This window comes from Achromobacter piechaudii NBRC 102461 (assembly GCF_001571245.1).
Classification (GTDB): Bacteria; Pseudomonadota; Gammaproteobacteria; order Burkholderiales; family Burkholderiaceae_B; genus Achromobacter; species Achromobacter piechaudii.
Genome location: NZ_BCTK01000007.1, coordinates 342,050 through 447,651 on the forward strand (window position 1 = coordinate 342,050; position 105,602 = coordinate 447,651).

At 62.9% G+C, this 105,602-nt stretch carries 105 protein-coding genes, 2 tRNA genes and 1 other RNA gene (1 of these 108 cut by a window edge); 56 read left to right on the forward strand and 52 right to left on the reverse strand.

Annotated features, from left to right (window positions below):
• From API01S_RS19305 to yjgA, 3 genes are all read right to left on the reverse strand, one after another.
• On the reverse strand, window positions 1-644 hold the 5' portion of the coding sequence (locus API01S_RS19305; protein WP_006217298.1) for an ABC transporter substrate-binding protein. It extends 361 nt beyond the left edge of the window; 644 of the gene's 1,005 nt are visible here — the first part of the coding sequence; the start codon lies at window positions 642-644; its stop codon lies off the left edge, out of view.
• Window positions 645-1,153: 509 nt separating this feature from the next.
• Window positions 1,154-1,831, reverse strand: coding sequence for an alpha/beta hydrolase (locus API01S_RS19310; RefSeq protein WP_050730959.1), 678 nt, complete (start codon window positions 1,829-1,831; stop codon window positions 1,154-1,156).
• Between the two features lie 31 nt (window positions 1,832-1,862).
• On the reverse strand, window positions 1,863-2,414 hold the full coding sequence (gene yjgA / locus API01S_RS19315; RefSeq protein WP_006217300.1) for a ribosome biogenesis factor YjgA: 552 nt from the start codon (window positions 2,412-2,414) through the stop codon (window positions 1,863-1,865).
• 58 nt (window positions 2,415-2,472) lie between these two features.
• On the opposite strand from yjgA, the gene pmbA reads away from it, so the two are divergent.
• From pmbA to erpA, 12 genes are all read left to right on the forward strand, one after another.
• Window positions 2,473-3,837 (forward strand): metalloprotease PmbA, encoded by a 1,365-nt coding sequence (gene pmbA / locus API01S_RS19320; protein WP_006217301.1) that lies wholly within the window; start codon window positions 2,473-2,475, stop codon window positions 3,835-3,837.
• A gap of 169 nt (window positions 3,838-4,006) precedes the next feature.
• The gene (locus API01S_RS19325; RefSeq protein ID WP_006217302.1) at window positions 4,007-5,101 is read left to right on the forward strand and encodes a TRAP transporter substrate-binding protein; all 1,095 of its coding nucleotides are present in this window, start codon (window positions 4,007-4,009) and stop codon (window positions 5,099-5,101) included.
• 261 nt (window positions 5,102-5,362) lie between these two features.
• Window positions 5,363-6,517 carry an ABC transporter substrate-binding protein gene (locus tag API01S_RS19330; RefSeq protein ID WP_039882724.1) on the forward strand — a complete coding sequence of 385 codons (1,155 nt, stop codon included), beginning with the start codon at window positions 5,363-5,365 and terminating at the stop codon, window positions 6,515-6,517.
• A gap of 172 nt (window positions 6,518-6,689) precedes the next feature.
• Window positions 6,690-7,571, forward strand: coding sequence for a branched-chain amino acid ABC transporter permease (locus API01S_RS19335; RefSeq protein ID WP_039882726.1), 882 nt, complete (start codon window positions 6,690-6,692; stop codon window positions 7,569-7,571).
• Window positions 7,572-7,574: 3 nt separating this feature from the next.
• Entirely contained in the window at window positions 7,575-8,456 is an 882-nt protein-coding gene (locus tag API01S_RS19340; RefSeq protein ID WP_006217306.1) for a branched-chain amino acid ABC transporter permease, read from the forward strand.
• Entirely contained in the window at window positions 8,449-9,237 is a 789-nt protein-coding gene (locus API01S_RS19345) for an ABC transporter ATP-binding protein (protein WP_006217307.1), read from the forward strand. The genes API01S_RS19340 and API01S_RS19345 overlap by 8 nt, the downstream gene beginning before the upstream one ends.
• 55 nt (window positions 9,238-9,292) lie before the next feature.
• Window positions 9,293-10,003, forward strand: coding sequence for an ABC transporter ATP-binding protein (locus API01S_RS19350; protein ID WP_006217308.1), 711 nt, complete (start codon window positions 9,293-9,295; stop codon window positions 10,001-10,003).
• Between the two features lie 316 nt (window positions 10,004-10,319).
• Window positions 10,320-10,748, forward strand: a complete 429-nt coding sequence (gene rplM, locus API01S_RS19355; RefSeq protein ID WP_006217309.1) for a 50S ribosomal protein L13 — start codon at window positions 10,320-10,322, stop codon at window positions 10,746-10,748.
• 9 nt (window positions 10,749-10,757) lie between these two features.
• Window positions 10,758-11,150 carry a 30S ribosomal protein S9 gene (gene rpsI / locus API01S_RS19360; RefSeq protein WP_006217310.1) on the forward strand — a complete coding sequence of 131 codons (393 nt, stop codon included), beginning with the start codon at window positions 10,758-10,760 and terminating at the stop codon, window positions 11,148-11,150.
• Between the two features lie 215 nt (window positions 11,151-11,365).
• Window positions 11,366-12,430, forward strand: coding sequence for an N-acetyl-gamma-glutamyl-phosphate reductase (argC, locus tag API01S_RS19365; protein WP_050731006.1), 1,065 nt, complete (start codon window positions 11,366-11,368; stop codon window positions 12,428-12,430).
• A 46-nt stretch (window positions 12,431-12,476) separates the two neighbouring features.
• A complete protein-coding gene (locus API01S_RS19370; RefSeq protein ID WP_050730960.1) occupies window positions 12,477-13,226 on the forward strand; it encodes a DUF6776 family protein in 750 nt (249 codons plus the stop codon).
• A gap of 86 nt (window positions 13,227-13,312) precedes the next feature.
• Window positions 13,313-13,684 (forward strand): iron-sulfur cluster insertion protein ErpA, encoded by a 372-nt coding sequence (gene erpA, locus API01S_RS19375; RefSeq protein WP_006217313.1) that lies wholly within the window; start codon window positions 13,313-13,315, stop codon window positions 13,682-13,684.
• Window positions 13,685-13,756: 72 nt separating this feature from the next.
• Here erpA and API01S_RS19380 read toward each other — a convergent pair whose 3' ends face one another.
• Complete coding sequence (locus tag API01S_RS19380; RefSeq protein ID WP_050730961.1) at window positions 13,757-14,890, reverse strand: anhydro-N-acetylmuramic acid kinase; 1,134 nt, start codon at window positions 14,888-14,890, stop codon at window positions 13,757-13,759.
• Window positions 14,891-14,968: 78 nt separating this feature from the next.
• Window positions 14,969-16,378: a M23 family metallopeptidase gene (locus API01S_RS19385; protein ID WP_006217316.1), complete on the reverse strand. Its 1,410-nt coding sequence runs from the start codon at window positions 16,376-16,378 to the stop codon at window positions 14,969-14,971.
• A gap of 257 nt (window positions 16,379-16,635) precedes the next feature.
• Here API01S_RS19385 and tyrS point away from each other — a divergent pair, with 257 nt between their 5' ends.
• From tyrS to nrdR, 4 genes are all read left to right on the forward strand, one after another.
• Window positions 16,636-17,865: a tyrosine--tRNA ligase gene (gene tyrS / locus API01S_RS19390; RefSeq protein ID WP_006217317.1), complete on the forward strand. Its 1,230-nt coding sequence runs from the start codon at window positions 16,636-16,638 to the stop codon at window positions 17,863-17,865.
• 72 nt (window positions 17,866-17,937) lie between these two features.
• Window positions 17,938-18,594 carry a YbhB/YbcL family Raf kinase inhibitor-like protein gene (locus tag API01S_RS19395; protein WP_050731007.1) on the forward strand — a complete coding sequence of 219 codons (657 nt, stop codon included), beginning with the start codon at window positions 17,938-17,940 and terminating at the stop codon, window positions 18,592-18,594.
• A gap of 305 nt (window positions 18,595-18,899) precedes the next feature.
• Window positions 18,900-20,150 (forward strand): serine hydroxymethyltransferase, encoded by a 1,251-nt coding sequence (glyA, locus tag API01S_RS19400; RefSeq protein ID WP_050730963.1) that lies wholly within the window; start codon window positions 18,900-18,902, stop codon window positions 20,148-20,150.
• A 206-nt stretch (window positions 20,151-20,356) separates the two neighbouring features.
• Window positions 20,357-20,836 (forward strand): transcriptional regulator NrdR, encoded by a 480-nt coding sequence (nrdR, locus tag API01S_RS19405; protein ID WP_006217321.1) that lies wholly within the window; start codon window positions 20,357-20,359, stop codon window positions 20,834-20,836.
• Window positions 20,837-20,878: 42 nt separating this feature from the next.
• On the opposite strand, the gene API01S_RS19410 is transcribed toward nrdR, so the two are convergent.
• Both API01S_RS19410 and API01S_RS19415 read right to left on the reverse strand, forming a co-directional pair.
• A complete protein-coding gene (locus tag API01S_RS19410) occupies window positions 20,879-21,841 on the reverse strand; it encodes a GlxA family transcriptional regulator (RefSeq protein WP_050730964.1) in 963 nt (320 codons plus the stop codon).
• A gap of 17 nt (window positions 21,842-21,858) precedes the next feature.
• The gene (locus tag API01S_RS19415) at window positions 21,859-22,422 is read right to left on the reverse strand and encodes a cysteine hydrolase family protein (RefSeq protein ID WP_050730965.1); all 564 of its coding nucleotides are present in this window, start codon (window positions 22,420-22,422) and stop codon (window positions 21,859-21,861) included.
• A gap of 196 nt (window positions 22,423-22,618) precedes the next feature.
• On the opposite strand from API01S_RS19415, the gene ribD reads away from it, so the two are divergent.
• The 5 genes from ribD to API01S_RS19440 all read left to right on the forward strand — a co-directional run bounded on the left by ribD (window position 22,619) and on the right by API01S_RS19440 (window position 29,505).
• Window positions 22,619-23,770 carry a bifunctional diaminohydroxyphosphoribosylaminopyrimidine deaminase/5-amino-6-(5-phosphoribosylamino)uracil reductase RibD gene (gene ribD / locus API01S_RS19420; RefSeq protein WP_050730966.1) on the forward strand — a complete coding sequence of 384 codons (1,152 nt, stop codon included), beginning with the start codon at window positions 22,619-22,621 and terminating at the stop codon, window positions 23,768-23,770.
• Between the two features lie 773 nt (window positions 23,771-24,543).
• A complete protein-coding gene (locus API01S_RS19425) occupies window positions 24,544-26,460 on the forward strand; it encodes a PrkA family serine protein kinase (protein ID WP_409360612.1) in 1,917 nt (638 codons plus the stop codon).
• A gap of 12 nt (window positions 26,461-26,472) precedes the next feature.
• Complete coding sequence (locus tag API01S_RS19430; RefSeq protein ID WP_050730967.1) at window positions 26,473-27,732, forward strand: YeaH/YhbH family protein; 1,260 nt, start codon at window positions 26,473-26,475, stop codon at window positions 27,730-27,732.
• Window positions 27,729-29,282, forward strand: coding sequence for a SpoVR family protein (locus API01S_RS19435; protein WP_061305819.1), 1,554 nt, complete (start codon window positions 27,729-27,731; stop codon window positions 29,280-29,282). Before API01S_RS19430 ends, API01S_RS19435 begins: the two co-directional genes overlap by 4 nt.
• Window positions 29,283-29,414: 132 nt before the next feature.
• Window positions 29,415-29,505: transfer RNA gene (locus tag API01S_RS19440), tRNA-Ser, on the forward strand.
• A gap of 161 nt (window positions 29,506-29,666) precedes the next feature.
• Here API01S_RS19440 and API01S_RS19445 read toward each other — a convergent pair.
• A complete protein-coding gene (locus API01S_RS19445) occupies window positions 29,667-30,335 on the reverse strand; it encodes a DUF1120 domain-containing protein (RefSeq protein WP_167351722.1) in 669 nt (222 codons plus the stop codon).
• 600 nt (window positions 30,336-30,935) lie between these two features.
• Complete coding sequence (locus tag API01S_RS19450; RefSeq protein WP_050730969.1) at window positions 30,936-31,655, reverse strand: DUF1120 domain-containing protein; 720 nt, start codon at window positions 31,653-31,655, stop codon at window positions 30,936-30,938.
• Window positions 31,656-31,722: 67 nt separating this feature from the next.
• Here API01S_RS19450 and API01S_RS19455 point away from each other — a divergent pair, with 67 nt between their 5' ends.
• Window positions 31,723-32,526 carry a response regulator transcription factor gene (locus tag API01S_RS19455; protein ID WP_006217360.1) on the forward strand — a complete coding sequence of 268 codons (804 nt, stop codon included), beginning with the start codon at window positions 31,723-31,725 and terminating at the stop codon, window positions 32,524-32,526.
• Window positions 32,527-32,559: 33 nt separating this feature from the next.
• On the opposite strand, the gene API01S_RS19460 is transcribed toward API01S_RS19455, so the two are convergent.
• From API01S_RS19460 to API01S_RS19475, 4 genes are all read right to left on the reverse strand, one after another.
• A complete protein-coding gene (locus API01S_RS19460) occupies window positions 32,560-33,126 on the reverse strand; it encodes a DUF1120 domain-containing protein (protein ID WP_061305823.1) in 567 nt (188 codons plus the stop codon).
• Between the two features lie 70 nt (window positions 33,127-33,196).
• Window positions 33,197-35,647, reverse strand: coding sequence for a fimbria/pilus outer membrane usher protein (locus API01S_RS19465; protein ID WP_084802462.1), 2,451 nt, complete (start codon window positions 35,645-35,647; stop codon window positions 33,197-33,199).
• A gap of 105 nt (window positions 35,648-35,752) precedes the next feature.
• The gene (locus tag API01S_RS19470) at window positions 35,753-36,454 is read right to left on the reverse strand and encodes a fimbria/pilus chaperone family protein (RefSeq protein WP_006217363.1); all 702 of its coding nucleotides are present in this window, start codon (window positions 36,452-36,454) and stop codon (window positions 35,753-35,755) included.
• A gap of 174 nt (window positions 36,455-36,628) precedes the next feature.
• Window positions 36,629-36,859 (reverse strand): hypothetical protein, encoded by a 231-nt coding sequence (locus tag API01S_RS19475; protein WP_006217364.1) that lies wholly within the window; start codon window positions 36,857-36,859, stop codon window positions 36,629-36,631.
• 200 nt (window positions 36,860-37,059) lie between these two features.
• On the opposite strand from API01S_RS19475, the gene API01S_RS19480 reads away from it, so the two are divergent.
• The 3 genes from API01S_RS19480 to API01S_RS19490 all read left to right on the forward strand — a co-directional run bounded on the left by API01S_RS19480 (window position 37,060) and on the right by API01S_RS19490 (window position 39,952).
• Window positions 37,060-37,989, forward strand: a complete 930-nt coding sequence (locus API01S_RS19480) for an NUDIX hydrolase (RefSeq protein WP_006217365.1) — start codon at window positions 37,060-37,062, stop codon at window positions 37,987-37,989.
• Between the two features lie 82 nt (window positions 37,990-38,071).
• Entirely contained in the window at window positions 38,072-38,956 is an 885-nt protein-coding gene (nadC, locus tag API01S_RS19485) for a carboxylating nicotinate-nucleotide diphosphorylase (protein ID WP_006217366.1), read from the forward strand.
• 9 nt (window positions 38,957-38,965) lie between these two features.
• Window positions 38,966-39,952: a tripartite tricarboxylate transporter substrate binding protein gene (locus API01S_RS19490; protein WP_050730975.1), complete on the forward strand. Its 987-nt coding sequence runs from the start codon at window positions 38,966-38,968 to the stop codon at window positions 39,950-39,952.
• 52 nt (window positions 39,953-40,004) lie between these two features.
• Here API01S_RS19490 and API01S_RS19495 read toward each other — a convergent pair whose 3' ends face one another.
• Window positions 40,005-40,697, reverse strand: coding sequence for a tellurite resistance TerB family protein (locus API01S_RS19495; RefSeq protein ID WP_061305828.1), 693 nt, complete (start codon window positions 40,695-40,697; stop codon window positions 40,005-40,007).
• A gap of 153 nt (window positions 40,698-40,850) precedes the next feature.
• On the opposite strand from API01S_RS19495, the gene API01S_RS19500 reads away from it, so the two are divergent.
• Complete coding sequence (locus API01S_RS19500) at window positions 40,851-41,249, forward strand: OsmC family protein (RefSeq protein WP_006217370.1); 399 nt, start codon at window positions 40,851-40,853, stop codon at window positions 41,247-41,249.
• Between the two features lie 51 nt (window positions 41,250-41,300).
• On the opposite strand, the gene fabI is transcribed toward API01S_RS19500, so the two are convergent.
• The 3 genes from fabI to gloB form a co-directional block, all read right to left on the reverse strand.
• Window positions 41,301-42,086 carry an enoyl-ACP reductase FabI gene (fabI, locus tag API01S_RS19505; protein WP_061305830.1) on the reverse strand — a complete coding sequence of 262 codons (786 nt, stop codon included), beginning with the start codon at window positions 42,084-42,086 and terminating at the stop codon, window positions 41,301-41,303.
• A 120-nt stretch (window positions 42,087-42,206) separates the two neighbouring features.
• A complete protein-coding gene (locus API01S_RS19510; protein ID WP_050730977.1) occupies window positions 42,207-43,625 on the reverse strand; it encodes a transglycosylase SLT domain-containing protein in 1,419 nt (472 codons plus the stop codon).
• A gap of 7 nt (window positions 43,626-43,632) precedes the next feature.
• Window positions 43,633-44,454 carry a hydroxyacylglutathione hydrolase gene (gene gloB / locus API01S_RS19515; RefSeq protein ID WP_006217374.1) on the reverse strand — a complete coding sequence of 274 codons (822 nt, stop codon included), beginning with the start codon at window positions 44,452-44,454 and terminating at the stop codon, window positions 43,633-43,635.
• Between the two features lie 20 nt (window positions 44,455-44,474).
• On the opposite strand from gloB, the gene API01S_RS19520 reads away from it, so the two are divergent.
• The 7 genes from API01S_RS19520 to API01S_RS29355 all read left to right on the forward strand — a co-directional run bounded on the left by API01S_RS19520 (window position 44,475) and on the right by API01S_RS29355 (window position 51,554).
• Window positions 44,475-45,254, forward strand: coding sequence for a class I SAM-dependent methyltransferase (locus API01S_RS19520; RefSeq protein ID WP_006217376.1), 780 nt, complete (start codon window positions 44,475-44,477; stop codon window positions 45,252-45,254).
• Window positions 45,255-45,306: 52 nt separating this feature from the next.
• Window positions 45,307-45,768 carry a ribonuclease HI gene (rnhA, locus tag API01S_RS19525; RefSeq protein WP_050730979.1) on the forward strand — a complete coding sequence of 154 codons (462 nt, stop codon included), beginning with the start codon at window positions 45,307-45,309 and terminating at the stop codon, window positions 45,766-45,768.
• Between the two features lie 178 nt (window positions 45,769-45,946).
• Window positions 45,947-47,032 carry an efflux RND transporter periplasmic adaptor subunit gene (locus API01S_RS19530; RefSeq protein ID WP_006217378.1) on the forward strand — a complete coding sequence of 362 codons (1,086 nt, stop codon included), beginning with the start codon at window positions 45,947-45,949 and terminating at the stop codon, window positions 47,030-47,032.
• 33 nt (window positions 47,033-47,065) lie between these two features.
• Complete coding sequence (locus tag API01S_RS19535) at window positions 47,066-50,182, forward strand: efflux RND transporter permease subunit (RefSeq protein WP_006217379.1); 3,117 nt, start codon at window positions 47,066-47,068, stop codon at window positions 50,180-50,182.
• 3 nt (window positions 50,183-50,185) lie between these two features.
• The gene (dnaQ, locus tag API01S_RS19540; protein WP_006217380.1) at window positions 50,186-50,905 is read left to right on the forward strand and encodes a DNA polymerase III subunit epsilon; all 720 of its coding nucleotides are present in this window, start codon (window positions 50,186-50,188) and stop codon (window positions 50,903-50,905) included.
• A gap of 62 nt (window positions 50,906-50,967) precedes the next feature.
• Window positions 50,968-51,042, forward strand: a tRNA-Val gene (locus tag API01S_RS19545).
• Window positions 51,043-51,386: 344 nt separating this feature from the next.
• Complete coding sequence (locus tag API01S_RS29355) at window positions 51,387-51,554, forward strand: hypothetical protein (RefSeq protein WP_167351723.1); 168 nt, start codon at window positions 51,387-51,389, stop codon at window positions 51,552-51,554.
• On the opposite strand, the gene API01S_RS19550 is transcribed toward API01S_RS29355, so the two are convergent.
• From API01S_RS19550 to API01S_RS19570, 5 genes are all read right to left on the reverse strand, one after another.
• The gene (locus API01S_RS19550; RefSeq protein WP_006217384.1) at window positions 51,541-51,993 is read right to left on the reverse strand and encodes a YaiI/YqxD family protein; all 453 of its coding nucleotides are present in this window, start codon (window positions 51,991-51,993) and stop codon (window positions 51,541-51,543) included. The two genes, API01S_RS29355 and API01S_RS19550, sit on opposite strands and share 14 nt — an antisense overlap.
• Before the next feature lie 6 nt (window positions 51,994-51,999).
• Window positions 52,000-52,266 carry a hypothetical protein gene (locus API01S_RS19555; RefSeq protein ID WP_006217385.1) on the reverse strand — a complete coding sequence of 89 codons (267 nt, stop codon included), beginning with the start codon at window positions 52,264-52,266 and terminating at the stop codon, window positions 52,000-52,002.
• 42 nt (window positions 52,267-52,308) lie between these two features.
• Complete coding sequence (locus tag API01S_RS19560; RefSeq protein WP_061305832.1) at window positions 52,309-53,811, reverse strand: TAXI family TRAP transporter solute-binding subunit; 1,503 nt, start codon at window positions 53,809-53,811, stop codon at window positions 52,309-52,311.
• Window positions 53,808-55,016, reverse strand: coding sequence for a sodium/glutamate symporter (gltS, locus tag API01S_RS19565; RefSeq protein WP_061305834.1), 1,209 nt, complete (start codon window positions 55,014-55,016; stop codon window positions 53,808-53,810). Before gltS ends, API01S_RS19560 begins: the two co-directional genes overlap by 4 nt.
• Window positions 55,017-55,175: 159 nt before the next feature.
• The gene (locus API01S_RS19570) at window positions 55,176-55,667 is read right to left on the reverse strand and encodes a GNAT family N-acetyltransferase (protein ID WP_050730984.1); all 492 of its coding nucleotides are present in this window, start codon (window positions 55,665-55,667) and stop codon (window positions 55,176-55,178) included.
• Window positions 55,668-55,944: 277 nt separating this feature from the next.
• Between API01S_RS19570 and API01S_RS19575 the strand changes: the two genes are divergently transcribed.
• On the forward strand, window positions 55,945-56,997 hold the full coding sequence (locus tag API01S_RS19575; RefSeq protein ID WP_061305836.1) for a glycosyltransferase family 2 protein: 1,053 nt from the start codon (window positions 55,945-55,947) through the stop codon (window positions 56,995-56,997).
• A gap of 47 nt (window positions 56,998-57,044) precedes the next feature.
• On the opposite strand, the gene API01S_RS19580 is transcribed toward API01S_RS19575, so the two are convergent.
• Entirely contained in the window at window positions 57,045-57,437 is a 393-nt protein-coding gene (locus tag API01S_RS19580) for a GtrA family protein (protein WP_084802463.1), read from the reverse strand.
• A gap of 36 nt (window positions 57,438-57,473) precedes the next feature.
• On the opposite strand from API01S_RS19580, the gene API01S_RS19585 reads away from it, so the two are divergent.
• The gene (locus tag API01S_RS19585; protein ID WP_061305884.1) at window positions 57,474-58,283 is read left to right on the forward strand and encodes a ChbG/HpnK family deacetylase; all 810 of its coding nucleotides are present in this window, start codon (window positions 57,474-57,476) and stop codon (window positions 58,281-58,283) included.
• Window positions 58,284-58,301: 18 nt separating this feature from the next.
• On the opposite strand, the gene API01S_RS19590 is transcribed toward API01S_RS19585, so the two are convergent.
• Window positions 58,302-59,180: a LysR family transcriptional regulator gene (locus API01S_RS19590; protein WP_050730986.1), complete on the reverse strand. Its 879-nt coding sequence runs from the start codon at window positions 59,178-59,180 to the stop codon at window positions 58,302-58,304.
• Window positions 59,181-59,274: 94 nt separating this feature from the next.
• On the opposite strand from API01S_RS19590, the gene API01S_RS19595 reads away from it, so the two are divergent.
• Entirely contained in the window at window positions 59,275-59,811 is a 537-nt protein-coding gene (locus API01S_RS19595; protein WP_061305838.1) for a multidrug/biocide efflux PACE transporter, read from the forward strand.
• On the opposite strand, the gene API01S_RS19600 is transcribed toward API01S_RS19595, so the two are convergent.
• From API01S_RS19600 to API01S_RS19645, 10 genes are all read right to left on the reverse strand, one after another.
• Window positions 59,786-60,436 carry a GntR family transcriptional regulator gene (locus tag API01S_RS19600; protein ID WP_006217398.1) on the reverse strand — a complete coding sequence of 217 codons (651 nt, stop codon included), beginning with the start codon at window positions 60,434-60,436 and terminating at the stop codon, window positions 59,786-59,788. The two genes, API01S_RS19595 and API01S_RS19600, sit on opposite strands and share 26 nt — an antisense overlap.
• The gene (locus API01S_RS19605; RefSeq protein WP_006217399.1) at window positions 60,436-61,401 is read right to left on the reverse strand and encodes a branched-chain amino acid ABC transporter permease; all 966 of its coding nucleotides are present in this window, start codon (window positions 61,399-61,401) and stop codon (window positions 60,436-60,438) included. The genes API01S_RS19600 and API01S_RS19605 overlap by 1 nt, the downstream gene beginning before the upstream one ends.
• A gap of 1 nt (window position 61,402) precedes the next feature.
• Complete coding sequence (locus API01S_RS19610; RefSeq protein WP_006217401.1) at window positions 61,403-62,305, reverse strand: branched-chain amino acid ABC transporter permease; 903 nt, start codon at window positions 62,303-62,305, stop codon at window positions 61,403-61,405.
• Window positions 62,306-62,317: 12 nt separating this feature from the next.
• Window positions 62,318-63,523, reverse strand: a complete 1,206-nt coding sequence (locus API01S_RS19615) for an ABC transporter substrate-binding protein (protein ID WP_006217402.1) — start codon at window positions 63,521-63,523, stop codon at window positions 62,318-62,320.
• Window positions 63,524-63,579: 56 nt separating this feature from the next.
• Window positions 63,580-64,314 carry an ABC transporter ATP-binding protein gene (locus API01S_RS19620; protein ID WP_006217403.1) on the reverse strand — a complete coding sequence of 245 codons (735 nt, stop codon included), beginning with the start codon at window positions 64,312-64,314 and terminating at the stop codon, window positions 63,580-63,582.
• Window positions 64,307-65,062, reverse strand: coding sequence for an ABC transporter ATP-binding protein (locus API01S_RS19625; RefSeq protein ID WP_006217404.1), 756 nt, complete (start codon window positions 65,060-65,062; stop codon window positions 64,307-64,309). Before API01S_RS19625 ends, API01S_RS19620 begins: the two co-directional genes overlap by 8 nt.
• A 76-nt stretch (window positions 65,063-65,138) precedes the next feature.
• The gene (locus API01S_RS19630; protein ID WP_006217405.1) at window positions 65,139-66,050 is read right to left on the reverse strand and encodes a dihydrodipicolinate synthase family protein; all 912 of its coding nucleotides are present in this window, start codon (window positions 66,048-66,050) and stop codon (window positions 65,139-65,141) included.
• Between the two features lie 177 nt (window positions 66,051-66,227).
• Window positions 66,228-67,115, reverse strand: a complete 888-nt coding sequence (locus API01S_RS19635) for an alpha/beta hydrolase (RefSeq protein ID WP_050731010.1) — start codon at window positions 67,113-67,115, stop codon at window positions 66,228-66,230.
• A gap of 99 nt (window positions 67,116-67,214) precedes the next feature.
• Window positions 67,215-67,859 (reverse strand): LysE family translocator, encoded by a 645-nt coding sequence (locus API01S_RS19640; protein WP_006217407.1) that lies wholly within the window; start codon window positions 67,857-67,859, stop codon window positions 67,215-67,217.
• Window positions 67,856-68,776, reverse strand: a complete 921-nt coding sequence (locus API01S_RS19645) for a DMT family transporter (RefSeq protein ID WP_061305840.1) — start codon at window positions 68,774-68,776, stop codon at window positions 67,856-67,858. Before API01S_RS19645 ends, API01S_RS19640 begins: the two co-directional genes overlap by 4 nt.
• 148 nt (window positions 68,777-68,924) lie before the next feature.
• Here API01S_RS19645 and API01S_RS19650 point away from each other — a divergent pair, with 148 nt between their 5' ends.
• From API01S_RS19650 to fusA, 4 genes are all read left to right on the forward strand, one after another.
• Window positions 68,925-70,385 (forward strand): aminotransferase-like domain-containing protein, encoded by a 1,461-nt coding sequence (locus API01S_RS19650; RefSeq protein WP_006217409.1) that lies wholly within the window; start codon window positions 68,925-68,927, stop codon window positions 70,383-70,385.
• Between the two features lie 29 nt (window positions 70,386-70,414).
• Window positions 70,415-70,759: a protein tyrosine phosphatase family protein gene (locus API01S_RS19655; RefSeq protein WP_006217410.1), complete on the forward strand. Its 345-nt coding sequence runs from the start codon at window positions 70,415-70,417 to the stop codon at window positions 70,757-70,759.
• 99 nt (window positions 70,760-70,858) lie between these two features.
• On the forward strand, window positions 70,859-71,323 hold the full coding sequence (locus API01S_RS19660; protein ID WP_006217411.1) for a universal stress protein: 465 nt from the start codon (window positions 70,859-70,861) through the stop codon (window positions 71,321-71,323).
• Window positions 71,324-71,635: 312 nt separating this feature from the next.
• Complete coding sequence (gene fusA, locus API01S_RS19665) at window positions 71,636-73,747, forward strand: elongation factor G (RefSeq protein WP_061305842.1); 2,112 nt, start codon at window positions 71,636-71,638, stop codon at window positions 73,745-73,747.
• Between the two features lie 48 nt (window positions 73,748-73,795).
• Here fusA and API01S_RS19670 read toward each other — a convergent pair whose 3' ends face one another.
• On the reverse strand, window positions 73,796-74,605 hold the full coding sequence (locus API01S_RS19670) for an alpha/beta fold hydrolase (protein ID WP_061305844.1): 810 nt from the start codon (window positions 74,603-74,605) through the stop codon (window positions 73,796-73,798).
• 144 nt (window positions 74,606-74,749) lie between these two features.
• On the opposite strand from API01S_RS19670, the gene API01S_RS19675 reads away from it, so the two are divergent.
• Window positions 74,750-75,247, forward strand: coding sequence for a YbaK/EbsC family protein (locus API01S_RS19675; protein ID WP_061305846.1), 498 nt, complete (start codon window positions 74,750-74,752; stop codon window positions 75,245-75,247).
• Window positions 75,248-75,272: 25 nt separating this feature from the next.
• Here the strand turns inward: API01S_RS19675 and API01S_RS19680 are convergent, their stop codons facing one another.
• From API01S_RS19680 to API01S_RS19725, 10 genes are all read right to left on the reverse strand, one after another.
• Window positions 75,273-76,070 carry an ABC transporter ATP-binding protein gene (locus API01S_RS19680; RefSeq protein ID WP_050730993.1) on the reverse strand — a complete coding sequence of 266 codons (798 nt, stop codon included), beginning with the start codon at window positions 76,068-76,070 and terminating at the stop codon, window positions 75,273-75,275.
• Window positions 76,067-77,110 carry a FecCD family ABC transporter permease gene (locus API01S_RS19685; protein ID WP_050730994.1) on the reverse strand — a complete coding sequence of 348 codons (1,044 nt, stop codon included), beginning with the start codon at window positions 77,108-77,110 and terminating at the stop codon, window positions 76,067-76,069. The genes API01S_RS19680 and API01S_RS19685 overlap by 4 nt, the downstream gene beginning before the upstream one ends.
• Window positions 77,110-77,796 (reverse strand): tol-pal system protein YbgF, encoded by a 687-nt coding sequence (gene ybgF / locus API01S_RS19690; protein WP_006217419.1) that lies wholly within the window; start codon window positions 77,794-77,796, stop codon window positions 77,110-77,112. The genes API01S_RS19685 and ybgF overlap by 1 nt, the downstream gene beginning before the upstream one ends.
• An 88-nt stretch (window positions 77,797-77,884) precedes the next feature.
• The gene (gene pal / locus API01S_RS19695; RefSeq protein WP_006217420.1) at window positions 77,885-78,385 is read right to left on the reverse strand and encodes a peptidoglycan-associated lipoprotein Pal; all 501 of its coding nucleotides are present in this window, start codon (window positions 78,383-78,385) and stop codon (window positions 77,885-77,887) included.
• 31 nt (window positions 78,386-78,416) lie between these two features.
• Window positions 78,417-79,736 (reverse strand): Tol-Pal system beta propeller repeat protein TolB, encoded by a 1,320-nt coding sequence (gene tolB / locus API01S_RS19700; protein WP_050731011.1) that lies wholly within the window; start codon window positions 79,734-79,736, stop codon window positions 78,417-78,419.
• A gap of 16 nt (window positions 79,737-79,752) precedes the next feature.
• Window positions 79,753-80,898, reverse strand: coding sequence for a cell envelope integrity protein TolA (gene tolA / locus API01S_RS19705; protein ID WP_050730995.1), 1,146 nt, complete (start codon window positions 80,896-80,898; stop codon window positions 79,753-79,755).
• A gap of 39 nt (window positions 80,899-80,937) precedes the next feature.
• Window positions 80,938-81,399, reverse strand: coding sequence for an ExbD/TolR family protein (locus API01S_RS19710; protein WP_039882755.1), 462 nt, complete (start codon window positions 81,397-81,399; stop codon window positions 80,938-80,940).
• Window positions 81,399-82,079, reverse strand: coding sequence for a protein TolQ (tolQ, locus tag API01S_RS19715; protein ID WP_006217425.1), 681 nt, complete (start codon window positions 82,077-82,079; stop codon window positions 81,399-81,401). Before tolQ ends, API01S_RS19710 begins: the two co-directional genes overlap by 1 nt.
• 2 nt (window positions 82,080-82,081) lie before the next feature.
• Window positions 82,082-82,504 carry a tol-pal system-associated acyl-CoA thioesterase gene (gene ybgC, locus API01S_RS19720; protein WP_061305848.1) on the reverse strand — a complete coding sequence of 141 codons (423 nt, stop codon included), beginning with the start codon at window positions 82,502-82,504 and terminating at the stop codon, window positions 82,082-82,084.
• A 59-nt stretch (window positions 82,505-82,563) separates the two neighbouring features.
• Window positions 82,564-84,294 carry a proline--tRNA ligase gene (locus API01S_RS19725; RefSeq protein WP_061305850.1) on the reverse strand — a complete coding sequence of 577 codons (1,731 nt, stop codon included), beginning with the start codon at window positions 84,292-84,294 and terminating at the stop codon, window positions 82,564-82,566.
• Window positions 84,295-84,359: 65 nt separating this feature from the next.
• Between API01S_RS19725 and API01S_RS19730 the strand changes: the two genes are divergently transcribed.
• The 6 genes from API01S_RS19730 (at window position 84,360) to API01S_RS19755 (ending at window position 90,402) form a co-directional block, all read left to right on the forward strand.
• Window positions 84,360-84,932: an RNA pyrophosphohydrolase gene (locus API01S_RS19730; protein WP_006217428.1), complete on the forward strand. Its 573-nt coding sequence runs from the start codon at window positions 84,360-84,362 to the stop codon at window positions 84,930-84,932.
• Window positions 84,913-85,599 carry a response regulator gene (locus tag API01S_RS19735; protein ID WP_006217430.1) on the forward strand — a complete coding sequence of 229 codons (687 nt, stop codon included), beginning with the start codon at window positions 84,913-84,915 and terminating at the stop codon, window positions 85,597-85,599. The genes API01S_RS19730 and API01S_RS19735 overlap by 20 nt, the downstream gene beginning before the upstream one ends.
• Before the next feature lie 30 nt (window positions 85,600-85,629).
• Window positions 85,630-87,132, forward strand: a complete 1,503-nt coding sequence (locus API01S_RS19740; protein WP_050731012.1) for a sensor histidine kinase — start codon at window positions 85,630-85,632, stop codon at window positions 87,130-87,132.
• A 265-nt stretch (window positions 87,133-87,397) separates the two neighbouring features.
• Complete coding sequence (locus tag API01S_RS19745) at window positions 87,398-87,826, forward strand: tripartite tricarboxylate transporter TctB family protein (protein WP_039883854.1); 429 nt, start codon at window positions 87,398-87,400, stop codon at window positions 87,824-87,826.
• A gap of 6 nt (window positions 87,827-87,832) precedes the next feature.
• Window positions 87,833-89,362 carry a tripartite tricarboxylate transporter permease gene (locus API01S_RS19750; protein WP_006217434.1) on the forward strand — a complete coding sequence of 510 codons (1,530 nt, stop codon included), beginning with the start codon at window positions 87,833-87,835 and terminating at the stop codon, window positions 89,360-89,362.
• A 110-nt stretch (window positions 89,363-89,472) separates the two neighbouring features.
• Window positions 89,473-90,402 carry a 2-hydroxyacid dehydrogenase gene (locus tag API01S_RS19755; RefSeq protein ID WP_050730997.1) on the forward strand — a complete coding sequence of 310 codons (930 nt, stop codon included), beginning with the start codon at window positions 89,473-89,475 and terminating at the stop codon, window positions 90,400-90,402.
• Here the strand turns inward: API01S_RS19755 and API01S_RS19760 are convergent.
• A complete protein-coding gene (locus tag API01S_RS19760) occupies window positions 90,396-91,331 on the reverse strand; it encodes a LysR family transcriptional regulator (protein WP_006217437.1) in 936 nt (311 codons plus the stop codon). The genes API01S_RS19755 and API01S_RS19760 overlap by 7 nt on opposite strands.
• A gap of 201 nt (window positions 91,332-91,532) precedes the next feature.
• Here API01S_RS19760 and API01S_RS19765 point away from each other — a divergent pair, with 201 nt between their 5' ends.
• Complete coding sequence (locus API01S_RS19765; RefSeq protein ID WP_061305855.1) at window positions 91,533-92,162, forward strand: FMN-dependent NADH-azoreductase; 630 nt, start codon at window positions 91,533-91,535, stop codon at window positions 92,160-92,162.
• A gap of 91 nt (window positions 92,163-92,253) precedes the next feature.
• On the opposite strand, the gene API01S_RS19770 is transcribed toward API01S_RS19765, so the two are convergent.
• The 4 genes from API01S_RS19770 to API01S_RS19785 form a co-directional block, all read right to left on the reverse strand.
• Window positions 92,254-93,159 carry an NAD(P)-dependent oxidoreductase gene (locus API01S_RS19770; protein ID WP_006217439.1) on the reverse strand — a complete coding sequence of 302 codons (906 nt, stop codon included), beginning with the start codon at window positions 93,157-93,159 and terminating at the stop codon, window positions 92,254-92,256.
• Between the two features lie 58 nt (window positions 93,160-93,217).
• Window positions 93,218-94,822, reverse strand: a complete 1,605-nt coding sequence (locus API01S_RS19775) for a gamma-glutamyltransferase family protein (protein ID WP_050730999.1) — start codon at window positions 94,820-94,822, stop codon at window positions 93,218-93,220.
• A 195-nt stretch (window positions 94,823-95,017) separates the two neighbouring features.
• Window positions 95,018-96,523, reverse strand: a complete 1,506-nt coding sequence (locus API01S_RS19780) for a tripartite tricarboxylate transporter permease (RefSeq protein ID WP_006217441.1) — start codon at window positions 96,521-96,523, stop codon at window positions 95,018-95,020.
• A gap of 13 nt (window positions 96,524-96,536) precedes the next feature.
• Window positions 96,537-97,001: a tripartite tricarboxylate transporter TctB family protein gene (locus API01S_RS19785; RefSeq protein ID WP_006217442.1), complete on the reverse strand. Its 465-nt coding sequence runs from the start codon at window positions 96,999-97,001 to the stop codon at window positions 96,537-96,539.
• 480 nt (window positions 97,002-97,481) lie between these two features.
• On the opposite strand from API01S_RS19785, the gene API01S_RS19790 reads away from it, so the two are divergent.
• The 4 genes from API01S_RS19790 to API01S_RS19805 all read left to right on the forward strand — a co-directional run bounded on the left by API01S_RS19790 (window position 97,482) and on the right by API01S_RS19805 (window position 99,313).
• Window positions 97,482-97,928 carry a hypothetical protein gene (locus tag API01S_RS19790; RefSeq protein WP_050731000.1) on the forward strand — a complete coding sequence of 149 codons (447 nt, stop codon included), beginning with the start codon at window positions 97,482-97,484 and terminating at the stop codon, window positions 97,926-97,928.
• A complete protein-coding gene (locus tag API01S_RS19795; RefSeq protein WP_006217444.1) occupies window positions 97,928-98,239 on the forward strand; it encodes a cell division protein ZapA in 312 nt (103 codons plus the stop codon). Before API01S_RS19790 ends, API01S_RS19795 begins: the two co-directional genes overlap by 1 nt.
• A gap of 32 nt (window positions 98,240-98,271) precedes the next feature.
• Window positions 98,272-98,456, forward strand: a non-coding RNA gene (ssrS, locus tag API01S_RS19800) — 6S RNA.
• A gap of 92 nt (window positions 98,457-98,548) precedes the next feature.
• Window positions 98,549-99,313 carry an SIMPL domain-containing protein gene (locus tag API01S_RS19805; protein ID WP_006217446.1) on the forward strand — a complete coding sequence of 255 codons (765 nt, stop codon included), beginning with the start codon at window positions 98,549-98,551 and terminating at the stop codon, window positions 99,311-99,313.
• On the opposite strand, the gene lgt is transcribed toward API01S_RS19805, so the two are convergent.
• A complete protein-coding gene (lgt, locus tag API01S_RS19810) occupies window positions 99,288-100,076 on the reverse strand; it encodes a prolipoprotein diacylglyceryl transferase (protein WP_006217447.1) in 789 nt (262 codons plus the stop codon). The two genes, API01S_RS19805 and lgt, sit on opposite strands and share 26 nt — an antisense overlap.
• Before the next feature lie 133 nt (window positions 100,077-100,209).
• Between lgt and ilvD the strand changes: the two genes are divergently transcribed.
• The 3 genes from ilvD (at window position 100,210) to msrA (ending at window position 102,844) form a co-directional block, all read left to right on the forward strand.
• Window positions 100,210-101,895 (forward strand): dihydroxy-acid dehydratase, encoded by a 1,686-nt coding sequence (gene ilvD / locus API01S_RS19815; protein WP_006217448.1) that lies wholly within the window; start codon window positions 100,210-100,212, stop codon window positions 101,893-101,895.
• Window positions 101,879-102,214, forward strand: coding sequence for a c-type cytochrome (locus API01S_RS19820; protein WP_006217450.1), 336 nt, complete (start codon window positions 101,879-101,881; stop codon window positions 102,212-102,214). The genes ilvD and API01S_RS19820 overlap by 17 nt, the downstream gene beginning before the upstream one ends.
• Window positions 102,215-102,289: 75 nt before the next feature.
• On the forward strand, window positions 102,290-102,844 hold the full coding sequence (msrA, locus tag API01S_RS19825) for a peptide-methionine (S)-S-oxide reductase MsrA (protein WP_050731001.1): 555 nt from the start codon (window positions 102,290-102,292) through the stop codon (window positions 102,842-102,844).
• Between the two features lie 118 nt (window positions 102,845-102,962).
• On the opposite strand, the gene hppD is transcribed toward msrA, so the two are convergent.
• A complete protein-coding gene (gene hppD, locus API01S_RS19830) occupies window positions 102,963-104,075 on the reverse strand; it encodes a 4-hydroxyphenylpyruvate dioxygenase (protein WP_050731002.1) in 1,113 nt (370 codons plus the stop codon).
• Window positions 104,076-104,231: 156 nt separating this feature from the next.
• On the opposite strand from hppD, the gene API01S_RS19835 reads away from it, so the two are divergent.
• Window positions 104,232-104,708 (forward strand): Lrp/AsnC family transcriptional regulator, encoded by a 477-nt coding sequence (locus API01S_RS19835; protein WP_006221896.1) that lies wholly within the window; start codon window positions 104,232-104,234, stop codon window positions 104,706-104,708.
• Window positions 104,709-105,602: the final 894 nt, after the last annotated feature.

A 105,602-nucleotide genomic window follows, 5' to 3' on the forward strand; every position in this document is an offset into this window, starting at 1 on the left:
TCGTGCCCGACCGAGGCCACGATGTAGCCCTTGCCGTTGCGCACCAGTTCGCCGGCTTCGGGCTCCAGGAAGATGCCGTATTCGCCCTGGCCCGCCATCCACGCGCCCGCGCGGGCGGGGATGCCGATGTTGTTGAGCAGCTTGACGTCTTTTTGCGGGTCCACGCCATGCTTGCGCAGCGCGGTTTCCAGGAACACGATGGGGTTCGAGCCGGGCCTGAAGCCAATGACTTCCTTGCCCTTGAGCATCGACCAGTCAAACTTTTCGATCGGCTTGCGTGCCAGCAGGAAGAATCCGTCGGTGGCGGTCAGCCCCGCGAAGATCTTGGGCTTGACCGGCGATTCGCTGTTCTGCACATAGATGGAGGCTTCAGGCCCGATCAGCACGATGTCTGCGCTGCCCGACAGCAGGGCGGTCATGCCTTTGTCGGTGCCCTGCGAGGTCTTCATGGACACGTCAAGCCCGGCGTCCTTGAAATAGCCCTGCGACAAGGCCACGTACTTGGGCACATAGAGTATGGATCGGACCACCTCTTCGTAGCGCACCTTCACGGGGGGATTCAACGCTTGGGCCTGGGCGGCCAGCGGGGCGATCAGCGCGAGCAGCGCCGCGCCCGCCAGGCGGGGCAATGGCAAGGATTTCACGGGACTTTCTCCTGCGTCTTGTATGACGCGCCGAAACCCGGCGCAGCATGGCCAATGGGGTGGAATCGACAGCAACAACAGGGAAGCCCGAACACCTGCAGCCCGGGCCGATAAGGCATGGATCGAATACTATATTCAACACAAACGGGCGACAAGCTTTTTGGGATTGGCGTTTTTCCCTATGAGGCGCGCTCAGGCAGGCTCGGGGAATTCACGACTTGAATACCACTTGGTATACAAAAGTATGATGAGGTGGAGCGGGGCGGGGAGGGTGGAGCGGGCCTGGATCGAGGCCGGGAGGTGGGTGGCCCGAGGCGGCGAAGGGGGCGCCGCTGGCAAGGATGAGCAGAGCGTGCATGGACATGCAAGGTCAAGCAAGCCCATGCGAGGCCATGCAAGCTCGTGCAAGGTCAAGCAAGCCCGAGCAAAGCCATGCAAGCAAGAGGAGCAGTCGAAATCAGCGCAGCAGCGCGCGCCGATACCCACAGCCCGCTCTCACCAGCCAAACATCAAGCCAGCACGCCGTTCAGGAACGCCGAGATATCGCGAACTTCTTCGGCGCAGACCGAGTGCGGCATCGGATACGTATGCCAGCGCACGTCATAGCCCAGCCGTTTCAGTTCCGCCACCGACGCCTCGGCGCGCGCCAGCGACACCACCGGGTCGTACTGCCCGTGCGCCATGAAGATCGGCGTGGCGTGGTTGGCGTTGTGGCGTTCGGCTTCGGCCGTGTCCAGCAGCGGCAGATAACCCGACAGCGCGATCATGCCCGCCAACTTTTCAGGCAGGCGCAACCCGGTATGCAGCGTCATCGCACTGCCTTGCGAGAAGCCCGCCAGCACGATGTTCGACGTCGGAATACCGCGCGCGTTCTCGCGGGCGATCAGCTTGTGGATGGCGGCTTCAGAGGCGCGGATGCCTTTGCTGTCTTCCACCCGGACCAGGTCCATTACCAGGATGTCGTACCAGGAGCGCATCGACATGCCGTTGTTGATCGTCACGCGTTGCACGGGCGCATTCGGGAACACGAAGCGCACGCCCAGTCCGGCAGGCAGGTCCAGTTCCGGCACGATGGGCGCGAAGTCGTTGCCGTCCGCGCCCAGGCCGTGCAGCCAGATGACGGCGTGCGTGGGGTTGGGGGCAGTTTCGATCTCGATGCAATCGAGCAGGTCGTTGGAAGCGTTCATGGACGGCCGCAAAAAAATCAACAGGAAGGAATCAGAGCGTCAGGGTCTTCAAGGCCTGGAACAGCGCGCGATAGTGCTTCTTTTGCGGTTCCTGGCCTTGCAGCAGCGAGGCGTTGCCCAGCTTTTCCTTGCGCGCGGCGCGAATCAGGGTGCGCAATTGCTGCGCATCCGCTTGCGGATTGTTCGCCAGCAGCTGGGTCAGCAGGTCATCATCGTCCAGCAGACGGTCGCGCAGGCCTTCCAGGCGGTGCATGGCGGCGGTTTCTTCGCGCGAACCGTTTTCCCACACATCCAGCTGGGCGCGGATTTCGTCGGCGGGCGCGTCGCGCATCAGCTTGCCCACGAAGTGGATCTGGCGGCGGCGGCCCTCGCGGCCGGTCGTGCGCTGCGCCATGCGGATGGCCTCGTAGAGGCGCTCCGCCAGCGGCAATTGCTTGAGGCGGTCGGGGGAGAGCTCGATCAGCTGTTTGCCCAGGTCCAGCAAGGCGTGCATTTCACGCTTGACCTGGGACTTGCTGGGACGGTCGTAGCCGTTCTCGTCGTAACCGTCGTCGACGGATTCTTCTTCAGTATGGGAATTCATGGAAAACTGCGCAATGACAGACTTGGCTATGATAACCGTCTCTGCAAATTGGACAGCAATGGTTAAATCCTCCTCATCCTTGCCGCTGGCGGCGAATCACGCGCGTTTTTCCGAACTCGTCGAACAAACCCTCGCCTACGCGCGCCAGATCGGCGCCTCGGACGCGGCGGCGGAAGTCTCGGAAAGCCTGGGGCTGTCGGTCTCGGTGCGCAAGAACGACATCGAAACCGTTGAGCAGACGCGCGATCGCTCGCTGGACCTGACCGTCTACGCCGGCCAAAGCCGCGGCTCTGCCTCCACTTCCGACTTTTCCGAAGCCGCGTTGCGCCAAACGGTCGAAGCCGCCTGGCACATCGCCCGCCACACCGCCGCCGACCCGGCAGCCGGCTTGCCCGACGCCGATCAGCTGGCGACCGAATTCCCCGACCTGGATCTGCACCACGCCTGGACGGTGACCACCGAGCAAGCCGCCGAATTGGCGTTGCGCGCCGAACGCGCCGCCCGCGACGTCGATCCGCGCATCACCAACACCGACGGCGCCACGGTGGGCACGTATGAAGGCCAGTTCGTGATGGGCAACACCCGGGGCTTTCTGGGCGGTTACCCGTATTCGCGTCACAGCCTGTCTGTGGCCCCCATCGCGGGCCGTGGCAACGGCATGCAGCGCGACTACTGGTATACCTCCGAACGCGATCCGGCCAAGCTCGCCTCGCCCGAGGCCATCGGCCAGTACGCGGCCGAACGCACGCTGTCGCGCCTGTCGGCCCGCCGTATCCGCACCGGCAAGTTTCCGGTCCTGTTCGAAGCGCCGCTGGCCCTTGGCCTGGTGGGCGCGCTGACCCAGGCCGTCAATGGCGGGGCGCTGTACCGCAAGGCCAGCTTCCTGTTGGACGCGCTGGGCAAGCCGATCTTCCCCAAGCACATCAACCTGACCGAAGACCCGCACATCCGCGGCGCGATGGGCAGTTCGCCTTTCGACGACGAGGGCGTGCGCACCCGCCGCCGCAACGTGGTGTCGGCCGGCGTACTGGAAGGCTATTTCCTGTCCAGCTACACCGCGCGCAAGCTGGGCATGACCACGACCGGCAACGCCGGCGGTTCGCACAACCTGGTGTTCAGCTCCACGCTGACCAAGCGCGGCGACGACTTCGAAGCCATGCTCAAGAAGATGGGCACGGGCTTCCTGGTCACCGAGCTGATCGGGCAGGGCGTCAACTACGTCACGGGCGACTACTCGCGCGGCGCATTCGGCTATTGGGTCGAAAACGGCAAGATCCAGCACGCGGTCCAGGAAGTGACCATTGCCGGCAATCTGGCTGACATGTTCCAGCAGATCGTCGCGGTCGGCGCGGACACCATTTCGCGCGGCACGAAGACCACGGGTTCGATCCTGATCGAACAAATGGCCATCGCCGGGACCTGATCCCGGCGTTGGATACGGGCAGGGTGGACAGGGTCCATCCTTGCTTGCCCGGCCCGCCATGGCGCACCGGCGTTTGGGGAATTCCTCTAGCGCCGCGCATTGCCTCAACGTGTAATATCCGGCGGGTACTGCTCGAAGTCCCTGATGGTTGCTGGTGAGGAGCAATGCGATGCAACGACGTTCATTCTTGAAGCATGCCGGGCTGGGCGCCGTCGCAAGCGGGGCCGCTGTCAGCGTGCCCGCGTTCGCGCAGGACATGCCCGCCTTGAGCTGGCGTCTGGCATCGGCATTTCCCAGCACCCTGGACCTGCGCATCGGCGCCGGCGAGCAGTTCTGCAAATTCGTCTCGGAATCGACGGGTGGCAAGTTCAATATCCGCCATTTCCCCGACGGCGAGATCGTTCCAGCCGCCGACCTGCTGGAAGCCGTTTCCACCAACAAGGTGGAATGCGGCCACGGGTCCTCCCGTACCTATTACAAGAAAAGTCCCGCCTTTTGTTTTGACGCCGCCGTGCCCTTCGGGCTGACCGCGCGCCAAATGAACGCCTGGATGAGCGAAGGCGATGGCCTGCGCCTGACCCGCGAACTCTTCAAACCCGAAAAGATCATCAACTTCCCGCTGGGCAACACCGGCGCGCAGATGGGCGGTTGGTACGCCCGGGAGATCAAGCGTCAGGGCGACTTGAAAGATCTGAAGATGCAGGTGTCCGGCCTGGCTGCCGACGTGCTTGCCCGGCTGGGCGTGGCGCCGCAGCCGGCGAGCCAGGCGCCGCTGGCCGAAGCGTTCGAAAAGGAAGGGTTGCAAGCCATCGCGGGGGCGGGCGCGTATGACGACGCCAAGCTTGGTTTGAATAAAGTAGCTAAGTATTACTACGGACCCGGTTGGTGGCTGCCCGGCGAACAGTTGTCGCTCTATATCAATGACGAAGCCTGGAACAAGCTGCCCAAGCACTACCAGTCGATTGTTACGGCCGCCGCGATGGCAGCACACGTGTCGCTGACCGCGCGCTACGACGCGCGCAACCCGGCCGCGCTGGCGCAATTGGCCGCCAGCGGCGCGCAAGTTCGCGCATTTCCGCGTTCCATCCTGGACGTAGCGTTTGAAGCCACCCAACAGGTCTACAAGGATTTGGGCGCCAAAGACCCCAAGTTCAAGGCGATACACGACAGTTATATGGGGTTTCGCGATAGCGAAATGCCGTGGTTCCGCATGACCGACAACGCTTACGGCCAGTACATGGCCGTGGCGCTTTCGGGCAGGTGAGAAGGAGGGGCGCCGCAGGCCGAATGGCATTCGGCGCCAAGTAGGGTTTTTGCTAGTAATACCGCATTTTTTACAAAAAAATGGGCGGTTTTCGGGCTTTTCTCGAACCACATTCGAGTTTCGGCCTGATACAAAGGAGTAATATCCCGGGTCTTGACGCGCAATCATGGCGCCTTTAGGCGGCATATGACGTCAATCCGGCGGGATTACACCGGCCCGGATTACCAATATTCCGAGACAGACTTTAAGGTGGTATCAACCATGCAATCCAAGACCAAGAAGCTGCTGGCCGCGCTGATCGCTGCTGGTATCGTCCCGGCTGCGCACGCGGCTGACATCAAGCTGGGTGTGGCGGAAGCCCTGTCCGGCGGCGCCGCTCAGTATGGCGTGTCGATCCGTAATGGTTTCCAGCTTGCCGCTGACGAAATCAACGCTGCGGGCGGCATCAACGGCAACAAGCTGGTGCTGGTGGTCGAAGACGAACAAGGCAAGAAAGAAGAAGCCATCAACGTCTTCAAGAAACTGATTTTCAAAGACAACGTCCTGATGGTCTTTGGCCCGACGTTGTCCAACTCGGCCCAAGCCGCCGACCCGATCGCCCAGGCTGCCAAGACGGTCGCCTTCGGCACGTCCAACACCGCCGACGGCATCACGTCCATCGGCAACTACGTGTTCCGCAACTCGGTCACCGAAGCCGACGTGCTGCCGGCCACCATTTCGACCGTCAAGGCCAAGACCGGCCTGAAGAACGTCGCGGTGCTCTACGGTAACGACGACGTCTTCACCAAGAGCGGCTACGACAACTTCAAGAAGGCCCTGGAAGACCAGAAGATCCCGGTCACCACGACCGAAACGTTCGCCAAGGGCGACGTGGACTTCAAGGCCCAGCTGACCAAGATCAAGGGCACCAACCCCGACGCCATCGTGCTGTCGGCGCTGTTGGCCGAAGGCGCCCCGATCATGGTGCAAGCGCGCCAACTGGGCCTGAACGTGCCGGTCATCGGCGGCAACGGCATGAACTCTGTCAAGATTTTCGACCTGGCCCCTGGCGGCGCATCGAACAATCTGTGGATCGGCAGCCCGTGGTCGATCGAGAACAAGGCCCCCGAGAACGTCAAGTTCATCGACGCCTACAAGGCCAAGTTCAACGGTTCGCCGGACCAGTTCGCCGCGCAGTCGTATGACGCCATGTACATCGTGGCCCAGGCGCTGAAGAACACCAAGATCACCGGTGAACTGCCCAAGGACCGCGCAGCGCTGCGCGACGCCCTGCCGGCCGTGACCTGGACCGGCGCCACCGGCCCGTTCAAGTTCCGTCAAGCCAACGACCGCGCCGGCAAGCCCGCCGGCTACGACGCCGACCAGGCGCCGATCGTCAGCGTGACCAAGGACGGCAAGTACGTCATCGAGAAGTAAGCAGTACGCATCCCCGCGCGGGGGGATGCGCCTTGCGGACAGCCAGCAGGCTGGCCGCAAGGCGCTTTTTATCGCAGGGCCGTCCCAATAAAAGCCATGCCGTCCTCACGGGCGGCTTCAGGCCATGCAGTGGGCGCTGCATGGGGCCCTCATAGATCTGGAAAGTCCCATCATGTTCGAACAACAATTCGTCAATGCCTTGTCGCTGGGCTGTGTGTATGCACTGTTCGCGCTGGGCTTCACGCTGATCTTCGGCGTGCTCGGGGTGATCAACCTGGCGCACGGCGCCGTCTTCATGGTTGGCGCCTACGCGGCACTGTTCGTCGTTCAGCATTTCGGCCTGCCCCTGTGGGCGGCGCTGATGGTCGCGTTCTTCGTGGCCGGCTTCACCGGCGTCATCATTGACTACCTGGTGCTCAAGCCGCTGCGCAAGCGCAACGCGCCCCACCTGATCCCCATGATCGCCACGATTGGCGTGGGCATCATCCTGAATAACGGCGCCCAAAGCATCTTTGGCGCCAGCAACCTGCGCTTTCCGCACGGCACCGTGCCCGAGGAAGTGATCGAAGTCGCCGGCTTGCACCTGACCGTCATCGAACTGGGCATCATCTTCCTGTCGTTCGCGCTGATGGCCGTGCTGATGTACGTCATGCGCCGCACGCAATTCGGCCGCGCGCTGCGCGCCATCGCCGAATCGCCCAAGGCCGCCTGGCTGCTGGGCATCAACGTCGAAAAACTGTTCGTGACGACCTCGTTCGCCGCCGCCGCCCTGGGTGGCGTGGCCGGCGTGCTGATCGGCCTGTACTCGAACGCGCTGTTCCCGCTGATGGGCCAGCCGATGCTGCACAAGGGCATCGCGGTCATCATCCTGGGCGGCATGGGCGATATCCGCGGCGCCATGCTGGGCGGTCTGTTCCTGGGATTCGCCGAAGTGCTGTCGGTCGCCTACATCGGCTCCACCATGCGCGATGCGGTGGCTTTCGGCCTGCTGTTCCTGATCTTGCTGGTACGCCCGCAAGGTCTGTTCGGCAAAGTGGTTCAACGCAAGGCTTAAAGAATGAGCGGATTCGAAAACTTCTGGGCCATTTACGGCAACCTGGTGCTCACGCTGGGCACCAACGCATTGCTGGCCCTCTCCATCTGGCTGACGCTGGCCTGCGGCATGTTGGCCATGGCCAACGCCGCCTTCATGGGCATCGGGGCGTACACCGCCGCGCTGCTCACCATGAATTACGACGCTCCGTTCTCGGTCGCGCTCGCGGGGGGCATGGCCGCGCCCGCGTTGGTGGCCGCGCTGATCGGCCTGCCAACATTGCGTTTGTCCGGGGTCTATCTGGCCATGGCGACGCTGGGCTTTGGCGAAGTGGTGCGCGTGACCATCCTGAACACCGAGTCGATCACCGGCGGCGCGCTGGGCCTGAACGGCATCCCGCAGCTGACGCAGTGGTGGCATGTGGTGCTGGCCGTGGTCATCGTCCTGTTCGTGCTGTGGCGCGTGCGCGCCTCCAAGATCGGACGTTCGTTCGACGCCATTCGCGGCGACGAAACGGCTGCCGGCCTGATGGGTATCGACGTGCGCGCCAACAAGATGCTGGCCTTCGTGGCCGGCGCGATGATCGCCGGTCTGGCTGGCGCGCTGAACGCGCACCTGACCTTCTTCATCGGTCCCAATGAATACGGTTTCGACCGTGGCGTAGAAATCCTGACCATGGCCATCCTGGGCGGCATCGGCGGCTTGGCCGGTCCCGTGCTGGGCAGCTTCATCATTACCGTGCTGCCCGAGCTGCTGCGCGGTTTTGCGGATCTGCGCCTGGTCGCCAACGGAGTGATTCTGGTGGTGATTGTGTTGTTCCTGCCGCAAGGCATCTGGGATCCGGCGCGCTTCAAGCGCTGGATGCGTCAAGGCCAGGGCGGCCAGGGAGGCAAGCGCCATGCTTGAGCTTTCCTCCGTCTCCAAGAGCTTCGGCGGCCTGCATGTGCTGCATGACGTCAGCCTGTCGGTGCCCGAAGGGTCCATCTTCGGTTTGATCGGCCCCAACGGCGCGGGCAAGACTACGGTGTTCAACCTGATCACCGGTCTGTTGCCGCCCAGCGGCGGCACCATCACGTTCAACGGCCAAAGCGTCCTGGCCAAGAAGCCGCACAGCATCACGCGCATGGGCATCGCCCGCACGTTCCAGAACATTCGTCTCTTCAAAGAGATGACCCTGCTGGAAAACGTGGTGGTTGGCGCGTATCGGCACATGAACTACGGTTTTCCCAGCCTGCTGCTGGGCCTGCCGGGGTATCGCGAGCACGAAAAGCGCGCCCGCGAACGCGCCCATGAACTGCTGACGTGGATGCGGCTGGATCACAAGGCCAACGATCTGGCTGACAACCTGTCCTACGGCGAACAGCGCCGCCTGGAGCTGGCGCGCGCGCTGGCCACCGAGCCCAAGCTGCTGTTGCTGGACGAGCCCGTGGCGGGCATGAACACCGGCGAACGCGCCGAACTCATGCGCGAGATCCTTGCCATCCGCGATCGCGGCTACACCATCCTGATGATCGAGCACGACATGCGCTTCGTCATGGGCTTGTGCGAGCGCATCGCGGTGCTGAACTTCGGCAAGATCATCGCTTGCGGCGGCCCCGACGAGATCCGCAACAACGAGCAGGTCATCGAAGCCTACCTGGGCCGCGAAGACGACGAAGACACCGAACAAGTGGAGGCCGCCAAATGAACCACCGGGCCGCTCCCATGACGAATACCGTAGCGCGTTGCGCGGAGGCTGCACAATGAGCGCGATGCTTGAAGTCCGCGGACTCGAGGTCAACTACGGCCATATCGAAGCCGTTCGCGGCATCGACCTGGACCTGAACGCCAAAGAGATCACCGCCCTGGTCGGCGCCAACGGCGCCGGCAAATCGACCACGCTGCTGGCGCTGTCGGGCCTGTTGCCCAAGGCGCGCGGTCGCATCCTGTTCGAAGGCGAAGACATCACCAACCTGGCGCCTCACCAACTGGTGGCGCGCGGCATCGTGCAAGTGCCGGAAGGCCGCGCCATCCTGACCACGATGACGGTGCTGGAAAACCTGGAGCTGGGCGCTTATCGCCGAGGCTTGAAGAACGTGGATTCCGACCTGGAATACGTGTTCAACCTGTTTCCGCGCCTGAAGGAACGTATTACCGGCATCGCCGGCAACCTGTCGGGTGGCGAACAACAGATGCTGGCGATCGGCCGCGCCTTGATGGCCAAGCCGCGCCTGTTGCTGCTGGATGAACCGTCGATGGGTCTTGCGCCGATCGTCGTGCAGGAGATCTTCCGTTCGCTGCGCGCCATCAATGCCGATGGCCTGACGCTGTTCCTGGTCGAGCAGAACGTGCGCCAGGCGCTGAAGATCGCGCAAAGCGGCTACGTGCTGGAAAACGGCGCCATGGCGCTGACGGGCACGGGCCGCGAACTGCTGGGTCACCCGCGCGTGCTGGAAGCATATCTGGGCGCTTAAGTACGCCGCGCGCCAGGGATTTGTCCCCGGAATTGCGCGCAGGCTGGCCGTGACTACGCTTGCGGCCAGCCGTTGCCTGACTTTCTTCACTTGCCCACTTTTTGAGCATCCGTGTTAGAATTTCAGGCTTTCCCTCATTTTGACCATTGCACGGGCGGGTAATAACGCTTAGGCGGGACGTCGATAAGGGCATGAAATACAAGGCATTCCACAAGGCAAACGCTTTCTGGACGCCGACAAAATTCATGTCTAGTTGGGGAAAGAACACTGGCTAGACGTTCTAGTCAGCAAGAACTTTTTATTCTTAGGAACCATCATGAAGACCTTTGTGGCCAAGCCGCATGAAGTCCAACGTGACTGGTTTGTGATCGACGCCAAGGGCAAAGTCCTCGGTCGTGTGGCCAGCGAAGTCGCACGTCGTCTGCGTGGCAAGCACAAACCTGAATTCACGCCGCACGTTGATACTGGCGATTACATCGTCATCATCAACGCTTCCGATATCGTCGTTACCGGTACCAAGGCGAAGGACAAGAAGTACTTCCGCCACACCACGTACCCGGGCGGTATCCGCGAAACGAACTTCGAGAAAATGCAAGAGCGTTTTCCCGGTCGCGCCATTCAGAAGGCCGTCAAGGGCATGCTGCCCAAGGGTCCTCTGGGCTACGCCATGATCAAGAAGCTGAAGGTCTATGCTGGTGCCGAGCACCCGCACACCGCCCAGCAGCCCAAGACGCTGGATATCTAAGGAAACGCCATGATCGGTAACTGGAATTACGGAACCGGCCGTCGCAAAACTTCGGTGGCTCGCGTTTTCATCAAGAAGGGCACGGGTAAGATCGTTGTCAACGGCAAGCCCGTTGACGATTTCTTCGCCCGCGAAACTGGTCGCATGATCGTGCGCCAACCGCTGGAACTGACCGGCCACCTGGAATCGTTCGACATCAAAGTCAACGTTCACGGCGGCGGCGAAACCGGCCAGGCTGGCGCAGTCCGTCACGGCATCACGCGTGCCCTGATCGACTACGACGCGACCCTGAAGCCCGCACTGTCGCAAGCTGGCTTTGTGACCCGCGATGCCCGTGAAGTCGAACGTAAGAAGGTCGGCTTCCGCAAGGCACGTCGTCGCAAGCAGTTCAGCAAGCGTTAATGTTGCTGCAAAAAACCCGCTTCGGCGGGTTTTTTGTTTTTGGGCGCGTGCAGCCGCTTGCTCATTCGCCACTTACTGCGTTTCCAGTGGGGAACCGCAGCCCGATCTGTCGGTCGTAGAGTTCAGCTCGTGCCTTGCAATGCTTGCAGCGGCGCAACCCTGTATTCTTCGGGCGATACAATCTGTTTTCGTCCTACGAAGAGTTCATACCTATCATGGCCCAAGCATCGAATACGCGTATCAAGGTTGGTATTGTCGGCGGCACCGGTTATACGGGCGTCGAGCTTCTGCGCCTGCTGTCGCAGCATCCCAATGTGGAATTGACCGCCATCACGTCCCGCAAGGAAGACGGGCTGCCGGTCGCTGATATGTATCCGAACCTGCGGGGCCGCGTGAATCTGGCCTTCTCCGCGCCGGAAAAGGCGTCGCTGACGGATTGCGACGTGGTGTTCTTCGCGACGCCGCACGGCGTGGCGATGGCGCAGGCGCAAGAGCTGCTGGCCGCCGGCACGCGCGTCATCGATCTGGCCGCTGACTTCCGCCTGCAAGATATCCCCACGTTCGAGCGCTGGTACAAGATTCCCCACACGTGCCCGGAGATCCTGGCCGAGTCCCAATATGGCCTGGTGGAACTGAACCGCGAGGCCATCGCCAAGGCCCGCGTGATCGGCAACCCCGGCTGCTATCCCACGACCGTGCTGCTGGGCCTGGCTCCGCTGCTCGAAGGCGGCAAGTCGCTGGTCGATGCGCAGACCCTGATCGCTGACTGCAAGTCCGGCGTGTCGGGCGCGGGGCGCAAGGCGGAAGTCGGCTCGCTGTTCTCCGAGGCCTCCGACAACTTCAAGGCTTATGGCGTGTCGGGCCATCGGCATCATCCGGAAATCACCGCGCAACTGGAAAAGATTGCTGGCGGCAAGGTCGGTCTGACCTTCGTGCCGCATCTGGTGCCGATGATTCGCGGCATGTTCTCGACCCTCTACGCCCGCATCCTGCCCGAAGCGCGCGACACGGACTTCCAGGCGCTTTTCGAACAGCGTTACGCCAACGAGCCGTTCGTGGACGTCATGCCCGCCGGCAGCCTGCCTGAAACGCGTTCGGTGCGCGCATCCAACAACCTGCGCATCGCACTGAGCCGCCCCGGCAACGGCGACCAACTGATCGTCATGGTCGTGCAGGACAACCTGGTCAAGGGCGCGGCCGGTCAGGCCGTGCAGAACATGAACCTGATGTTCGGAGTTGCCGAGTCGACGGGTCTGGACCAGGTCGCCATCCTTCCTTGAGGCCAGGCAAGGGCTGGCGGCTCCGGTCGCCGGCCCTGCGCGCTTTATGCCAGTGGACCCCGCCACCCCGATCCCTCCGTCCCGCCGCACCGGTGGGATGTTGCGCGTCATCGCTGGGTTGCTGATCGGCGTGCTGGTGGGCGGTTCCATCGGCTATGCCTATGCGCTGCGCCAGGCGCGTCCGCAGGACGCCGTGGTGATCAGCACGCAGCAGGCCGAGGCGCAGGCAGAGGCGATGCGCCAGCAAGGCGCCCAATTGCGCTACACGCAAGGCCAGCTTGATACGGCGGATGGCGAACTCGTCATCGAGCGGGCGGCGCGTCAAGAGCTGGAAACCCAGTTGCGCGCCGCACAGGCCGAGGTTGGCCGAGTGCGAGACCAACTGGCGTTTTACGAACAGCTATTGCCCGCGGGGCCCGAAGGGTCGGTGGATATCCGCGGGGTGCAGATCGACCGCGAGGGTGGCGGGCTGCGCTACAAAGTGCTGCTGATGCGCAGCGGCCGCAGTGGCAGCGCGCCTTTCGCGGGCGCGCTCAGGTTTCAGGCCACGGGCGTCCTCAAGGGCGAAACCGTCACGGTGGATCTGGCGCCGATGCAGGTGAAGGCCGAGATCGGCCCGGTGACCGCCACCGGCGAAACCACGTCGGCCGCCTCGCTGGCCTTGCAGTTCGATCAATACCAGCGCAGCCAGGGCATCCTGGCCGTGCCCGAGGGATTTGTCCCCGAAAGCGTCACCATCAGCGTGCTCGAGGGCGAAACTGTCCGCGCATCGCGCAGTGTCAAACTGGAACTTTGAGTCTAGTCAAGCCCTGCGCTATAGTGATGCAATGCGAGCGCCGTTGCCGCTCACCGAAATATGGCCGATCCGGCCAGGAGTGAACCATGAATGCAGTAACCGAAACCGTCGATCTTCAGGCCGCCCCGCCTGTGCCCCTGGTATTTACCGACTCGGCTGCCGCCAAGGTGAAGGATTTGCTGGCTGAAGAAGGCAACCCCGATCTGAAGCTGCGCGTTTTTGTACAAGGTGGCGGCTGTTCGGGCTTCCAGTACGGCTTCACGTTTGACGAAGTCGTCAACGAAGATGACACGGTGCTGGACAAGGCCGGCGTCCAACTGCTGGTTGACCCGATGAGCTTCCAATACCTGGTCGGCGCCGAGATCGACTACAAGGAAGACCTGGAAGGCGCTCAGTTCGTCATCCGCAATCCCAACGCCAGCACGACCTGCGGCTGCGGTTCCTCATTCTCGGTGTAAAAGCCCTGGCAGGAAAATAAAAAGCCCTTCGGCATGCCGAAGGGCTTTTTGCATTGGGCCGGCAATCCCCGATCAAGCGGGATACAGCGCGCCCAGGATCCGCGCGCCGCGTGCGCCTGTCACGGCCGGATGCCCGGCTGGCGTGCGCTGCACGAAGGCTTGCGCAAGCCATGCGAAGGCCAATGCCTCGACCTGCTGGGCGGGCACGCCCAATACATCAGTGGGCTGCACGGGGCGTTGCAGGCAGTACGCAAGCTCCCGCATCAGGCCGGGGTTGCGAGCGCCGCCTCCGCAGACGAAAACGTCTCGCGTGCCGGGCGCAGTCGCGTCGATCGCGTTGGCCACGGTGCGGGCGGTCAGACGTTGCAGCGTTGCCTGCACGTCCTGCGGTGCGGGCTTGGGGCCATCAAAGGCAGCCAGGCGATCGTCGAGCCATTGCAGGCTGAAGAGGTCGCGGCCGGTGGATTTGGGAGCGGGCAACGCGAACCAGGGCTCGCTCGCGATCAGTTGCTCCAGCAGCGGCGCCACCACCTTGCCCGTCGCGGCCCAGCGTCCGTCCGCGTCGTAGGGCTGCCCCAGATGCCGCTGGCACCACGCGTCCAGAAATACGTTGGCCGGGCCTGTATCGAATCCGCGCACGGGCAGGCCGGGCGCCAGCAGCGTGACATTGGCGATACCGCCCAGGTTCAGCACGGCGCGGCCGTGGTCGGGGCCGAAGATCGCGGCGTGAAAGGGCGGAACGAGCGGTGCGCCCTGGCCGCCGGCCGCCACGTCACGGCTGCGAAAATCCGCGACGACATCGATGCCGGTCAATTCCGCCAGCAGCGCAGGCGCATTCAATTGCAAGGTGTAGCCGCTGTCCGGGCGATGCCTGACGGTCTGGCCGTGCGCGCCGATCGCGATCACCTCGTCAGCGTCGATGCCGGCGTCTTTCAGCAAGGCGGATACCGCTTGCCCATACAAGCGGGCAAGCGCGTTCGCGGCGAGCGCAGCGCGCGCCAGTTCGTCGTTGCCGGACACGTTCAACGCCAGCAGTTCGCGTCGCAGATTTTCCGGCATCGGCAAGCTGGCGCTCGCCAGCACCTGCGGGGCCTGGGTTTGGGACAGGCGCACCAGTACGCCGTCCACGCCGTCGACGCTGGTGCCGGACATCAGGCCGATATAAAGCCCCTGGCCGGCGGGCGATGCGGTGGGAGTGGAAGTCACGGGCGCCTCGAAAAAAGAAAAAGGCGGCCGGCAGAGTTTGCGCGGGCCGCCTTGTCAGACGTTGCGAAGGCGAGCCGACTAGCGGCTGGCCACGTTGGTCAGTGCGTCGGGCAGCGTTTGCTGGAACTGCGTCAGCAACTGGATCTGTTGCTTGTACGGCGCCACGGCCTGGTTGAAGGCGCGGACCTCGGCGGGTTCCAGGGCGCGCGCAACGGGCAGGTCGACCGACAGCGGATCGATCGGCTGGTTGTCCACGCGGAACTCGTAGTGCAGGTGCGGGCCGGTAGCCCAGCCGGTGGAACCGACATAGCCCAGCAGTTGCCCTTGCGAGATCTTGGAGCCCTTGGTGATGCCTTCGGCAATACGGCTCTGGTGCGCATACAGCGTCGAGTATTTGCCGTGATGCTTCACGATGACCACGTTGCCATAACCGTTTTGCCAGCCGGAGAACTCGACCGTGCCATCCGCCGTGGAATGGATCGGCGTGCCCGAGGGGGCGGCGTAATCCACGCCCTTGTGACCCGTCCAGGTCTTGTGGATGGGGTGCATCCGCATGCCGAACGTGGAACTGATACGGCTGAACTTCAGCGCGGTGCGCAAGAACGCGCCGCGCAGGCTGGTGCCGTCGAAGTCGTAGTACGAACCGGACTTTTCATCCGGGCTGAACCAGACGGCGCTGTAGGTCTTGCCGCCGTTGATGAATTCCAGGGCCAGTACGCGGCCTGCGCCGGCATAGCGGCCGTCGTGCGAACGCACTTCGTACACCACGCGGAACTGGTCACCCTGGCGCAGGTCGCGCAGGAAGTCGATCTTGGCGCTGAGGATGTCGGCCATCTGCATGGTGACCGAGTCCGGAATGCCGGCGGTATCCGTGGCGCCAAAGAGCGACGACTTGATCGTGCCCACGGCGACGCGCGTCTGGCGCTCGGTGCTTTCGGTGACTTCCTCGGCCTTGTACGTGTCCCCGGCAGGGGCGACGTGCAACATGCGCGTGACGACCTGGCCGTCAGTTTCGTTGCCGGGCGTATGGATATAGCGCAACCAGATCAGGTTGCCCTGTTCGTCCGTGGCGGCCTGTACCGAGCGGCCCGGATACAGCTTGTAGATGCTGCGGGCGCTGGCGTCGTGCGTCAGGAACGTCTGCAGGTTGGGAGAGTCCAGCTCCAGTCGTTGCAGCACCGCGGCCAGCGTGTCGCCTGCACGGATGCGGGTTTCGCTGATGTACGGCGCGGCGCTCGGGGTGCTGACTTCGACTTGCTCGGCGGTCAGCGGCAGAACGCTCTGGATGATGCGGGACGGGGGGAGTTCAGTGCGGTCGGGTTGCTGCACCATGCCCAGGGCGGCGGCGCCAGCAAAAAGACCAATAGCGGTGACGAGAAGAGTGCGGCGGAAAAGTCCCGAGCGATGCGGCTTGGGCTCAACGGGCGCAAACAGGGCAGCAACTTTGCGCTTGATGCTACTCGCCAGTTCGTGGAGGCCACGATTCATCGTGAAGATACCCTCTCAGGTGGCATGAGCTCGCAGGGTGCGTGACACGAACGGCCCCCGCGCGCCACGAAATCCGGGGCAAGGGCTGGCGCGGGGCGCATCTTGTGAACAACGGGTGGTAGACCGAACCACAACTGCGTATACATAGCAGTTGCGTATGATTGGGCGGTATCCTAGCTGATTCGGCTAGAATTTTCGATAGTTTTCGTCACTTTTTACACCTTTTTGTCGGCTGAAGCCGCTTTGGTCCCCCTGCCATGTCTCCCTCTGAAGCCCCTATCACTCCCGAAGTCGAAGCTGATCTGCGTATAGCAAAGCGCGGCTGCGACGAACTGCTGGTTGAATCCGAATTCGCGCGCAAATTGGCCAAGAGCCGCGCCACTGGCGTGCCGCTGCGCATCAAATTGGGGCTGGACCCCACCGCGCCCGACATCCATCTGGGCCATACGGTGGTGTTGAACAAGATGCGCCAATTGCAGGACCTCGGCCACAACGTCATCTTCCTAATCGGGGATTTCACCTCGACCATCGGCGACCCCAGCGGCCGTAACAGCACCCGCCCGCCGCTGACGCGCGAGCAGATCGAGTCCAACGCCAAGACCTATTACGCGCAGGCCAGCCTGGTGCTGGATCCGGCACGCACCGAGATCCGCTACAACTCGGAATGGTGCGATCCGCTGGGTGCGCGCGGCATGATCCAGTTGGCGTCCCGCTATACGGTGGCCCGCATGATGGAGCGCGAGGATTTCACCAAGCGCTTCAAGGGCGGTATTCCGATTTCGGTGCACGAATTCCTGTATCCGCTGATGCAGGGTTATGACTCGGTGGCGCTGAAGTCCGATCTGGAGCTGGGGGGCACCGATCAGAAATTCAACCTGCTGGTCGGGCGCGAGCTGCAAAAGGAATATGGCCAGGAGCCCCAGTGCATTCTGACGATGCCGCTGCTGGTCGGTACGGACGGCGTCGAGAAAATGTCCAAGTCCAAGGGCAACTACATCGGTATTTCGGAGTCGCCCGACTCGATGTTCGGCAAGCTCATGTCCATTTCGGACACGCTGATGTGGCGTTACTTCGAGCTGCTGTCGTTCCGCTCGCTGGAAGACATCGCGGCCCTCAAGCAAGAGACGGATGGCGGCCGCAACCCCCGAGATGCGAAAGTCATGCTGGCTCAGGAGATCATCACGCGCTTTCATTCCGCCAAGGCGGCCGAGGAAGCGCTGGCGTCCTTCGAGGCCCGTTTCCGTGACGGCGCGATTCCCGAGGACATGCCGGAAGTGAATATCGGCGGCGCGCCGGTGGGTATCTTGAAGCTGCTGCGCGAAGCGGGGCTGGTGGCCTCCGGATCGGAAGCCCAGCGCAATGTCGAGCAGGGCGGTGTGCGGGTGAACGGCGATCGCGTCGAGGATAAATCGTTGCAATTGGCGGCGGGCACCTATGTGGTGCAAGTGGGCAAACGCAAATTCGCGCGTGTTAACTTGAACCCATGATTGCGAAGTTTTGATACGCTGAGGGTACGGACAAAGGCAGGTATGCCTTTGCGGCATTTCAAGGAGCACGACATGGAACTTTCGAGTTTGTCCTTTTCCGATCACGAGTCGATCCCTGAGCGTTATGCGTTCGGCAAGATCGACGCGCAATCGCACGTCGCGCTGGCAGACAACTACAACCCGCAGTTTTCCTGGGACGACGTGCCCGCGGGAACTCAGTCGTTCGCGTTGATCTGCCATGATCCAGACGTGCCGTCCCGTCCTGACGACGTCAATCAGGAAGGCCGCGAAGTGCCGGCCGACCTGCCGCGCGTCGATTTCTTCCATTGGGTGCTGGTCGATCTGGCGGCTGACATGCGAGAGATCGACGAAGGCGCTTTTTCCAACGGCATCACGCCGCGCGGAAAGGGCGGCCCGCTGGCCCCGATGGACGCCCGCCAGGGCATCAACTCGTATTCCTCGTGGTTTGCCAATGACCACGACATGAGCGGTGATTACTTCGGCTACGACGGCCCGTGCCCGCCCTGGAACGATTCGATCGTGCACCGCTATGTGTTCACCCTGTATGCGCTTGACGTCCACAGCCTGAACCTGAACGGGTCGTTCACTGGCGAAGACGCGCTGCGAGCCATGCAGAAACACGTATTGGCCCAGGCTTCGGTAACCGGCACCTATACGCTGAATCCTCGGCTGGCGCCCAAGCAGATCGGGGCGACCTCGGCGTCCTGACGAGTCGAGAGAAGCACCGGGCCGCGATCCGTCGCGGCCCTTTTTTTTGTTCCTGCCCCGACAAGCCGTCTTGTCGCCCGCATCGGTCGCAGTGCTTTGCATGAAACTTCTTCAAGTCGGCATGAGCGACTTTTCCGCTCACCCGCAGGCACCGTGGTTTTCGCGCCCCTCGGCTGAAATTTGCCCGGCTTGGACGCATTTCGGCGGCTTGCGAGGCTGGCTGCCGGGGTAAACTACGCAGATTCTTCGGGTTTACCCACCCGACACTGCTTTCTCCTCTCTTACCGCCTCAGGAATCCCCCGTCATGTTTGACCGCAACCTCACCTTGTCCAAGGCTGACCCGGACGTTTGGGCCGCCATCCAGAAGGAAGACGTTCGCCAAGAGCAGCACATCGAGCTGATCGCTTCCGAGAACTACGCCAGCCCGGCCGTCATGGAAGCCCAAGGCACGCAGCTCACGAACAAGTACGCCGAAGGCTACCCGGGCAAGCGTTACTACGGCGGTTGCGAGTACGTGGACGTGGTCGAGCAATTGGCCATTGATCGCCTGAAGCAGATTTTCGGCGCCGAAGCCGCCAACGTGCAGCCCAACTCGGGTTCGCAGGCCAACCAGGGCGTGTACATGGCCGTCCTGAAGCCGGGCGACACCGTGCTGGGCATGAGCCTGGCTGAAGGTGGCCACTTGACGCACGGCGCGTCGGTCAACGCTTCGGGCAAGCTGTACAACTTCATCTCGTATGGCCTGGACGAAAACGAAGTCCTGAACTACGAGCAGGTCGAGCAGCTGGCCAAGGAACACAAGCCCAAGCTGATCGTGGCGGGCGCGTCGGCCTATGCCCTGCATATCGACTTCGAACGCATGTCCCGCATCGCCCGCGAAAACGGCGCGCTGTTCATGGTGGACATCGCCCACTACGCGGGCCTGGTCGCCGGCGGCGCCTACCCCAACCCGGTTCCCCACGCCGACTTCGTCACCTCGACCACGCACAAGTCGCTGCGCGGCCCGCGCGGCGGCGTCATCATGATGAAGGCCGAGCACGAAAAGATCATCAATTCGGCCATCTTCCCGGGCATTCAAGGCGGCCCGCTGATGCACGTCATCGCCGGCAAGGCCGTGGCGTTCAAGGAAGCGCTGGAACCCGGCTTCAAGGATTACGCGCAGCAAGTGGTCAAGAACGCCAAGGTGCTGGCGGACACGCTGGTCAAGCGCGGCCTGCGCATTGTGTCGGGCCGTACCGAAAGCCACGTCATGCTGGTAGACCTGCGCGCCAAGGGCATCACGGGCAAGGAAGCTGAAGCCGTGCTGGGCCAGGCGCACATCACCGTCAACAAGAACGCCATCCCGAACGATCCGGAAAAGCCTTTCGTGACCAGCGGCATCCGTCTGGGCACCCCGGCCATGACGACGCGCGGCTTCACCGAAGCCGATGCCGAGCTCACGGCCAACCTGATCGCCGACGTGCTGGACAACCCGCGCGACGAAGCCAACATTGCCGCCGTGCGCGCACGGGTCAATGAACTGACTTCGCGCCTGCCGGTTTACGGCAAGCGTTAAGTCCGTCGCCCGGGCGCTTTGCGTCCGGGTTTCGACAAAAGGGACGGCCCCGCAAGGCGCCGTCCCTTTGCTTTCCGGGTTGCAGGCGCTATCCTCGATCCGTCTGGCATACATATTGGGGACAAGTTAGTCCATCTCGGCGCTTCCCCCCGGAGCGTCGTTACAATATGCTCAAATTTTGCCATCCGTGCCTATAGGGAACACACATGCGGTGTCCATTTTGCGGCCATGCCGAAACGCAGGTCGTCGACAGCCGGGTCTCGGAAGAAGGCGACGCCATACGCCGCCGGCGCCGCTGCCTGTCCTGTGACAAGCGATTCACCACGTATGAACGGGTGGAGCTGGCCATGCCCTCCATCGTGAAGCGCAACGGCAGCCGCAGCGACTACGATCCCGTCAAGTTGCGCGCCAGCCTGAGCCTGGCGCTGCGCAAGCGTCCCGTCAGCACCGAAGACGTGGACGCGGCAGTCGCTCGCATCGAAGAGCAGTTGCTGGCCAGCGGGCTGCGCGAAGTGCCGTCCGAGCACATCGGCGAGCTGGTCATGAATGAACTGCGCAAGCTGGACAAGGTGGCGTACGTGCGCTTTGCCTCGGTGTACAAAAGCTTCGAGGACATCGGCGAATTCGTCGAGGCCATCCGCGAGATGCAAGGACCGCTGCTGCCGGGCAAGCTGCGCAAGGAATAGCGCGGTGCATGAACAGCAGTGAATAACGGCGCTTCGGCGCCGTTATTGCATGGGCAGCGTGCGCGCCGCGCTTGGCGTATGCGGCTGGAATTTGCGCCAGACTCGCCGCATATGCTGGGCAGATCCAAACCCCGCTTTCTCGGCGATACGCTCCAGGTCCAGCCGCGTTTCGCGCAACAGGTCGCGCGCCAGCGCCACCCTGATCTGATACAGATAGTCCATCGGCGAGCAGCCGGCATGTTCGCGGAATAGTCGCGTCAAATGGCGAGGACTGGTATGCGCATGGTCCGCCAAGGATTGCGCGGACCAGGGTGCGGCGGGTTCCCGAATCACCGCGTCCTGCACACGGTGGACGGTCGGATGCATGTGGCTTCGATGTTCCAGCCACGGCGATAGGGCGGTATCGGAGCCCGCGCGGCGTTGGTAGACGACCATCTCGCGCGCGACCTCGCTGGCGACGCGCGGTCCGCAGTGCCGCGACACCATGTGCAGCGCCAGATCGATGCCCGCCGTAATACCCGCACTGCTGACAAGGTTGCCGTCTTCAATGAAGATGCGGTTGTCGTGCACCCGGGCGCTGGGGTCCAGCTCGGCCAACTGATCCAGGCACGAGTGGTGCGTCGTGCAATCGCGCTGACGCGTCAGGCCGGCGGAAGCCGCGAACAATGCGCCCGCGCATACCGTCATCAGGGTGAACCCATCTTCGGGTTGGCGCTCGGCCAGCCAACTGATGATGGCATGCGCATCGGGGTCGGTCAGGCGCGTGTGCTTGCCCACGACGCCCGAAATTATGACCAGCGCGTTGGACGGCAACGAGGTCGGCAGCGGTCGGATGCGGGCCAGATGCAGGCCGGGGATACCGCTCTCCACTTCTGCCGAGGGGCCACAAAAATGCTGCTCGAACGTTCCCGGGCAAAGCTTGTTGGCCACGCGAAAGGCCTCGGCGGGCCCGGCCAGGTCCAACAGGACGATGCCGCGCGGCAAGACGAAATACACCGGAATCATGTGGCCCCGCGCGTCTTTCAGCCGGCCAGCGCTTCGGCGGCCGGCACGATGCGGGCGAATCGGCCGTTCAGCACCAGCTCGGTGTGATCGCGGATTTCTGCCGGGGTGTAGTGCTTGCCTGACGGGCTTTGCATGGCGAAAGTCAGCGTGGCGTCGGTGGGAAACACCACCTTGAAGCCGGCGTCACTGGCGTGGCGGGATGTCGTTTCGCAGCATTGTTCGGTGCGGATGCCGCTGACGATAATGCCTTCGATGCCGTTTTCGCGCAGCCAATCGTGCAGCGAGGCGCCGTTGGCGTCCAGGGCATACAGCGACGAATGCACCGTTTTGTGGAAAACAGCGGTGGGGGAAATGCGCAGTTCGGAAAGCGTCCGGACGTGTCCCGACGCCAACGAGAAGGGGTTGGAGGCGTCGTCCGAGGGGCTCTTGTGAAATACCTGCAACACCGCGATGCCCTTGGCGCTGGCCGAATCGATCAGGGACTGGAGTTGCGTCAGGAATGCGGGATATTCGGATTCGTCCCAAAACGGACGATGCCGAAAAGACTCTTGGACGTCGATGACGATCAGTGCTTGCTTCATGGTCCGGGCTCCTGGCCTAGGGTTTTCGAGGAAGTAGCAGCATTCTCTGGTGAATTTCCCTGGCCGGCGAGCCATCCCCAGGCCACGTATCGGCCCAAAACGGACATGCAGGGGCAGAGGCGGAAAATCGCAGCTTACCCCTATTCCCAGCACCCCGGTGTGACCGGTGACGGTCTGCCGGACATACAATTCCGCCATGACGACCTCAAGCGAATCCGACGACATTTTCTGGATGCGGCGCGCCCTGGCGCTGGCTGAAAGCGTGCTCTACACCACCGCGCCCAATCCGCGCGTCGGCTGCGTCATCGTGCGCGATGGCCGCATGCTGGGCGAAGGCGCGACTCAGCCGCCCGGCGGTCCCCATGCCGAAATCCGCGCGCTGCGCGATGCCGAATCCCGCCAGGAAGCCGTTGAAGGCGCCACGCTGTACGTCACGCTTGAACCATGTAGCCACTTCGGTCGTACTCCACCCTGCGTGGATGCGGTGCTGGCTGCGCGGCCGGCGCGTGTGGTGGTCGCGATAGGCGACCCGAATCCGCTCGTCAATGGCCAGGGCCTGGCACGCCTGCGCGCTGCCGGAATTCAGGTGACGACGGGCGTGTGTGAACAGGAGGCGCTGGCGTTGAACGCGGGGTTTATCTCGCGCATGAGTCGGGGCCTGCCTTGGGTGTGGATGAAAATGGCGGCCTCGCTGGATGGCCGCAGCGCGCTGCATAACGGCATGTCGCAATGGATCACCGGCCCGGAAGCCCGCGCCGACGGTCATCATTGGCGCGCCCGCAGCTGCGTGGTGCTGACAGGCATGGGCACGATTCTGAAAGACGATCCTCTGCTGAACGTGCGGGGCGTGCAGACGCCGCGTCAACCGCGCAAAGCGGTCGTGGACGGGCTGTTCGCCATTCCCGAGGATGCGCGCCTGTTCGACGGCGCCCAGGTCATTGTGTTCACCGCTCGGGAAGATGCCGAGAAGTCCGCGCGCTTGGCGGAAAAGAACGCGCGGGTCGTGTACATGCCCGGCTCCGCGCCGGGTCGGGTGGATCTGGCCGCCATGATGCGCTGGTTCGCAGAAGCCGAGTTCAATGAAGTGCACGTCGAAGCCGGCGCCGGCTTGAGCGGCGCTTTGGTCGCTGCCGGATGCGTGGACGAATTGCTGTTGTATCTGGCGCCGGTGTTGCTCGGCGACGCGGCGGGCATGGTGCGCCTGCCGATGTTGGAACACCTGGATGCCGCGCGCCGCTATGAGTTCATCGACAGCACGTTGGTGGGGGCGGACGTGCGCCTGCGCGCGCGCGTGCAGGGCACCTGGAACGAGCTTCTGCGGCGCGTTGCGCTGCCGGTGTTGAGCTGACGCGGCCACATTCAAACGCGGCTTCACGCCCTTCAAACAAGGTGTTAGCACTCGTGGGTAGCGGCTGCTAATCGCTGGCGGAAGGTCGCATCGACGATGTTCTGCGTCGCGTTCGGCACGGCAATTGCGGCGAATTTTGCGAGCATTCACACGCAATGTTTGCCTGCTGAAAACCCGCATTACGATTTTGTTCATATCGCCAAATGAATTGCCACAAAACCGTCAATTGGCTTTAGCATAGGCACATGACTTGGCGCTCGGTGCAGACGGCCATCACCGCACAGCATCACACGCCCTCGTCACCACGGATTCCCGTGCCGCGATATCGGCGCTATTTCACAACCGAACCGGCACGCTGCTGAACGAAGCGCAACGCGCTCTTCAGACCGTCCGCTGCCATCGCATGGCGGGCGCATCGAGCTTCCGCTCGAATCATAAGAATCCACCGGGATATCGCTCATCCCTTCAAATCATTGCCGACCATTTCATGTGCGGTCGCATCACGCGTGGTTGCCATAGCAATATGCTGAAGGCGAGCGAGTTAACTTATTCACGTAAGTTGCATTCCCTGACGGAACTTGTGTCAGGCGCATGCAGCCTAAATGGAAAGGGTCCGATCGTGCTTCATGGTTGATGTGTGGCGAAAGCAACATAACAACCCGCCGAAAACGCCAAACGCGAGATTGACTGGCAATGCGTAGGCGCTGAGGCACAATGGGGTCACGTAGGCGTAGTGAATTTTTCGCGTGTTGTAGGAGGTTTCCGTGCAAAACATCGTCGAAGGCTTCAAGTCGCAGTATGCAAGAGAGCAGGAGTCAGAGCTTTCTCTCGAGGAGTATCTGAACCTCGCCAAACGTGATCCCATGGCGTATGCCAGCCCCGCTGAGCGAATGCTGGCGGCGATCGGCGAACCCGAAATCGTGGATACGCGCAACGACCCACGTCTTTCCCGTTTGTTTTCCAACCGGACCATCCGGCGCTATCCGGCGTTTCAGGAGTTCTACGGCATGGAGGACGTGATCGGTCAGATCGTCGCGTTCTTCAAACATGCCGCGCAAGGGCTGGAAGAGCGCAAGCAAATTCTCTATCTGCTGGGCCCTGTCGGTGGCGGTAAGTCGTCCATCGCCGAGCGGCTCAAAGCGCTGATGGAAAGCTATCCGATCTATGCCCTCAAGGGATCTCCCGTCAACGAGTCACCGCTGGGCCTGTTCCATCCGGAACGTTTCGGCGACACGCTTGAAAAGGAATATGGCATTCCGCGCCGCTACCTGACTGGCATCATGTCGCCGTGGGCGGTCAAGCGCTTGAAGGAGTTCGACGGCGATATCTCGCAATTCCGCGTGGTGCGCCTGAACCCCTCGGTGTTGCGCCAGATCGCCATCGCCAAGACTGAACCGGGCGATGAAAACAATCAGGACATTTCCTCGCTGGTCGGTAAGGTCGACATCCGCAAGCTGGATCGACACTCGCAAGACGACCCGGATGCCTACAGCTATTCCGGCGGCTTGTGCCTGGCGAACCAGGGGCTTCTTGAGTTCGTGGAAATGTTCAAGGCCCCGATCAAGATGCTGCACCCCTTGCTGACTGCCACGCAGGAAGGCAACTTCAAGGGTACCGAAGGCTTCTCCGCGATTCCGTTCAACGGCACGATCCTGGCGCACTCGAACGAATCCGAATGGCAGACCTTCCGCAACAACAAGCACAACGAAGCCTTCCTGGATCGTATCTATATCGTCAAGGTGCCGTACTGCTTGCAGGTGTCCGAAGAAGTTCGCATCTACGAAAAGCTCCTGCATCACAGTTCGCTGTCGGCCGCCCCGTGCGCGCCGGGAACGCTGGACATGATGGCGCAATTCTCGGTGCTGACTCGGCTGAAAGAACCGGAAAACTCCAGCATCTATTCCAAGCTGCGCGTCTACGACGGTGAAAGCCTTAAAGATGTGGACCCGAAGGCCAAGGCCTTGCAGGAATACAAGGACTACGCCGGCACGGACGAAGGCATGAACGGGGTGTCCACGCGTTTTGCGTACAAGATCCTGTCCAGCGTCTTCAACTACGACCAGACCGAAGTGGCCGCCAATCCGGTTCATCTGATGTATGTGCTTGAGCAGCGCATCGGCCGCGAAGACTACCCCGAAGAGATCCGCCGTCGCTATCTGGAATTCATCAAGGGTTTCCTGGCGCCGCGTTATGCGGAGTTCATCGGTAAGGAAATTCAGACCGCCTACCTGGAGTCATATTCGGAATACGGCCAGAACATCTTTGACCGTTACGTCACGTTTGCCGACTGCTGGATTCAGGACGAAGAATTCCGCGATCCTGAAACGGGCGAAAGCTTCGATCGCAGCGCGTTGAACGACGAGCTGGAAAAGATTGAGAAGCCGGCAGGTATTGCGAACCCGAAGGACTTCCGCAACGAGATCGTGAACTTCGTGCTGCGGGCGCGCGCCAATAACAATGGCCGCAACCCGACCTGGACCAGCTATGAAAAGCTGCGCGAAGTGATCGAGAAGAAGATGTTCTCGAACACGGAAGATCTGCTGCCGGTGATTTCGTTCAACGCCAAGGCGTCTGCCGAGGACAAGTCGAAACACCAGAGCTTCGTGGATCGCATGGTGGAAAAGGGCTACACGGAAAAGCAGGTCAGGCTGCTGTGCGAGTGGTACCTCCGAGTGAGGAAGTCTTCCTGAGCGAGGTGAATCATGAATTCACTGATCGATCGCCGTCTTAACGGGCGCAATAAAAGCGCCGTCAACCGCGAGCGTTTTTTGCGGCGCTACAAGGACCAGATCCGCAAGGCGGTTCACGGGATGATTCGTGACCGCTCCATTCAGGATATGGATCAAGGCGGAGAGATCAATCTGCCCGCCCGCGATATTTCCGAGCCGACATTCCGGCACGGATCGGGCGGTGACCGCGAGATGGTTCACCCTGGCAATCGTGAGTTCGCCAAGGGTGACACCATCGACCGGCCGCAGGGAGGCCAGGGCGAAGGCGGTTCCGAGCCAGGCGAAGGAGAATCGGTTGACCAATTCACCTTCAGCTTGTCTCGGGCCGAGTTCCTGAATCTGTTCTTCGAAGACCTGGAGCTGCCGCATCTGGCGCGCAATCAACTTGGCGAAGTCAGCCAGAAGAAATGGCAGCGCGCGGGCTACACCACGACCGGCTCGCCCAGCATGTTGAGCATCAGCCGCACCTTGAAGTCGTCGTTGGCGCGTCGCGTCGCGCTGAACGTCAAGGCGCGCGCCGACCTCGAAGATGCCGAAAAGGCGCTGGCCGAGGCTCGTGCGGCGGGTGCGTCCGCCGCCACGATCCAAACGCTGGAGCAGGACGTCGAAGACTGCCGCGAGCGGCTCGCGCGTGTGCCGTTCCTGGACGATCTGGACTTGCGCTATCGCAATCGCGTGTCCGTCGCCATTCCGATGGCGCGTGCGGTCATGTTCTGCCTGATGGACGTGTCCGGATCCATGGACGAAGGCAAGAAGGACCTGGCCAAGCGTTTCTTCACGCTGCTGTACCTGTTCCTGTCGCGTAAATACGAACACGTGGACCTGGTCTTCATCCGCCACACCGACAACGCCGAGGAAGTCGACGAACAAACCTTTTTCTACGATCCCAAGAGTGGCGGCACGATCGTGTTGTCCGCGCTGGAGCTGATGCGCGAGATTCTTGAAAAGCGCTATCCGCCGTCGGCGTGGAACGTGTACGCGGCTCAGGCCAGTGACGGCGATTCGTTTGGCGCCGATGCTGGCAAGAGCGCGCGTTTCCTGGCGGAGCATCTGCTGCCGTCGACACGGTATTTCGCCTACATCGAAATCCCCGACTCGCAGGAGGCACGCAAGAGCAGCCTGTGGGCCGAATATGAACAGAAGCTGGAGCCGCATTTCGTCATGCGGCGCATTTGTGATCGCGGCGAGATCTTCCCCGTGTTCCATGACCTGTTCAAGAAGGAAACCGCATGAATGCCATCGTGGGTGCTCTCGTAGAGCCGGAATCGGCCGGCGGGGCTCGGCCGATTTCCCAGGGCTCCGAATGGACGTTCGAACTGATCCAATCCTATGACGATGCGATCTCCAAGATCGCGGCGGAATTCGGGCTGGACACGTACCCGAACCAGATCGAGGTAATCACCTCGGAACAGATGCTCGACGCCTATGCGTCTGCCGGTCTGCCGATCGGCTATCCGCACTGGTCGTACGGCAAGGAATTCATCCGCAACGAGCAATACTATCGGCGCGGCATGCAGGGCCTGGCCTACGAGATCGTCATCAACTCCAACCCCTGCATTGCTTATCTCATGGAAGAAAACTCCATGACGATGCAGGCCCTGGTGATTGCGCATGCCTGCTATGGCCACAACTCGTTTTTCAAGGGCAACTACCTGTTCCGCCAGTGGACCGACGCGGATGGCGTGCTGGACTACCTGGTGTTCGCGCGCAAGTATGTGATGTCCTGCGAAGACCGCTTCGGTATCGACGCGGTGGAAGCGCTGCTGGATTCTTGCCATGCGCTGTCGCATCACGGGGTAGACCGCTACAAGCGGCCAACGCCCATGTCGTTCAAGGAAGAGGCGGCGCGCCAGGCCGAGCGCAAGGAACACGCGCGTCTGCAATACAACGACTTGTGGCGCACCTTGCCGCGCCTGGAATCGGACAAGGACGCACGGGTCGATACGGCCGTATTTCCGCCGGAACCCGAAGAGAATCTGCTGTACTTCATCGAAAAGTATTCGCCCAAGCTGGCGCCGTGGCAGAAAGAGCTGGTGCGCATCGTGCGCAAGATCGCCCAGTACTTTTATCCGCAGACGCAAACCAAGGTGATGAACGAAGGCTGGGCGACCTTCTGGCACTACACGATCCTGAATCGGCTGCACGAAAAAGGACTGGTGAACGACGGCTTCATGATGGAGTTCCTGCAAAGCCATACCAATGTGGTCAGCCAGCGTGGCTTTGACGAGCGCGGCTACGGGGGCATCAATCCGTACGCGCTGGGCTTTGCCATGATGTCGGACATACGCCGCATCTGCGAGGCGCCCACGCCTGAAGACCGCCGCTGGTTTCCGGACATCGCGGGCGGCGATTGGCTCAAGACGCTGGACTTCGCCATGCGCAACTTCAAGGACGAGTCGTTCATCTCGCAGTACTTGTCGCCCCGCCTGATCCGCGAATTCCGCTTTTTCGCAATTTCCGATCATCAGGCCAACCCGAAGCTTGAGGTTGCCGCCATCCACAATGACGAGGGCTACCGAGACATTCGCCGCCTGCTTGCCGCGCAGCACAATCGCGACAACCAGGTGCCGGATATCCAGGTCGTGCGGTTCAACCGCGACTCTGACCGCTCACTGGTCTTGCGCCACCTGAAAAGCCGTGGCCGCCCCTTAGCCGGCGACGACGCCGAACAGGTCATGAAGCATCTGGCGCGCTTGTGGGGCTTCAAAGTCCGATTGGAAGAAACCGAACCCGACGGCACGATCAGCTCCTATCGTGAACAGGAGCCGCCGGCGTCGCACTGAGGCGCGCGGCATAAGGCAACACGAGGCGGGGTTTGTCCCCGCTTTTCGTGCGCTTGCTGCGTCACCCCGAAACCTGCTAGAATCGCGGATTCGCAATTTTCGTAGCAGCAATTTTTACGAAAATGCCGATTAGGACAGGTGGCCGAGCGGTTGAAGGCGCACGCCTGGAAAGCGTGTATACGTCAAAAGCGTATCGGGGGTTCGAATCCCCCTCTGTCCGCCAAGAATTCCTAGGGCGGCGTTGCAAAGAAAAGCGCAACACACAAGCCGCATGAAAAAGCATCGCAGAAAGGCCCTCGACTTCATTGAAGCCGAGGGCCTTTTGCTTTGATGCGTGCCGTGCGAGGGGTATCCGACGGGACGCCCCGTTCGGCAGAGGCGGTCTTACAAGTATCGCAGCGTGAACGTCACCGAGCCGTCTATTACGATTGCTTCTTGCGAAGGCAATACGGCGGGTCGGTTCAATAGTGGCTTGATGCCCAGGCTGAGGGACGCCGTCGTGATGGGCACAACTGCCTCCGTTGTACCGAAGGAGTATTCCTCGATCGGGTTAAGGTTGATGGTCTCTTGTGCGGAATGGATGGGCCATTTTGAAGCGCTGCCGATGGGGCGGGCGATGACATAGCTGGTTGCCAATGTGGGCGCCTTGCCGTCGATCTCTGAGGCGTGGGGGCGGATCAGCAACACCAGCGCGCCAATCTTGGTGCCTTGGACGGTGCCCAGGCCCCACGCGTGGCGGGTGCCATTGCCAGGGTGCTGATACGGCCACTTCATGCCAGCCGCGGTCGCTTCCTGTTGCGTGATAGCGGTTCCGGGCCGATTTTCTTGAAGCGTGAAGGATACGCGGGTGGGACCCCCGCAGCTGATCTTCATGTTGGGCTGGAGCTCGTCGAGGAGCTTGCCGTCAACATCCAGCGTGTTGAACGGGATGTCGCCGTAATCGACAGGGCCGACCTGATCCAACCCGATATTGCATGCGGGCGGAATCAGTTGGCCCTTGATCGACAAGTTAGCCTTGCCGTCGGCGGCGTGCGCAAGAGTTGCCGTGGACAAGGCCAAACCGGCGCAAAGGTAAGACAGAATTTTTGTCATAGGAACGAGGTAGAGCGGATTCGTTGAAGAAGCTTGGATAGGAGCTGAAGATCGCGCAGCGAATCAGCCTGCGCGAACACGAAGGCCTGGGTCGGGCCGCAAGGCCGCTCTGGCGAGAGCGCGCCGATGCTTGATTACGCATTGGTAATGCGCTTCAGACGCCATCAAGGATGATTCGTCGAGATGGCTCTTGTCGTCGAATGGGGTTTCCGCGCGCCCCCGCGCACGGTATGGCTTGATGGTGAAAGCGGCCGTTGCGCAGTGGTCGACCGAGAGACTACGTCGCCTCGGTAGCGTCAACTTTCCCGCCAGGGCAGGGCGGCTTGCGACCCCATTGCATGACATAGCGATGGAAAGCGCGCCCGCCGGACCGGTGGGAATGGCATGTTTCATCATGATGCTTGCTCCTGAATTCGACTTGTCCCGCCATCTGACGGCAGGCGTCGACCGACCCGGATCTAGGCAAGCGTTGGCTGAAGCCAGCCAGGGTTGGAAGCTTCAGGCCAGACGCTAGCCAAGGGAGTCGTGAGAAGGCGCCACAGCGCGCCTTCTGTCATGCATTTACAGGTAAACCAGTGAAATCGTCGCGCTGCCGTCCAACGGGATGGCGGCAGTGGTGGGCAATTCGCTAGCGCGGTTGATCGTCGGGGTCACGGTGAGCGAACCATTGACCGTGGTGACAGGCGTCGGCGTGCTGTTGGCGCCCGGCGTGCCTAACAGGAACGAGTAGGTGTAGTTGGGGCTGATGAATTGCCGCGTTATGGCTTCGGCAGACCAACTGCGCTTGTCGGTGCTGTAGAGGACGATGGCCTTGGTGCCATTGACTTGCACGTCGCCTTCCTTGAAGCCGAACATGTAGCCGCCGATCGGAATCTGGGTGTCATTGGCGCCGGCCACCGAACCCAGGCCAAAGATGAACGCGTCGGTGATCAGAGCGTTGGTGGAACCCCAGGCGTTAGCGTTCAGCGATGCTTTCAGAACTTTGCTGCTGGCGCGGTTGTCTACAACGTGCAGCCCGACGCGCGTTGAGCCTTCGCAGGTGATGCTCAGGCCGATCGGCTTTTCGGTGAGCTTGGTGCCGTCGCCGTTAAGCGAGTTGAAGGCGCGGTCGCCGAAGTTGAGTACGCCGTTGCCGTCAAGGGAAAGGTCGCAGGAAGGCGGCGTGATGCGGCCGGTGACTTTGAGTTCCGCCGAGGTGGCCGCCTGAGCGGAGGCCGACATGAAGAGGGTTGCGGCCAGCAGGTAACGCAGAGTGGGCAAGGGACGTACCGAGTAATTCATGACAATCCAATTTCTGGTGGGGACAAAGTACCCACTCTAGGAAACAGACGTCATAAGGTATATAGGCATGCGCCTAAACTTGCGCCGGACAGGGCTCTACGCTGCGTTACTATTTGTCCACGCGACTCTTGCCTTGAGCAGAAAACGGTGGAAAATCTTAGCTCTACCTGGGAATTCCATATTGTCCGCATTTAATTTTCAACCGCTGCGCATCGCGATCCTGGATGACCATCCGGTGGTGCGGGCTGGCGTCGCGGCCTACTTGTCGCAAAGTCGTGACATCGTTGTCATCGGTCAGTACGAATCCAGCCGCGACATGATTCAGGCGCTGGCCAGCCAACCCGCGGACGTGCTGCTGATCGACTATTCGCTTGGCCCATCCGAGATTGACGGCATTTCACTGATCAAGATGCTGCGGATCAAATTTCCCGACGCCCGCATCCTGGTGTTCTCCGCGCTCTATGACCCGGCTACCGTTGCACTGGCGCTGCGTTCGGGCGCCCACGGCTTCGTGGGCAAGGGCGGGCGCGAAGAAGAAATCCTGCTCGCGGTACGCAAGGTTGCCTCAGGAGGCACCTATCGCGACGCGCAGATGGCTTATCTGCTGTCCGGCGCCAGCACCGAGCATTCCGAAAGCCCTGACGCTGACTCCACATTGCTGCCTGCCGCATCCGGCGTGCTGGACGGCGCATCGCTGTCGGCCCGCGAACGCGAAGTGATTCGCTGCTTGTTGGAGGGAATGACCATCTCTGACATCGCCGTCAAATTCGGACGAAGCCCGAAAACCATCAGCGCACAAAAAGGCACGGCCTATCGCAAGCTGGGCGTTACGACGGACAACGGCCTGTTCAAGTTGTGCGGGCTTCTATAACCCGCAATTAAGGCGCGGCCCGCGTGTCGGGGGCTAGGGGTTGACCAGCTCGAACTGCACGACGGCGGACCATACCGTTTGATCGTTCACACGGACATCCGCATCCGTCACTTCAGGATTCACATCGATCTGCGCCGTAAGGTTGCGTCCGACGCGGCGGTGTTCCAGCACGACCGTATCCCCGGGGCGTAGCGTCAGCTGAGCCTGCGGCCCCTGCGGCGAATCCGGATTCTGAATGCGCGTCTCGTCGCCATCGACGCGTACATTGCGCAGCACGATCCCCACCGCACCGGCCCCTGCAAACCTGACGGCGCCATCGTGACGGGCAGGCCCGCTTACCCGCAAGGCAATGGCGCGCGCCGTGGGGCAGTTGACGGTCAATGGCACGGAGCGCGGCTCCAGCTCGTATCGATGCGCGGTGTCGCGATTCAATTGGCCGGCGGTGAAATGGCCATAGTCCACCGTCGGTTGACCAAGCACCACCATGCAACCGGCCGGCGCGATGCTCGGCAGCGTGCGCGGCGCCTGGTCGCGTGGTGCCGGCTGCGCTATCGCGTCGGACGCCAGGACGCCCGTCAACAGCAAGGCGCTGATCGCCAAGGCGAGCGGTCGGAATGGGAGGCGACAAGCCGTTGTACGAGGCATGGAGTTTCCTGAAGTGGCGTTGGGGTTATGGAGCGCACGTGGCTTGGGCGCGCTCGTACAACGCCGTGGGGTTCGGGGTGGCGGGGATGTCGAAGGCAAGCGTGCAGGCAACGCCCTCGGGCGAGGTGACACGGTAGGGCGCGCTTTCGGTTCGCAGATCGGGCAGGAAGATCTGACCGCTACCGCCCACCAGCGTGATGAAGACGCCACTGGCGTCCAGCACCGCCGCGCCCTTGGCCAGCGGCGTACCGTCGGGGTAGGTGGCGGTCAGCAGCGCGCGGCGCACCGTGACGACCGCGAAGTCGATGGCAGCGACCGACCCGCGTGCCGGATCCAGGCTGTAGCGACCGTTGATCAAGTCGACGTTGCGCGCCAGCGATGACGTTGCGACCTGAACCTGACCATTGCGGTACGCCGGCAATGACGGAATGACGGCTCGGCCCCAGGGGTCCGTCCATACGCTGCCGGCCGGCGTGCTCAAGCGCACGTCGGACAAGTCGCCGACCGAGGCAATGGCAAACGTGTCCGACACGCGGTAGGGCGAAAAGCTCAGGCCTTGCGCGTGCGCGACCAGTCCGCCGCGCATGCGCGTGGAATGGCTGTAGCCTCCGCCGAAGCTGCTTGCGGCCACGTTCAGCTGGGTATAGGCCGAATTGAGCACGACGGATCCGGAATAGCTGGGCTGGGTGCGCGGCTGCGAGGTGGCCGACAGTGTGTAGCTGCTGCGTTCGTCGATGGACGCCGCGGTGCTGAGGCCAAAGCTGCTGCCGTTCTCCTGCCGCTGCATGGACGCGCTGACGCTTTGCTTGCCCAATGGCAGACCCAGGTTCACGTACATGAGGCTGCCCTGGCTGCGCTGGCTGGACCCCAGGTCGCGTTCAAAGGACACCGACAGGCTGGCGCGGTTGATGCTCTTGCCCCAGTTGACGATTCCTCGACGGGACACATGCCCCCGGGTATTCGACGATTCGCTGTAGTTCATGCTGAAGCCGCCCAAGGACGTGCCGCTCCAGCCCAACCCGGCGCTGACCTGCTGTTTGATGCGATCGTCACGGTAGCCCGAATACGAGTACGCGCCCGCTTGCGGATCGTGGTGGTAGCGTCCGCCTGCGGTGTCGAGCACGTCACTGTACCCGGAGGTGCGTCGCAGTAAGGACACGTTGGACGATACGCCGGGCAGCAGTTGGGCAGAGACCGACACGATGTGCTGCGCGCCGCTGCTTCCGGTGCGCGCGTTTTGCGAAAACTGGCTTTGCAGGCCGGTCTGGATGTTGCCGGGCAGGGCCAGATCCGAGCGTGCGCCGATGGCGCGATAGTCCTGGCTGAGTAACGCGCCCGTCGTGAGGTTGGCGCGCTTGCCTACCGGCATGCCGTACTCGGCAACCGCCACGGACGCGGCGTCGCGTTTGTCGTAGCCAAGTTGGCGCAGCTTGCCAAGGCCGCCTGAGAATCCCGACGCCGTGCCGACGCGGTCTACCTGAAGCGCGGCCGCGGGTACGTAGAAGACGCGCTGTTCGCCCGTGGCTTCGTGCACCGCGACCTTCAGATCGTGAGACAGCGAACGGGGCATCACGTCGGTCATGGTGAAGGGGCCTGGCGGGACGATGAGCGAAGCCAGTGGCGTCCCGTTCTGCCAGACTTCCACGCGTGCCTGGGTGTTCGCAATGCCGGAAATGGGGGGCCCCTCGTGCTTGCCGATCTGCAAGGCGGTTTCAGGGAACAGCTGGATTCCGGTGACCGGCACGCCGCCAAACAATGTGCCTTGCAGATTGATCTGCCCGGCTTGCATGGTGGTGCTCCAGGCGGCAAGCGTGCGCTGCGCGTAGGCGTCGACGTGGTTCCACGTCGACTTACCGCCAAACGTCGAGTAGGTGCTGTTGCTGCGCAGGATCCAATCGTTTGCGTTCAGGCCCAGCTCGGTGTGGGCCTGGAGGTACCGGGTGGCGCCGCCGAAATAATGTGTCTGGCTCGACAGCACGTCATAGTTGAGGATGGCCGCGCGGCCGCCTGAATGATAGGTGGTGACGGCTTGTGTGGTATCGGTCGCGCCCGGTGGGACGACGATGTCCACCGACATGCGCTCGGGTTGCAGCGTGATGGTGGTGGTGGGCCAGGCGCGCAGGAAGGCATCAGGACAGGTGTCCGGATCTTCGGCTTGTGACTCGGGCACCTTCAATTTGGCCAGCCTGAGCAACTCGGGCGTCAGGCAAAGTCTGCCCCGGGCGTCGAACGTGGCCTGGGCGCGGCCCGCTTCCCGGCCATTGACGCTCAGTTGCACCGTCTGAAGGCCCGGAAGAAATTTAGGACCATTCTGAAAATGCGAGGCAAGAGTCGGACTGATACCCCGGCTTTTCAATATTTCCAGGTCATAGCCGCCCGCTCCGGTCTGCGCGTGGGCAGGCCGGAACAGGCACAGCAGTGTGCCCGCAGCGGCGAGGGCGCCAGCGCGGGTGATGCGTAAGCGTATGCGGAACATGACAGCGTTTGGTGAGGCGGCTCGGCACGGCGCGCCGCGTCCCTGCAAGCAGGGGCGTGCGCGCCGTGCCGGGCTTCTGGGCGCCCGATGTGGGCGCTACTACCGTCAGTTCTTGAGCGGCGCGTCGAAGGAGGAAACCTGGTAGCCATACACGCTGGCCGGGTAGAGGCGTACAGCGGTCTGGCCGGCAGGCGGGGCGCCCGTTGAGGCAAGTTGCAGCGTTTCACCGGGCAAGACGTAGGTCTTGGGCAGGATCAGCGCCTGGTTGGCGGGTTGTACATGCACTTGCTGATCCAGCCGCACGATGTAGGGGCTGGGATTGTGGACAGACAGCTTGCCGTCGTGCGCCGACCATTGCAGATGGCGCCACGGAGCGTTGTCATTGGCGATGCTCTTGGGCAGTGCGATCAGCGGGAGGTCTTGACGGATGGTCAGCCGCAGCTTGTTGGATTGATCGCCGGATTGCGGAATGCCTTCGAAGATGGCGCGCTTCATGCGTTGGGTGGCGAGCGGCTTTTCGTTGGTCAGCAGAAAGCGCACCAACTGCGTCTTGCCGGGGGCGAGCACGGCGGCCGGCGGTGACACCATGACCCAGCCTTCTTCGTCTTCGGGGATGTTTTCGATCATCGAGACCAGCAGCACGGGTTCGTCACCCGTGTTCTTGATGCCGATCGTGCCTTCGCCGCTGTCTTCGTGCACCAGCACGACGGAGGTTTCGGGTTGGATGCCCATGGCATGGGCGCTGGCGGAAAACAGGACGGCGGCGAGGGTCGTCGCGGCGAGTCGGACAAAAGCATTCTTGAACATGGGAGATCGCTAAGGCAGCGGCCCGATGGGCCTGAAAGCGTAGCAGTGTAGGAACGGGCTCACGCTGCTGATATAGGCGAGCGCCTATTTCCAATGTTCAAGGGCGGATGTTGGTCTAAGTCGCCCGGGTAGCGCGCGCGAGCCGCGCGAAAGCGGCTCGCGTATCATCGGGCGTCAGGATTTGCGGTTTTCGTAGGACGTGTCCAGAACATCGTCCTCGGGCGTAATGACACCGGGTTCGCCGGGCTGCGCAATTGCGCGGCCGTTCCGAGGCATCCCGGCGACCTGCTCACTGTGCTCCGGCATCGGCAGCGTTTCAGTGCCTTTGCGCGGGTCGGTGGGCGGGCGTGTATCGACATCCTTGGCGGGGGCCGTGGCCTGAAGGTCGGGGGTGGTTTTCAACATGGCGCTTACTCCACTTGCGGGCGTCCCAGGATGGCGACGCGCCTGGTTGGCGATGTTTTTATCTTAGACCTTGCGCGCGGCCCGACACGCCATTCGCCTGTCACGTTTGCAAGGGGCTGTTGCACGGCGCGCCCTTATAATTTGCGGCGCTGCGCGGGCCTGGCAGGCGCGCGCAGTCCCCTCTATTCCCACTTTCAACCTTGACCGACTCCATCGAACGCTCCGTCCATACCGAACTCGTGGCTGTGCTCGTCGCGGTGACGAATGGCGAGCCGCGCGTGTTGACCACGGACGGCGCCAGCGCCTTGCCGGCGGGGCCGTTCGAACTCTCGCATCGCTCGCTGCAGGCGGGCTTGCGCGCCTGGGTCGAGGCGCAAACGCACCATCCGCTTGGCTACGTCGAGCAGCTCTACACGTTTGCCGATGGCGACCGCTCCGACGAAACCGGCGCGCGAGTGATCTCGGTCAGCTACCTGGGCTTGACGCGCGAAGCCGGCGACACGGGTGTGGCCCAGGTCGGGTGGCAGGACTGGTATCGCTACTTCCCTTGGGAAGATCGGCGCGCCGGCGCCCCTGCGTTGATCGACGAACTGATCGTGCCGCACCTGGCGCAATGGTGCGGCGCCAGCGCCGACCCGGCCATGCGCACGCGCCGGCAGCAGCGCGCCGCCATCACGTTCGGCCTGGACGGCGCGGCTTGGAACGAGGACATGGTGTTGCAACGCTATGAACTTCTGTTCGAAGCCGGGCTGGTGCCCGAGGCCGCGCGGCGCGGCGGCGGCACGGCCGTGTTGCCGGGCGAACCCATGCGCCATGACCATCGCCGCATCCTTGCGACCGGCATTGCGCGGCTGCGGGCCAAGATCAAATACCGGCCCGTGGTGTTTGAGCTGATGCCGAGTCAATTCACCCTGCTCCAGTTGCAACTGGCGGTTGAGGCCTTGGCTGGCCGGTCTTTACACAAACAGAATTTCCGCCGGCTCATCGAGCAGCAGGCGCTGGTCGAGGAGACCGGGGAAATGGCCACGGGCACGGCTGGCAGGCCGGCCAAGCTGTTCCGTTTCCGGCGCGACGTGCTGCTGGAGCGCGCCATCGCTGGCAGCAAATTGCCCCTTTCGCGCACGATGTGATGCTTGACAAGGCTTATGCTCGTCCTTAGCATAAGTGCTGCGCATTGATTGCGCGCCTTTTTTTAACTCACAAATACTCAAAATGAGCATTAATGCCGAAGCGCCCTTGACCGCCTCTCGCCTGGCGGTGCCCTCTTTGCCGGACCTTATGCTTGAGCCGCTGGTGCGCGCCGCCTTGCTGGAAGACCTGGGCCGTGCGGGCGACCTGACCACCGACGCCATCGTTCCCGCCGACGCCATCGCCGAAACGCGATTGGTGTCTCGGCAAGCCGGCGTATTGGCGGGGCTGGACCTGGCGCGACTGGCGTTCAAGGCCATGGACCCGGGCATCGAATTCACCGTCTCGCAGCGCGACGGCAGTGAGCTGGCGCCGGGTACCGAGATCGCCCGGCTGCGCGGCAACGCTCGCGCAATGCTGACCGCGGAACGCGTGGCGCTGAACTTCCTGTGTCACCTGAGCGGCGTGGCAAGCGCCACCGCGTCGATTGCGCGCGCCATTTCGGGTTACGGCGCGCGAGTCACTTGCACCCGCAAGACCATGCCTGGGCTGCGCGCCGTGCAAAAGTACGCGGTACGCGTGGGGGGAGGGAGCAACCACCGGTTCGGCCTGGACGACGCGGTGCTGATCAAGGACAACCACATCGCGCTGGCTGGCGGCGTCGCCACCGCCGTGGAGCGGGCGCGCGCAGGCGTTGGCCATATGGTCAAGATCGAGCTGGAAGTCGATACGCTGGCCCAGCTGGAGGTGGCGCTGTCCCTGGGCGTGGACGTGGTGTTGCTGGACAACATGAGCCTGGAAGATTTGCGCCGCGCCGTCCAGATGTCGCGTGGCCGCGCCATCACGGAAGCGTCGGGCCGCATCACCCCCGAGACCGCCGCCGCCGTCGCCGCGACCGGCGTGGACCAGATCGCCGTGGGTTGGCTGACCCACAGCGCCAAGGTGCTGGACATCGGCCTGGACGCCTGAGAGCGCATCATGAAACGCCTGCTACGAACCGGCCTCACCCTGTTGTCCGTATCTTTGGCTGCTTGCGGCAATTCGCCTTCGGGCGAAGCGCCCGTGGACGCCGCCTATCCCACGCATCCCATCACCATCGTGGTGACCTTCCCGCCGGGCGGGGGCACCGACCTGTTGGCGCGCCGCATCGGAGCCAGCTTGCAGGCGCAACTGGGACAGCCCGTCGTCGTGGAAAACCGCCCGGGAGCGAGCGGCAACATCGGCGCGCGCATCGTGGCCGAGGCGCCGCCCGACGGCTATACGCTGCTGATGGTGAACAGCTCGTTCGCCATCAACCCGGGTGTGTATCGGCAGCTTGGGTTTTCGCCGAAGCAGGATTTTGCCGCCGTGATCAACGTGGCATTCGTGCCTTCTGTCTTCGTGGTGCCGGCCGCCTCGCCGCTGCGCACGCTGGACGATGCGCTGGCACGGGCCTTGCCGACCAAACCCCTGCCTTTCGCCTCCTGCGGCAACGGCACGCCGCAGCATCTGGCCGGAGAAATGCTGGCGCGAGCTGGCGGCGCGGTGTTGCAGCACGTGCCTTACAAGGGCTGCGGGCCCGCGTTGACCGACGTGACGGCCGGCCAGGTGCCGATGGGCATCGTGACGGCCTCCAGCGCCGCGCCCCTGATTGCTGCGGGCAAGCTGCGGGCGTTGGCGGTGACGTCTCCGGCACGTTCGCCGCTGATGCCGACGGTGCCCACCGTTGCCGAGCAGGGCGTTGCAGGTTATGCGCTGGACCAATGGCACGGTTTGTTGGCGCCGGCCGCTACGCCGCGCGCGGTGGTCGACAAGCTGAACGCGATGGTGACGAAAGTCGTGCGCCAGCCCGAGATGCAGGCGGCCCTGCGAGAGCAGGGGTTCACGCCCGCCAGCAGCACGCCGCGCGAATTCCAGTCGATGATCAATGCCGATATCGATCGCTACACGGCGCTGACCCAGTCGATCGGCCTGCACGCGGATTGATGCGATGGATGGGTGAGGCGGCGGCGCGCGCCGCCGCCCTGCTTGCCGGCGCTCAGGCCACGGCGGCCTTGGCGTGCTGTTCCAGCTGTTCTTTCAAGCCAGGCTCAAGCTTGAGCTGACGCGCCAGCTCGTCCAGATACGCGCGTTCCATATAGCTTTCTTCATCGACAACGAGCAGGCTGGCCAGATACATTTCCGCCGCCATTTCGGGCGTCTTGGCGGAACGGGCCACCGCAGCGGGGTCGAGCGGCCGCGACAATTCCGTTTCCAGCCATTGGCGGTCTTGCGCGTCGGATGACAGCTTGGCCAGCTCGGTTTCCAGCAGGCCGCGTTCTTCGGGGCCAATGTGGCCATCGGCCTTGGCCGCGCCGATCATTGCAGTCAGCACGGCGGTGCTGTGCTGTTCGGCTTCGGGCGCGGGCAGGCGGTCCAGCGTCTGGGGCGGCGCGGCCTGCGCGCCACCCGCCTGATTGCGCTGCCAGTCGCCATAGGCCCGGTAGGCCAGCGCGCCAAGCGCTGCCATGCCACCGTACATCGCGACCTTGCCGCCGATCTTGCGGGCCTTCTTGCTGCCCATCAACAGACCCAGGGCGCCCGCACCCAGCGCACCGCCGCCCAAGCCCGTCAGAAACGATCCCTTGCCGCTGGCGGCGCCGCCCGTCGCGCCTTGAACGCGGTTGCTGGCCTCGGACAGCAGGCCCTGGCCGGATTGCAGCAGTTGATCTAGAAGTTGTCTGGCGCTCATGTGGCCCCCTATATTGATTCGTGAGTTGCGGATAGGGATATCCGACCTTTATAGGGTAAATAAGTTCAGCTTTATGTCAGGCTTCTAAAGAGTGCCTGGATGCTACAAAGTGGGCTTGGCGGCCACGATGGCTGCCCCCCAGGAGATCCCCCCATGAGCATCCACGTCCGCCAGAATGCGCCCGACACCCTGCAATTCACCGCCACGGCCGAAGGCCACGATCTGCCGCTGGACATGCCTCAGCCTCAAGGAGAGGGTCCGGATCCGCATGATTATTTCGACACCGCGCTGGGTGGCTGCAAGGCGATGACGCTGATGGTCTATGCGCAGCGCAAGGGTCTGCCGCTACGGTCTGTGGATGTCGAGGTGGTGCGCGATGCCAGCGAGGAACGCAAGGGCATCTATCGTCTGACGGCCCAGCTGACGCTGAATGGCGAATTGTCGGACGCGCAGATTGACGAACTGCTGGCCGTGGCCGAGAAATGCCCGATCCACAAGCTCATGACCGCGGTGGACGTGCAGGTGTCCACGCTGGTCGTGCGGCCCGCCTGATCGGGGCTACAAGGCAGGCGGGGGCGCGCAGCCGCCCGCCCGCGCGAAGAATCAGTCTTCCATGCCCGGCACGACGGTCGAGAAGCCGGCGTCTACATGGGTGATTTCGCCCGTGACGCCCGCAGCCAGATCCGACAGCATGAATGCCGCCACGTTGCCCACGTCGTCGATGGTGACGTTGCGACGCAGCGGCGCTTGCGCTTCGACGAACTTCAGGATGGCCGAGAAGTCCTTGATGCCGCTGGCGGCCAGCGTCTTGATGGGGCCGGCCGAAATGCCGTTGGCGCGGATGCCGCGCGGGCCCAGCGCCGTGGCCAGGTAGCGTACGCTGGCTTCCAGCGAGGCCTTGGCCAGACCCATGGTGTTGTAGTTGGGGACCACGCGCTCCGCGCCCAGGTACGTCAGCGTCAGCACCGAGCCGTTGCGGCCTTCCATCAAGGGCAGGGCAGCCTTGGCCATGGCCGCGAAGCTGTAGGCGGAAATGTCATGGGCAATGCGAAAGCCTTCGCGCGAAAGACCATCCAGGAAATTGCCGGCGATCGCTTCGCGAGGCGCGAAACCGATCGAATGCACCAGGCCGTCCAGGCCGTCCCAGTGCTGGGCCAGTTCCGTGAAGGCGCCTTCGATCTGGCTGTCTTCGGCCACATCGCAAGGCAGCACGATCTTGCTGCCGAATTCGGCGGCGAATTCAACGACGCGTTCCTTGAAGCGGTCGCCCACATAGGTGAACGCCAGTTCGGCGCCTTGCTGATGACAGGCGCGCGCAATGCCGTAGGCGATGGATCGGTTTGAAAGCACCCCGGTGACGAGAATGCGCTTGCCGGCGAGAAAGCCCATGATGGTTCCTTTAATTTTTTCCTGCTGAAAGACCGCCCATTTTAAGGAGTTTGGCGGCTTCGCGTAGTTGGAAAAACGGCGCCCTTGCGAGGCGCCGTTCTTGGGGGATGCGGGCTGGGATCAGCCTCGGGCGTTGGTGCCGGGTACGCGCAAGGCGGTGCCAACCTTCAACGCGCTGCCCTTCAGGTTGTTCAGCGCACGCAGCGCGTCAACCGAGGTGCCGTACTGCTTGGCCAGCGAGAACAGGGTGTCGCCCTGACGGACCTTGTGGGTGCGCACATTGGGGCGGGCGCTGGAGACGCGGGCGGCAGGCGCGGCGGCGGCGCGGCTGCGCGGCGCGGCAGCCTTGTTGTCGGTGGGCGCCTGCTCCAGCGCGCCGACGGGGGCGGCCAGCGAAGCCAACTGGACGCCGCCAGTGCCGGGTTCGCCCGGAACCAGCAGGGCCTGGCCCGAGGCGGATTTCTGACGCGAGCCGATGTCGTTCGTTTCGCGCAGCTTGGCCTCGGTCACGCCGAAGCGTTTGGCGATCGACGCGTAGGATTCCCCACGGCGCGAATGGTAGATCTTCCAGGCGCTCAGGTCGCCCTTGTAGTTCGTGAGGTTGGCGTTGAAGATTTCGACGCGGTCGGCCGGCAGCAGCAGCGTGGGGCCGTGATCGCCACGAATGACGGGGCGGTTGAACGACGGGTTCAGGGCCTTGAATTCGTCCAGCGGCATTTCGGCCAGCTTGGCGGCGATTTCAAGATCGATATCGCTGTTTTTCTGCACCGTCACGAAGTAGGGCGTGTTGCCCACGGGCGGCAGCGCCACCGCATAACGCTGCGGGTCGGCAATGATGTTCTTGATGGCCTGCAACTTGGGCACGTAGTTGCGGGTTTCATCCGGCATGTTCAGGGACAGGTAGTCCGTGTTCTGGCCGGCCGCTTCGTTCTTGGCCATGGCGCGCTGCACCGAGCCTTCGCCCCAGTTGTAGGACGCCAGGGCCAGATACCAGTCGCCCTGCATCTCGAAGAGCTTTTCCAGGTAGTCCAGCGCGGCATTGGTCGAGGCGACGGGGTCGCGCCGTTCGTCGCGCCACCAATCCTGCTTCAGATTGAAGTGCGTACCCGTGGCCGGCACGAACTGCCACAGGCCAGAGGCCTGGGCGCGCGACAGGGCGGTCGGGTTGTACGCGCTTTCGACGAAGGGCAACAGCGCCAACTCGGTCGGCAGGCCGCGGCGGTTGATTTCATCGACGATGAAATACAGGTACTTGCCCGCGCGTTGGGCCATACGCTGAACGGCCTCGGGATGCGACGCGTAATAGTCGGTCCACTGCTGCGAGAGTTCGGTGTTCAGATTGGGAATGGCGAAACCGCGGCGGATGCGGTCCCAGGCGTCGCTGGGCGGGTTGGTCAGGTCAACCGTTCGGGAGGTATCCCGGGCGATGTAACGCCCTTGGGAGTTGGTGGTGAGGTTCTTGCTGTCGGGGGCTTTCGTTCCTGCGCAACCGGCGAGGACTGCCAACATGAGTGGCAGAAGGAGTCGGGATAGATTCATCAGGCGGTCACTTGAAGTCGTTCTTCCATTCACGCAGGGAGGCAAAGACCTCTACCGGCGCAGGTTGATTGTTTCCGGCCCAGCTGGCTGCGGCGCGGATGACGTCCACTTGCTGCGTACGCAAAAAGGGGTTCGTCGCGCGTTCCTGACCGATCGTCGACGGAAGCGTGGGAAGACCTTCTGCTCGTAATTGCTGGGCTCGCTGATACCACTGATGCAGGGTGCGATTGGCGGGTTCCACAGCCAATGCCCAGCGCAAGTTCGCTAGAGTGTACTCGTGCGCGCAAAAAACCTGTGTATCTGGCGGTAAAACGGAAAATTTTTCCAAGGAATCAAACATTTGCGCGGGAGTTCCCTCGAAAAGCCGGCCGCAGCCCCCCGCGAACAGGGTGTCGCCGCAGAATAAAACGGGTTCTATTCCGGCCGCCCGACCCGTGTACGCGATGTGTCCGGCGGTGTGCCCGGGCACGTCCAGCACGCGCAGATCCAGGTCCAGTTCGGGCAACGTCACGCGGTCACCCTCGGTCAGCGGCACATCGCAGCGCGGCAAGCTTTCCCGCGCCGGACCGTATACGGTAAGGTCCGCGATGCGTGACAATTCCAGTACACCGCCCACATGGTCGCCATGATGGTGCGTGAGTAGAATGGCGCGCAGCCTCAAGCCTTCCTGCTCAAGCCATCGCAGCACCGGACCCGCTTCGCCGGGGTCCACCACGGCGGCGTTTTCGCCGTGCACGATGGCCCAGATGTAGTTGTCGGTGAAGGCGGGTAGAGGCAAGACCGCGGCATGTTGCTCGCGGCCGCCTGCGGGGGCGGTCAAGGCTTGCATGAGATTCGAAGGAATAGAACGTGGCAGAAGAAACACCGCCGATTGTAGAACTGGCCGAATGGTTCCAGACGCCACCGGGGCAGTACGCTCTGGCCTGGGAACGGGCCCAATTCGACGCGGCTGTCGCGGATGTGTTTGGCTATTATGCCTGGCAGGTCGGCCTGGCCGATATGAACCTGCTGCGCGCCAATCGGATGCCTTTCAAGGGCTATGTCGGCACGGAAACCCCCTCGGCGGACAGCATTGCGGCCTGGCAGTCGCGCGTGGTGCTGGCCGAGCCCGAGGCGCTGCCGTTCGAATCCCAAAGCGTAGACCTGCTGATCCTGCCGCATGCCTTCGAGTGCACGCAGGATCCTCACAACGTCTTGCGTGAAGTCGAACGCGTGCTGGTGCCGGAAGGGCGCGTCGTGATCTCGGGGTTCAATCCCTGGAGCATGTGGGGCGCGCGCACCCGTATGCCGGGAATGGAACCCTGGCTGCCGCAGCCGCCTTCGTCCCAGGTGTCGTTGGTGCGCCTGAAGGACTGGTTCAAGCTGCTCTCGCTGGAGGTCAAGGAAAGCCAGTTCGGCTGCTACGCGCCAGCGTGTCGAAGCGAAAAATGGCTACAGCGCTGGGGTTTCCTGGAATCTGCCGGCGCCCGCTGGTGGAGTCTGGGCGGGGCGGTGTATATGGTGTCGGCCGTCAAGCGCGTGGCCGGCATGCGTATCATCGGGCCCGCCTGGAAAACCAAGCCCAAGCGCGCGCGCGCCGCCTCGGTGGTGGTCAACCGCCAGGCGGACGACGGGGTCGACCCCTCTTGATGGGCGGCGCATCCGCCGCCCTTTGCACGAACAAGGATTACTAAGCAGCACCATGCAGGACAACAAAGCGATCGACCAGAAAGTGGAAATGTGGACCGACGGGGCCTGCAAGGGCAATCCTGGTCCGGGCGGCTGGGGCGTATTGCTGCGCGCGGGCGGCCACGAGAAAACCCTGCACGGCGGCGAACTCCAGACCACCAACAACCGCATGGAACTGATGGCGGTCATCCAGGGGCTGCGCGCGCTCAAGCGTGCCTGTGTCGTCACGATCCACACGGATTCCCAATACGTGATGAAGGGCATGACCGAGTGGCTGGCCAACTGGAAGCGGCGTGGCTGGGTCACCGCCGAAAAAAAGCCGGTCAAGAACGCCGAGCTCTGGCAGGCTCTTGACGAGCAGGTGCAGAGGCACCAGGTGTCGTGGCGCTGGGTGCGCGGGCACGCGGGCGACGAAGGCAACGAACGCGCCGACCAGTTGGCCAATATGGGTGTCGACGTGGCGCGCCGCGCCTGACGGCATCGGGATATACCCTGAAATCCGCCTCTCAAGGCGGATTTAGTTCTTTCATCCGGCTTCTGGATTGTTCCAGTATGTAAATCCGGGTGCTACAGTGCCTTCCCCCATTCCAGTTCCTGCGGCGTCGACCAAGTGGGGAATCGGGTGCGCCGCCGCTCCACCGCCACATTCGCGCATGAAAAAAGCTGTACTGCTGGCCGCCGTCGCGGCCGGGTTGGCCGCGGGGGCCGCACTGGGCGTTTTCGTGCCGCGCTGGCTTGCGCCTGGCGCGACGCCCGCCACGCAGACCGCCGCCAAACCCGTCGCCGCGCCTGCCGCGCCCGTCCGGGTCGAGGTCGCCGCCGTCAAGGAAATTCCCTTCGCCCGTGGGCTGTCCGCCGTGGGCAGCCTGCGTTCGGACGAATCCGTCGTGCTGCGGCCCGAAGTGGTGGGCCGGATCCAGTCGATCGAATTCAAGGAAGGCCAGCCGGTGGCGCGTGGCCAGGTGCTGATCCGGCTGGACGATTCCGTGCCGCGCGCCGAATTGGCGCAGGCGCGCGCCAATCTGACGCTGGCGCAAAGCCATTATCGACGCGCCGTCGAACTGCAAGGCAAGGGTTTCGTCAGCCAGCAGGCCCGCGACGAATCGGCCAGCACGCTGAAGGTGCAGGAAGCCGCCGTGGCGCTGGCGCAGGCGCGATTGGACAAGATGACGATTTCGGCGCCGTTCGGCGGCATCGTCGGATTGCGCAGTGTGTCCGTGGGCGATTACGTCAACCAGGGGCAGGATCTGGCGCCGCTGGAAGCGATCGACCCATTGAAGGTGGACTTTCGCGTACCCGAAATGTATTTGAGCAAAGTGGGCGTGGGCCAGCAGCTGACGCTGCGTCTGGACGCGCTGCCGGGCCAGGAACGGCAGGGGATTGTCTATGCCGTCAGCCCGCTGGTGGACGCGGGCGGCCGTTCCATCCTGCTGCGCGCCACGGTGGCCAACAAGGACGCGGTGCTGCGTCCCGGCATGTTCGCGCGCGTGCAACTGCTGTTCAACCAGGACAAGGCGCTGGTCGCGCCGGAAGCCGCGTTGTCGCCGTCGGGTGAAACGCAGTACGTTTACCGGATCAAGGATGGGCGGGCTGAACGGCGCGAAGTCACCATCGGCGAGCGCCGCGAAGGCCGCGTCGAAATCCTGACCGGCGTTGCGGCGGGCGACCACCTCGTCGTGGCCGGCATCCAGCGCGTGACGGACGGCGCTGCCGTCAACGTCGTGGGCGGCGGCACGTGAGCCCGGCCGCATCCTCTATTCAGCGGTGACGCCATGCGTATATCGGAAACCTGTATCAAGCGACCAGTGTTTGCGTCGGTTCTGTCGCTGATCATTGTCCTGATTGGCCTGATCTCGTATTCGCGCCTGACCGTGCGCGAATATCCCAAGATCGACGAACCCATCGTCTCGGTCGACACCACCTACAAGGGCGCTTCGCCCGAGGTGATCGAGTCGCAGGTGACCAAGCCGCTGGAAGACCAGCTGGCCGGCATCGAAGGCGTGGACGTGATGACCTCGCGCAGCCGTTCCGAGCGCAGCCTGATCAACATCAAGTTCAATCTGTCGCGCAACCCCGATGCGGCCGCCGCCGAGGTCCGCGACAAGGTTTCTCGGGCGCGGCGCTTCCTGCCCGATGAGATCGACGAGCCGATCATCGGCAAGGTCGAAGCCGACTCCCAGCCCATCATCTACATCGCCGTGGAGTCGGGCTCGTTCTCGGCGATCCAGACGTCCGACTACATCAATCGCTACATCAAGACGCGGCTGTCCGTGTTGCCGGGCGCCGCCGAAGTGCGCGTGTTCGGCGAGCGGCTGCCGTCCATGCGCATCTACGTCGACCGCGACAAGCTCGCCGCCTACGGCCTGACGGTTCAGGACGTGGAAGCCGCGCTGCGCAGCCAGAACGTCGAGATCCCCGCGGGCCGCATCGAATCGCGCGCGCGCGAATTCTCGGTGGTGTCGTCCACCGACCTGCAAACCCCCGCGCAGTTCGAAGATGTCATCGTGGCGAACGTGAAGGGCTATCCCGTGCGGCTGCGCGACGTCTCGAAAGTCGAGATCGGCGCGGCCAGCGACCGTGTGCTGTCGCGTTTCAACGGCAAGCCGGCCATCAACATCGGGGTGACGCGCCAGTCCACCGCCAACCCGCTGGAGCTGTCCAAGGCGGCGCGCCAGGAAATCGAACGGCTGAACGAGACGCTGCCGGCCGGCATGAAGCTGACCATCGCCTACGACTCGTCGGTGTTCATCGAGCGCTCCATCGATTCGGTCTTTCACACCATCGGCGAAGCCATCATCCTGGTGGTGCTGGTGATCTTCTTCTTTCTGCGCAACCTGCGCGCCAGCATCATCCCCATCGTCACGATTCCCGTGTCGCTGGTGGGCGCGTGCGCGCTGATGTATTTCTTCGGGTTCTCGATCAACACCTTGACCTTGCTGGCCATGGTGCTGGCCATCGGCCTGGTGGTGGACGACGCGATCGTCGTGCTGGAGAACATCTACCGGCACATTGAAGAGGGCATGCCGCGCAAGGAAGCCGCGCTGCGCGGATCCAAGGAAATCGGCTTTGCCGTGGTGGCGATGACGATGACGCTGGTCACCGTATATGCGCCGCTGGCGTTTGCGACGGGCCGCACCGGTCGGCTGTTCATTGAATTTGCGCTGGCGCTGGCGGGCGCGGTGCTGGTGTCGGGCTTCGTGGCGCTGACCCTGACGCCGATGATGTGTTCGGTACTGCTGCGCCATCAAAGCAGCCATAGCCGCTGGTACAACCTGATCGAAGGCTGGCTCAACGGTTTGAGCAACGGCTATCGCCGGCTGCTGGGCGCATCGCTGCGGCACCGTTGGCTGGTGGTGGTGATCGGCGTGGCGGTGGCGCTGGGCAGCGGCGTCTTGTTCAAGGTGGTCAAAAGCGAATTGGCGCCCATCGAAGACCGGGGCGTGGTGTTCGGCATCGTCAGCTCGCCCGAAGGCGCAACGCTTAACTACACGCTGGACAGCATGTTAGGCATCGAGAAATTCTATTCAGAGATTTCGGAAGCCAGCGGAAGCCAGGTCACGGTGGGCTTTCCGACCGTGACGGACGGCACGGCCATCCTGCGCCTGAAACCTTGGGAAGAACGCGAGCGCAAGCAGCAGGCCATCACGCAGCAGCTACAGCCGCAATTCGCATCGCTGCCAGGCGTGCGGGCGTTCCCAACCAATCCGCCGTCGCTGGGGCAGTCGGCCCGTTCCAAGCCGGTGGAATTCATCATCATGAGCCAGGCGTCCTACGCCGAGCTGGCCCGCCTGACCGACGTGTTCCTGACCGAGTTGCGCAAGTATCCCGGTTTGTTGAACCTGGACACGGACCTGCGCCTGAACACGCCTGAATTGCGGGTGCGCGTGGACCGCGACAAGATGGCGGACGTTGGCGCGAACGTGGATACCGTCGGCCGCACGCTTGAAACGATGCTGGGCGGGCGCCAGGTGACGCGCTACAAGGACGAAGGCGAGCAGTACGACGTCATCGTGCAGGTGACGCCGCGCGACCGCGCGACGCCCACCGATATCTCGGGCATCTATGTGCGCGCCCGGGATGGCAGCATGGTGCAACTGGACAACCTGCTGGGCGTGCACGAAGGCGTGTCGCCGCAGTCGCTGAACCACTTCAACCGCCTGCGCGCCGTGAAGATCGATGCGGCGGTTGCGCCGGGCTACGCGCTGGGCGAGGTCCTGACGCATATGCATCAGGTGGCGCGCGATGTGCTGCCCAACACCATCGTCACCGACCTGGACGGCCAGTCGCGCGAATTCCGTGATTCGTCGGGCAGCATCTACCTGGTGTTCGGCATGGCCCTGGCCTTCATCTACCTGGTGCTGGCTGCTCAGTTCGAAAGCTGGCGCAACCCATTCATCATCATGCTGTCGGTGCCGCTGTCGATGACAGGGGCGTTGCTGGCGCTGTGGTTGACCGGCGGCACGCTGTCCATCTACAGCCAGATCGGCCTGATCACGCTGGTGGGGCTGATTACCAAGCACGGCATTCTTATCGTGGAATTCACGAACCAGCTGCGCGATGAGGGCAAGGAGCTGTTCGCCGCCGTCACCGAGGCCAGCGTGCTGCGCTTGCGCCCGATCCTGATGACCACGGGCGCCATGGTGCTGGGCACCGTGCCCTTGGCGCTGTCCACGGGCGCGGGGGCGGAATCGCGCCAGCAGATCGGGTGGGTACTGGTCGGCGGGCTGTTGCTGGGTACACTACTGACCTTGTTCGTCGTGCCGGTGGCCTATACGCTGATTGCCACCGCACGCAAGAAACCCGGCCATGCCGGCAGTGCAGAGCATCCTCCGGCAGCAACGCCGGGGGGCCAGACGCCGCCGGCCTCGGCCAATGCAGCGTCGGAATAAGTCATGCGCCAGATCATCTTTGACACGGAAACCACCGGATTGGACCCTGCCCAGGGTCATCGCATCGTTGAAATCGGTTGTGTGGAAATGGTCAACCGGATGTCCACCGGCAACAACCTGCACATCTACCTGAACCCGGATCGCGACAGCGACCCGGAAGCCTTGGCCGTGCACGGGCTGACCACCGAATTCCTCTCCGACAAGCCGCGCTTTGCCGACGTCGTGGATGAGTTCGTCAAGTTCATCCAGGGCGCGGAACTCATCGCGCACAACGCCGCGTTCGACGTGAAGTTCTTCAACGCCGAACTCGCCAAGACGGGCCGTGGCCCGATCACCGAGTACTGCGAGACGGTCACCGATTCGCTGCTGCACGCGCGCTCGCTGTTCCCGGGCAAGCGCAATTCGCTGGACGCGCTGTGCGACCGCTTCGGCATTTCGAACGCCCACCGCACGCTGCACGGCGCTTTGCTTGACTCGCAGTTGCTGGCCGAAGTCTGGCTGGCCATGACGCGCGGCCAGGATGCGCTGCTGATCGACGTGGACGACAACGACGGCGCGGGCAGCGATGGCATTGTGCTGGCAAAATTCGATGCGTCGGGGCTGGTGGTGATCAAGGCCGCCGATGACGAGCTGGCTGAACACGAGGCCTATCTGGCGGCGCTGGACAAGTCGGTGGGCGGCGAGTGCGTGTGGCGCAAGCTGGACGCGCCCGTTGCCGCATAAACATTATTCTTTGCCCGACTTGCGCACGTTTTAAAAAACATGCTATTATTTCGCCTCTTTCAGGGTGGTTAGCTCAGTGGTAGAGCACTGCCTTCACACGGCAGGGGTCACAAGTTCGAAACTTGTACCACCCACCAAAGACCTTTAAGGAAGATTCTTTAAGGCGTCATTGGTACAAAGACTGAAAGAGAAAAAAGAAAAGAAAAAAGCAAAACAGGCCAACCTTAATCGGTTGGCTTTTTTGTTTCTGTTGGCGTTGTTGTTGGCTTTGGCGGAGTTGGCTTTTGTGCGCGCTCGCGCCGCGTAGCGATCTACCTACCCATGACGATGGGGTTTTATTGATCTGGCGCAATTGTGCTTGCCTGGCCCGCGCTACAACAAGACGATGAGCCCTTATCATCGCTGTACGGCAACCTGAAAGATGGTCCCCAACTCAAAAGAAAATCCTTTCGAGGAAGCTGCCGGAGCATAGGAGACGTCCATGCACGAGAACACCAATACCATGTTGATCATCATCGTCACGGGCGTGGCGATGATGCTGATCGGCTTCGGGTTACGCGATCGCAATATCGGAATGGGTCTGATGGGCCTGGGCTTGATCACCGCCATCGGCTCCATCATCTACAAGGCCTACATCACTTTTTATTGAGGCGCGCCAGCAGCGTATCGAGCTGGTTGGCGAAGGCCTTGCGGTCGGCCTGGCTGAACGAGGACGGGCCGCCCGTGTCCACGCCGCTTGCCCGCAGCTCTTCCATCATGTCGCGCACCGCCAGCCGTTCACGGATGGTCTCGGGCGAATAGCGTTCGCCTCGCGGGTTCAGCGCCATGGCGCCCTTGGCCAGCACGTCGGCGGCCAGCGGGATGTCGGCGGTGATGACCAGATCGCCCGGCTCCGCGCGTTCAACAATGTGCGCATCCGCCACGTCAAAGCCGCGCGGCACCTGCACCGCCCGGATCAGCGGCGAAGGTGGCGTGGATAAAGGCTGGTTGGCCACCAGGGTCAAGGGCACCTGCCAGCGCTGCGCGGCGCGGAACAGGATGTCCTTGATGACCACCGGACACGCGTCCGCATCGACCCAGATATGCATGAGGGCTTATTCGCCCAACGCTTTTTGCAGGACTTCGGCCACGATGTCGTTCGTGGAGACGCCGCGTTCGGCCGCCAGCGCGCGCAGCTTGTCGGCGTGCGCTTGCGACAGCTTCAGCGGGAACGGCACCAGGCCGGCTGCTTGATCAAGCTTGCGCTGTTCGCGGCGGTCGGGCGCTTGCGAGGCCACGCCGAAGCGGTCGGGCGTGGCGGATTGCTTGAGTTGGCCGGCCAGCTTGAGGGCCTGGTTTTTTTGAAGGTCGAATTTGTTCATGGAAATTCCTGATTAGGAGCGCAATCATAAGCGCATCCGGCATCAGCGCGGTTTGGCCAGCTCCAATGCCGCCAAACCTTCCTCGGCCCCGTCGTGCAGCGGGATGGTCAGCCCGCGTCGCGCGTTGGCAATCGATACCTGCGCGCCCTGCGTCGAGCCGGCGGCCAGCAGATCCTGGCCCGTCTGGTAGACGGCGCGCACCACCATCAATGCTTCGTCGCGAGTCAGGTTCGACGTGGTCAGCAACAGCGCGGCCGTACCCACCGTAGGAATGGCCGCGGTCTGGTTGGGGTAGGTGTCGGAGGCGATTTCCAGCGGCATCAGCGCGCTGTCGCCAGCGGTCAGGGATTTGATGGCGGCGGGGTCCAGCGGCAGCAGTTTCAGCCGAGCTTCGGTCAGCGCGTCGCGCAGCGGCGTGGCGGGCACGCCGATGACCTGTGCGGCGGCGTCCACCGTGCCGGCGTTCAGCGCGGGCAGCGCGGCGGCGAAAGGCGTGTCGACCGCCGTATAGTCGCGCCCGGCTTCCAGGCCGTGGGCGGCCAGCACGGATTGCAGCGTGGCCCGCACCGCAGAGCCCTCGGGGCCAAGAGCAATGGTCTTGCCCTTCAGGTCGCGCACGCCGCGCAGGGCGGGGTCGTCGCGCACCACGATGTGAACCAGTTCGGGGTACAGGCTGCCCAGCGCGCGCAGGCTGCCGAATGGCCCCTGGTCGGCGAAGGGGCCGCGCCCTTCGTACGCCAGCCGCGCGGTGTCGGCCTGCGCCAGCCCGACGACGGCGTCTCCACTGCGCAACAAGGCGATGTTTTCCGCGCCGCCGCCCGTGATGAGCGGCGTGACGCGGATTTGCCGCGAACGCGCCACTTCGGCAAGCGCGCGAGCAAAGGCAACGTATTCGCCCCGGTCCGGGCCGCCTGCCAGCGGATAGCCTTGCTGCAAACGAGCCAGCCGGCCATTGATGCGAGCCACCGAGCGTTCCAGTTCCTGCTGCACCACGGACTGAGCGGTGCTTGAGGCGCTGTAGGCGACCGAGTGGGTGATCTGGTCCAGCGTGTCCAGCAGCCGCCGCGTGACGGGCGGAGGCGCGCCGGTATCCAGCGACGGCGCTTCGGCGGCCTTGAAGCCAGCGGGCACGACGCGCTTCCAGGAGTCACCGTCTTTGCGATAGATGGCGCTGGCATGCGCCACGATCCGGTCTCCGGTCTTGTTGCCGCCGGATTTCACGCCGGTAATGCTGCGCGGGCCCGCGCCCAGCAAGGTCACGAGCGATGCCGCGCCGGGTTGGTCCCAGGCGCCCAGGGCGACGTCGCGGTCCAGGGTCAATTCGACGTCGTAATACACCACGCGGCGGCTTTCGCCAGGAGGCGCGTTGCTGTCGCTGGCGGAGCCCCTGCGCTTGAGGTCGGTGATGCGGAAAATGTCTTTGCCATAGGCTGTGGACAAGGCGGTGGCGACGTCGCTGCGCAGCGCATCGGCGTCGGGCGCGCGGCCGCAGGCAGCCAGCATCAGGCACAGCGCGATCAGAATCAGGCGTTTGAACATGGTCACATCCCTCCCACGAATGGCAAGGAGATCAGCGAAGTCAGCACGATGACGTTCAGGATGTCCACCAGGAACGCACCGGTGACCGGCACCACGATGAAGGCTTCCGGCGCGGGGCCGTGACGCCGCGTGAGGGCCTGCATGTTGGCGATGGCGGTGGCAGTGGCGCCCAGGCCAAAGCCGCAGAACGCCGCCGACATGATGGCGGCTTCGTAGTCGCTCTTGAGCAGCCGGAACACCACCCATGCCGCATACAGCGCGCAGAACAGCGTCTGCACGATCAGCATCAGCGCCAGCGGACCGGCCAGCCGCGCCACGCTGGACAGGTCCAGCGTCATCATGGTCATGCCCAGGAAGAGCGACAGCGAAATCGTGCCGATGATTTCCGTGGCGCGATCATCCAGCTTCAAGCCCAGGCGCGCGCCGCCGTTCCGGATCAGCACGCCGGTCGCCAGGCACCACAGGAAGTTGGGCAGGCTGACGGGGGCGCCTTCGACCAGCATGGCCAGATAGCCACCCACCACCAGGCAGACGAAGGCCGCTGTCATCGACACAATGAACGAGCCCGCAGTCGGAGGCGCGGCGGGTTCGACCACGTCCAGCGGGGCGGGGCCGGCGCTTGCCTGGGGGTCCAGGCTGCCTCGTAACTTGTGCCGCCGCATCAGCCATTCGGCCACGGGGCCACCCACGACGCCGCCCAGCACCAGGCCGAGCGTGGCCGAGGTCATGGCCAATGCCATGACATCCTGGATGTTGTTGAAGTCGGCGAAACGCGTGGCATACGCCGCGCCGGTTCCATGCCCGCCCACCAGCGTGATCGTGCCGCCCAGCAGGCCCATCAGCGGATGCATGTCCAGCAGCCAGGCCATGCCCAGCCCAACGGCGTTCTGCATGATCAGGAAAGGGACCAGGGCCAGCAGGAAGGCGATCAGGCGAGGGCCGCCCTTGGCCAGCAGCTTCAGATTGGCCGTCAGCCCGATGCAGCCGAAGAACAGCAGCAGCAGGGTGGGGCGAATGCTGGTTTCGAGTGAGACGGATACGCCGCCCCAGTTGGCCAGCGCGTACGCCAGGATGGCGAAGAGCAGGCCGCCCACGATGGGGTCTGGAATGCTGTAGCGGCGCAGAACGCCGATTTGCGAGGTCAGCACGCGGCCGACGACAAGCACCAGGCAGCAGGCCAGCAGGGATTGAACGGGCGAAAGCGAAATCATAAAAACCTTCGCGCCCCGACAGGGCGCAGCAAGTCAACAATCGGAACCGTTGCCGCCACATCGTTCGTAGTGCGGCCCTATAGTACGGCTGCAAATCGGCGATGTATAGAAATGCGGAAACGCGCGGGACCTGCCATGCAGAACCCCGCAAAAATGCGGCTACAGCGAGAGCTCACGCGCCATGTAGCTGGCCTGGGGCCCATAGTCCGCCAACTTTTCGGCCAGCTTGTCCAGGCCGGATACGGGGCGGTAGCCGTGGCGCATCCAATAGCTGGTGGCGGATGCCAACGACACGAGACTGGCGCGGCGCAGGCCGTGCTGCATGGCGCATCGGGCTGCGGTTTGCAGCAGCGAGTGGCCCACGCCCAGGCCTTGCGCGCGAGGCACGACCGCGCAGTCGTGCAGGAACCAGTGATCGGCGGGCTCGGGCAATGCCCGCAACGCGATTCCCAACGCGGGCGGCAAGCCGGCGTCCCAGGGATACGAAATCAAATATCCCAGCAGGTGGTTGGTATCCGGCGCGCAAGCCACCCAGCAATGATCGGGCGCCAGCTGCCAGCGGTTGGTAAAGAACTCCGCGCTTTCCAGCAGGAAGTCGGGATAGGCCAGGGCCTGGGCATCCAGGATGCCGTCCACGTCACTGGCCAGCATTGGGCGAACTCGATATTGCATGAGGACCTGTAAAGACAAAGCTGGCCCGCATTTTACCGATGCCCGGTCAAAGCGCCGTTTGTATGAGAGCTTTCTCAAATTGGGGTCGGATGGATGGTTCGCCGAGCGCGGCTGCGGTGCGATTTAGATGAGCCTCAGGCGGCAAACCGCCTTGTTTTTCGGGGGCGGGGGGGCTTGCGGCATTTCATGAAAATTCGACGAAGTGCTGCGCATACTGCCGGTCATGGCTTTCCTGTAATTCCTAGACCTGCGTCTTATGCACATCCAATACCGGCCCGAACCGCTCCCTTCGCAAGTGATGGCCAAAACGTATCCACTGGAGGCGCTGTGGTCTGGCAAAACCTCCGTGGTGCCGTATGACGCCTGCGTGACTTGCGTCATTCCGTGCCTGAACGAAGCTGAAAATCTGCGTGTCCTGTTGCCGCTGCTGCGCAGCCGCCTGTCCGCGTTGTGCACCAGCTGGGAAATCATCGTGGCGGATGACGGCAGCACGGATGGCACGGAATCGCTGATGTCCGAATGGACGCAGCACGACGGCTTTCGCTACGTTCAGTTGTCGCGCAATTTTGGCAAGGAAGCCGCCCTGAGCGCAGGGCTGGAAGCCGCCACCGGCGACGCCGTGATCTGCCTGGATGCCGACCTGCAACACCCTCCCGCATTGATCGAGCAGATGTTGGCGCGCTGGGCTGCGGGCGCCGAAATGGTCTATGCCGTGCGCGAAACCCGCCACGACGAAACCTGGCTCAAGCGCTCCGGTGCGCGCTGGTTCTACAAGCTGTTGAGCAGCGCGCGCGGCGTCGACGTGCCGGCGCACGCAGGTGACTTTCGACTGATGGACCGTGGTGTGGTCGATGCGCTCAACGCATTGCCCGAGCGCACCCGTTTCATGAAGGGCTTGTACGCGTGGGTGGGCTTCAAAGGCGAAGCCTTGCCCTACACGCCCGACGAACGCATGCATGGCGACAGCCGCTTCAGCGGCCTGCGTCTGTTCCGCCTGGCGCTGGATGGATTGACGGCATTCACGACGTGGCCGTTGCGTCTGGTCAGCCTGGTCGGCGTGGCCTTCGCCTTGCTGGCGATGTCCTACGCGGCATATCTGGTGGCCGACTACCTGTTTTCTGGAAATCCCGTTTCAGGCTGGACGACTATCGTCACCGCAGTGCTGTTCTTTGCCGGCGTGAATTTGATTTCGCTCGGCGTAGTGGGCGAATACGTCGCGCGGATTTTCGACGAGGTCAAAGGACGGCCGCTATATGTCGTGCGCCGCCGTCAGGGCAGGCGCGCCGACAGCGGCACCCGGTCCAACTGACGCTTGCGGCGAGGCCTGGCGGCCCGGCTGCGATAACCATCGACTCGTCAGACCGTCGGCCTGCGGAACGCCCACAGGCGGCTGGCGACGAACGTGGCTAACGCCAGACCAATCAATATCAATGCCAGCAATACGTCATAGCGGACGTTGGTGGTGTGCAGCAGCAGAGCATAGGCAGATTCGTTGATCAAAAAGCCCGCCGCTGAAATGAAAAAGAAACGGCGGATGGCTATGGTCCAGGGTATTTGGGCATGTTTGAACGTAAGCCGATAGTGGCCGGCGAAGGACACGACGAAGGCAACCAGCCAGCCGATCAGGTTGGCGGCCAGCGGCGGCAGGGCGAAAGCTTCGACGCAGCCGACGGCAACCGCCCAATGGGTTGCGGCCGCCGCGCATCCAACGGCGACAAACAGGCTGATTTGATGAAGCAAGGCGCGCATGAGTGCCGACGTGAAGTGGGATTTCCAGGAATTTCGATGAGCAAACGAGTCATAGTCTGCGGCGACGATTTTGGCATGAATGCCGACATCGATGAAGGCATGATCGCGCTGGCGGACATGGGGCGCATCAGCGCAGTCAGCTGCCTGTCGCTGGGTCCCACCTTTGCGGACAACGCCGCGCGGCTTGGTGCGCGCAACATCGATATCGGCTTGCACGTGAACCTGTCGGAAGCGCTGGACGCGCGCGCCGAGCCCATGCCGTCCTTGAGCAAACTCATCGTCAGCGCTTATACGGGCCGGTTGGATCTGAATTGGGTGCGTACGCAATTGAACAGCCAGTTCGATGCCTTCGAAGCGGCGTTTGGGCGCGCGCCGGATTACATCGATGGCCATCAGCACGTGCATCAGTTGCCGGGCGTGCGTGACCTGGTGCTGGCCCAATTGAAGCAGCGATTTGGCGATCATCGTCCTTGGTTGCGCCAGACCGCGCCCGGCATGCTCAGTGGCATTCCGATGAAGGAATCGATCAAGGCGCGCATCATCGGCGCGCTGGGATCGGGGGCGCTCGCGCGCCAGGCAAGCCGTGACGGCTTGCGCACCAATCGCCGGTTGCTGGGCGTGTATGGATTCGACGGCGGCAAGCGGCGCTATGCCGATCTGCTGCAGAACTGGTTGTTCAACGCGCGTGATGGCGACCTGCTGATGTGCCACCCGGCGATGAACGGCCAGGAAGGCAATGCGATGTCGCGCCAACGCCGCGCCGAGTTCGACGTGTTGGCAAGCCCCAAGCTGGGCGATTGGATGAGCGCCAACGGCGTGCGCGTATCGCGGCTGGCCGCGCACTGAGCGCTTGCGGGGCTCCGATCAGCCGGGCGCGGCGCCGCCCCGGGTCAGGTTCTCCAGCAGCCACGCGCCTGCCGGCCCCAGCGAGCGGCGTGTAGACCAGACCGCGTCGACGCGTATGTGTCGGGGCCATCCCGGCACCGTCAATTCCACCAGTTGATCACGGCCAAAGCGCTGGACCATCCAGCGGGGCAATTCCGTCCAGCCGAATCCCAGGCTGGCCATCTCAAGCAGCATCAGATAACCGGGCGCCGACCACGTTGCGTGCGGCGGCGCTGTGTCCTTGTCGTCCAGTTCAAAGGTGCTCAAGCGCAATTCGCGCTGGGTCTTGAGTTCGTCGTTGCTGACGTTCGGGCGGTCGGCCAGCGGGTGGGAGCGCCCCACGCACAACACGATTTCGGACAGCTCGGGCAGCGTCGCGTGCGCGACATCGGGCGGATAGACATCCTGCGCGGCCATCAGGCCCAGATGCGCGCGGCCCTGCTGCACCAGCGCCACCACGTCTTCGTATTCCGCGATCAGGCATTCGAAGCGCAGCGCCGGGTAGCGCTGGTCGATCTGACTGAGCATGTTTTCGAAGGTCTTGGACTGGAAGGTGTCGGACAGCACGACGGTCAGCCGGGGCTCCAGCCCGTCAGCCAGCTGGTTCGCGCTGCGGTTGAAGCGATCGTTGGCGGCCAGCACTTGCAGCGCCTGGCCTAGAAGGACCTGGCCTGCTTCGGTCAGGGCCGGTTGCCGCTGGCTCCGGTTAAAGAGCGCAACATTCAGGTCCACTTCGAGGTTGGCGATGGTTTCGCTGATGGTGGATTGGCTTTTGCCCAGTTTTCGAGCAGCGGCCGAAAACGAGCCTTCTGAGGCGACCTGGGCGAACGCAGCCAGGGATTCGAGCGAGTGGCGCATGGTTGTATCGGGATTTCCGATGGATAGTATCTTTATCGTAACGGAAATATCCGCGAAAATTGCCTCCGTTCCGTAAATCGACCGCAGGCGGGTCATGCAAGCCACCAACACCCCATCCCAAAAGCCGCAAGTCACCAAGACGCTCAAAGAGCGTTTTTTTCACGCGTTCCTGTTTGAAATCCTGGCCATCGGCCTGTGCGCCCCGGCAGCCGCCTGGGCCATGGGCAAATCGCTGTTCGAAATGGGCGTGCTGACCGCCGTGATCGCCTGGATCGCGCTGGTCTGGAACATGATCTACAACGCGGGCTTTGACCGCCTTCAAAACCGCCTGGGTTTCACCCGCACCATGCGCATGCGCGTCGTGCACGCGTTCGGCTTCGAGCTGGGCCTGATCCTGATCGTGATTCCGCTGGCGGCGTGGTGGCTCGACATCAGCCTGTGGGAAGCCTTTGTGCTGGACATCGCGCTGGTGCTGTTCTATCTGCCCTATGCGTTCCTGTACAACCTGGCCTACGACCGCTCACGTCCGCGCGTCATCGCCTGGCTGGGCCGTGGCAAGGCGCAAGCCGCGCCGACGGCTGCGGCCCCCGCCGCTGCGTCAGGCGCTACGCGTCAATCACCTTGCGCGTGAACATTTCCAGATAGTCCATCAACGAATCGGCGCCTTTGATGGCGTCGGCTTCGTTGCCGGTGGCAATGCCCTGCGCCATCAGCATATGGCGGCGCGCGCCTTCGGCGATATCGCCTTCGTGTTGATAGGCGTACCAGAACCGGCGGCATTGGATGATCAGCGGTTCCACGGCATTGACGGCCGACACATTGCGGCACGCCAAGTGACAGACGTGGTCCAGCAACTGGTCCGCCTGCATGTAGTCATCAAGGTCGCCGCCTTCAGCGGCGCGGATCATCTGCGCCGCGCATTCCACGATCTGCGCGCGTTGCGCGGGCGTGGCGCGGCGCGCGGCGCTGGCGGCAATCAACTGTTCCAGCGCGCGCCGAGTCTGGATCAGGTCCATGTGGTCCGCCAGCTGGATCATCGAAACACGCAGCCCGCGCCGAGGCTCCTGGCGGATCAGGCCGGCCGCCACCATGCGCAGCAATGCTTCGCGCAGGGGCGTGCGCCCCAGGCCGGTTTTCTCGACCAGTTCCGCTTCGACGACCGCGCTGCCAGGCTGCAACTGCAACGTGGCGATCATGCTTTCGATCTGGTCGTAGGCGACGTCAGCGGCGCGTCGTTTGGGTTCTGCTCCTGCCATCAATTATTGTTTTCCTTCGTTTTGCGCCACTGCGTGTAGGCCAGCCATTCGCCGACGAACCCGCGTCGGAAGAACGACACGCACAACACGAAAATCAGCCCGATGACGATGGTGACGACATCGCCCAGGGTGGCAAGATAATTCTGCAAGCTGACGACCAGCGTCGCGCCGACAACCGGGCCCCACACTGTGCCGATACCCCCCAGAAGCGTCATCAGCAGGACTTCGGTGGAGGTGGCCAGAGACACGTCGTTCAAGGCCACCAATTGCAGCACCAGCGCCTTCAGGGATCCGGCCAGCCCGGCAACCGAGGCTGACAGTACAAACGCCAGCAGCTTGCACCGATCCGTATCGTAACCTAGCGAAATGGCGCGCGGCGCGTTGTCCCGGATCGTCTTGAGCACCTGTCCGAAAGGCGAATGGATCACCCGGTAGACAAAAAGAAATCCCAGCACGAAGACGCCCAGCGTGAAGTAATACATATTGGTGTCCACGCTCAGGTCCACCAGCCCCAGGAACTTGCCTCGGGCTATGCCCTGCATGCCATCCTCGCCACGTGTCCAGCCGACCTGCACCGCCATGAAGTACGCCACCTGCGACAGCGCAAGCGTGATCATCGCGAAGTAGATGCCCGTGCGCCGGATGGCCAGCCAGCCGATCGCATAACCGATGGCGGCCGCCATCGCCACGCCGCAGACAATCGCGATTTCAGGCGGCAGGCCGCGAGCGCCGAACAGAATCATCATCTCGCCCGTGGCGTAGCCGGCCCAGCCAAAGAAAGCGGCGTGGCCGAAAGACACCAGCCCGGTAAATCCCGTCAGCAGATTGAAGGCCAGCGCGAACAGCGCGAAGCACAGCACCTTCATGACGAAGACCGGGTACACCACCTGCGGAAAGAAGGGCACGAACAGGGCGGGAACCAGCAGCAAGGCCAGGATCCGAATGGAAAAAGGAATGCGCGACACCTTATTTCTCCTTGCCAAACAGACCCGCAGGGCGCATCAGCAGCACGACGGCCATCACGATGAACACGACGACGGTGGACGCTTCGGGATAGAACACCTTGGTCAGCCCTTCCAGCAGACCCAGCGCCAGGCCGGTGACGATGGCGCCCATGATCGAACCCAGGCCCCCGATCACCACCACGGCGAACACGATGTTCAACAGGTTGGACCCCATCAACGGGTTGATCTGCATGACGGGCGCGGCGAGCACGCCCGCCACGCCCGCCAGCGCCACGCCGAAACCGTAGGTCAGGGTGATCATCACGGGTACGTTCACGCCGAACGCCTGCAGCAGCTTCGGGTTTTCGGTGCCTGCTCGCAGCATGGCGCCCAGGCGCGTCCGCTCGAACAGGTACCAGGTGGCGATGCACAACGTCAGCGAGGCCACCACCACGAAGCCGCGATAGGCCGGCAGGAACATGAAGCCCAGGTCGAAGCCGCCTTGCAGGATTTCGGGCGGCTCGTAGCCCACTCCCGATATGCCGTAGAAGTAGCGGAATCCGCCCTCCATCATCAGCGCGATGCCGAAGGTCAGCAGCAGGCCATACAGGTGGTCCAGGTGATACAGGCGCTTGAGCAAGGTCTTTTCAATCACCACGCCGACCGCGCCCACCAATAGCGGCGCCAGGATCAGCGCGGCCCAGAAGTTGATCTGCACGCCGGGACCGAGCAACTGGGGCAACTGAGTGAAGCCGATCCATGCCAGGAACGCCGCCATCATGAACTGCGCGCCGTGCGTGAAGTTGACGATGTTGAGCAGGCCGAAAATGATGGCCAGCCCCATGCTCAAAATGGCGTAGAAGCAGCCGTTGATCAGCCCGACCAGCAACTGGGCCAGGAGGGCGGGTAGCGAGATGTCGAACATGGCGTCGTGGGCTTAGGACTTGTTCAGCGGGCAGGCGGCCTGGGGCTTGGGGAACACGTCTTCGCCCTTGAGCACCGACTTCACGTTGTAGTAGTCCCACGGAGCCTTGGACTCTGCGGGCGTCTTCACCTGCAAGAGCAGCATGTCGTGCACCAATGCGCCGTCGGCGCGCAGGTGGCCATTACGGATGACGGCATCGTTGATCGTCATCTCGCGCAGCTTGGCCATCACGGCGGGCGCCTCGTCGGTGCCGGCGGCCTCGATTGCCTTCAGGTAGGACAGGGTGGCGGAATACACGCCGGCCTGCGAGGCCGTGGGCATCTTCTTGGCCTTCTCGAAGAACTTCTTGGCCCACGCGCGCGAGGCGTCGTCGTAGTCCCAATAGAACGCTTCGGTCAGGTACATGCCCTGCGCCTTGGGCAGGCCCATGCTGTGCACGTCCGAGATGTACGTGAGCAGCGGCGCCACGATCTGCTTCTTGTTGATGCCGAATTCATTTGCCTGCTTGACGGCATTGACGGTGTCGTTGCCGGCGTTGGCCAGCGCGATGACGTCGGCTTTCGATGCCTGGGCCTTCAGCAGGAACGATGAAAAGTCATTGCCCGGGAACGGGTGGCGCGATACGCCCACGACCGTGCCGCCGTTTTCCTTGATGACTTCCGTGGCGTCTTTTTCCAGCGAGTGGCCGAAGGTGTAGTCGGCGGTGATGAAGTACCAGGTCTTCTTGCCTTCCTGCACCAGCGCACGCGCGGTGCCAGCGGCCAGCGCGTAGGTGTTGGTGGTCCATTGCGCATTCAGCGGCGAACATTTTTCGCCCAGGATGGCGGTGGACAGGCCGGCCGACGGCATCGTCACGCGGTTCTTCTGCTTGGCGATTTCCATCACGGCCAGCGCGGTGGAGGCAGTGGGAAAGTCGGTGATCATGTCGACCTTGCCCTGGTCAAACCATTCACGCGCCAGGTTGGCGGCCACGTCGGGTTTGTTCTGGTGGTCCGCCGCGACCACTTCCACGGGCTTGCCCAGCACTTTGTTGCCCATCTCTTCGGCGGCCAGGCGGGCGGCAATCACCGAGCCGTTGCCGGCCAGGTCGGAATACACGCCCGACAGGTCGGTCAGTACGCCGACCTTGACGACATCGTCGCTGATCTTGGCCTGGGCTTGGGCGGCGCCGGCGACACCCAGGGTAAGCAACGCTGCTGCGATTCGGTTCAATTTCATCTGACTACGCTCCGTGTAGGAAGGGCACTGCGGTCGGAAGGAATGCGGCGGAAATTTCAAATGCCGAGCAAGGTGTTCAGCTTGTCCTGCGAGTGCTGGACCTCGGCGCGGTCGATGACGGCAACCACCTGGCCGTGCTCGATGACGTAATGGCGGTCAGCCAGGTGCTGGGCGAAGCGGAAGTTCTGCTCGACCAGCACGGTGGTGTAGCCGCGCTCTTTCAGTTGCCGGATCACGCGGCCGAGCGACTGCACGATCACAGGCGCCAGACCCTCGGTGATTTCGTCCAGCAACAGCAAGCGGGCGCCGGTGCGCAGGATGCGCGCCATCGCCAGCATCTGCTGTTCGCCGCCTGACAGGCGCGTGCCGGGACTCTGCGCGCGCTCTTTCAGGTTGGGGAACATCGTGTAGATCTCCTCTACCGACATGCCTTGCGGCCCCACCGAGGGCAGCAGCATGAGGTTTTCCTCCGCCGTCAGCGACGCGTAGATGCCGCGTTCTTCAGGGCAATAACCGATGCCCCGCCGCGCGATCTTGTGAGTGGGCATGCCCACCGTTTCTTGCCCTTGCACCTTGATGGAGCCGCTGCGGCGTCCCACCAGGCCCAGGATGGATTTCAGCGTCGAGCTGCGGCCCGCGCCATTGCGACCCAGCAAGGTCACGCATTCGCCGGGCTTCACGTCCAGGTCGATGCCATGCAGGATGTGCGATTCGCCATACCAGGCGTGCAGATTGCGGATCTCGAGCATGTTCTCGCCGCCGCTGGAAGCGCTGGCCACGGTCTTATTCATCGTCGGCTCCCATGTAGGCCTCGCGTACTGCCGGGTTCAAGGACACGGTCGCGTAGGGGCCTTCGGCCAGGATCTCGCCGCGTTGCAGGACGGTGATGGTGTCGGAAATGTCCGCCACCACTTTCATGTTGTGTTCGACCATCAGGATGGTGCGGCCAGCCGACACCTGCTTGATCAGATGCTTGATGCGGTCCACATCTTCGTGGCCCATGCCTTGCGTGGGTTCGTCCAGAAGCAGCAGCTCGGGCTCCAGCGCCAGCGTGGTGGCGATTTCCAACGTGCGCTTGCGGCCATAAGGCAGGTCGCCAGCAGCGACGTCGAGGTGCGTGCGCAGGCCCACCTGATCCAGCAATTCCTCGACGCGGTGATGCAGGCTCTCCAGCGTGCGTTCCGATCGCCAGAAGCAATAGTCAACGCCCAGCTTGCGTTGCAGGGCGACGCGCACGTTCTCGCGCACCGACAGTTGCGGGAATACAGCGGATATCTGAAATGAACGCACGATGCCACGCCGCGCGGTCTGAGCCGGGCGCTCGGCCGTGATGTCCACGCCGTCGTACAGGATCTCGCCGCGCGTGGGGATGTGGAACTTCGTGAGCAGATTGAAGAACGTCGTCTTGCCCGCGCCGTTCGGGCCGATCAGCGCGTGGATGGCGCCGCGCCGCACGCTCAGGTCGACGTTGTTGACCGCCACGAAGCCCCGGAATTCCTTGGTCAGGCCACGGGTCTGAAGGATGATGTCGCTTTGCATGGTGTCCGAAGGGCGTGCGTGGAGGCGGCCCCGGACGCCGCGCGGCATTCCGGGGATCGTGCGGCGCGTGGCCGTCTTAGGTCGATTGGTACGCTTTGGGGCGCTTGGCGATGGCGGCCTGGATGATGGCGGTGCAGCGTTCGCGTTCCGCGCCGACCAGCGGCAGGCGCGGCCTGCGTACGTGCTCGTTGCCGACGCCGGCCAGGGTCTCGGCCAGTTTGATGTTCTGCACCAGCTTGGTGGAGACATCCAGGTGCAGCAGCGGCGTGAACCACTGGTACAGCGCCAGCGCTTCGTCCCACTTGCCGGCCTGCATCAGGTCGTACAGCGCCACGGTTTCACGCGGGAACGCCGTGACCAGACCCGCCAGCAGCCCATCGGCGCCCAGCGCCAGCGCTTCGAACGACAGGTCGTCCACGCCGATGAACAACTGGTAGCGCGTGCCCAGCGCGTTGCGCAGGTCGGTCAGGCGTCGGATGTCGTCGCTGCTTTCCTTGATGGCGACCAGCCACGGGCAATCGGCCAGTTCGACCATGTGCTCGGGTTTCAGATCGACCCGGTACGCGACGGGGTTGTTGTAGATCATGCAGGGCTTCTGCGCGGCTTCGGCCATGGTGCGGATGCTTTGCATCGCTTCGCGCGCGTCCGCTACGTAGATCAGCGAGGGCATCAGCATGAAGCCATCCACGCCCAGTTCGACTGCGGCCTTGATGAAACGCAGCGCCTCGCGGGTGCTGGTCTCGGACACGTTGGCCAGCACCGGGATACGGCCCGCGCTGACTTCGACGGCGCACTTTGTGACGGCCAGTTTTTCTTCAAGGGTGAGGGTGCTGGCTTCGCCCAGCGAACCGCAGGTGACCAGGCCATGGACCCCGTTGTCGATCAGGAAGCCGAAATGCTTGCGCATCGCTTCGAAGTCTAGGCTTTCGTCGTCGTGGAACTTGCTGGTGACGGCAGGATATACGCCCTGCCAACGCACGTTATTCAACTGGCTTCTCCTGAAGATGCCGTCGCTTCAAGGGAGCGGCGAACAGGAGCAAAGTCTAATATTCGTTAAATATATTTAGTAGATATTTTTATATGGGAGTTTCCCGAGAGCGGGTTTTCCCGGCGAATCCGTTTGGGCGGCAAGGTGTGGCGGCGACGCGCTCAGGCAAGCGGCGCGTCAGCCTGCTTTGCGAGAGTAGGCGCGGGTTGCGTCCTGCATGAAGGTTTTGACGGCCGCGTCGTATTGCGGGCCGCTGCGGAAGGCGCCCGAGTGCGACGCGCCTTCGATCTTGACCAGCCGTTTGAGCTCGGGCGCGACGTTGCGTGCGGCGGCGAACAGTTCGTCGCTCATGGTGTGCGGCACGACGCGGTCGGCGGTGCCGTGCATGAAAAGCATCGGCGTGTGCAGGCGAGCCAGCTTGTCCACCGAATCGAAGGGTTGCGTCACCAGCAAGCCCGCGCCCGGCACCTTGCCCCAGCGCAGCGTGCCCAGCATCGCGCCGATGCTGGTGAAGCTGGACTCCACGATCAGGCCGGCAAAATCTGGCTGTTCGGGCCGGGCCGCCAGGTCGATGGCGATGGCGCCGCCCAGGCTATGGCCGTAGATGAAGCGGCGTGCGGGGTCGGGTTGCAGTCGGGCAAGCTCGTTCAAACCGGCCATGGCGTCTTCCAGCGCGCTTTCTTCCGAGGGCAAACGCGGGGTCGATGCGCCAAAACCGCGATAGTCGATGGCCAGCACCGAATAGCCCATGCGCGTCCAGCCGTCGATACGGAAGGCGCTGCCGTTAAGGTTCCAGCGCGCGCCGTGCAGGTAGAGCACGGTGGGCGCGCCGGCCTTCGGGCTTTGCCAATACCAGGTGCGTATCTTGTCGCCGTTGGCCAGTTTCAGGTCGTAGACCTCGGTGCCGGCGGCGGGTTCGCGCCACCACGTCTGCGGTTCGGACTGCGGCGCGAAGATCGTTTGCCGCTGCCAGGAATCCAGCTGCGAGCAGCCCACCACGCTGGCGGCGGCCAGCAGGGCGGCGATGAACAGACGGCGGGGAGAAAATCGGGGCAGGGCGGGCATGAAAAATATGACCGGGGTCGGGCCGGTGGGTTCCGCCGTCAGCATACTCCCCGACGCGCGCCCCGCGTCAACGTGCGGTGCCGAGCGCGGGGGCGAGCGTCAATGCAGCAGGTCGAGCGCCACCGGATACAGCGACGCCACAAGCAGCAGCGCCATGCCCACATTGAAAGCGCGTACCGCCCAGGGCTTGTGCAGCACGCGGCGCAGCGCCGTGCCAAACGTGACCCACACACCAATGCTGGGCAGGTTGACCACGCCGCACACGATGGTGGCGATGACCAGGTTGGCGAAGAACCCGTTCTGCGGGGTATAGGTCGCCACGACGCCCACCGCCATGACCCAGGCCTTGGGATTGACCCACTGAAACGCGGCGGCCTGCAAGAACGTGAAGGGTTTGCCACGCGCCTCGCCATCTTCCATATCGCCTGAATTGGCGATCTTCCACGCGAGATAAAGCAGATAGGCGGCGCCGGCGTACTTCAGCACGGTATAGAGTCCCGGCACCTGCTGAAACACCGAGCCCAGGCCGACGCCCACCAGGAAGATCATCAAGGTGAAGCCCAGGTTCACGCCCAGCAGGTGCGGCAGGCTGCGGCGAAATCCGAAGTTCAGGCCGGACGAAGCCAGCATTACGTTGTTGGGCCCCGGCGTGATCGAGCTGACCAGCGCGAACAGGGCCAGCGGGCCCAGCAGCGACGCGGACGCCAGGGGCACGTCGGCCCAATTGGTCGGGAACAGATTCATTTTTTGGTCCTCACGATGGCACGGCGTCCGCCGGCGATAACGGCGATCACGGCCAAGGCGAACACGAATGTCGACGCCTCCACCGCTTCGCCAAACAACAATGCGGCCGCCACGACAGTCAGGAACGGTTGCAACAACTGCACTTGGCCGACTCGGGCAATGCCGCCCACGGCCAGGCCGCGATACCAGGCGAAGAATCCAAGAAACATAGATCCGAACGCCAGATACGCACAAGCAGATACGACGGTGGCGCTGGGCCAATGCGCCTGCACGGCCATCCATCCCACCGGCGCGGCCACCACGGGTGCGCTGATCGCCAAGGCCCAGCAGATCGTGCGCGAGCCGCCCAACGTACGCGCCGCGCGTCCGCCTTCCGCGTAACCCATGCCGCCCAATACGACGGCCAGCAGCAGCCACAGATAGCCGGTGCTCAAGGTGCCGTTGCCCTGGCGCAGCGCAAAGGCCGTTACCAGTACCGCGCCAGCCACGGCCCATGCCCAAAAGCTGGCGGAGGGCCGCTCGCCGCTGCGCAGCGCGGCGAATGCGGCAGTGGACAGCGGCAGCAAGCCGTTGAAGACGGCGCCCTGCGCCGACGGCACGGTTTGCATCGCCAGGGACGAAGCCAGCGGCCAACCGACCACAATGCCCAGCGCGGCAAGAATGACTCCCGGCCATTCCTGGCGGTTCGGACGCCGGCTGCGCGTTACGACGAGCAGGACCACGGCCGGCACCGCAGCCACCAATGCCCGCCCCAGCCCCACCAGCAGCGGCGCCAGTTCAGCCACCGCGAGATGCGTCATGGGCAGCGTCAGTGAAAAGACCAGTACGCCCAGGAAGCCATACCCGTAGCCCTCCCAGACAGGGGGCGGCGCGGCGGGCGCCGTCTGGGCGGAAGGGTAGAGCGCGGAGCGGGACATGAGAGGTGCCAGAGAGATGCTGAAAGGCTGGGACGGGTGGAAGACCTGTTGCGGCCACGCCGTATTGCTGTCACTCTACGCATAGTTATCGGTACAGTACCGGTACACTTTGGCAGATCACTTTAATCACTGGCCTGGTCAAATCCCCATGACAGTTGCTCCTCCCCCCGCTTCTTCGCTGCCTTGGCTGCCCGTCCGGCAGGCCGACGCCTCCTTGGTTACGCAGTTGGCCGACGGTTTGGCCCGGCGCATTGACGAACAAGGGCTGCGCCCGGGCACGCGACTGCCTTCCATCCGCAAGATGGCCGAACAGTCCGGCGTCAGCCGCTTCACCGTGGTCGAGGCTTACGATCGCCTGGTAGCACGCGGGCTGGTGCAATCGCGGCGTGGCGCGGGCTTTTTCGTGCGTGCCCGCAGTGGCCCCCTGGCAGCGGTGGCTGCCCCACCGGCCGCCTCGCTCGCGCCGCCCGCGCGCATCGATATCGCCTGGCTGCTGCGCAGCATGTTCCGCGAAACCAGCTCTCTGGGCATGCCTGGCGGGGCGGGCTTGCTGCCGGCCGACTGGCTCGACCCGGAAATGGTGGCCGGCGCGGTGCGCGCGGTGGGCCGGTCGGTGCGTGCGAACCTAGTCAGCTACGGGCACCCGCAAGGGTTTGCACCGCTGCGCCAGCAGATCGCGGCGTCCTTGCAGAACGATGGCGTGCCCGCCCACCCCGAATTGAACCTGTTGACCACGAACGGCGTCACGCACGGGCTGGACCTGATCGCGCGGCATTTCGTCAAGCCGGGCGATACCGTCCTGGTGGAAGACCCCGCGTGGTTCGTCATCTTCGGCAGATTGGCGGCCTTTGGCGCACGGCTGATTGGCGTGCCGCGCGGGCCGGACGGCCCCGACATCGCCCGGTTGGAGCAGATGGCGGCCGAGCACAAGCCCAAGCTTTTCATCATCAACAGCGCCGTGCACAATCCCACCGGCCACACGCTGACGGCCGGTGTGGCGTACGACATCCTGCGCATCGCGGAACGGCACGACTTCATGGTGGTGGAAGACGACACCTATGGCGAATTGCACCCCGGTGGCGCGATGAAGCTGGCCGTGCTCGACAGACTGAACCGAGTCATCCTGGTCAGCGGCTATTCCAAGATGCTGGCCGCCAGCCTGCGCGTGGGCTATGTCGCGGCCAATTCCGACATCCTGCAAAAACTGGCCGACCTGAAAATGCTGGCGGGCCTGACTTCGCCGGAGCTGGGCGAACGCGTGATCCATCGGGTGCTGATGGAAGGGCAGTACCGCCGCCACATCGAGCGCGTGCGCGCCCGGGTGGACGAGGCGCGTCAACGCTGCCTGAAAGGCCTGCTGAAGCTGGGCCTGACGGTGCCGCATGAACCCAACGCGGGCATGTTCGTCTGGGCCGATTGCGGACGCGATAGCGAGGTGCTGGCGCGCGAGGCCGCCGACCAGGGCATGCTGTTGGCGCCGGGCACGCTTTTCTCGCCTTCGCAGGCGCCGTCAACCATGCTGCGCTTTTCGGTGTCCATCGCCGATGACCGCGGCATCTGGACCCAATTGGAAAAACTCTTCGCGCAAAACGGCTCCTACAATCAATAATATGCAGCTATCTATCTGAAGGAACCGCCATGTCCGCACCCATCAAGCCCCTGACCGAAAATTTTGCCGTTGCGCCGCAACTCGGCCCCGACGACATGGCCGATGTCGCCGCCGCCGGCTATAAAAGCGTCATCATCAATCGCCCCGATTTCGAGGGTGGCCCGGATCAACCCACCGCCGCCGACGTATCCAAGGCTGCCGAAGCTGCCGGCCTGAAGGTCGAATACCAGCCCGTCGTGGGCAGCGCCATGACCGTGTCTGACGTGGTGCGCTTCGCCGAATTGCTCAAGACGCTGCCGGCCCCCGTGCTGGCATACTGCCGCACCGGCACGCGCTGCACCAACTTGTACGCCGCATCCCAACAACTGGGCTGACGCCCGGCTTGACGCGCATCAAGCCTGCTGGGTTCCCTTGATGTGAACCTGGCGGCTTTCCGGTAGCATAAAGATTCCTCTCAAACAGGAGCAGGCAAGATGTTCAAGAAGATCCTGATTCCCACCGACGGTTCGCCCCTGTCGGCCCAAGCTGCCAACGCCGGCATTTGCTTTGCTCGTTCGGTCGGCGCTGAAGTCGTCGCGCTGTACGTGACCCAACCGTTCGCGGCCACCATCGGTTTTGACGGCATGGCCGCTGCGTACGCCATCACCGACGAAGATTACGAGAAGGCATCGGCCGAGCAAGCCGACAAGTACCTCAAGCAGATCACCGATCGCGCCGATACCGCTGGCGTCAAATCCGAATCGCGCGCCGTCTCCAACTTCAACGTGGCCGACGGCATCGTGCAAGCGGCCTCCGACGCGGGTTGCGACCTGATCTTCATCGGCAGCCACGGCCGCAGCGGCCTGTCGCGCTTGCTGCTGGGCAGCGTCACCGCCAAGGTGCTGTCGCTGGCCACCACCGCCGTGCTGGTGTATCGCGTGAAGGAAGAAAAGAAGTAAGCACCATCTGCGTGCTTACCCCGCGCCGCCGCTGGTTGCGCGCTGCGCCGAAGCCCCTCTTTTCGAGGGGCTTTTTTTTTCGTCCGCCCCATCCGCACGGCGCCGCCACGAAAGCGCTTGCGGCCGCGCCGCGCGTGAATCCTTATGGGCCGTAGTGGCAAAGCTTGAAAGTTGACGCGCCGCGCGTAATATTTACGCATCAGCGCGGGCGCAGTTACGCATTACCCCTTAGAAACGCGGCATGGCGCCCGCCGCGGCAGCGCCCGGTCGGGCTTGCCGTATTGCCCAGTAGTTCCCTGCAAGGAAGAGGCCATGACCCGCAAGACTCGTATCGAGCTTTACCGCAATATCGGCATCAGCGCCCATATCGACGCGGGCAAAACGACGACCACCGAGCGCATCCTCTTCTATACCGGCATCACTCACAAGATCGGCGAGGTCCATGACGGCGCCGCCGTGATGGACTGGATGGAGCAAGAGCAGGAACGCGGCATCACCATTACGTCGGCTGCAACCACCGCCTTCTGGAAGGGCATGGCGGGAAATTATCCCGAGCACCGCATCAACATCATCGACACCCCGGGCCACGTGGATTTCACCATCGAGGTCGAACGCTCCATGCGCGTGCTGGACGGCGCGGTGATGGTGTACGACGCGGTGGGTGGCGTGCAGCCGCAGTCCGAAACGGTCTGGCGTCAGGCCAACAAGTACAAGGTGCCGCGCCTGGCGTTCGTGAACAAGATGGACCGGGTGGGCGCGGATTTCCTGCGCGTGCAACGCCAGATCGCCGAGCGCCTGAAAGGCGACGCCGTGCCGATCCAGTTGCCCGTGGGCGCCGAAGACCATTTCGAAGGCGTGATCGACCTGGTCAAAATGAAGGCCATCATCTGGGATGACGCCAGCCAGGGTGTGAAGTTCCAATACGAAGACATCCCCGCCGCCATGCAGGCCGAGGCGCAGAAGTGGCACGACAAAATGGTCGAGAAGGCCGCTGAGGCCAACGAAACGCTGCTTGAAAAGTATCTGTCGGGCGAGACCCTGACCGAAGACGAAATCAAGCAGGGCTTGCGCGCGCGCACCATCGCCAACGAAATCGTGCCCATGCTGTGTGGCAGCGCGTTCAAGAACAAGGGCGTGCAAGCCATGCTGGACGCCGTCATCGACTACATGCCGTCGCCTGTGGACGTGCCCGCCATCAAGGGGCATGACGAGCGCGACCGCGAAATTGAACGTCATCCGGCAGACAACGAACCGTTTTCGGCGCTGGCTTTCAAGATCATGACCGACCCCTTCGTGGGCCAGTTGGTGTTTTTCCGCGTCTATTCGGGCGTGGTGAAGTCGGGCGATTCTGTCTACAACCCGATCAAGGGCAAGAAAGAACGCCTGGGCCGCATCCTGCAGATGCATGCCAACGAACGGCGCGAAATCACCGAGGTGTACGCGGGCGACATCGCGGCGGCGGTCGGCATCAAGGATGTCACGACCGGCGATACGCTGACCGATCCCGCCCACATCATCGTGCTGGAACGCATGGTCTTTCCCGAACCCGTGATCTCGCAGGCGGTGGAACCCAAGACCAAGGCCGACCAGGAAAAGATGGGCATCGCGCTCAACCGGCTGGCGCAGGAAGATCCTTCGTTCCGCGTGCGCACGGACGAGGAATCAGGCCAGACCATCATTTCAGGCATGGGCGAGCTGCACCTGGAAATCCTGGTCGACCGCATGAAGCGCGAGTTCAATGTGGAAGCTACCGTCGGCAAGCCGCAGGTGGCCTACCGCGAAACCATCCGCAAGGCTTGCGACGAAGTCGAAGGCAAGTTCGTCAAGCAATCGGGCGGCCGCGGTCAGTACGGGCACGTGGTGCTCAAGCTTGAGCCTCAGGAACCGGGCAAGGGCTATGAGTTCGTCGACGCCATCAAGGGCGGCGTGGTGCCGCGCGAGTTCATCCCGGCAGTCGACAAGGGCATCCGCGAATCGCTGAACGCCGGCGTGCTGGCGGGCTATCCGGTGGTGGACGTGAAGGCGACGCTGTTCTTCGGTTCCTACCACGACGTGGACTCGAACGAGAACGCGTTCAAGATGGCGGGGTCGATGGCGTTCAAGGAAGGGATGCGCCGCGCCGACCCCGTGCTGCTTGAGCCGATGATGCAGGTCGAGGTGGAAACCCCAGAAGACTTCACCGGCAACGTGATGGGCGACCTGTCCTCGCGGCGCGGCATGGTGCAGGGCATGGAAGACATCGCGGGCGGGGGCGGCAAGGTGGTGCGCGCCGAAGTGCCGCTGGCCGAGATGTTCGGCTATTCCACGTCATTGCGGTCTTTGACGCAGGGGCGCGCGACCTACACGATGGAGTTCAAGCACTACGCCGAAGCGCCGCGCCAGGTGGCGCAGGAAATCATCGCGGCTCAGGGCGCGGCCCGCTGAGGCTGCCGGGCCAGCGCGCGGCGGGCGGATGCCGGCGCGCGTTGGCCCTCAACCGCCGATGAATTCCTGGATCGCGCCATTGAACGCGCGCGGGTTGCCCAGGTTCATGCCGTGCGACGATCCCACCACCGTCACGCGCTGCGCGTGCGGCAGCCATTCGGACAAGGCGTCCAGGACAGCGGGATAGGGGGCGGGGCTCAGTGCTCCGCCGATCAGCAGCGTCGGCATCTTCAGCGTGGCGATCTGCCTGGGCGTCAGCGCTTCGGGCTTTTCGTCGGCCTGGCCGAACAGCGTGCCGACGTTGTCGCGCACCATCTCCTTGAACCAAGGCACCATGCGCTGCCAGGTGTTGGGCCCCGTCACGGTGTCCACGAACAGGGCCAAGCCTTCTTCGACATCACCTTGGCGTATCAGCGACAGCGCGCGTTGGCGAAAGCCGCCGCGAGCGTCGTCACTGCCCGGCAGAGGCAGGCCGGGGTCGGCCAGGGTCAGGCTGCGCACGGCGTCGGGCTGGGTCAATGCCGCTTCCAGCACCACGCGGCCGCCTCGCGAATGGCCTACCAGATGGGCAGGGCCGCCCGCCACGGTGTCGACGAATTCGAGGACATCGGCAGCGTGCTGCTCGATGGAAAAACCATCGCCTTCGCCATCCCAGGATTCCGGCCAGTAGCGGCGCAGGCAAACCGCCAGCACTCGAAATGAACTACCCAGCGGCGCCATCTGGGATTTCCAGTAGCGACAGTCGGACAACGATCCATGCACCAGCACCAGCGGCGTGCCGCTGCCATATTCGGTGTAGGACATGGCGTAGCCGCCAACAAGGGCGGTTTGCAAGGGAAGGACGGGTTCGGAACGCATGAGGACGCAAAGCAAAAAGCCAGGTCCGCATTCTAGCCCGCGCCCTGGCCTCACCCATCGCGGGCGCCGCTGATAAACTCATCCTCGGTTTTTCGCACGCAGCGTTTGCCGCGCTGCGGCCCTTATTCCATGGAGTCCGTCACGATGTCCCCCGAGTCTCTTGCCGCCTTGCCCGAATCTGCCCAGCGCGTGGCCCGCCTGCTGCTGGAAATCGGCCATGACAAACCCGTCGTAGTCCTGCCGCAAACCGGCAAGACCTCGGCCGAGGCGGCGGCGGGCCTAGGGTGCGAGGTGGCTCAGATTGCCAAGTCGATCATTTTTCGGCGCGCGTCCGACAACGCGCCTGTGCTGGTCATCGCCAGCGGGGCCAATCGCGTGGACGAGGCCAAGGTTGCAGAGCAGGTCGGCGCATTGGCCAAGGCCGACGCCAAGTTCGTGCGCGACATGACCGGTTATGCCATTGGGGGCGTCTGCCCCATTGGTCACGCCGTCAAGCCGGTGATGCTGCTGGATGCGGATCTGTTCAATTACGACAGCCTTTGGGCCGCTGCGGGGCATCCACACGCCGTCTTCAATCTGACGCCCCGACAATTGGCCGACATGACCGGCGCGCCGGTGGTCGACGTCGCCCAGCGCGCCTGACAGCACCGGTGCACGGCGGCGCGCGTCAGCGTGGACGTTCGCGCAGTCCGTCGATCAACACCTGACGCAGCCCGCGCGAGCACGCTTCCACTCGGCCCTCCACCCCGTACACGGCTGCCAACGATTCGGGCGTGATCACCTCGGCCGGCGTGCCTTGCGCGTGCAGCCGCCCATTCTGGATCATCACGGCGCGGTCGGCGTGTTGCAACGCCACGTTCAGATCATGCAGCACGATGACGCTGATGAGCCCGTGTTCCTGGGTTTCCTGCTTCAGCAGGCGCATCACGTGAAACTGGTAATTCAGGTCCAGCGCGGACAAGGGCTCGTCCAGCAGCAGGACGCGAGGCTGCCGGATCAGCGCTTGCGCCAAGCCCACCAACTGCTTCTGGCCGCCCGACAGCGCATCCAGATAATGCAAGGCCAGATGGCCAATGCCCAGTCGCGCCAGCAGGCGGTCGATATCTGACAGATGCAGCGGCGGCGCCATGGCGTCGCGGCTGGCCTTGGCCGCCACCAGCACGGATTCGAATACGCGCAGATGCACGGCGGCGGGCAGGCTTTGCGGCAGGTACACCATATGGCGGGCGCGTTCTCCCACGCCCAGCCGGGTCAGGTCCTGGCCATCGAGCAAGACGCTGCCGCCCCGGGTGCGCACGAGCCCGGCCAGCGCCTTGAGCAAGGTGGATTTGCCGCTGCCGTTGGGGCCGAGCAACGCGGTGACTTCGCCGGCGACCAGCGACGGTATCGAGAGCCCATGCAGGACGTCGTCGCGGCTGTAGCCCGCGTTCAGCTCATGCACATCCAAAGCAGCGTGCCGCGTCATGGGAGTTGCCGGCGCAACACCACCGCCACGAAGAAGGGAATGCCGACCAGCGCGGTCACGATACCCACCGGCACGATCACGCCCGGCATCAGGTTCTTGGAAATGACGGACGCCAAGGACAGGATCAAGCCGCCCACCAGCGCGCTGCCGGGCAGATAAAAGCGGTGATCTTCGCCGAACAGCCGCCGGGCGATATGGGGGGCCACCAGTCCGACAAAGCCGATCGTACCCACGAACGCCACCGCCAACGCCGACAGCAGGCTGACCCGCGCCAACGCCGCCACCCGCACGCGGCGCACGTCCACGCCAAAACTGGCTGCGCGGTCTTCGCCCAGCCGTAGCGCCGTCAGCTTCCATGACTGCCGCATCGCCAGCGGCATGGCCAGCGCGACGGCCAGGGCCAGGACGCCGGCGGTCGTCCAGTTTGAACGCGACAGGCTGCCCATGGTCCAGAAAACGAGGTTTTGCAGCGCCTCGGCGCTGGCCAGGAACTGCACCAGCGAGACCAGCGCGTTGAACGAGAACACCATGGCAATGCCGAACAGCACGACGCCGGACGTGTTCATGCCGCTCCAGCGCGCCACGACGTCGAGCAACAGCGCCGCCACCATCGCAAACAGAAAGGCGTTGCCCGCAATCAGCCAGGCGTCGGGGATGCCCGGCACGCCCAGTTGCAGAACGATGGCCAAGGACGCGCCGAAGGCGGCGGCGGACGACACGCCCAGCGTGAAGGGGCTGGCGAGCGGGTTGTTCAGAATGGTCTGCATCTCGGCGCCTGCCAGGCCCAGCGCCATGCCGACCAGGGCGGCCATCAGTGCGGAGGGCAGTCGGATGTCCCAGACGATCACCCGCGCGGTCGCGTCGGCCGAGGCTGGCGTGGTCAGGGTCACCCATAGCTCGCGCCAGGGCAGGCCGGACGGCCCCACGGTGAAGTCAATCAGCAGCGCAATGAAAATCGCCGCCAGCAACAGGGCGATGAGCCCTGCGCGGCGGCGCATGATGCGCCGATAGGCGCTGACCGCGCTTGCGGCGTTGGGCATTACTGCAACAGTTGCAGGCGGCTCTTGGCCGTGCTGGCGGCCTGGGCGTTGGGGTAGTCGCGCACGATGCGTTGCAAGGTGGCCTTGGCGCCGGCGCGGTTGTTCAGCTCGATCTGGCCGCCCGCGATGATCAGGAGGGCGTCAGGCGCGCGCGCGTTGTCAGGCGACTTCTGGACCATGGCGGTCAGTTGCTCGATGGCGCCCTTGAAGTCTTTCATGCCGTAGCGGCTGCTGCCCAGGTAGAACTGCGCGCTGGGGGCCAACTGGCTGTTCGGGTACAAGGCGGTGAAGGCGGCCAGCGATTCGGCGGCATCCTTGTATTGGCCTTTGCGGAACAGATCCATGGCGCCGTCGTAGGCGGCTTGTTCTTGGGGATCGCCGGCGGCGGTGCCGGGCGGGTTGGTGCCGCTGGGGGCGCCCGGCTTTGCGCTGGGTTGCTGGCGCGACACCAGTTCAAGCTGGTCGCGCAGTTGGGCGACTTCTTGCTGCAAGGATTGAATCTGATCGGCCAATTGCAGCTTGGCGCGTTGGCTTTGCTCGTTCTGCTGCTGAACCTGCTGGCGCAAATCGAGGATGGCCTTGCGGGCCTCATCGTCGGAAAAAGCGTGAGCGGGCGCTGCCAAAGCCGCAAGCACAAGGCCGGTGGCCACAATCAGAGGACGCAGGGACAGAACGTTATCGCGCATGAATATTCCCGGGGTATAAAAACAAACGTCGGGACGGCCGGCTGACCGTCCCGACGCGTGGTAGGGCTCTTTGACTTAAGCGAAAAGCTTAACGCAGATAGTTGATATCGGCGCGGCGGTTTTCGGCAAAGTCGGCTTCCGACGTACCCGTCGACTTCGGCTTTTCTTTACCGAAGCTGATGGTTTCGATCTGGTTGTCGCTGACGCCCAGCAGGGTCATCATGCGACGCACGGCGTCTGCACGACGCTGGCCCAGGGCCAGGTTGTACTCAGCACCGCCGCGTTCGTCGGTGTTGCCTTCGATCTTGACCTTCTGCTGCTGGTGCGAAGCCAGGTAGCGGGCGTGGGTTTCGACCAAGCCGCGGTACTGGTCCGACACGGTGTAGCTGTCGAAATCAAAGTACACCGAGCGCTGTTGCGCCAGGATGCTTTGGGGGTTAAAGGGATCAAGGATTTGGCCAGAGGCCGAAGATCCTTGGCCAGCGCCTCCGCCCTGACCCGCTTTATCGTCGAGAGGGACGGAGCTGCAAGCTGCCAGGGTGGCGGCCAGAGCGGCGATGGTTAGGCTTTTGGCAATGCGCGACTTCATGATAGTTCCTTTGCAAAGAGAGTCACACGTGTTATCGGGTAAATGGGCCCCAAGTCGGTTCACGTATTTCCCCGTTCAGTACCGAAAGCGTCTGCCGTACACGGCCATCGCTCGAGACACCCGCAAGTACGCTACGTCCATTTTGGATGGCGGCGTAAAGGACTTGCATGCCATTCGGCGCGAAGCTTGGCGACTGATCGTCACGACCATCAGTGAGCAAGGATTCGGAGCCTGAGGACAGGTTCAACGACGCGATTCGAAACGCGCCGTCGCGTCTTGCAACGTACAGCAGCGTCGATCCATCGGGGGAAATTCGGGGTGATATGTTGTAACCACCATTAAACGTGAGGCGGCGAGCTTCGCCACCTGTCGAGCCGGTCTGATAGATTTGCGGCCCGCCGCTGCGGTCACTCGTAAAGATAATGGAAGCACCGTCTGGCGTAAAGGTCGGTTCGGTGTCAATCCCGGGAGAACGCGTAACTCGCGTGGGATTGGAGCCGTCGGACGCGCCAACGATGTAAATTTGCGACAAACCATCGCGGGTCAAGGCCACGGCCAGCTTGGAACCGTCGGGCGACCAGGCGGGTGCGCTGTTGTTGCCCTTGAAGTTTGCGACCGGTACGCGGGCGCTGGTGGCCAGCGTGTGCACGTACACCACCGGCTTGCCGGACTCGAAGCTCACGTAGGCCAGCTTGGCGCCATCGGGCGACCAGGAAGGCGAAATGATGGGCTCGCGCGAACGCAATGCAACTTGCGGATTCTGTCCGTCGGCATCAGCCACTTGCAGTTCGTAGGTGGCGCCCTTTTTCAGCACGTAGGCGATACGGGTGGAGAACACGCCACGAACGCCGGTGATCTTCTCGTAGATGCGGTCCGCGATCTGGTGGGCGACGCGGCGCAGTTCCTGCTCGGTGCCCGAAAATGCCACGCCATCCAGCTGACCCTTCTTGACCGTGTCGGCCAGGCGGTAGCGGACGTCGTAACGGCCGTCAGCACCACGCGTGATGCTGCCGTATGCCAGGAAGTCGGCGCCTTTGCCGCGCCAATCGTCGTGGGCGATGGGCGAATCGACGTTCAGGCCGGAGCCGGCAGCGTTGATCAGGCGGAATTGGCCCGTGCGGGTCAGGTCGGCGCGAATGACTTCGGCCAGGGCGCGCCCGTGGGTGTCGTCTACGGCGAAGTCGGCAATGGCCACCGGATATTGCGTGGCGCCCGTGCCGGAAATATCGACGCGCAATTGTGCATGGGCGGGCTTGGCGGCCATCAGGCAGAGCGCAAGCATCAGCAAACCGAGCCCATACGATCGCCAGAGAGCGAGGAGGGAACCTCGTCGGCTATAAGCGGGAGTCATATTCATCAATCTCCTGTCAATCATACATTTTGTGCACTACGTCAATGAACTTGTCGTAGCCGCCCGTGGAGGGCTTGGGGAAGGGGTTGCAGCGGCGGATACCGGTTTCGACCGCGCGGTCGAAAGCCGGGTTGCCCGAAGATTCGGTCAAGTTCACGCCGTTTACCTTCCCGTCAGTACCTAACTGTACCCGGTATTGTGCGGTCGGATTGGCCGAGCCGTTGCGCGGCGGGGGCTGATATGCGACACCGGGAAGGATGCATGCGCGAACCTTGGCGGCATAGCCGTTATCGCGTCCGCCGCCCGCCTGGTTGCGGTCTGCCGTGCCGCCAGGAATGCCAGCGGCACCCAGGGCGTCGTTGCGGAATGCGTCCTTGAGCGCCTTGTCGGCAGCGGCCTTCTTGGCGGCGGCGGCCTTCTCGGCGGCTGCCTTTTCAGCCGCTGCTTTTTCAGCAGCAGCCTTTTCGGCGGCGGCCTTGTCGGCAGCAGCCTTTTCAGCGGCAGCCTTCTTGGCGGCGTCTTCCTTGGCCTTTTTCTCGGCGGCAGCCTTGTCGGCGGCGGCCTTTTCAGCGGCCTTCTCGGCAGCGGCCTTGTCGGCGGCCGCTTTCTCTGCGGCAGCCTTTTCAGCGGCTTTCTCGGCAGCAGCCTTCTCGGCGGCCTGGCGTTCCTGTTCCAGGCGCTTCTTTTCCTTCAGCTCGGCCTGCTTGCGCTCTTCTTCCAGACGCGCCTTTTCCTTGGCCTCGGCTGCCTGACGCGCCTTCTCTTCCTGCTCGCGCTTCTTCTTGGCTTCCTGGATGGCGATCTCGGGATCGACTTCCTCGGTCTTGGGCTGAACCTGGGGTTCGGGCTTGGGCGGCGGCGGGGGAGGAGGCGGCGGTGGCGGCTCGGGCGCCTTTTCGGGCTCGGGCTGGGGCTCGGGTTTGGGCTGCGGCTTGGGTTGTTCGGGTTGCGGCGTGGGCGGCGGGGCGACGGGCGAGTTGCCGTCGGCCCAGAGCTGGACCTCGACGGGGCCGGGGGCCTCCGTGCGCCAGTTCACGCCAAAGATCAGGGCGACCAGCAGCAGCAAGTGCACCGCCACGGCCAGAATGAGCGCATTCCGGTTGTCGTTATTGGGCGGGGTGGCCGGTGGGCCGCTGCGGTGTCGAATAATGGGTGGCGTCATGGGCGTTGCGTGCCGGCAAGGCCGGCGGAAGGCGGCGCGTTAGCGTTTTTTTGCGGATGCGGGCTGGGACGTGCCTGCGGCGGACTGGTCCACCAGCAAACCCAGGCGGGTGATGCCGTTGGTGCGTAACTCGTCCATCACCTTCACGACCGTCTCATAAGGCACCTTGCCGTCGGCGGCGATGACCACCGGCGTTTCCGCGGTAATACGCGAACGCACCTGCGCCACCAGCTCGGGGCGGGCGATGTCTTGCATCGTCGCGCCGGGTTCACGCATGCGCAGGGCAATCTTGCCGTCTTCGGAAATCTGGACTTCCAGCGGCTTGACCGGCACGTCCGAAGCCGCGCCGACCGAGGGCAACTGAATCAGGCCGGGCGTGATCAGCGGGGCCGTCACCATGAAGATGACCAGCAGCACCAGCATCACGTCGATGTACGGCACCACGTTGATGTCGGCCTTCATGCGGCGGCCGGACCTGCCGCGTGAGCTTACCGAAGGCATTAGCGCACCTGCCGTTGCAGAATGTTCAGGAATTCGTCGACGAAGCTGTCGAAACGGATCGAGATGCGGTCGATGTCGTTCGTGAAGCGGTTGTAGGCGACCACGGCGGGGATGGCGGCAAACAGGCCGATGGCGGTGGCGATCAGCGCTTCCGCGATACCGGGGGCCACCGACGCCAGCGTGGCCTGCTGCATGTTCGACAGGCCGATGAAGGCGTGCATGATGCCCCAGACCGTGCCCAGCAGGCCGATGTAAGGCGACACCGAACCGGCCGAGGCCAGGAAGTTCAGGTGCGATTCCAGCGCGTCCATTTCGCGCTGATAGGCGGCGCGCATGGCGCGGCGCGGGCCGTCCAGCAACGCGGTAGCGTCGCCGGAAGCATTGCCACGGCGTGCTTTCAGGAATTCGGTCATGCCGGCATCGAAGATGCGGGCCAACGCGCCTTGCTCATCGCGGCGCGATGCCACGGCCTGTTGCAGCATGGACAGGTCGCCGCCCGACCAGAAGTCGTCTTCGAAACGGCGGGTTTGGGTGTGGGCGCGCTTGATGGCCAACCGCTTGGCGAAAATGTAGGTCCAGGACATGATCGAAATGCCCAACAGCATCAACATGATCAGCTGGACCGGCACGCTGGCGTGCGAAATCAGCGAAAGCAACGACATGTCGTTGGTGACTTGCATGGTTATTCCTGAATGAATTCCAGTTTTGCGCGAACGGCGGCCGGCAACTCCGACGGCCGCATATGAATGGCGTCGACACAGCAGACTTGGATGTTGCCCTCGGCAAGCAGTTCCCCGTCGCGTTCCGCGCGCTGCGCGAAGTGTATCGAAGCGCGGCCGAGTTTGGTGATTCGGCTGCGTATGGTAAGCAAATCGTCCAGTTTGGCCGGTTTCCGGTAGGACATGTCCAAGGAGCGGACAACGAATAGACGTTGTTCGCTGACGGCCAGCCCGGACTGGTTGACTCCCAGGGCGCGCAACCACTCGGTGCGGGCGCGTTCCAGGAATTTCAAGTAGTTGGCGTAGAAAACTACCCCGCCCGCATCCGTGTCTTCGTAATAGACACGGACTTGCAGGAGGGATTCGTTGGACTTCGGATCGGTCACGGTGCGGGTAGGCAATGAAGCGGGTCGGGACGCGGTAAAGTCCGTATCTACTATAGGGTTTAAAGAGTGTCGAGTTTCGTCAGCACCGCTTCAAGCGCGGACTCTACCGGAATCTTGGCGGCTTCGGTTTCCCGACGCGCTTGCAATTCCACCACACCATCGTTCAAGCCGCGTTCTCCAACTGTTACACGCAGCGGTGCGCCGATCAATTCCCACTCGGCGAACATGACGCCCGGGCGCGCATCGCGGTCGTCAAGAATGACGTCCACGCCCCGCGCCAGCAACGATTCATAGAGCTTCTCAGCGGTGTCACGCACCGTTTCACTTTTGCCCCAGCCCACCGGGCAAATGACCACTTCGAACGGCGCAATCGCGCGCGGCCAGATGATGCCACGGGCGTCGTGGTTCTGCTCGATTGCTGCGCCGACAATACGGGTCACGCCGATGCCATAGCAGCCCATTTCCAGAACCGCCGGCTTGCCGGTTTCGTCCAGGAAGGTGGCCTTCAAGGCTTCCGAGTACTTCTTGCCCAGGTAGAAGACGTGGCCCACTTCGATGCCGCGCTGAATGGACAGCGTGCCCTTGCCGTCGGGCGACGGGTCGCCCGCGACCACGTTGCGCAGGTCGGCCACCAGTTCGGGCTCGGGCAGGTCACGGCCCCAGTTCACGCCCTGGATGTGGAAGTCTTCCTTGTTGGCGCCGCAGACGAAATCGGCCATGTTGGCGACCGTGCGGTCGGCAATCACGTGTACCGGCTTGGCCGTCTTGACGGGGCCCAGGTAGCCCGGCTTGCAGCCGAAATATTCAACGATCTCGCTTTCCGTGGCAAAGCGGAAGCCCGCCAGGCCCGGCAGCTTGCCCGCCTTGATTTCGTTCAGTTCGTGGTCGCCGCGCAAGAGCAGCAGCCAGATGTCGACCTTGCCCTTGTCGCCATCGGTGGCCAGCACGATCGATTTGATCGTCTTGTCCAGCGGTAGCCCCAGCAGCTTGGCCACATCTTCGCACTTGGCAGCGCCCGGTGTGGCCACGTCGGCCATGGCTTGCGTGGCAGCGCCCCGGGTCGGGTACAGCGCTACGGCCTCGGCCAGTTCGATGTTGGCGGCGTAATCGGTTTCGGCGTTGTAGACCAGCAGGTCTTCACCGGTCTCGGCAATGACCTGGAATTCATGGCTGCGCGTGCCGCCGATCGAGCCGGTGTCGGCCGCGACGGCGCGGAATTGCAGGCCCAGGCGGTTGAAGATACGCATGTACGCGGCGTACATGGTGTCGTAGCTCTTGAGGGCGCCGGCTTCGTCACGATCGAACGAATAGGCATCCTTCATCGTGAATTCGCGGCCCCGCATCAGGCCAAAGCGCGGCCGGCGTTCGTCGCGGAACTTGGTCTGGATGTGATAGAAATTCAGCGGCAGCTGGCGATAGCTGTGAATTTCATTGCGCGCGATGTCGGTGATGACTTCCTCGGACGTCGGCTGCAGCACGAAATCGCGCTGATGGCGGTCCTTGATGCGCAGCAGTTCTGCGCCGTACTGCTCCCAGCGGCCCGACTCCTGCCAGAGTTCGGCGGGTTGCACCACCGGCATCAGCAGCTCGATGGCGCCCGAGGCGTTCATTTCCTCCCGGACGATGGCCTCGACCTTGCGGATGATCTTCAGGCCCAGGGGCATGTACGTGTAGATGCCGCCCGCGAGTTTGCGGATCATCCCGGCCCGGGTCATCAGCTGGTGGCTGGCGACTTCGGCTTCGGAAGGGGCTTCTTTGAGGGTGTTGATGTGGTAGTTGGATGCGCGCATGTTTAAAGGTGGCAGCAGATACGTATAATCGACTGTAATTGTATTGAATTCGGTGGGGGTGGCCCATGCTTGACCGCGAAGGCTACCGCCCCAATGTCGGCATCATTCTCGTCAACAGTCGAAACGAGGTCTTTTGGGGCAAGCGTATCAGGGAACATGCGTGGCAGTTCCCCCAGGGCGGCATCAAATATGGCGAAAGCCCGGTGCAGGCCATGTATCGCGAACTCCATGAAGAGGTGGGCTTGAAGCCCGAGCATGTCCGTATTTTGGGGCGTACACGCGATTGGTTACGTTATAACGTGCCCGATCACTTCGTCCGGCGTGAGTGGCGTGGCCACTATAAAGGACAAAAACAGATTTGGTTCTTGTTGCGCCTGGTGGGACGTGACAGCGATGTGTGCCTGCGCGCGACGCAGCATCCGGAATTCGATGCCTGGCGCTGGAGCCAGTATTGGGTACCCCTGGACGCTGTCATCGAGTTCAAGCGCGATGTCTATACCCAGGCGTTGAACGAGTTGTCGGCGATCCTCTTTCGGCGTCATCACGAAACCCGCTACCTGCGCCAGCGCGTGCACGGTCAGCGGGCAGCAGAGAATTTGCCCGAAGGAACGGACGGTCATGCGCATATTGTTGGTTGAAGACGAACGGGACATGGCGTCCTGGTTGATGCGCGCGCTCGCCCAAAGCGGGTTTGTGCCGGATCACGCCGCAGACGCTCGCACGGCCGAAGCCTTCATGGCAGGCACCGAATATGACGCCATCGTCATGGACCTGCGCCTGCCCGACAAGCACGGGCTGGTCGTGCTGCGCGAAATGCGCAATCGCGACGACCGCACGCCGGTCTTGCTGCTGACCGCCCAGGGCGCGCTGCAGGATCGGGTGCGCGGGCTGAACCTGGGCGCTGACGATTTCCTGACCAAGCCCTTCGCCCTGGAAGAGCTGGAAGCGCGGCTGACCGCCCTGGTGCGTCGCAGCCGTGGTCGCCAGCATCCTCGCCTGCAATGCGGGTCGCTGTCCTACGACAGCGAAAGCCGGGCCTTCACGCTGGACGGCTCCTTGCTGTTCCTCACCCCCCGCGAACACGCCGCGCTGGCGGCACTGCTGACCCGCAGTGGCTATCCCGTGGACAAGTCCCAACTGTTCGGCAAAGTGTTCACGCACGACAGCGAAGCCAACCCCGACGCCATCGAAGTCGTGCTGCACCGGCTGCGCAAGAAGTTGGCCGGCAGCGACGTGCGCATCGTGACCGTGCGCGGACTGGGATACATGCTGGAAAGCGTGGCCAGCGAATCCACGGAACCCTAAGTGAGCCTGCGGATCCCCGGGTTGCCACGCGTGGGCATCCGCGCGTTGCTCATCATCCTGTTGTTGCCGGGCGTGGTGGCATTGCTGGTCATCGACAGCCTGAACGACTACCGCACGTTGGCCGAGATCACCAACGAAGCCTATGACAGCGCACTGGTCGAACCGGCGCGCGTCCTGGAAAGCAGCCTGGAATTCACGCCCGACGGCAACCTGCAAGTCGCGACCCCGCTGTACGCGCAGGTGATGCTGGAATCCCGGGCCGGCCTGCGCAAATACTTCCGTATCGAACAGATGGACCCGCCGGTGCCCGATGGCTCGCCCGTTCCCACCGAGCAGGGCAAGACGCTGCTGGGCATGCCGGAAATGCCGCGGCCTCCCACCTGGCCGCGTTCGAACGGCCAACCCATTTTTTACGACGGCGTATATCGCAATGATCCGGTTCGCGTCGTGGCCGTCGTGCGCGATCTTTACTATCAGGGGCTGCATCGCCAGGTGCTTGTCGTGGTGGCCGAAAGCACCGGCAAGCGGATCGAGGCCGAGAACAATGCACGCCGCCAGGAAATCCTGCGCGACGCTCGCATGTTGGCATTGGTCGTTGTGCTGGTGTGGTGGGGCGTTTCCTGGGCGCTCAAGCCTTTGCGTCGGCTGCGCGCCGACATCCGCAACCGCCGTCCCGATGACTTGACGCCGCTGGACGCCACGCGCGTGCCCAATGAAGTCGCGCCGCTGGTGGATGCCGTCAATCACCACATTGCCCGGTATCGGCGCGTACTGGACGAGCAGTCGCACTTCCTGGCCGACGCCTCGCATCAGCTGCGCACTCCGCTGGCCATCATGCTGACGCAGGCGCAATACGCGCTGCGCGAACGTGATCCTGCGCGTACGCGTGAGGGGCTGCGAGCCATCGTCGACCAGTTGGGCCGCACCCGCCGGCTGACCGAACAGCTGCTGTCCTTGGCGCATGCCAATCAGGCCGAGCCCCTGCCGCGCCAACTGCTCGACATGAACGCGGTGTCGCGCGAGGTGGTGCTGCAATACCTGCCCTTGGCACACGAGAAGCAGCAGGACCTGGGCTGGGTGCAGGCGGGTTCGGATGTCGGGCTTGAAACGTCCGCGCCCGTTTCCGGCAACGAGGCGGAATTGCACGAAGCGTTGTCCAACCTGGTGCACAACGCTATCAACTACGCGCCGGTCGGGGCCCGCATTACGGTCTCGGTCAGTCGACTGGAAAGTCGGGCCGAAGTATCGGTTTCGGATAACGGTCCCGGTCTGGACCCGGTGCTTCGCAGCCGAGCCTTTGCGCGATTTGAACGGGTCGGCACCGACAAGCCGGTAGCTTCTTCGGGCTCGGGTCTGGGTCTGGCCATCGCGCGCGCGTATGCGCGCCGCAATGACGGCGACATCGAATTGCGGGACGGCGAACCCAACGCGCAAGGCGGGGTGGGGCTGGCGTCGGTGCTGTGGCTGCCCCTGGCACCCACCGTCTCGCAGTACCCGCGCCCGCTCGATGTCGACCTCAAAGGCGAGCAGTAAACCCGCTCGCCTTTCAAATTTTTTTCTTGTTTCCCCCTTTCTTGTGCATCTTGTCCTCAGGGATTACCCCTGAATTCAGGAACGCGACAGCGCACAGAAAGCGAATTAGCAGCTTCCCTCCTTAATCTGCGCTCCGGTTCGTTGTTAAAGGCCGGGCGAGGCTCGTGTCGAGCGGCGCATCAAGGGTCAGCACGGCCCTGCACCCGGAAGGAGGAAGCAAGTGCAAAAAAATATCAACAGAAAGGACTACTACGGCGGCGCGCTGATGGTCCTGATCGGGTTGGGGGCGATATACGGCGGCACCGACTATCACATCGGTTCGTTGAGCCACATGGGCCCAGGGTTCTTTCCCGCCGCGCTGGGCGGCCTGCTGGCATTGACCGGCGTGCTGATCGCAATATCCGCGCGCGCGGGGGACGCCACGCCACCCGCACCGGGCGACGGCCATGCGCATGGACTGCCCGACATGCGCGGCAGTGCATGCATCCTGCTCGGCATTCTGGCGTTCCTGCTGCTGGGTCACTACGGCGGCCTGTTGCCCGCCACCTTCGCCATCGTGTTCATTTCGGCACTGGGCGACCGCAAGAACACAATCAAGCAAGCCATCCTGCTGTCGCTCGCCATGTCCGCGATCGCAGTTGTCGTTTTCTGGTGGGCGCTGCAACTGCAGCTGCCGCTGTTTCGTTGGGGTTGAAGCGCCATGATCTCTCAATCTTTGATGGACCTTTGGTACGGCTTCGGCGTTGCGTTCCAGTGGCACAACCTGATGTGGTCGTTCTTCGGCGTGCTGGTCGGCAACCTGATCGGCGTGCTGCCCGGCATGGGCGCCTTGTCGGCCATTTCGATCCTGCTGCCGCTCACCTACGTGATGCAGCCGGTGCCCGCCATTCTGATGCTGGCCGGCATTTTCTACGGCTCGCAATACGGCGGCGCAATCGGTGCGATCCTGCTCAACCTGCCTTCCCACCCGCCGCATGCGGTCACCTGCCTTGATGGTTATCCATTGACCAAGCAGGGCAAGGGCGGGACAGCGCTGGGCATTACGATGATCTGCTCGTTCTTTGCCGCCTCTGTCGGCATCATCGTCATGATCTTCGCATCGCCCTTGCTGGTGGAAGTGGCCTTCAAGTTCGGGCCCACCGAGATCTTCTCGATCATGCTGCTGGGCCTGCTGGCCGGTGCGACGATGTCGCGTGGCTCGCCGCTCAAGGGCGTGGCAATGACGCTGTTCGGCCTGATGTGCGGCGTGGTCGGCACCGACGTCAACACCGGCACCATCCGCTTCTCGTTCGGCTTGCTGGACTTGTCCGACGGCCTGGAATTGGTGGCGATTTCGATGGGCCTGTTTGGCGTGGCCGACTTCCTGATGAGCGTCAACCGCATGACCATCATCGGCAGCGGCGCCAAGCTGCGCATCCGCGATATGCGTCCGAGCAAGCAGGAGCTGAAGACGGCTTTCTGGCCCATGGTGCGCGGCACTGCGGTAGGCACGCTGTTCGGCGCCATGCCCGGCACGGGCCCGACGATCACGACCTTCGTGGCCTACGCGCTGGAACGCAAGATCTCCAAGACGCCCGAGAAGTTCGGCACCGGCATGATCGCCGGCGTGGCCTCGCCCGAAGCGTCGTCGCACTCGAAAACGCAGGTCGACTTCATCCCCACGATGAGCCTGGGCATTCCCGGTGACGCCGTGATGGCGCTGATCCTGGGCGCATTGCTGATCCAGGGCATCCAGCCCGGCCCGCAGCTGATCACCGAGCATCCGGACATCTTCTGGGGCCTGATCGCCAGCTTCTGGGTGGGCAACGTGTTGCTGATGGTGCTGAACGTGCCGCTGATCGGCGTGTGGGTCAAGCTGCTGCAAGTGCCGTACCGTTATCTGTTCCCGTCCGCGTTGTTCTTCATCGCAGTGGGCGTGTTCAGCACGCAGAACAGCCTCTTTCAGATTTGGGAAGTGCTGGCCTTCGGTGTGATCGGCGCGATCCTGATGACGCTGGAGTTTTCGGTGGCGCCCATCTTGCTGGGCTTCGTGCTGGGGCCCATGGTGGAAGAGAACTTCCGCCGCGCGCTGCTGCTGTCGCGCGGAGACCTGGCGGTGTTCGTGCAGCGTCCCATCAGTGCATGGTTCATCGGCGCCAGCGCGCTGTTGATCTTGCTCCAGGTGTGGGCCTTCGTGCGCCGTGGCAAGGGCAAGGACAAGGGCAAGCCTGAAGTTCCGCAGACGGTCTGATAGCCTTTGCGCAGAGTACGTCAACGGCCCGGCTTCATGCCGGGCCGTTTGATTTGTGTGGCGCCATCCTGCATGCTTGTGGTTTCCGAAACGCCTTGCCGAGCCGCCACATGCACATTCTGTTTGCCTGCCCCCACCATGATCCCGACGTCTGGGTGCCGCCCCTGGAAGCGGCGATGCCCGGATGCCGCATCTCCGTCTGGAACCCGGACGGCCCGCCTTCTGGCGCGGAAGTGGCCTTGGTCTGGCGTCCGCCCGCCGAATTGTTCAAGCACGAAACGGGCATCAAGACTCTGTTCAATCTGGGCGCTGGCGTCGATGCCTTGTTGAAGATGCCCGAGATTCCCGAGCACGTCCGCATCGTGCGTCTGGAAGACGCAGGCATGTCGGTGCAGATGGCCGAATATGCGCTGTATGCGTTGCTTCGCGTGTCGCGTGATTTCCAGGCGTTCGATGAAGCGCAGGCGCGCCAACATTGGGATACGCGCGAAGGCACGTCGCAGTCAGAGTGGCCTGTCGGCGTGCTGGGCCTGGGTCAGGTCGGGGCCCGCGTGGCGCAGACCTTGGCCGAATTTGGCTATCCCGTGGCGGGTTGGTCGCGTTCGCCGCGTGACATTCCTGGCGTCGAATCCTTTGCGGGCGAAGCCGCGTTGCCGGGCTTCCTGGCGCGCACGCGCTTCCTGATCAACGTGTTGCCGCTTACACCCGACACGCGCGGCATACTCAACCGCGACACGCTCTCGCAACTGTTGCCCAACGCGCATCTGGTGAACGTCGGCCGGGGCGAGCATCTGGTTGAAGATGATCTGGTGCAAATGCTGGAAGAGGGTGAGATCGACGGCGCCACGCTTGACGTCTTCCACACTGAGCCGCTGCCCCATGACCATCCTTTCTGGCGCGATCCCCGCGTACACGTCACGCCGCACATCGCGGCGCGCACGCTGCGCGATGAAAGCATCGAGCAGATCGCGGGCAAGGTCGCGCAACTGAAGCGCGGCGAAGCCATCACCGGCGTGGTCGAGCGCACGCGCGGCTACTGAGCCACGGGCGTCACGGCTTTCTCAAGCCGCTGGTACATCGATGGCAGGCGTTGCGACAGGAAGTCGAGCAATGTCCGGACGGCGGGCATCATGCCCCGCCGCGACGGATAGATGCAATGCACGATGCCTTCCGGCGATTGCCATTGCGGCAAGACCGGCACCAACTGACCGCGACGCAGTTGTTCCTGCGTAGCGATCGACGGCAGCAGTGCGATCCCGCGTCCGCGCACAGCCGCTTCGGTCAGCACGATGAAGTCGTTGCAGGACAGCTGCGGCTTCAGCTCGATCTGCACTTCCTCGCCCTTGTCGTTACGCAGCGGCCAACGCACTTCGTTTTGCGGGTCGGAAAAGCTCAACGTGGTGTGCGAGGCCAGATCCTGCGGCGTGTCCGGGGTGCCTCGGCGTTGCAGATAGCCGGGGCTGGCGACCAGTGTGCCGCGCGCCGTGCCCAGATGTCGCACCACCAGCTCGGCGTCGGTATCCAGCTTGGTCCGCACACGCAAGGCCAAATCCACGCCTTCCCGGATCAGGTCCACGCGCCGGTTCGTCACCAGCAATTGCACCGATATCGCCGGCCAGGCATCGAGGAATTCGGGCAGCAAAGGGGCCAGCACGTCCTGCGCGATCGATACCGGGCAACTGACGATGACGGGTCCGGCAGGCTCGGATTGCAGTTGGCGCATGGCATCGTCCGCTGCGCGCGCGGATGCCGCCATTTCGCGGCAGTAGTGCAGATAGCGTTCGCCGGCGGACGTCAGCCGCAGCCGGCGAGTCGTGCGTTGCAGCAGCCGGACGCCCAGGCTTTCCTCCAAATGCGAAATCCGCCTTGAGAGGCGGGATTTTGGGATGTCCAGGGCACGGGCCGCAGCGCTGAAGCCGCCTTGTTCGACGACTTGGGAAAAGTAGTAAAGGTCGTTTAGATCTTGCATGATTGTTCTATTCCTGGAACGAACAGTTCATCATATCCTGGTTTATGCGAATAATGAACCGATCTACAGTGGCGTCATGCGTTCGGGATCTGCCACCGCCACCCCGGCGTTTAGCCCCAGTCCGGATCGACGAATGATCGGACGTGGCGCTGACAGATTCCGCTGCCCACCTCAGGTGGGCACCCACTGGAGATATTCGCTATGAAGACCCTGGTTATCCTTTCCTCGATTCTCGGCAACCGTTCCCACAGCAAGGAATTGGCCGATCACCTGATTGCACGCGTTCGCGCCGCCAATCCGGCCGCCACGATCAAGATCCGCGACATCGGCGCGCAACCCATTCCTTACTTCGATGGCGACACGGCTGGCGCGCTGTTCACTCCGGCCGACGCCCGCAGCGTGGAACAGCAGCGCATTGTTGAACTGAGCGATTCGCTGGTCGCGGAACTGATGCAAGCCGATCGCATCGTGTTCGCCGTGCCCGTCTACAACTTCAACCTGCCTGCGCAATTCAAGAGCTACCTGGATCACTTGGCTCGCGCCGGGGTCACGTTCCGTTATACGCCCGAAGGCGTGCCGGAGGGCCTCGTCAAGGGTAAGCAGGTGTTCGTGTTGACGGCGCGCGGCGGCAAGGCCGAAGGCACTCGGTCCGACACGATGACGCCGTACCTGCGGCAGATGCTGGGCTTCCTGGGCATGGACGATGTGACGTTCATCGCTGCGGAAGGCATGGCGATGGGCGAGGTGGCGGCGCTGGAAGGCGTGACGCTGGCCAAGCAGCGCATCGACGCGCTGGTGCTGGATGCCGCGCCGGAAGGGCTGGCCGCCTGATTGCCGCCAGACAGACGTGAAAAGGGCGAGCCGATGGCTCGCCCATTTTTTTGCCGCGCCGCATCGACGTCGCGGCGCTTGCCGCGTGAACTTAATCGCGCAGCCGCTTGACCAGGCTGGAAGTGTCCCAACGGCCGCCGCCCATCTTTTGGACGTCTGCGTAGAACTGATCCACCAGCGCAGTCACCGGCACGCGCGCGCCGTTGTTGCGGGCCTCGGCCAGCACCAGCCCCAAGTCCTTGCGCATCCAGTCAACGGCAAAGCCAAAATCAAATTTGTCGTCGACCATGGTGCTGCCGCGGTTTTCCATCTGCCAGCTTTGCGCCGCGCCCTTGCTGATGACATCCAGCACGAGCTTCATGTCTAGGTTGGCGGCCTGGCCGAACGCCACGGCTTCCGACAGACCTTGCACGAGGCCGGCGATGCAGATCTGGTTGACCATCTTCGCCAACTGGCCGGCGCCCGGCGCGCCCACCAGCGTGACCGCGCGGCCGAAGCTCTGCGCAACCGGCTTGATTGCGTCGAATACGGCTTGTTCACCGCCACACATGATGGTCAGAGCGCCGTTGACCGCGCCGGCCTGGCCACCCGAGACGGGGGCATCCACGAAATTCAGGCCCAGGTCTTTGGCTTGCGCGTACAGTTCGCGGGCAACGTCGGCCGATGCGGTGGTGTGATCGACGAACACGGCGCCCGGCGCCATGCCGGCAAAAGCGCCGTCCGGTCCCAGCACCACGCTGCGCAGGTCGTCGTCGTTGCCGACGCATGCAAAGACAATCTGGGCGCCTGCCGCCGCTTCGCGCGGCGTGGCGGCGTGGCGGCCGCCGAATTCAGCAGTCCAGGCTTGCGCCTTGGCGGGCGTGCGGTTGTAGACCGTCACGTCGTGGCCGGCGCGGGCCAGATGGCCAGCCATGGGCAGACCCATGACCCCCAAGCCAAGGAAAGCGACTTTCTGGGCTACGACCGCGTCGTAGCTTTTGGTACCGATCGTTGCCATGCAGGAAACTCCGCTATATGTGAGTAAGGTCTGTCCGAGGACACTAACCTTAACGCAATCAAAAGCCGGCGGCGAGTCCATCTCGTCGGCTATCGCTGGCGCTGACATAACCATCCACGGCCGGATCGCCAAGCCGCCAGATGAACTGCCCGGATCCGAAATCCACGAGGGCGTCGTCCACGCCTTCAAGCCTATGGCCGCGCGTCCGCAGCCCTTGCGCCAGCGCGATGGGCATGGTGGGCTCGGCGTCTATCGCCAGGCCGTGGTTCCACTTCCAGCGAGGCGCGTCGCAGGCGGCTTGCGGTTGCTGCCCGTAGTCCAGCATGCGCACCAGCGTTTGCACTTGCCCTTGCGGCTGCATATTGCCGCCCATGACGCCAAAGCTCATGACCGGCGCACCGTCGCGCATCAGGAATGCGGGAACGATTGTGTGAAAAGGGCGCTTGCCGCCCGCCACCACATTGGGGTGATCCGGCAGAACGCTGAAGCAATGCCCGCGATTTTGCAGGCTTACCCCCGTACCCGGCACCACCACGCCGGAGCCGAACCCCATGTAGTTCGATTGAACGAAGCTCACCATCATGCCGCTTTTGTCGGCGGCGCTGAGGTAGACCGTTCCGCCTTGGGGCGCGTGGCCGGACGCGAAGTCCCGGGCCGTACTGGGGTCGATCAGTCGCGCGCGCTCTGACAGGTAATCCGGCCGCAGCATGTGCTCGGGTGTCATGCGCATGTGGCGTTCATCAGCAACGTGCGCGTAGACGTCGGCAAACGCCAGCTTCATGGCTTCAATCAGCAGGTGCTGAGTGTCGGGATGATCGACGGGGCGCGCGGCCAGGTCGAAGTTTTGCAGGATGCCCAGCGCGATCAGCGCCGCAATGCCCTGGCCATTGGGGGGAATCTGGTGCAGCGTGTAGCCACGGTAGGTCTGGCTGATGGGCTTGACCCATTCCGGCGCGTAGTCGCGCAGATCCGCCAGGGTCAGTGCGGCATCGTGCGCCTGGGCGTGCGCCACCAGCTTGTGCGCGGTTTCGCCTTCGTAGAAATCGCGCCCGCCCGTAGCGGCAATGCGCTTGAGAGTGGCGGCGGCGCCGGCCAATACGAAGTGTTCGCCTACGTGGGGCGCACGGCCGCGCGGCAAGAAGTGGTCTGCGAAACCGGGCTGGGGCTGAAGCAAATCCGCTTGAGCCACCCATTTTTCATGCACTGCGGGAGACACGGCGAAGCCCCGTTCGGCATATTCGACAGCAGGCGCCAACACATCGGCAAATGACAGGCTGCCAAGCTTTTCATGCAAGGCAGCCCAGCCCGCCACGCAGCCGGGTACGGTGACGCTGTCCCACCCGCGCAGGGGGAGCGCGCCTTGATGCTTGCGACGAAAGTAATCCACGTTCCATGCGGCCGGCGCCGGGCCGGAAGCATTCAGTCCATGAAGCTTCGCGCCGTCCCAGATGACTGCGAAGCAATCGGAACCGAGGCCATTGCTGACGGGCTCGGTCAGGGTCAGGGTTGCGGCGGCGGCGATGGCCGCGTCAACCGCGTTGCCGCCCTGGGCCAGGATGCGCAGGCCCGCCTGCGCCGCCAGCGGCTGCGACGTGGTGACGACGTTGCGGGCGAAAACGGGAGTGCGGGTGGTGGGGTAGGGATTGTTCCAGTCGAAATTCATGCCGAATCATCGCGTGGGGTAAACCCGTAGCTTACCGTAGCGATTAGCCGAATCGCCCCGTCGGTAGTTCGACGTAGTCTTCAGCAGCTTTTGCCGCGCACCCGATCCGCAGCGGCCAAAGAAAAACCCCCTGGGACAAGCCCAGGGGGTTTTTGAGGGAAGCGAATCCGCCGCTCGCGGCGGCGGGACCGCGTCTTACTCTTCTTCGACGAAGGTCTCTTCGCGCTTCTTGCGAATGGCGGGCAGCGCGACCAGGATCACCAGGAACGCGGCCACGGCCAGCAGCGAAGCCGACAGAGGACGGGTCACGAAGGTGCTGAAATCGCCACGCGACAGCAACAAGGCACGGCGGAAGTTCTCTTCCATCATGGGGCCCAGAACCAGGCCCAGCAGCAGCGGTGCGCCTTCGCACTTCAGCTTGGACCACACGTAGCCGATGACACCGAAGATGGCCGTTGTGAAGATGTCGAACGAGTTGTAGTTCAACGAATACACACCGATCGTGCAGAACACCAGAATCGCCGGGAACAGAATGCGATAAGGCACTTTCAGCAGCTTGACCCACAGGCCGATCAGCGGCAGGTTCAGCACCACCAGCATCAGGTTGCCGATCCACATCGAGGCGATCAGGCCCCAGAACAGCTCCGGGTGGCTCGTCATGACTTGCGGGCCGGGCTGAATGTTGTGAATCGTCATTGCGCCGACCATCAGCGCCATCACGGCATTACCCGGGATACCCAGCGTCAGCAGCGGGATGAAAGACGTCTGCGCAGCGGCGTTGTTGGCCGATTCCGGACCAGCCAGGCCGGCCGGGTGGCCCTTGCCGAAGCGTTCCGGATTCTTCGAGATCTTCTTTTCCAGCGTGTAGGAAGCGAACGAGGACAGCACCGCGCCACCGCCCGGCAAGATACCCAGGGCCGAACCCAGGGCCGTTCCGCGCAGCACGGCGGGAGCGGCTTCCTTGAATTCCTGCTTGTTCGGGTACAGCGAGCCGATCTTGTCGGTAATGTCGACGCGGTTTTCCTTCTGCTCCAGGTTGGTCATGATTTCGGCAAAGCCGAACACGCCCATGGCCACGATGGCGAAGTCGATACCGTCTTGCAGTTCGGGAATGCCGAAGTCGAAGCGGGCAACGCCCGAGTTGACGTCGGTGCCCACCATGCCCAGCAGCAGGCCCAGGATGATCATCGAGATCGCCTTGGGCAGCGAGCCCGAAGCCAGCACCACGGCGCCGACCAGACCCAGACACATCAGCGAGAAGTACTCGGCGGGGCCGAACTTGAAGGCCACTTCAGCCAGCGGGGGCGCGAAGGCGGCCAATAGCAGCGTGGCGACGCAACCGGCAAAGAACGAGCCCAACGCGGCAATTGCCAACGCGGAACCAGCCCGACCGTTACGAGCCATCTGGTGACCGTCCAGCACTGTCACCACCGCGGATGTTTCTCCTGGCAATGCCACAAGAATTGCCGTGGTGGAACCGCCGTATTGCGCGCCGTAATAAATACCGGCCAGCATGATCAGGCCCGCGATGGGGGGCAGCACATACGTGATCGGCAGCAGCATCGCGATGGTCGGGACCGGGCCAATGCCCGGCAGCACGCCAATCAACGTACCCAGGATGCAGCCCAGCAGTGCATAAAAGAGGTTCTCGGGCGTGAACGCCACCGAGAAGCCCAACATCAGGTTGTCAAACAAATCCATGACCGCTTGCTCCTTAGTTCATGCCCAGAAAGGACGGCCACAGCGGGAAGATCAGCCCCAGCCCCTTGACGAATGCCAGATACGAGAACACCACCAGGAAGATCGCGTTGGCGACGGCGACCTTCAAGCTGAACTCATGGCTGGCCAGGCTGCTTACGACAACCAGAATGAAGACCGAGAGATAGATGCCCAGCGGCTTCAGGATGAAGCCGTACAAGACCACGGACCCCACGACGAGAAAGACAATGCGCCAGTCGAACTTGTCGACGTGCGTCTCGTCCGCTTTCTTGGAAAGCGAGCTAATCAGCACGATGGCGCCGAGCAAAGCCAGAACGATGCCTAGCCAGAAAGGAAAGTACCCTGGGCCCATTCGGGCGGCAGTACCCATTTGGTAGCTGCTGGCCTGCCAGGCGAATCCCAGTCCAAGGGCGATGAACATCACCCCAGACCAGAAGTCCTGTCGATTGCGTAGCTGCATGATTGGTTGGCTCCTGTTTACAGCATGTAGATAAAAAAGTTTGTAGCCGGATGGAACCCGCCGAAAGGCGAGTGACAGGCACAAAAAAGGCACTTCGGGGTGCCATTAGTTATTCTGAAAGCGACGGCGTGGTTTCTTGAAAGGGCGAATGGTAATGGACGCCTGCCACGCTGCAAACCCTGTAAGCTCGGTGAAAGGCTGGGGTTTTCCCTAGAATTCGGGAACTCCCGACCCCCAGATGTAACGTCGGGGGAAGATTGAGGGCTTTTTGAAAGCTAAGTGAAAGTTTATAGAAAGAAATGCGAAAGCCGGATCGGCCGGATGCGGGGATTTTGGAGGAGGGGGGACTTTTCTTCTCGGGCCGGAATCGGTTAGCCTCGCGCCCCGACCTCACAACCGTATTTCCTACCGAATATTGCCGGGTTTCTCACCTTGCGTGAAGAGGCCCGGCGAGCCTCAGGATGGTTTACGATAGCGCCCATGCTGCAAGATCTAGACCAACTCGCCGCCCGAATCGGGCAATTGGTGCAACGCACCCGCCAACTCCACGCAGAGCGTGATGCGTTGCGCCTCCGCTTGAACGACTTCGAAGCCGAGCAGCGCGCGCTGAAGCAACGCGCCGCCGAGCGCGAGGCTGACATCGTCAATCTGCAAAGCAAGCTTCAAGATCACGATGGCGCCGTCACCGCGATGCTCGAGCAAGCCCAGCAGGCCGAAGCCGCCTTGCGTGAGCAGCTCGCGCGCGAGACCGCCGAACGCCAATCGCTTGAATCGCGCTTCGCTGCCCGTGAATCCGAACTTCAAGGCAGCTTGCAATCTCGCGACAACGAATTACAGCGCTTGCGCGTGGCCGCCGCTTCGGCCCGCGAGCGCATTGACGCCGTGCTGGCCCGCCTGCCGGGTGCACCGTCTGGAGAGCAACACTGATGGAACGCGTAGACGTAACCATATTAGGACGCGACTATTCCCTGGCCTGCTCCGCTGAAGAGAAGCCCACGTTGATGGCTGCCGTGCGGCATGTCGATCAGCTTATGCTTCGCATCCAGGGAACGGGCAAAATCTCCAGCAATGAACGCATCGCCGTGATGGCTGCGTTGCAGGTTGCTGGCGAGCTGCTCGCCATGAAAGCGCCCGATGGTCCGCTAGGGGGTTTGGCGGTTGGCGACTTCAAGCGTAGAATTGAGGACATGAACGCAGTACTCGATGACGCCTTATCGGGTCAGGAAAAACTGCTCTAACGTTCATATCGCTGTATTCAAGAATTTTCAGTTTGTCCCTGCCGTGTCCGTGACTAGGCCATACATTCTCTGAACCTATGTCTTTTGGCATATTGGTTGCGGGAGTGCAGAGCTGGAGTGATTGTCTCTCGTAGACGAACCCGACGCTCTTCGGAACGCGACCACCTTGAACCTCAGGGTTCGAGATGCCGGCCTTGACGGCACAGGCGGGGCATCTATCCCAGCGGGCCTGCCACAGCGCAGGTCCGCGTCGGGCATCAGAACTTCCCCCCCGTTCTTCCCCTCCGTCCTCCCTACTAGGACCCGTCCATGTTCAAACACCCTGTTTTTTCGCTGACGAAACTCGGCGCAGCGTGCGCAGCCGTGGCCGCCATTGCCGCTACGCAACCGGCATACGCGCAAGCGCAAGCCCCCGTTGCCGCTCCTGCTACGGAGTCGTCCACGAATCGCTCGCCTGAAATGACGCTGCAAGCTGCGGCCTCGTCGGAGGTCAAGCAAGACACCGTTCGTATTTCGCTATCCGCTGAAGTCGACGCTCCCGATCAGCCCGCAGCCGGCAAGAAGTTGACCGCGGTGTTGGATGACGTCGTCAAGCGGGCGCGTGACACCAAGGACGTTGACGTGCGCACGGGCGGCTTCAACGTCTGGCCGAACACGAACAGCAAGGGCAAGATCACCTCCTGGCGCGGTCAGGGCGAGATCGTCCTGGAGTCCAAGGACTTCGAGGCCGCGGCCGCGCTGGCCTCGAAGCTGTCGGACAAGACGGCCATTTCCAATATTGGGTTCTCGCTATCGCGGCAAGCCCGCGAAGCCGAAGAGCGCAAGCTGTTGAAAGAAGCAGCGCAAGCGTTCAAGGATCGCGCTCTGGCCGCTGCCAATGCATTCGGCTTTTCGGGCTACCGCCTGTCCAAGCTTGAGCTTGGCGGCTCAGGCGGTCCCATGCCGATGCCGCGCATGCTGGGCGCTGCGGCCATGGCCAAAGACGCTTCGGGTGGATTCAGCCCGGACGTCCCGCTGGAAGCGGGAGACGTCACGGTCAGCGTCGCCGTTAACGGGACGATCGTTTTGCAGTAAAGCTGAAGATGATGGCGCCCAAGGCGACCATCGGCAGGGACAGCCATTGCCCCATGCTCAATCCGCCCGCGAGCAGGCCCAGGAAGTTGTCTGGCTCGCGGGTGAATTCCACCAGGAAGCGGAACGTTCCGTAACCCATCAGGAATAGCCCGCTCACTTGTCCGAGTGGCCGCGGCTTGCTTGAAAACCACCACAGCAACGCAAACAGCACGATGCCTTCCAGGCCCAGCTCATACAGTTGGGAGGGGTGGCGCGCCAGTCCGTCGCCGCTGTCGGGAAATACCATCGCCCACGGCACATCGGTGGGACGGCCCCAGAGTTCGCCATTGATGAAGTTGCCCAGCCGGCCAAAACCCAGGCCCAGCGGAATCAGCGGTGCGATGAAATCGCTGATCGCAAAAAACGGCAGCTTCTTCTTTCGGGCGAACAGCAGCATCACCACGATCACGCCGATCAGGCCGCCGTGAAACGACATGCCGCCTTGCCACAGGTACGCCACTTCCAGCGGATGCGCCAGGTAGTAAGCCGGCTTGTAGAACAGCACATAGCCAAGCCGCCCGCCCAGCACCACGCCCAGCACGCTATAAAAAATCAGGTCTTCAAGGTCGCGCAGATTCAGCGAAGTGGTGTGGCCGCTAGTGATGCGCCGGCGTCCAAGCACATACACCAGGGCAAAGCCCGCCAGATACATCAGCCCGTACCAGTGGATGGCAAGCGGCCCGATCTGCAAGGCTACGGGATCGAATTTTGGATATTGCAGCATGTTCTGCCCGACACAATAAAGTTGAATGATAATAACCGGCGAGCACTGAAGATTCGCATGCAAGCAAAGCGAGCCAGCTTCCCGGGTGCGTTCGCCATGTCCGCGCCCCGACGGCCGACAGGAGAGACTGACCATGCCGAACAATGAACGTTCCCGCCATATCACCCAGGGCGTCGCGCGCGCGCCGAACCGCGCCATGTACTACGCGTTGGGCTACAAGGAAGCCGATTTCGATAATCCGATGATCGGCGTCGCTAATGGCCACTCCACGATCACGCCATGCAATAGCGGCCTGCAACGGTTGGCAGATGCGGCCATTGACGCCATCCGCGCGTCCAGCGCCAACCCGCAGGTGTTCGGAACGCCCACTATTTCAGACGGCATGTCCATGGGCACCGAGGGCATGAAGTATTCGCTGGTCTCGCGCGAAGTCATCGCCGACTGTATCGAGACCGCCGCGCAGGGCCAGTGGATGGATGGCGTGGTGGTCATTGGAGGCTGCGATAAAAACATGCCAGGCGGCATGATCGCGCTGGCGCGTACAAACGTGCCTGGCATCTATGTGTATGGTGGCACCATCAAGCCCGGCCACTACAAGGGCAACGACCTCACCATCGTGTCGGTTTTCGAAGCGGTTGGCGAATACACCATGGGTCGCATGCCGGAAGCCGACTTCAAGCAGATCGAAAAGTGCGCCATCCCCGGGTCGGGATCGTGTGGCGGCATGTACACCGCCAACACTATGAGCTCCGCCTTTGAAGCCATGGGCATGAGCCTGCCGTATTCCAGCACGATGGCCAACGAGGACGACGAAAAAGTCGTGTCGGCCGCCGAATCGGCGCGAGTGCTGGTCGATGCGGTGCGGCGCAACTTGCGGCCGCGCGACATCATCACGCGCGAGTCCATCGAAAACGCCGTGTCCGTCATCATGGCGACGGGCGGGTCCACCAACGCCGTGCTGCACTTTCTGGCGATCGCGCATGCTGCGGAAGTGCCATGGACCATCGATGACTTCGAACGCATCCGCAAGCGCGTGCCCGTCCTGTGCGATCTGAAACCTTCGGGCAAGTATGTCGCCACGGACCTGCATCGCGCGGGCGGTATCCCGCAGGTCATGAAGCTGCTGCTCAATGCCGGTCTCTTGCATGGCGACTGCATCACGATCACCGGCAAGACCATCGCGCAGACACTGGCCGATATCCCCGATGCGCCGCGCGCTGATCAGGATGTGATCATGCCGCTTGACCGCGCGCTGTACCCCCAGGGGCACCTTGCCATTCTCAAAGGCAATCTGTCGCCGGAAGGCTGCGTGGCCAAGATCACCGGTTTGAAGAATCCCGTCATGACCGGCCCCGCGCGTGTCTTCGATTCGGAAGATGACGCCATGACGGCCATCATGGCGCAGCAGATCAAAGACGGCGATGTCGTGGTCATCCGCTACGAAGGGCCCAAGGGCGGGCCGGGCATGCGCGAAATGCTGGCGCCAACCTCTGCGTTGGTCGGGCAGGGCCTGGGCGAAACCGTAGGTCTCATCACCGATGGCCGCTTTTCAGGCGGCACCTGGGGAATGGTCGTTGGCCACGTGGCGCCCGAGGCGTTCGTGGGTGGTCCCATCGCCCTGATTCAGGAGGGCGATTCGGTTACCATCGATGCCCACAAGCTGCTGCTGCAGCTGAACATCAGCGACGAAGACCTGGCGGCTCGTCGCCAGGCCTGGGTCCAGCCCAAGCCGCGTTATACACGCGGTGTGCTTGCCAAGTTCGGCAAGCTCGCCAGCACCGCGAGCCGTGGGGCAGTTACCGATGCATTTGAAGATTAGTCTGTGGGCGGCCGTCGCCTGCGTGTTCAGCGCAGGCGCGGTCCAAGCGCAAACGGTGGGCCTGGATCTGGCCAAGAGCAAGGCCTGTATGGCCTGTCATCAGGTGGATTCCAAGCGCGTGGGTCCGCCCTTGAAGAGCGTGGCGGAGCGTTATGCGGGGCAGGGCGACGCCATGGTCGATTATCTGGCCGGCAAGATTCGAGGCGGTGGTCGTGGCGCCTGGGGGGCGGTGCCCATGCCCGCACAGACGCATGTCAGTCAAGAAGACGCCCGCCTGCTGGCCGAATGGATATTGTCGCTGGCGCCCGCCAAGCAGTAGTCTTAATCTTTATGCCCCGTGCTCGCACGGGGGCGGGCAGCCCGCAACGTGGCTGCCGATAAAAGAGGAATCGTCATGGCAGAACTACCATCCCCAGGCAATGAGGTCGCCGTCCTTGGCGGCGGCTGCTTCTGGTGCGTCGAAGCGGTCTTCGTCGATCTGCGCGGAGTCAAAAGCGTACTGCCCGGCTACAGCGGCGGACACGTCGACAATCCCAGCTACGAGCAAGTGTGCGGCAAGGACACCGGCCATATCGAAGTGGCCAGAATTGAATTCGATCCGGCCGAACTGTCTTACAGCGATCTGCTGCGCGTCTTCTTCGCCACTCACGATCCCACGACGCCAGGACGCCAGGGCAATGACATCGGCCCGCAGTATGAATCGGCGATCTTCTGGCAGAACGAATCCCAACGCGAGCAGGCTGAGGCGGTGATCGCCGAGGTCGAGGCGCAGCAGGTATACGACGCGCCCATCGTCACCAAGCTGCTGCCGCCCGCCAGATTTTGGCAAGCTGAGGACTATCACAGGAATTACTTCGCGCTGCACCCCGAGCAAGGCTATTGCCAGTTCGTGATCGCACCGAAGGTCGCCAAGTTTCGCAAGCAGTTCCAGGATCGTCTCAAGCGCTAATCCTGGTTGGTGAGTGCGAGTCGTCAGTCGCGGACAAAAAAAACCTCACCGCTCGGTGAGGTTTCAAAGCCAGCGCTGACGCTCAGGCGCCATGCGCTGGCGGGGGAAGTATTGACACTTACTCGACGTTCTTCACCACGCCGCGACGCATCTGGTCCAGTTCGATCGATTCGAACAGCGCCTTGAAGTTGCCTTCGCCGAAACCGTCATTGCCTTTGCGCTGAATGATCTCGAAGAAGATCGGGCCGATCTGGTTCTCGGTGAAGATCTGCAGCAACAACCCGCCTCCCGGCGCGCCGTCCAGCAAGATACGGTTTTTCTGCAGACGCTCCACGTCTTCGCCATGGTTCGGCAGGCGGCGGTCCAGAAGTTCGTAGTACGTTTCCGGGGTATCCAGAAACACCACACCCGACTTGCGCAGGACTTCAATGGTGCTGTAGATGTCATCCGTCGCCATGGCGATATGCTGGATGCCTTCACCGCGGTACAGGTCCAGATATTCCTGGATCTGTCCTTTTTCTTCCGTGCCTTCCTCGTTGATCGGGATGCGGATATTGCCGCAAGGCGACGTCATCGCCTTGGACTTCACGCCCGTCACCTTGCCTTCGATATCGAAATAACGCACTTCGCGGAAGTTGAAAAGGCGCTCGTAGAATTCCGACCACTCGGCCATGCGGCCCTTGTGCACGTTGTGGGTCAGGTGATCCACCAGGGTCAGGCCGGCGCCGCGGTGATTCAGGTCGGCTTGGGCGTTGTCCGGATCCACCGGCACGAAGTCAACGTCATAGATGCTGATATCGCCAATGCCGCCATGACCTTCCTTGCCCGTCCAGCGATCAACCAGATAGATCAGCGAGTCGCCGATGCCCTTGATGGCCGGGATGTTCAACTCCATCGGACCGCTGTGCGAGTCGAAGCCCCAGGCGCCCAGCTCCAAGGCGCGCTTGTACGCGGCATTCGCGTCTTGAACGCGGAATCCAATCGCACAGATCGACGGTCCATGCAGCCGCGCGAAGCGCTGGGCGAATGAATCCGGCTCGGCATTGATCAGAAAGTTGACGCCGCCCTGGCGATACAGCGTGACGTCCTTGTGGCGGTGCTTGGCAATCGCCTTGAAGCCCAGCAGCTCGAAGACCTTGCGCAGCGCGGCGGGATCCGGCGCGGCGTACTCAATGAACTCGAACCCGGCGGTGCCCATTGGGTTGTCCCAGGGTTGGAAAGCGCTGCTCATATGTCTGCTCCCTTGCATCATTTTCAGGACGACTTGTTGTTCAAGTCTAGACGGAGATTGTAGGGAGGATCGACGGGCAGACAATTGCAAACATGGCGCAGAAGGGCGTTAGTTAAGCAATAATATTGCTGCTATGTATGCGGAAAGGGGCAGTAAATGTCAGATATCGAGCTTGATAGGACAGATCTAAGGATTTTGGCTGAATTGCAGCGCGACGGTCGATTGAGCAACCAGGAGCTCGCCGATCGGGTGTCGCTATCGCCTAGTCCATGCTTGCGACGGGTGCGCCGCCTGGAAGAGAAGGGTTTCATCAAAAAGTACGTCGCGCTGATCGATGCCGAGAAGGTCGGGCTCGGCCTGTTGGCGTATGTGAATATCCGACTGAACAAGCACAGCGGCTCCAGCCATGCACCGATGAGCGATTTCGCTCGTGATGTGCAGCTTTGGCCCGAAGTCGTGGAGTGCTACGCCATGTCTGGCGACATGGACTACTTATTGCGAATACAAGTGGCCGACCTGGCGCACTTCTCTCGTTTCGCCATGGACACCCTGATGCGCCACCCCGCTGTCATCGACATGCGGTCTTTCTTTGCGCTTCAGCAGATCAAGGAGACGACGGAGCTACGGCTATGAAGACAGGGGCTCAGATGGGGCTCTATATATAGAGGGGCGAAGCCATTTTCGCATCTCTATATATAGGGAGCCAACGAGTGGGCCTTGTTGTGTCCCCTGAAAACTTCATCTTTCTGCAAAAAGGGTGTCATCTTGGACGCCATCCGGAAAATTCCGTGCTATAGTCTCGCTCCTTCGCAGTTCAGACATTTTTGAACCACGAAGACAAGACAGCGCAACAGGCCCCACGGCAGTGATCCGCAAGGAAATCTACCCAGCCTGCCGCCAAGCAGCCAGAAATGGCAGCGAAGCGGTTATTGCATGGATTGCAGCGAATTAGGCAAAAGCCAGTTGCGCAATCTGCAAAAATCGTGCTATAGTCTTGGGCTTGGCTGGTGATGAAGATTAAGGGTTTACCCTGATCAACATTGCAAGCCAGCTGAGCAGTAACCGACCTCTGGTTTCCAGAGTCGCCACAAGCAAAAGCGAGCGGCGGGGTTGCAAGATAGGATGCAAATTAGGCAAGAGCCGGTTGCATAATCTGCAAAAGTCGTGTTATAGTTTCAGACTTGGCAGTTGCCGAAAACTTAGGGTTTACCCGGATGGGTGGTTCTGATGTTTCGATAGCTGCTAAAGAGAGCAGACCTGAAGAGGTCGCAGGCAGGAAAGTAAGGGTGCGAAAGCAAACGACGCTGACTTGACAAGCGATAAAAACTTCTTCATAATCTCGCCTCTCTGCTGCTGAAAACAGCAAGCGCTGCAAGGCAAAACGCCGAGCAGTGTGGCAGTAAGAAGTACCGAATTTGCAGTACCGCTCTTTAACAATTAAACAACCGATAAGTGTGGGCGCTTGATGCGATGCACTTGTGACTTCGGGTCTGGGGTTAAGCCTAGTCTCGAATCACAAGCACAATG

Excerpts from the sequence above, each read along its gene's own strand:
- API01S_RS19310 (WP_050730959.1), bottom strand. The coding sequence starts at position 1,831 with ATGAACGCTTCCAACGACCTGCTCGATTGCATCGAGATCGAAACTGCC.
- yjgA (WP_006217300.1), bottom strand. The coding sequence starts at position 2,414 with ATGAATTCCCATACTGAAGAAGAATCCGTCGACGACGGTTACGACGAG.
- pmbA (WP_006217301.1), top strand. The coding sequence starts at position 2,473 with ATGGTTAAATCCTCCTCATCCTTGCCGCTGGCGGCGAATCACGCGCGT.
- API01S_RS19325 (WP_006217302.1), top strand. The coding sequence starts at position 4,007 with ATGCAACGACGTTCATTCTTGAAGCATGCCGGGCTGGGCGCCGTCGCA.
- API01S_RS19330 (WP_039882724.1), top strand. The coding sequence starts at position 5,363 with ATGCAATCCAAGACCAAGAAGCTGCTGGCCGCGCTGATCGCTGCTGGT.
- API01S_RS19335 (WP_039882726.1), top strand. The coding sequence starts at position 6,690 with ATGTTCGAACAACAATTCGTCAATGCCTTGTCGCTGGGCTGTGTGTAT.
- API01S_RS19340 (WP_006217306.1), top strand. The coding sequence starts at position 7,575 with ATGAGCGGATTCGAAAACTTCTGGGCCATTTACGGCAACCTGGTGCTC.
- API01S_RS19345 (WP_006217307.1), top strand. The coding sequence starts at position 8,449 with ATGCTTGAGCTTTCCTCCGTCTCCAAGAGCTTCGGCGGCCTGCATGTG.
- API01S_RS19350 (WP_006217308.1), top strand. The coding sequence starts at position 9,293 with ATGAGCGCGATGCTTGAAGTCCGCGGACTCGAGGTCAACTACGGCCAT.
- rplM (WP_006217309.1), top strand. The coding sequence starts at position 10,320 with ATGAAGACCTTTGTGGCCAAGCCGCATGAAGTCCAACGTGACTGGTTT.
- rpsI (WP_006217310.1), top strand. The coding sequence starts at position 10,758 with ATGATCGGTAACTGGAATTACGGAACCGGCCGTCGCAAAACTTCGGTG.
- argC (WP_050731006.1), top strand. The coding sequence starts at position 11,366 with ATGGCCCAAGCATCGAATACGCGTATCAAGGTTGGTATTGTCGGCGGC.
- API01S_RS19370 (WP_050730960.1), top strand. The coding sequence starts at position 12,477 with ATGCCAGTGGACCCCGCCACCCCGATCCCTCCGTCCCGCCGCACCGGT.
- erpA (WP_006217313.1), top strand. The coding sequence starts at position 13,313 with ATGAATGCAGTAACCGAAACCGTCGATCTTCAGGCCGCCCCGCCTGTG.
- API01S_RS19385 (WP_006217316.1), bottom strand. The coding sequence starts at position 16,378 with ATGAATCGTGGCCTCCACGAACTGGCGAGTAGCATCAAGCGCAAAGTT.
- tyrS (WP_006217317.1), top strand. The coding sequence starts at position 16,636 with ATGTCTCCCTCTGAAGCCCCTATCACTCCCGAAGTCGAAGCTGATCTG.
- API01S_RS19395 (WP_050731007.1), top strand. The coding sequence starts at position 17,938 with ATGGAACTTTCGAGTTTGTCCTTTTCCGATCACGAGTCGATCCCTGAG.
- glyA (WP_050730963.1), top strand. The coding sequence starts at position 18,900 with ATGTTTGACCGCAACCTCACCTTGTCCAAGGCTGACCCGGACGTTTGG.
- nrdR (WP_006217321.1), top strand. The coding sequence starts at position 20,357 with ATGCGGTGTCCATTTTGCGGCCATGCCGAAACGCAGGTCGTCGACAGC.
- API01S_RS19410 (WP_050730964.1), bottom strand. The coding sequence starts at position 21,841 with ATGATTCCGGTGTATTTCGTCTTGCCGCGCGGCATCGTCCTGTTGGAC.
- API01S_RS19415 (WP_050730965.1), bottom strand. The coding sequence starts at position 22,422 with ATGAAGCAAGCACTGATCGTCATCGACGTCCAAGAGTCTTTTCGGCAT.
- ribD (WP_050730966.1), top strand. The coding sequence starts at position 22,619 with ATGACGACCTCAAGCGAATCCGACGACATTTTCTGGATGCGGCGCGCC.
- API01S_RS19430 (WP_050730967.1), top strand. The coding sequence starts at position 26,473 with ATGAATTCACTGATCGATCGCCGTCTTAACGGGCGCAATAAAAGCGCC.
- API01S_RS19435 (WP_061305819.1), top strand. The coding sequence starts at position 27,729 with ATGAATGCCATCGTGGGTGCTCTCGTAGAGCCGGAATCGGCCGGCGGG.
- API01S_RS19450 (WP_050730969.1), bottom strand. The coding sequence starts at position 31,655 with ATGAATTACTCGGTACGTCCCTTGCCCACTCTGCGTTACCTGCTGGCC.
- API01S_RS19455 (WP_006217360.1), top strand. The coding sequence starts at position 31,723 with ATGCGCCTAAACTTGCGCCGGACAGGGCTCTACGCTGCGTTACTATTT.
- API01S_RS19465 (WP_084802462.1), bottom strand. The coding sequence starts at position 35,647 with ATGTTCCGCATACGCTTACGCATCACCCGCGCTGGCGCCCTCGCCGCT.
- API01S_RS19470 (WP_006217363.1), bottom strand. The coding sequence starts at position 36,454 with ATGTTCAAGAATGCTTTTGTCCGACTCGCCGCGACGACCCTCGCCGCC.
- API01S_RS19475 (WP_006217364.1), bottom strand. The coding sequence starts at position 36,859 with ATGTTGAAAACCACCCCCGACCTTCAGGCCACGGCCCCCGCCAAGGAT.
- nadC (WP_006217366.1), top strand. The coding sequence starts at position 38,072 with ATGAGCATTAATGCCGAAGCGCCCTTGACCGCCTCTCGCCTGGCGGTG.
- API01S_RS19490 (WP_050730975.1), top strand. The coding sequence starts at position 38,966 with ATGAAACGCCTGCTACGAACCGGCCTCACCCTGTTGTCCGTATCTTTG.
- API01S_RS19495 (WP_061305828.1), bottom strand. The coding sequence starts at position 40,697 with ATGAGCGCCAGACAACTTCTAGATCAACTGCTGCAATCCGGCCAGGGC.
- API01S_RS19500 (WP_006217370.1), top strand. The coding sequence starts at position 40,851 with ATGAGCATCCACGTCCGCCAGAATGCGCCCGACACCCTGCAATTCACC.
- fabI (WP_061305830.1), bottom strand. The coding sequence starts at position 42,086 with ATGGGCTTTCTCGCCGGCAAGCGCATTCTCGTCACCGGGGTGCTTTCA.
- API01S_RS19510 (WP_050730977.1), bottom strand. The coding sequence starts at position 43,625 with ATGAATCTATCCCGACTCCTTCTGCCACTCATGTTGGCAGTCCTCGCC.
- gloB (WP_006217374.1), bottom strand. The coding sequence starts at position 44,454 with ATGCAAGCCTTGACCGCCCCCGCAGGCGGCCGCGAGCAACATGCCGCG.
- rnhA (WP_050730979.1), top strand. The coding sequence starts at position 45,307 with ATGCAGGACAACAAAGCGATCGACCAGAAAGTGGAAATGTGGACCGAC.
- API01S_RS19530 (WP_006217378.1), top strand. The coding sequence starts at position 45,947 with ATGAAAAAAGCTGTACTGCTGGCCGCCGTCGCGGCCGGGTTGGCCGCG.
- API01S_RS19535 (WP_006217379.1), top strand. The coding sequence starts at position 47,066 with ATGCGTATATCGGAAACCTGTATCAAGCGACCAGTGTTTGCGTCGGTT.
- dnaQ (WP_006217380.1), top strand. The coding sequence starts at position 50,186 with ATGCGCCAGATCATCTTTGACACGGAAACCACCGGATTGGACCCTGCC.
- API01S_RS29355 (WP_167351723.1), top strand. The coding sequence starts at position 51,387 with ATGCACGAGAACACCAATACCATGTTGATCATCATCGTCACGGGCGTG.
- API01S_RS19550 (WP_006217384.1), bottom strand. The coding sequence starts at position 51,993 with ATGCATATCTGGGTCGATGCGGACGCGTGTCCGGTGGTCATCAAGGAC.
- API01S_RS19555 (WP_006217385.1), bottom strand. The coding sequence starts at position 52,266 with ATGAACAAATTCGACCTTCAAAAAAACCAGGCCCTCAAGCTGGCCGGC.
- gltS (WP_061305834.1), bottom strand. The coding sequence starts at position 55,016 with ATGATTTCGCTTTCGCCCGTTCAATCCCTGCTGGCCTGCTGCCTGGTG.
- API01S_RS19570 (WP_050730984.1), bottom strand. The coding sequence starts at position 55,667 with ATGCTGGCCAGTGACGTGGACGGCATCCTGGATGCCCAGGCCCTGGCC.
- API01S_RS19575 (WP_061305836.1), top strand. The coding sequence starts at position 55,945 with ATGCACATCCAATACCGGCCCGAACCGCTCCCTTCGCAAGTGATGGCC.
- API01S_RS19580 (WP_084802463.1), bottom strand. The coding sequence starts at position 57,437 with ATGCGCGCCTTGCTTCATCAAATCAGCCTGTTTGTCGCCGTTGGATGC.
- API01S_RS19585 (WP_061305884.1), top strand. The coding sequence starts at position 57,474 with ATGAGCAAACGAGTCATAGTCTGCGGCGACGATTTTGGCATGAATGCC.
- API01S_RS19590 (WP_050730986.1), bottom strand. The coding sequence starts at position 59,180 with ATGCGCCACTCGCTCGAATCCCTGGCTGCGTTCGCCCAGGTCGCCTCA.
- API01S_RS19595 (WP_061305838.1), top strand. The coding sequence starts at position 59,275 with ATGCAAGCCACCAACACCCCATCCCAAAAGCCGCAAGTCACCAAGACG.
- API01S_RS19600 (WP_006217398.1), bottom strand. The coding sequence starts at position 60,436 with ATGGCAGGAGCAGAACCCAAACGACGCGCCGCTGACGTCGCCTACGAC.
- API01S_RS19610 (WP_006217401.1), bottom strand. The coding sequence starts at position 62,305 with ATGTTCGACATCTCGCTACCCGCCCTCCTGGCCCAGTTGCTGGTCGGG.
- API01S_RS19615 (WP_006217402.1), bottom strand. The coding sequence starts at position 63,523 with ATGAAATTGAACCGAATCGCAGCAGCGTTGCTTACCCTGGGTGTCGCC.
- API01S_RS19620 (WP_006217403.1), bottom strand. The coding sequence starts at position 64,314 with ATGAATAAGACCGTGGCCAGCGCTTCCAGCGGCGGCGAGAACATGCTC.
- API01S_RS19625 (WP_006217404.1), bottom strand. The coding sequence starts at position 65,062 with ATGCAAAGCGACATCATCCTTCAGACCCGTGGCCTGACCAAGGAATTC.
- API01S_RS19635 (WP_050731010.1), bottom strand. The coding sequence starts at position 67,115 with ATGCCCGCCCTGCCCCGATTTTCTCCCCGCCGTCTGTTCATCGCCGCC.
- API01S_RS19640 (WP_006217407.1), bottom strand. The coding sequence starts at position 67,859 with ATGAATCTGTTCCCGACCAATTGGGCCGACGTGCCCCTGGCGTCCGCG.
- API01S_RS19645 (WP_061305840.1), bottom strand. The coding sequence starts at position 68,776 with ATGTCCCGCTCCGCGCTCTACCCTTCCGCCCAGACGGCGCCCGCCGCG.
- API01S_RS19650 (WP_006217409.1), top strand. The coding sequence starts at position 68,925 with ATGACAGTTGCTCCTCCCCCCGCTTCTTCGCTGCCTTGGCTGCCCGTC.
- API01S_RS19655 (WP_006217410.1), top strand. The coding sequence starts at position 70,415 with ATGTCCGCACCCATCAAGCCCCTGACCGAAAATTTTGCCGTTGCGCCG.
- API01S_RS19660 (WP_006217411.1), top strand. The coding sequence starts at position 70,859 with ATGTTCAAGAAGATCCTGATTCCCACCGACGGTTCGCCCCTGTCGGCC.
- fusA (WP_061305842.1), top strand. The coding sequence starts at position 71,636 with ATGACCCGCAAGACTCGTATCGAGCTTTACCGCAATATCGGCATCAGC.
- API01S_RS19670 (WP_061305844.1), bottom strand. The coding sequence starts at position 74,605 with ATGCGTTCCGAACCCGTCCTTCCCTTGCAAACCGCCCTTGTTGGCGGC.
- API01S_RS19675 (WP_061305846.1), top strand. The coding sequence starts at position 74,750 with ATGTCCCCCGAGTCTCTTGCCGCCTTGCCCGAATCTGCCCAGCGCGTG.
- API01S_RS19680 (WP_050730993.1), bottom strand. The coding sequence starts at position 76,070 with ATGACGCGGCACGCTGCTTTGGATGTGCATGAGCTGAACGCGGGCTAC.
- API01S_RS19685 (WP_050730994.1), bottom strand. The coding sequence starts at position 77,110 with ATGCCCAACGCCGCAAGCGCGGTCAGCGCCTATCGGCGCATCATGCGC.
- ybgF (WP_006217419.1), bottom strand. The coding sequence starts at position 77,796 with ATGCGCGATAACGTTCTGTCCCTGCGTCCTCTGATTGTGGCCACCGGC.
- pal (WP_006217420.1), bottom strand. The coding sequence starts at position 78,385 with ATGAAGTCGCGCATTGCCAAAAGCCTAACCATCGCCGCTCTGGCCGCC.
- tolB (WP_050731011.1), bottom strand. The coding sequence starts at position 79,736 with ATGACTCCCGCTTATAGCCGACGAGGTTCCCTCCTCGCTCTCTGGCGA.
- tolA (WP_050730995.1), bottom strand. The coding sequence starts at position 80,898 with ATGACGCCACCCATTATTCGACACCGCAGCGGCCCACCGGCCACCCCG.
- API01S_RS19710 (WP_039882755.1), bottom strand. The coding sequence starts at position 81,399 with ATGCCTTCGGTAAGCTCACGCGGCAGGTCCGGCCGCCGCATGAAGGCC.
- tolQ (WP_006217425.1), bottom strand. The coding sequence starts at position 82,079 with ATGCAAGTCACCAACGACATGTCGTTGCTTTCGCTGATTTCGCACGCC.
- API01S_RS19725 (WP_061305850.1), bottom strand. The coding sequence starts at position 84,294 with ATGCGCGCATCCAACTACCACATCAACACCCTCAAAGAAGCCCCTTCC.
- API01S_RS19730 (WP_006217428.1), top strand. The coding sequence starts at position 84,360 with ATGCTTGACCGCGAAGGCTACCGCCCCAATGTCGGCATCATTCTCGTC.
- API01S_RS19735 (WP_006217430.1), top strand. The coding sequence starts at position 84,913 with ATGCGCATATTGTTGGTTGAAGACGAACGGGACATGGCGTCCTGGTTG.
- API01S_RS19745 (WP_039883854.1), top strand. The coding sequence starts at position 87,398 with ATGGTCCTGATCGGGTTGGGGGCGATATACGGCGGCACCGACTATCAC.
- API01S_RS19750 (WP_006217434.1), top strand. The coding sequence starts at position 87,833 with ATGATCTCTCAATCTTTGATGGACCTTTGGTACGGCTTCGGCGTTGCG.
- API01S_RS19755 (WP_050730997.1), top strand. The coding sequence starts at position 89,473 with ATGCACATTCTGTTTGCCTGCCCCCACCATGATCCCGACGTCTGGGTG.
- API01S_RS19760 (WP_006217437.1), bottom strand. The coding sequence starts at position 91,331 with ATGCAAGATCTAAACGACCTTTACTACTTTTCCCAAGTCGTCGAACAA.
- API01S_RS19765 (WP_061305855.1), top strand. The coding sequence starts at position 91,533 with ATGAAGACCCTGGTTATCCTTTCCTCGATTCTCGGCAACCGTTCCCAC.
- API01S_RS19770 (WP_006217439.1), bottom strand. The coding sequence starts at position 93,159 with ATGGCAACGATCGGTACCAAAAGCTACGACGCGGTCGTAGCCCAGAAA.
- API01S_RS19775 (WP_050730999.1), bottom strand. The coding sequence starts at position 94,822 with ATGAATTTCGACTGGAACAATCCCTACCCCACCACCCGCACTCCCGTT.
- API01S_RS19780 (WP_006217441.1), bottom strand. The coding sequence starts at position 96,523 with ATGGATTTGTTTGACAACCTGATGTTGGGCTTCTCGGTGGCGTTCACG.
- API01S_RS19785 (WP_006217442.1), bottom strand. The coding sequence starts at position 97,001 with ATGCAGCTACGCAATCGACAGGACTTCTGGTCTGGGGTGATGTTCATC.
- API01S_RS19790 (WP_050731000.1), top strand. The coding sequence starts at position 97,482 with ATGCTGCAAGATCTAGACCAACTCGCCGCCCGAATCGGGCAATTGGTG.
- API01S_RS19795 (WP_006217444.1), top strand. The coding sequence starts at position 97,928 with ATGGAACGCGTAGACGTAACCATATTAGGACGCGACTATTCCCTGGCC.
- API01S_RS19805 (WP_006217446.1), top strand. The coding sequence starts at position 98,549 with ATGTTCAAACACCCTGTTTTTTCGCTGACGAAACTCGGCGCAGCGTGC.
- lgt (WP_006217447.1), bottom strand. The coding sequence starts at position 100,076 with ATGCTGCAATATCCAAAATTCGATCCCGTAGCCTTGCAGATCGGGCCG.
- ilvD (WP_006217448.1), top strand. The coding sequence starts at position 100,210 with ATGCCGAACAATGAACGTTCCCGCCATATCACCCAGGGCGTCGCGCGC.
- API01S_RS19820 (WP_006217450.1), top strand. The coding sequence starts at position 101,879 with ATGCATTTGAAGATTAGTCTGTGGGCGGCCGTCGCCTGCGTGTTCAGC.
- msrA (WP_050731001.1), top strand. The coding sequence starts at position 102,290 with ATGGCAGAACTACCATCCCCAGGCAATGAGGTCGCCGTCCTTGGCGGC.
- hppD (WP_050731002.1), bottom strand. The coding sequence starts at position 104,075 with ATGAGCAGCGCTTTCCAACCCTGGGACAACCCAATGGGCACCGCCGGG.
- API01S_RS19835 (WP_006221896.1), top strand. The coding sequence starts at position 104,232 with ATGTCAGATATCGAGCTTGATAGGACAGATCTAAGGATTTTGGCTGAA.